We start from the raw sequence: 114,879 nt of genomic DNA on the forward strand, positions 1-114,879 counted from the left end.
GGCAATCCGCGGCAAGGCGCGACGGGCTGCCAGGGACAGGGCCTGAGTCTGCTTGTAGTTGTTGCCCAGCACCAGACCACCGACTTCGTCGGTCATGCTCGCCAGCAACTGGTTACGTTGCTTGTCGGTCATGTCGCCGGCCTGAACCACTTCGTTCAGCAGGATCTTGATGTTCACTTCGTGGTCGGAGCAGTCCACGCCACCGGCGTTGTCGATGAAGTCGGTGTTGGATCCGCCGCCATTGAGGCCGAACTCGACGCGACCCAGTTGGGTCATGCCCAGGTTACCGCCCTCGCCCACGACTTTGCAGCGCAGTTCGTTGCCGTTCACGCGCAGTGCATCGTTAGCCTTGTCGCCGACATCGGCGTGGCTTTCACTGCTGGCTTTGACGTAAGTACCGATACCACCGTTCCACAGCAGATCCACCGGAGCCTTGAGCAAGGCGTTCAGCAGTTCGGTCGGGGTCAGCTTGTCGGCCTGGATATCGAAGCGCTCTTGCATCTGCGGGGAAATCGCGATGCTTTTCGCGCTGCGCGAGAAGATGCCGCCGCCTTCAGACATGATGCTCGTGTCGTAGTCCGACCAGGCCGAACGCGGCAGGTCGAACAGGCGCTGACGCTCGGCGAAGCTCGATGCCGTCTCCGGGTTCGGGTCGATGAAGATGTGCAGGTGGTTGAACGCTGCGACCAGTTGCAGCTTGTCGGACATCAGCAAGCCGTTACCGAACACGTCACCGGCCATGTCGCCGACGCCCACCACAGTGATGCTGTCTTCCTGGACATTGATGCCGCGCTCGCGGAAGTGGCGCTGTACGCCGACCCACGCGCCCTTGGCGGTGATGCCCATCTTCTTGTGGTCGTAACCGGCCGAACCACCGGACGCAAACGCGTCACCCAGCCAGAAGCCGTAGTCGATGGCAATGCCGTTGGCGATGTCGGAGAAGGTCGCAGTGCCCTTGTCCGCAGCCACTACCAGGTACGGGTCATCGTCGTCATGACGCACGACGTTGGCCGGCGGCACCAGGGCGCCGTCCTTCAGGTTGTCGGTGATGTCCAGCAGGCCGGAAATGAAGATGCGGTAGCAGGCGATGCCCTCGGCCGCGATCTCGTCACGGCTGCCGCCCAGTGGCAGGCGACGCGGCAGGAAGCCGCCCTTCGCACCCACCGGTACGATCACCGAGTTCTTCACTTGCTGGGCTTTTACCAGGCCCAGGACTTCGGTACGGAAGTCTTCTTCACGGTCGGACCAGCGCAGGCCGCCACGAGCCACGTTGCCGAAGCGCAGGTGCACGCCTTCGACGCGCGGCGAGTAGACGAAGATTTCGAACTTCGGTACCGGCTTGGGCAGCTCGGGAATCAAGTGTGGGTTGAACTTGAAGCTGAAGTACGACTTGTTATGGCCGTTGGCATCGGTCTGGTAGAAGTTGGTGCGCAGGGTGGCCTTGATCAGGTCCAGGTAGCGACGCAGGATGCGGTCTTCGTTCAGTACCTGAACGTCGTCCAGCGCGCTGAGAATGGCGTGTTCCAGGCGTTGCTGCTTGTCGTCCAGATCGTCGCTGGCCAGCTTGCGTGCCAGGTAGAAACGGGTCTTGAACAACCGGGTCAACTCGCGGGCGATGTCGGTGTGGTTGTTCAGGGTGCTGGCGATATAGCCCAGGTCGAAGCCCAGACGGATCTGCTTCATGTAGCGGGCGTAGGCACGCAGCAGCGCCACGTCGCGCCATGGCAGGCCGGCGGTCAGTACCAGACGGTTGAACCCATCGTTCTCGGCATCGCCACGCACGATGTGGACGAATGCGTCCTGCAGCGTGTCGTTAAGCTGCTGGATGTCGAGTTCCAGGCCTTCGGCGGCAGTGAACGCGAAATCGTGAATCCAGAACTCGCGACCACTGTTGTGGCGCAGGCGGTACGGGAACTCACCCAGCACGCGCAGACCGAGGTTTTCCAGGATTGGCAAAACGTCGGACAGCGCCAGCGGGGTATCGGCGTGATACAGCTTGCAATGCAGTTCGCGCTGGCCGGACACCTGGCCCAGCGGCTGGTAGAAGCTCATCACCAGCGGATTTTTTTCGCTCAGGCTCAGCAGGTGCTGCATGTCGACCACAGCCGAGTGGGCTGCGAAACGCTCGCGGTAGCCGGCCGGGAAGCCTTTCGGGAAGTCGGCCAGCACGTTGGTGCCGTGGGCTTCGCCGAAGCTTTCGACGGTCAGGGCGGCGTAGTCGTCCTGCCAGCTGCGGCAGGCCTGCACCACTTCTTTTTCCAGCAGCAGCGGGTCGATGTCGAGGCGGTTTTTCGGGTCGACGCGCAGGATCAACTGCACGCGGGCCAGCACGGACTCGGAGAAGAAGGTCCAGAACTCGCAGTCAGTGGCTTTCAGGCGATCCATCAGCACTTGCTGGATCTTCTGGCGCACTTCGGTGGAATAGATGTCACGCGGCACGTAGGCCAGGCAGTAGCAGAAACGGCCGTACGGGTCTTTGCGCAGGAACACGCGAATCTTGTTGCGTTCCTGGATCTGCACGATCGACATCACGGTGCTGAACAGCTCGTCCACCGGGGTCTGGAACAGGTCGTCGCGCGGCAGCACTTCGAGCACCTGCGCCAGTTCCTTGCCCAAGTGAGCCTTGGCCTGGAAGCCGGAGCGGTGTTCGATTTCCTCGACCTTGCGGCGGATGTACGGGATCACCCGCACGCTCTCGCCATACACCGACGAGGTGTACAGGCCCATGAAACGGCATTCCTTGATGACCTTGCCATTGGCGTCGATTTCGCGGATCGACACGTAGTCCGGGTAAGCCGGACGGTGCACACGGCTTGGGTGCGCGGCCTTGGCGAACGTCAGCAGGGTCGGTTCGCGCAGGTAGTTCACGGCGTAGTCTTCGATGCGCAGGTCATCGTAGGTCAGGCCGGCGCGCAGCAGCTTGGTCAGGCCAAGGAAGGAGTCATTGTCGTAGACGATGTGGCCGCCATCGGCTTCATCGCTGACCACGAACTCTTCGTAGCCGAGGAAGGTGAAGTGGTTGCCCACCAGCCATTCCAGAAAGCTCTTGATTTCGTTCTTTTCGTCGGCATCGACGGCGAACTGGCTGTTGTCCAGCTTGGTCAGGATGTCCTGGACCTTGGCCTTCATCGGCTCGAAATCGCCAACGGCAACGCGGACTTCACCGAGCACCTGCTCCAGCTCTTTGCTCAGGACATTGAGCTCGGCAGTGTTGGCGCAGCGGTCGATTTCCAGGTACATCAGCGACTCTTGCTGAATGTCGTCGCCCTGGGTGCCTTTAGGCAGGATTTCCAGCAACTCGCCCTTGCTGCCACGACGCACGCTGAGCACGGTGGTTTGCAGGGTATGGATGCTGTAACCGCGGCGGTTCAGTTCGGTACGCACCGAGTCCACCAGGAATGGCAGGTCGTGGTGCAGCACTTCGACCGCGGTGTGGGTCGACTGCCAGCCGTGGCGTTCGTAATCGGGGTTGTAGACGCGCACTTGCGGCTGCGCGTGATCGAAGCGCTCAAGCAGGCGCCACGCAGAAAGGGTGCAGCCAGCAAGGTCGGACAACCGACGCTGCGTCAGCTCGTCAAGGGAAATGATGCCGAAGAATTGTTCAGCGAACAGCGCCACTTGTGGCAGTGCCTGTTCACTGATGTGCTGCGCCAGTGCCGCTTGCAGTTGGTGCTGGAAGTCGGCTTTGCTGGCTGCGGTGAAGAACGCCATCTGTGGTACTCCGCTTGGGCTTGTTATTGATGGAAGCGTCGCGTGCAAAACCCCTGTTCGGGGCTACCCGTCACCCTGTTCCTGATTCTCGGGCAGAGGAAACAGGGTGACAGGTGGGTGAAGCTGGACGAGACACTCAAGTCACATTCACCTTCCGTGAATGGGCATCTGCAAAAACGACTGGGCCGGGTGCAGCGCAATGTCTTTACGGGTGCTCATCCGTTGCGCAGCTTAACGAGTGCGGCAAGGCCCATGCTTGCGGTGCTGCGACATATTCGGTCATCGGTACGCAGCTCAAGGCACGCGCATCGAACAACACTAGCATTCGCACAGAAAAATGACGGTTATTTGTCCGGTTTTACGGGACATGCGTACCAGAAATGACCAGCAACACTCTGGCCGTTCGCAACCCGGCCATTCACACGTGGACGAGCAGAAATGTGCGCGGGCTGGCAGAATCGCCCTTTGTTGCGTTTACCACGCCCGCCGGGCCAGGAATTTCCCATGAAAATGAATACCGCCCTCTTGATCGTCAACCCTTGCGACGACGAAGAAGACAACATGGCCATGCTCTGCTGCCACAGCGACCAGGGCGAAATGTTCCTGATGAGCCGCTACCCGGACGAAGACGAGCTGGAAATCACTCTGGACGGTGAGCCTTCGACCCTTGATGGCGTGAAAGTCACGCTCAGCCCTTCCCTGGTGAAGATAGAAATTGCGGCGGCGGACGCAGATGCGCTTAATGGGGATGATGTGCTTGAGATCACCTTTGATGCTGATATGACGGACCTGGCCGAAGTGGAAGAAACCTTGCAGAACATACTGAAGGGGACTGGAACCTATATCAGCCAGATTTGAGGTGTTTGATCTGCCCTCATCGCGAGCAGGCTCACTCCTGCAATTGATCGTCGTACACCGTCAATGTAGGAGTGAGCCTGCTCGCGATGGGGCCGGCACAGCCACCCAATCACTCCCCTGCTACAAAAATCCAGCAATTACCCCAATCATTTCCCGCACTTTGCGCAAAATGCCGTTAGTCGCCGCCCCCCGCGATGGATTAAAGTAACGCCCCCAGCCCTGGCGTATTTCGAACGTCCTCGGCCACCCTTTTGCAGGAACAGTCATCGATGGAACATCGTGAAGCGCTGCTCGCGCTGCGAACCTTTCTTTCAACGCAGATTCTCGGCCAGGAAAAACTCATCGAGCGCTTGCTCATCGCCCTGCTCGCTGACGGCCACATGCTGGTCGAGGGCGCCCCTGGCCTGGCCAAGACCAAGGCCATCAAAGAACTCGCCGAAGGCATCGAAGCTCAGTTCCACCGCATCCAGTTCACCCCTGACCTGTTGCCAGCCGACATTACCGGTACGGAAATCTACCGCCCGGAAACCGGCAGCTTCGTGTTCCAGCAAGGCCCGATCTTCCACAACCTGGTATTGGCGGACGAAATCAACCGTGCCCCGGCCAAGGTCCAGTCGGCGTTGCTCGAAGCCATGGGCGAGCGGCAAGTCAGTGTCGGGCGCAGCACCTATGAGCTGTCGCCACTGTTCCTGGTGATGGCCACGCAGAACCCTATCGAGCAGGAAGGCACCTACCCGCTGCCCGAAGCCCAGCTCGACCGCTTCCTGATGCACGTGAAGATCGGTTTCCCGGACGCGACGGTTGAACGCAAGATCCTGCAACAGGCCCGTGGTGAAGCCCTGAACGGCGAAGCCAAGCCTGAGCGGCGGGTTACCCAGCAGACGATCTTCGCCGCGCGCAAGGAAATCCTCGGCTTGTACATGGCCGACGCCGTGGAGGAATACCTGGTGCAGTTGGTCATCGCCACCCGCACCCCGGCCAAGTTCGATCCGGAAATGGCCGAGTGGATCGCCTACGGCGCCAGCCCGCGCGGTTCGATTGCCCTGGACCGCTGCGCCCGCGCCCACGCCTGGCTGGCCGGGCGCGACTTCGTCAGCCCGGAAGATATCCAGGCCGTGCTGTTCGACGTGCTGCGCCATCGCATCATCCTTTCCTTTGAAGCTGAAGCCGCTGGCATCGACCAAGACCGGGTGGTCCAGCGGATTCTCGACGTCGTAGCCGTCGCTTGACCCCGATGAACGCCAGCCTGCCGCCCGAGCCGGGCATCCGTGTCAGCCTCGCCGACCTGATCGAGATGCGCCATCGCGTGCGCGAAGTGCAGCTGTTTTCCACGCCGAGCCAACGCAGCCCGCTGATCGGCCTGCACCATTCCAAATTGCGCGGCCGTGGCGTCGACTTCGATCAAGTGCGGGTCTATCAGGCCGGCGACGATGTGCGCACCATTGACTGGCGCGTGACCGCACGCACCCAGGAGCCTCACACCAAGCTGTTCCACGAAGAACGTGAGCGGCCGATTTTCATCATGGTCGAGCAAAGCCGTCGTCTGTTTTTTGGCTCGGGCCTGATGTTCAAGTCAGTGCTCGCCGCACAAGCCGCGAGCCTCATCGGTTGGGCAGCCCTGGGGCATAACGACCGGGTCGGCGGGCTGGTCTATGGCGACAATCAGCACTACGAAATCAAGCCTCGGCGCAGCAAGCAAAGTCTGCTGCAACTGCTCAACCGGCTGGTGCGGGTCAATCAGTCGCTGAACAGCGAAAGCGAGCCGGACCGTGATGCCTTTGGTATCGCCCTGCGCCGCGCCCGGGAAGTGTCCCGCCCGGGCAGCCTTGTCATTGTGATTTGCGATGAACGCGCGCTATCGGAAAGCGCCGAGCAACAGCTGAGCCTGTTATCGCGTCATTGCGACCTGTTGCTGCTGCCGGTGTCCGACCCGCTGGATCATGCCCTGCCCGCCGCGGGACTTTTGCGTTTCGCCGAGCGCGGAGCGCAACTGGAACTCGATACGCTGAATTTCGACCTGCGCCAGACTTACCGGGCCCAGGCCGAAGCGCGCATCGCTCGCTGGGAGCTGCTCGCGCAGAAGCTGCGCGTCTTGCTGATGCCCCTGAGTACCCAGAGCGAAATGGTCGAACAACTGCGCGAGTACCTGAACCCACAAAAGCCGGGGAAAGGTCGATGAGCGGACTGGAACAACTGCAACCGCTGATTTCTCCCCCGCCGATCGACTTTTGGCCGCCTGCGCCGGGCTGGTGGTTACTGCTGTTAGTGCTGCCGCTAGCCGGTTTCGGGCTGTGGAAGCTACGGCATTTCATTCCTCGTAAACGCCCCGTGGTGCGCGCCGAACAGCCGCTGGACCCGGTTCGCCTGGCTGCACTGGCCGAACTGGCGCTGATGCCCAAGCCGTATGACGGAGCACCGGCCGGTGCCTGGCTGCAGCAACTCAACGGTTTGCTCAAACGCCTGTGCCGCAACCATTACCCCTACAGCCAGAGCCACACCCTCAACGGCCGCAAATGGCTGGCGTTCCTCGACAACCGCTGCCCGGCGGCCGGGCTGACTCGCTGGATGGTGCTTGTGGAAGGCGCCTACAAACCCGAATGCAAGCTCGACGACAAGGCGATCGCCGGCCTGACCCAGGCCGTCGACACATGGATTCGCAAGCATGTTTGAATTTGCCTGGCCGTGGATTTTTGCCCTTCTGCCGCTGCCGTGGCTGATGCGCATCGTATTGCCGGTGGCCGACAGTGGCGAACCGGCACTCAAGGTCAGCTTCCTGAGCGATCTCGAAGGCCTCGCCGGGCGTCGCGCCCGGGCCAACCTGCCGGCATGGCGCCAACAGACGCCGTTCATTTTGCTGTGGCTGTTACTGCTGGTCGCGGCGGCGCGCCCGCAGTGGCTCGGCGAACCCTTGCCGATCGCCGCCAGCGGTCGCGATCTGCTGGTCGCGGTGGACGTTTCCGGCTCCATGGATTTCCCTGACATGCAGTGGCAGGACGAAGATGTGAGTCGACTGTCGTTGGTCCAGCACCTGCTCGGCGACTTCCTCGAAAGTCGCGAAGGTGACCGCGTCGGCCTGATCCTGTTTGGCAGCCGGGCCTACCTGCAGGCACCGCTGACCTTCGACCGCCACACCGTACGCGCCTGGCTCGACGACGCGCGCATCGGCATTGCCGGCAAAAACACCGCCATCGGCGATGCTATCGGTCTGGCCCTCAAACGCCTGCGTTTGCGTCCGGCAACAAGCCGCGTGCTGATACTGGTCACCGACGGCGCCAACAATGGCGGTGAAATCGATCCGCTCACCGCCGCCCGACTGGCGGCCCAAGAAGGTGTGAAAATCTACCCGATCGGCATCGGTGCCGATCCGGAACAAAGTGGCTCCGTGGGGTTCCTCGGTGTCAATCCGAGCCTGGACCTCGACGAGCCGTCCCTGAAAGCCATTGCCGAAGCCACCGGCGGCCAGTATTTCCGCGCCCACGATGGCAAGGAACTGCAATCGATCAAGGACACCCTTGACCAGCTGGTGCCCGTGGCCCAACAACCTACCCAGGCCCGCCCGACTCAAGCGTTGTATCACTGGCCGCTCGCCTTGGCGCTGTGCTTGAGCATACTGCTGGTGGTTCCCGTACTCTGGCCGGACAACCCGTTGCAACGCCTGTTTACCAAGGATCTGTATTTGCAAACGCAATTGCTGTCCGACTGGCGCCAGCGTCTTAAACGCCTGCGTCTGCGGAGGCGCCGATGAGTGCGCTGTGGCCCTACTGGTTCCGGCCCTGGTGGTTACTGTTGCTGCCGGTGCTTGGCTGGTTGCTCTGGCAACTCTGGCACCGCAAGAAGCGCGCCGGGCGCTGGCAGATGATCCTGCCGCCGGCCTTTCACTCGACACTGCTCAGCGGTGGCAGTGGTCGCGACAGTAAACTGCCCTGGGTCGCGCTCGGCGTGGCGTGGCTGTTGACCGTGCTCGCGCTGTTGGGCCCGGGTTGGGAACGCGTCGAGCAAACCAGCCAGAAACCCGCGGACCCGTTGGTGGTGGTTCTTGAACTGACCCCGGAAATGCTCGCCACCGACGTCACGCCCAACCGACTCGAACAGGCACGACGCAAGCTGCTTGACCTGCTGCAGATCCGCAGCGACGCGCAAACCGCCATCGTCGTCTACGCCGGCAGTGCCCACACGCTGGTACCGCTGTCAGATGATCTTTCCACCAGCCGCAACCTGTTGGATGCACTGAAACCGTCGTTGATGCCTGAACCCGGTCATCGCGCCGATCTTGCGGTGCTCAAGGCCCTGGCGCTGCTCGAACAGGCGGCTTTGGGCGACGGCCGGATCCTGCTGATTGGTTCGTCCCTGACCGAACCAGAGCGGCTGGGCATCCGTCGCGCGCTGAACAGCAAATCGACTCAGTTCCTGATGCTCGGCATCGGCACCGCCGAAGGCTCGCCGATCACCCAGGAGGACGGCAGCTTCCTCAAGGATGAACAAGGCGCCATTCTCGTGCCGCGCCTCGACGAGCCCGGCCTGAAAGGTTTTGCCAACGACCTGGATGGGCGCTATCGCCAGGCGCGCCTGGACGATAGCGACCTGCACGCCCTTGGCCTGCTCGACGGTCCACGCAATTTGCGCAACGACGGTCAGACCTTGCGCCTCGATACCTGGGCCGACCAGGGTTACTGGCTGCTGCTGCCACTGTTGCTGCTCGCGGCCTGCGCAGGACGTCGTGGTTGGTTGCTGTGTCTACCGCTGCTATTCGCGCTACCGCAACCCAGCTATGCCTTCGACTTCGCTGACCTGTGGCTGCGTCCTGATCAACAAGGCGTGCAATTGATCAAGCACAAGCGTCCGGCCGAGGCCGCCCGGCGCTTCGAAGACCATCAGTGGCAAGGCGTGGCGCTCTATGAAGCCGGAGACTACGCCGGCGCCGCCGAGCGGTTCGCTGAAGGCAACGATGCCCATGCCCACTACAATCGGGGCAACGCCCTGGCCAAAAGTGGTGAGCTGGAGGCCGCCCTGGACGCTTATGAACAGGCACTGGAACGTCAACCTGATTTGCGTCCGGCACTGACCAACAAGGCGCTGGTGGAACGTCTGCTCAAGGAGAAAAACACTCCACCCGCTCCTGAGCCAGACGCAGCCAGCAACGCCCGGCCCGAAGCCGAATCGCAGGAACCACCGCCCGGTGCTGCTGCCCAACCCTCGATCAGCGAAGATGGGCAACCGCCCAGCCCGGGTGAGCAACAACCGCCCACCACACCGCCGAAACCGGGGACCAACGAAGTACCAGGCAGCGAACTGGGTGACGAACAACACACCACACCACCCTTGCGCCCGGCCACCGACGGCATCGAAGGTGAACAGCGCCAGGCACTGGAGCAGTGGCTGCGGCAGATTCCGGATGACCCTGGTGAACTGCTCAGGCGCAAATTCTGGTACGAACAGCAACAACATCAGGATCAGGAAGAAACTCGATGACCCGCTTCACCGTTTTATTGCTCGCGCTGTTGCATGGCCTGTTGTTCTGCACCGCCCAGGCGCAGGCAGCAGAGCTGGTCGCCAGTGTGGACCGCAGTCGCCTCAGCTCAGGCGAGACGGTCGAGCTGACCCTGGAATCCACCGATGTCACTCAGTTCGGCAAACCCGACCTGACACCGCTGGAGCCGTTGTTCGAAGTGCGCGGCACACGCCAGGTCAACCAGTTGAACACCCTAAGCGGCGAAAACCAGGCTGCCACGCGGTGGATCGTCACCCTCCTGCCCCGGCAAAACGGCAGCGTGGTGATTCCGGCACTGCAACTGGGCGAACTGCAGAGCCAGCCGATCGCCCTGCAAGTGGTCGAGAGCGAGACACCGGACAACCCGAACAAACGGGCCCCGGTGTTCATCGATGCCAGCCTCGATCAAACCAGTGTGTACGTACAGGCCCAGGCGGTCCTGACCCTGCGTATCTACCATTCGGTGTCGCTGTACGACGACAGCAGCCTGCCACCCTTGCAGATACCTGACGCACGTATCGAACAATTGGGCGACTCACGCACCTACGAAAAAGACATCGATGGTCAGCGCCACGGCGTGATCGAAATGCGCTATGCGATCTACCCGCAACACAGCGGCGAACTGATTATTCCGGCGCAGGTCTTCAACGCCGCGCTGGTCGATGCGCAACCGACACAGGACGCCACCCAAGGGCCGAAATCCGGCAAGCTGATGCCCGTCACCTCGAGCGAATTGCTGTTGACGGTCAAGGCCAAACCCATCACCTATCCGGCCGACGCACCCTGGCTGCCCGCACGCAGCCTGAGCCTGAGCGAGAGCTGGAACCCGGAGCCGGATCACACCCAGGTCGGCGATTCACTGACCCGCAGCCTGACGGTGGAGGCCGAAGGCTTGTCCAGCACCCAACTGCCACCGCTGCCCGGCACCGATGTCGGCGGCTTGCGCCGCTATCCGGATCAACCGGTGCTCGGCAACCAGAACAGCGAACGCGGCCTGGTCGGCAGCCGTGAAGACCGCGAGGCCCTGGTGCCGACAAGGACCGGCGCCATCGAGCTGCCCACTGTCGATGTGGTCTGGTGGAACACCTTCGAAGACCATCTGGAACACAGCAGCCTGCCCGCGCGCACCTTGCACGTGGCGGCCAATCCGAGCCTGGTGGTCGACACCCCGGCCAGCGCCTCACCGGTCGATGCCAGCGCCGACAGCGAAACGCTCTGGCGCTGGAAGCTCAGCACCTTGATTCTGGCCTGCACCACCCTGCTCGGCTTCGGCCTCTGGTGGCGTGGCCGCTGGCAACCGGCGGTGGCGCGCGCCGCTCAAACCGGCCCGAGCCCGCGCACCGTACTCGACGACCTCAAGCGCGCCTGCCAGGCCAACGACTCCCACGCCACCCGCCAGGCCCTCGACGCCTGGGCCCGGCAACAGCCGGAAACCCTGGCCGACATGGCCGCCCGCTTCGTGCCGCTGTCCAACGCCCTCGACGGCCTGAACGGCGCGCTGTACAGCGAAACCGGCCAGTACTGGCAAGGTGACGAGTTGTGGCGGGCGATCAAGGCAATCCCGATGGCCGAACGGGTGCAGGACCCGGTTGGTGACAGTGGGTTGCCGCCCCTTTATCCGAAGTAAAAAAAGATCGCAGCCTGCGGGGAGCTGCCGCAGGCTGCGATCTTTTAAGGCTCTCCAGCCATTTACATTGAATCTGCCTACAGATCAGGTGTGTACTTTCCAAAGCACATTGTCGCCCTCTCCAGGCGCCCACTCCTCTACGTGTGCCGTATGTGCCTGAATGCAGGACCAGTTCTGTCCGCCGTGGCGCACCACGTCATTTTTTGCATACACAGTACCCAGCTTCCACGCCGGATACTCGCCCCCGCCACCCAGGGTTCTGACGCTCAGGACGTTACTGGACAACGAAAGCTTGTTGTTCAGGTCGCGGGCTTTCACCGCGTAACGGTATTGGGTGTCGGGTGAGAGGTCAGAGTCGTCAAAAGAGGTCTGAGCGGCGCTCACGGATTTGATGTGAATGCCGTCCCGTTCGATCAGGTAATCCATTATTGGCGCACTGCCGGTGGAGGCACCCCACATCAGGCTGACGCTTTGCGCAGTCTGGCTCATGCTGTGCAGGTTCGTCGGTGCGGTAGGTCCCTCTCCACCTTCTGGCAAGGTGTGCACTTGAATTGGCCGGCTCGACGCCGAGACATTGCCGTTATCATCGACTGCGCTGATGGCATAGTTGTACTGGGTTTCAGGCGCCACGCCGTTATCTGCAAAAGCAAGATTCGGAGCGTCTACATCAACCAAAAAGCTTCCGTTACGCAAAATGCGGTAGGAAGCGATCGGAAACGGGCCGGTTGCGGCATTCCATTGCAACAGTACCTGCTTGTCAGTGACCTTGACTGCGGCCAGTCCGGTCGGTGTATCGGGAAGTTCACCCCCGCCATCCGGTGGCAGAAAATTCAGATCAATCACTTGGTAAAAAGCCATCGAAGTGTTGGCAACTTCCCAAACCGCCAGACAGACCTGGTACCCATCCCGTTTCGGTAGTGGGACGGCATGCGTGGTGGGTGAAGTGGGCAACATTTGCTCGCCATGGGCCCAATGTGGTTGCAGGTTGATTTGCGCTGTGTAAAACGGTACGTCTTCAAACTGGCTGCGCGACAAGACCTCGTCAGGATCCCAATCTGCCTTCGTCATGAAATAGTTCCAGCGCCGAGTAGCGTGCTTCGCGCTGAAATGCCAGGAAATATCCAGCGTTTCGCCACCTCTCACATCATGTTTTTGCCAGTGACTTCCTGGTTCATCCAGTAATGCGCCGGTCAGTTGATCCGCACTGGCAATTTTTCCATCCGGAGGTGGTGGGACGTTGGCTACATCATCTTTTGCAAAAGCATCTACCACTCCGCCGGAGGTGAGCGGAAAAAATTTTCCGGACTCGCGTTGATTCAAGGCCCCTTCGTCCAGTCGCCCCGCAAGCCATTCGAAATGAGCCCGTGAAGAGGGGGAAAAAACGTGGCCATGTTTCGGACTGTTACTTCTACTGATAGCGTTCGGGCGATCCTGTGACATAGTGTTTCTCCATTAAGGTAGCTTCGATAATCTTCGAATCACATGTAACGCCCTAACCACTTCAGGCACCGCACGACCTACCTCGCCTCCCTTCTGTTGAAAGGCACATCCTGTCGATTGCACCGTAAGGCTCCATGCTCGAATCCATTAAATACCCCGCTCGCTGGTACGACTACTGACAGATCTGACAGCAGGGACAGGCGGTCGCAAGTTTTCCTACCGACTGAAAGCGTTGTGGCCTTTCAAAGGTGTTCTGCAACCACAGTCTTTTGTCAGTAAACTCTCTCCCCTTTCGCCGCCTTCATTTTTCCCGCGGCCATTACCTATTTTGTAGCGGAGTCCGCCTTGCGCTTGTTTCACACCTCCGACTGGCACCTCGGGCAGAACCTGCACGGCCAGGATCGCGATTTCGAACACGGCTGTTTTCTCGAATGGCTGCTGCGCCAGCTGAAACTGGATCAACCGGATGTGCTGTTGATCGCCGGCGACATCTTCGACACGGTCAATCCGCCGGTCAAAGCCCAGGAGCGCCTCTACGACTTCATCGTCAGCGCCCACGAACAGCAGCCGTTGCTGACCATCGTGATGATCGCCGGCAACCACGATTCCGGCTCACGGATCGAACTGCCCGCGCCTTTGATGCGGCGCTTGCGCACCCATGCCCTCGGTCGTGTGTTGTGGCTGGATGACGGGCAACTGGATGCCGAACGCCTGTTGCTGCCCTTGCCCGATGCCAGCGGTGAAATCGCCGGCTGGTGCCTGGCGCTGCCATTCCTGCGCCCGGCGGAGGTCACCGGCGCGCATTTGGGCGACAACTATTTGCGTGGGATCGGTCAGGTTCACGAGTGGCTGATCGAAGCGGCCAACGCCAAGCGCCAGCCGGGTCAGGCACTGATCGCCATCAGCCACGCGCACATGGCGGGCGGCTCGGTGTCGGAAGACTCCGAGCGCAGCCTGATCATCGGCAACGCCGAAGCCCTGCCCGCCAGCCTGTTCGGGCCGAGCATCAGCTACGTAGCCCTCGGCCACTTGCACAAGCCGCAGAAGGTCAACGGCGAGGAGCGCATCCGCTACAGCGGCTCGCCGATTCCGCTGTCGTTTTCCGAGATCAGCTATCAGCACCAGATTCTCGACATCAAGCTCGACGGCGAGACCCTGCTCAGCGTCGAGCCGAAACTGATCCCCCGCGCGGTCAACCTGCAACGCATCGGCCCGGCGCCATTGAGCGAGATCCTGTTGCAACTGGCGGACCTGCCGAACATCGACCTGTTGGCCGACATCCAGCGCCAGCCATGGCTGGAGGTGCGGGCGCGCCTCGACGAGCCGCAGCCCGACCTGCGCAATCAAGTGGAAACCGCCCTGCAAGGCAAGGCCGTGCGCCTGGTGCGCATCGCCGCCGAGTACGCCGGCAACGGCGGCCGTGACGGTGCCGACGAAGGCAGCACGCTGATCGAACTGGACCAGCTCACGCCTCAGGAACTGTTCAGCCGCGCCTGGCAGGACAACTACGGCAGCGAGGTCGACGAGCAGACCCTCAAGGACTTCGCCGAGCTGTTGCAGGACGTGCAGATGGAGAGCGAACAGCCATGAAAATCCTCGCGATCCGCCTGAAAAACCTCGCCTCCCTGGCCGGGCCGTTTGAAATCGACTTCACCGCCGAACCCCTGGCCAGTGCCGGACTGTTCGCCATCACCGGCCCCACCGGCGCTGGCAAAAGCACCTTGCTCGATGCCTTGTGCCTGGCGCTGTTTGGCGCTGTACCGCGCCTGAACAACACCGGCCGTGACGCCAAGGTGCCGGACGCCGACGGCGAGATCGGTACCGGTGACCCGCGAACCCTGCTGCGTCGCGGCACGGGTGAAGGCTATGCGGAAGTGGATTTCGTCGGTGTCGACGGCCGCCGTTACCGCGCCCGCTGGGAAGCCAATCGCGCTCGGGACAAGGCAGGCGGCAAGCTACAGGCCAGCCGCCAGAGCTTGCGTGACATCGATCAGGATCAATTGCTCGCCAGCCAGAAAGGCGATTACAAGACTCAGCTCGAAGCCGCGCTGGGCCTGAATTTCGAACAGTTCACCCGCGCGGTGATGTTGGCGCAAAGCGAGTTCAGCGCCTTCCTCAAGGCCGACGACAACGACCGCAGCGAATTGCTGGAAAAACTCACCGACACCGCGCTCTACACCCGCCTCGGCCGTCGGGCCTTCGACAAGACCAAGGAAGCCCGCGAGGCCCACAAACTGCTGCAGGATCAGGCCAGCGGCGTGACGCCGCTGGCGCCCGAAGCCCGCGCGGAACTGGATCAGCGTTTCAACGAAGCTCAGCAGCAACTCAAGGCCCGACAGGCTCAACTCAAGCAGCTTGAACTGCAGGACACCTGGCTCAAGGACCTGCGTCGCTTGCAGGACGAGCATCTGGCCGCCAGCGAACAACTGCTATCGGCCCAGACTCACTGGGAAGCCCTGACCAGCGAGCGCTTGAGGCTCACCCGCCTCGAACAGTTGGGCCCGCAACGGCACCAGTTCGCCCGTAAAGCCGAGGTCGACGGACTGCTGACGCCGTTGGCGGCGCACATTGCCTTGCATGCGCAGCAACATGGCGAACTCGGCGAGCGTCAGACGCAGCTCGAGCAACAGCTTAGCGACGCCCGGATCGCGTTGAACGAAGCGCAACAACGGCAAACCGCCAGCGCGCCGTTACTGCGCCAGGCCTTCGAAGCGCAAAGCACCCTCGCCCGCCTCGCCAAGGACACCGCCCTCAGTGCCGAGGCAAAGCAAAATGCCGAGCAGGCCTGCGGCCAGGGCCAGAGCACGATTCAGACCTTACTCGATCAGCAAACCCGTGGCGCCGGGGACTTGCAGCGCATTGCCACCGAGCTGGAGCAAAGCACTCATCTGGCACCGTTGAGCGATGCCTGGAATGCCTACCGCGATCGCCTGCAACAGTTGATGTTGATCGGTAACCGGTTGAATCAGGGCCAGGCCGAACTGGCCAGCCTCGAGCAAAACGCCACGAGCGCCGAACAAACGCTCAGCGCACAGAAGCAGCAACTGGAGGTGCTGTTCAAGGAGGCCGGCGCCGAACCGGATGCCGTCGCCGAGCAGATCGGCATCTTGGGCAGCCTGTTGCAGGACAACCGCAAGCAACTGCGCGCCGTCGAAGACCTTGCGCGCCTGTGGGCCAGCCAGCAGGACCTGGACAAACGCGGTGCCGAGCTGCAACAACGCCAGCTCACCGCGCAGCAGGAACGTGAACGCCTGACCCAGGACGGGGTCAAGGCCAAGGCTGATCTGAGCGTTGCCGAACAGACCCTCAACGTCACCCGCGAACTGCTGGAGCGCCAGCGTCTGGCGCGCAGTGCCAGTGTCGAAGAGCTGCGCGCGCAGTTGCAGGATGACCAGCCATGTCCGGTGTGCGGCAGCAACGAGCATCCCTATCATCAGCCTGAAGCCCTGCTGCAGAGCCTCGGCCGTTTTGATGAAAGCGAACAGGCCAACGCCCAGAAGGCCGTTGACCTGCTCAAGGAAAAACTCACCGACCTGCGTGCCGAAGTCGGCGGGTTGATCGCCCAGCAAAAGGAACTGCTGCAACAGCAGGAGCATCTGGCGACCCAACAGCAAGCCCTCGCCCCAAGTCTGGAAGCGCATCCGCTGGCTGCCCAACTGCTGAATCAGGACGCCGTCAAACGCGACGCCTGGCTCACCCAGCAAAACAGCCAGCTCAACCAGAGCATCAGCCAGGACGAGCAACGGCAGAGCGCGCTACTCACCCTGCAACAGGATGCCGCACGCCTGACCCAGCAACTGCGCCATGCCGAAACCGCGCACCAGCAAGCGACCCAGCACCTGGGCAACCAGCAACGCGAGCTGGGCAACGACCGTCAGCGCCTGGACGAAGAGCTCAACGCATTCGCCAATCTGCTGCCAGCTGAAACCCTGCAAGCGCTGCGCGTCGAACCGGCCGCGACCTTCATGCAGCTCGACCGGCAGATCGCCGAGCGCCTGGCGCAACTGGAACAACAAAAGGAAGAACTGGCCGAGCAGCAACAGCGCCAGCAAAACCTGGAGAAGGAACAGGATCGCCAGCAGAGCCGCGTGCAGCAATTGCAGGCCGCCGAACAGCAGTTCACCGGGCTGGCCGAGCAGCAACAGGCGAGTCAGCACACGCTCGGGCAATTACTCGGCGAACACAGCAGCGCCGAGCATTGGCAGCAGCAACTGGAACAGGCCGTGGAACAGGCGCGCAGCGCCGAAACCAGTACCGCGCAGACGCTGCAAAGCGTCGTTACGCAATCAGTACAAATCGCCGCCGAGCTCAAGGCCCAGCAAGAGCGCTTGCACGCACTGGAAGGCGAAGCGCATGAACTCGCCAGCAAGATCGGCGACTGGCGTGCCCGCCATCCCGAGCTGGATGACGATGGCCTCGAAGACCTTCTGCGGGTTGACGACACTCAGGTCAGCGAACTGCGCCAGCACTTGCAACACAGTGAAAAAGCCATCGAGCAAGCCAGCGTCCTGGTGCAGGAACGCGACAAGCGCCTGCTCGATCATCAAGCGCAACACAACGGCAACCTCGACGCCGAGCAACTGACCGCCGCACTGGTCGACCTGCAAAACCTGTCCGCCACCAGCGAGCAACACTGCGCCGAACTGCGTGCCGAGCAGGCCGAGGACCAGCGCCGGCAGAACGCCAATCAGGCCCTGGCGCAGCAGATTGCCGACGCTTACAGCGAGTATCAACGCTGGGCACGCTTGAATGCGTTGATCGGCTCCGCCACCGGCGACACCTTCCGCAAGATAGCCCAGGCCTACAACCTCGACCTGCTGGTGCATCACGCCAACGTGCAATTGCGCCAACTGGTGCGCCGCTATCGCCTCAAGCGCGGCGGCAGCATGCTCGGCTTGCTGGTGATGGACACCGAAATGGGCGACGAACTGCGTTCGGTGCATTCGCTGTCCGGTGGCGAGACGTTCCTGGTGTCGCTGGCACTGGCCCTTGGTCTGGCGTCGATGGCGTCGAGCACGCTGAAAATCGAATCGCTGTTCATCGACGAAGGTTTTGGCAGCCTCGATCCGGAATCCCTGCAACTGGCCATGGACGCCCTCGACGGCTTGCAGGCCCAGGGCCGCAAGGTCGCGGTGATTTCCCACGTACAGGAAATGCATGAACGGATTCCGGTGCAGATCCAGGTCCGTCGCCAGGGCAATGGCCTGAGCACCCTGGAGGTGAAATGAACACGCTGTATTCCTTCCGCCGCTGCCCGTACGCCATGCGCGCACGCATGGCCCTGCGCTACTCGGGCGTCGCCGTGGACATCGTCGAAGTCAGCCTGAAGGCCAAGCCCGCCGAAATGCTCGCGCTGTCGGGAAAAGGCACGGTGCCGGTGCTGTGCACCGATGGCCGGGTGATCGACGAAAGCCTCGACATCATGCGCTGGGCCCTGGCCCAGAACGATCCGCAAGACTGGCTGCTCAAGGATGATCCTGTGGCAGCGGCGCAAATCGCCCCGCTGATCGAACAGAACGATCAGGTGTTCAAGGTGCACTTGAATCGCTACAAGTACGCCGAGCGTTATCCCGAGCAGCCGATGGAGGTTTATCGCGCCGAGGGCGAGGTATTTCTGCAAAGGCTGGATGAGTTGCTGGAGGGACGCGACTACTTGCTGGCCAGCCATCCAAGCCTGGCCGATGTGGCCTTGATGCCCTTCGTGCGCCAGTTCGCCCATGTCGACCGCGACTGGTTCGCGCAGACACCGTATCGGCGTTTGCAGGATTGGTTGCAGCGGTTTCTGGAGTCGGACTTGTTTACCGGTGTGATGCGCAAGTAAGCCCCCTCGCCACAAAAGCCCTCATCGACAGCAGGCTTCAGGCCAACACCTCACACATCCCGATCGCCGAGCAATCGACCTGGAACGGCCCGAAAACCACGCCTTCATTCCTGATCGGTGGATTGCCGGCCAACATCCCCTGGGCACTGGCGCTTTCGATGCTGCGGGCAATGTTGTGGTTGGCTTCGATGGCCCGTGCCACCGAGCCTGCCGAGCCCTGTCCGATCCCCAGCAGGGAGGATCCGTTGGTCATGAACGCCAGGAAGGCAATGACCCAAAGTCTGTGCCCTTTCATGCGCCGGCGACCCCTGCGAGTTCAGCCTGAGCTGAAAGGCTGACAACCAGCACCATGGCCAGGTAAAGACCGATCGCCACATAGGCGCCATGTTTGGCAGAAGTGAGAATTGTGCTGGCCATGATGTTCTCCGCAGGCATGTTTCAATGCCCACAGAATCGATCAAAAAAGCCTGGATAACCACTCAGGGTTATCCATAGTAACCATCAACTTCATTGATCATTAAGCCAGACTATTTCAGTCTTCAATAAAACTGATCAAGCGCTCGCGCGCAGCATCCGGCTCACCCGGAACAGGCTCGGCTGCCGACAAAATGGGGGTGGAATAGAGAAACAGAAGAACCAATGCCAGACGCGTCACCATGCTGCCGATCCTTGCCGTGAGGAGGAGTCAAAAAATCAGCGTCAATTTAAACGTATGGCGATGTGATATCAAGCGCGACATTAATGGCAAAATGATACTGTCGCAAATGCGTTATGCAGGAGCGACATCACTCTGATCGTTTCCGACACTCGGGTTTTCAACACAAGTGTCTTCGATCATCAGTGACTTCGCTCCTGCATAAAGGCAGGGGTAAACGCTCAGGCTTGGGTTTTGTGATCCAGCGCGGCGTAGAAGTTGGCGCTCTGTTGCAGGTACTTCTGGGTGTAGCTCTGGGTGTGGGCTTTTTTGTCGCTGATTTCAACGTTGGCACTGGCTGGCAGCGCAACGGTGGCAGAAATGGCGGAAGCGGCGATGACAGAGAAGATGTTGAAGTTCATGGCGGTATTCCTCGGATTCAGTTGGCTTGCTTGCCCGGTGGGGCCGTGAAGCAAACTTAACCCTCGAGGGTCCGTGCCTTGAAATGCTTTGTAGCAGTACCAGATATCAGCGCCATTGATAAAAGCAGGCAGGCCCCATCAACCGGGGCCTGCGGCTTATTGACGCAGCAGAAACCTGAGATCGCTCGGGGCGTCCATCGGCAGTTTTTGCACGGTCTTGCCCAGCAGACCAGTCTTGGCATCGCGTTCGACGACGACAATCTGGTTGCTCTTCTGGTTGGCGATCAACAGGAATCTGCCGCTCGGATCGAGGCTGAATTCCCGCGGATGATCGCCCTCCACCGCCCGACGTTGCAGCTCACTGAGGTGGCCGGTCGCCGGATCGATGGCAAACACCAACAGTTGATTGGCCGTGCCACGGTTGCTGACGTAGAGGAACTTGCCGTCAGCCGAGGCATGCAACGCCGCTGCAGCCTTGTCCGAGACCGGTTGCCCGGCAGCCAGATCGACCATCTGCGTCTGCTTGAGTTGGCCGTCGTGGTAATCGAACACCGCCACCTGGGCGCTCATTTCCATGGTCAGCCAGGCGTGTTTGCCATCGGCGCTGAACAGCAGATGACGCGGTCCGCTACCGGGCGGCAGTTGCACGAATGCCGGGGTCGCCGGAGTCAATGGTAGTTCGGGGTTGGCCTTGGGGTCGAAGCGATAGGCAAACACCTTGTCGGCGCCCAGGTCGTTTGCGAACACGTATTGGCCATCCGGCGACGGGATCGTCGAATGCACGTGGGCCGAGGCCTGGCGCTCGGGATTGACCCGGCTCGCCGGGTGGCTGCTCATCTGCACCACCGGTTTGAGCTTGCCATCGACCGCCACCGGCAATACCGCGAGGGTGCCGCCCGGGTCCTCGGCCACCGAGTAATTGCTGACAAACAGATGGCTGCCATCGGTGCTGAGGCTGGAATGGGTGGGCTCGTTGCCCAGGCTTTGTACCTGGCTGATCAGGCTCAGCGCATGGGTCTTGGGATCGATCGCGAAACTGCTGACGCGCCCTACCAGATCGGTCTGGCCCGGGCCGTTTTCGTTGACCACGAACAGGTGTCGCTGATCCTTCGACAGGGTCAGCCACGAAGGGTTTTCGCTTTTGATCACTTGCAAAGGGCTGGTATTGATCTGCCCGGTACTGCTGTCGAAAGCCAGGCGGTAGATGCCCTGGCTTTGACCGGCGGTGTAGGAGCCCACCAGCAGTTGATAGTCATCGGCGGATGCGACCTGGACGCCTATGGCACCGATGCTGCCGGCCATCAATAGTGGCCAGAGTTTAAGCATCGCCATTCGCATCTTCGCTGTCATCGTTGTCACCGCGGGATGCAGTCATGCACACCAGACGGTGCTCGCCGGAATCACCGATGATCAGCCAGCTTTGCAGTGTCGGATCGAAGCTCGCCGTCTGGATCTGCGCCGGGGTGAACTCCCAGTGCAGCGCCTTTCGACCGTCCATGCATTCAATGTGCAGGTTATCGTCCTCGTCGAGGGAGAATTCGAACGCGTGCAAGCCGTCGATTTCCACCATATCGCAGTGTTCGAGGACGTTGAGCAGGGTGTCGGTTGCTGAAGTCATGGCAGTCAATCTTTGAATGGGAAAACGCCAATGATAGCTCATGCACCACATCCCCTGTAGGAGCGAGCCTGCTCGCTCCTACAGGGATTGTGGTCAGCGGCTACAGCGCCTCGCGGGACGATTGCCCATCCACCAGTCGCTGGATACGTAGCGGATTGCCGTTCTTCAGCGCCTCCGGCAGCAAATTGTCCGGATAGTTCTGGAAGCACACCGGGCGCAGGAAACGATCGATGGCCAGTGTGCCCACCGATGTACCGCGCGCATCGGACGTTGCCGGGTAAGGCCCGCCGTGGACCATCGAATCGCAGACTTCCACGCCCGTCGGATAGCCATTGAGCAGGATGCGTCCGACCTTCTGCTCAAGCAACGCCGTCAGTCCGGCAAACTGTTCGAAGTCTTCCGGCTCGCCAATGACGGTGGCGGTCAACTGGCCGTGCAGGCCATTCAAGGCGGCCAACAGTTGCGCATGATCCGCCACTTCAACCACCACCGTGGTCGGACCGAACACTTCCTCTTGCAACACTTCATCGCCATCGAGCAGCAGGCTGACATCGGCCCTGAACAATTGCGGCTGCGCCTGATTGCCCTGCTGCGGGTTGCCGGCCAGATGCTCGATCCCCGGATGCACGAGCAGTTTTTGCAAGCCCTGGCCGTAGCTGCTCAAGGTTCCGGCATTGAGCATGGTTTGCGCCGGCTGGTCACCCATCAACCCGGCCACTTGCTGCACAAAGGCGCTGAACGACGCTGAGCGAATGCCGATCACCAGACCGGGATTGGTGCAGAACTGGCCGCAGCCCTGAACCACCGACGCCGTGAGGTCGCGCGCGACGGTGCCGGCCCGCGCTTGCAACGCCTGGGGCAACACGATCACCGGGTTGATGCTCGACATCTCGGCGAACACCGGAATCGGTTGCGCACGGGCCGCGGCCATGTCGCACAAGGCCCGACCGCCCTTGAGCGAACCGGTGAAGCCCACAGCCTGAATTGCCGGATGCTTGACCAGCGCCTCGCCGACGCCCCCGCCGTAGATCATGTTGAACACGCCGGCCGGCATGCCGGTTTTCTCGGCGGCGCGGATGATTGCGTCAGCCACCCGCTCAGCCGTGGCCATGTGACCGCTGTGGGCCTTGAACACCACCGGGCACCCGGCGGCCAGCGCCGATGCGGTATCGCCGCCTGCGGTAGAGAACGCCAGCGGAAAGTTGCTGGCACCGAACACCGCCACCGGCCCGAGGCCGATACGGTATTGACGCAGATCCGGGCGCGGCAACGGTTGACGCTCCGGCAATGCCCGGTCGATCCGTGCGCCGTAGAAATCACCACGCCGCAGCACTTTGGCAAACAGGCGCATCTGGCCGCTGGTGCGTCCACGCTCGCCTTGAATCCGGCCAGCGGGCAACGCCGTTTCGCGGCAGACCACCGCGACAAAATCATCACCGAGGGCATCCAGTTCATCGGCAATGGCCTCGAGAAACTGCGCCCGACGCTCCGCGCTCAGCATGCGATAGGCCGGGTACGCAGCCGCCGCCGCGGTGGCCGCCGCATCGACTTCCTGCGCTGTCGCCTGAGAAAAATCCTGGGGCAAGGCCTCGCCCGTTGTCGCATCGAAACTCCGCAACTTGACGCTGCCAGCGGCGCTGCGTTGGCCGCCGATGTAGTTGTGACCAAGAATCCGGGTCATGGGTAAGTCCTCAAAGTGTGCCGACGGTGCCGGGTTCGAAAGCCGCTGCGACCGGTGCGATGCCATTGATCAATGGCGCGCCGAATTCGGCCTGGGTGATCTCGAACACGTCGCCCGGTTGTGTGCGAATGCCGTCGGCAAAGGACAGGGTCGCGGTGCCGAAGAAGTGAATGTGAACATCCCCCGGGCGCAGAAACTGGCTGTACTTGAAATGATGGAATTCGAGGTTGGCGAGGCTGTGGCACATGTTCGCCTCGCCACTGAGAAACTCGTTCTGCCACAGCACTTCGCCGTCGCGCAGGATGCGGCTGGTACCGGCCAGATGCTGCGGCAGTTCGCCGACCCGCAGTTCCGGGCCATAGCTGCAGCTGCGCAGTTTCGAGTGGGCCAGATACAGGTAGTTCTTGCGCTCCATGACGTGATCGGAGAACTCGTTGCCCACAGCAAAACCCAGGCGATACGGCTTGCCGTCGCGACCGATGACGTACAGGCCAGCGATCTCCGGCTCTTCACCGGCATCTTCGGCAAACGGCGGCAGGGGAAACGGCTGGCCCGGCCTGACGACGATGCTGCCATCGCCTTTGTAGAACCATTCCGGCTGCACACCGGCTTGATCTTCTGCCGGTTTGCCGCCCTCCACGCCCCATTTGAAGATGCGCATGGTGTCGGTCATCGCCGATTCGTCGCCACTTTGCTGGTGCATCTTGTCCCGGGCCGATGCACTGCCCAGATGGGTCAGGCCCGTGCCACTGACCAGCAAGTGCGCCGGGTCCGGATGGTCCAGGGGCGGCAGGATGCGCCGTTGCGTCAGCAGTTCGGCATAGCCGTGGCTGATGCCCAGCCCCAGACTTTGCACCTGTTGCTCAAGATTGGCGCCTGCCTCGATCGCCGCCAATGCCAGATCGCGCACGGTGCGCATGTCCTGCACTTCACGAACCAGCCCCGCCTCGACAACGCCGACACGGCGTTCGCCGTTACTCAATTCGAACTGAACCAAACGCATGAATTTTCTCCTGTAAACAATACTTCAGAACACCGCAGAACTCCTGTAGGAGCTGGCTTGCCAGCGAATGCGATTGAACATCCAACATTCATGCTGGCTGACCCACCGCTTTCGCTGGCAAGCCAGCTCCTACAGGTCCGTATCCTGTCAAGTGCGGGAAGCCCCACGTGCACTTGCTGCAAATTGATCGGCTGGCAGGACGTGTTTGCGTTCCAGCAGGCGATAGACAACGCCAGTCAGAATCAGGCCAAACACCATCACCCCGGAGAGGAAATACAAGCCGGACGCAAGATTGCCGGTGTACTCCTTCAACGCGCCGATCACGAATGGACCGAGGTAACCACCGAGGTTACCCACCGAGTTGATCAAGGCGATCCCCGCCGCCGCACTGGCGCCGGCGAAGAAGCGACCCGGCAAGGTCCAGAACACCGCCGTGCAGGAGAACAATGCGAATGCCACCAGGCACAACGCCGCCAGTTGCAGCACCGGCACCGACAGCCAGGCGCTGAGGAACAGGCCAATCGCACCCAGTACGTAAAGCACGGCGAGGTGGCCGTAGCGGTCGTTCAAGCGGTCGGAACTGCGTGGAATGATCAGAAGGCCAACGATCCCGAAGATGTACGGCACTGCGGAAACGAAACCGGTCACCAAGTCGCTGCCACCGAATTGCTTGATCAAGGTCGGTAGCCACAAACCCAGACCATAGATGCTCAGGGTCACCGGCAGGTAGAACAGCGCCAGCAGCAGGACGCGTTTGTCCTTGAGGGCGTGCAGCGGGTTGCCATGGCGGGTCTGGCCGTACGCGTCCAGGTCCTTTTTCAGTTCGGTGCTCAGCCAGTCCTTTTCTGCCTGGTCCATCCACTTCACTTGTTGCGGGCCGTCCGGCAGGTAACGCAGCACCGGCCAGGTCAGCAGGATCGCCGGGCAACCGATGACGATGAACAGCCACTGCCAGCCATGCAGCCCCAACACGCCGTCCATGCCCAGCAAGCCACCGGACACCGGGCCGGTGACCATCATCGCAATGGGTTGCGACAGGATGAACAGCCCGAGGATCTTGCCGCGATGGCGCACCGGGAACCATTGGGTGATGTAGTACAGAACGCCCGGGAAGAACCCGGCTTCGGCGGCGCCGAGCAAAAAGCGCATCACATAGAAGCTGTTCGGCCCCTGGACGAAGGCCATGCCGATGGTGATGGCGCCCCACGTGACCATGATCCGCGCGAACCAGCGCCGTGCGCCGAAGCGGTCGAGCATCAGGTTGCTGGGGATCTCCAGCAGGAAGTAGCCGATGAAAAACAGCCCGGCACCAAGACCGTAGGCGGCATCGCCGAGGCCGATGTCCGCGCCCATGTGCAGTTTGGCGAAGCCCACCGCGGAGCGGTCCACATAGGCGATCAGGTACAGCAGGATCAGGAAGGGAATCAGTTTCAGCGTGATGCGACGGATAAGCCGCAGTTCCTGGCTCATGAGATCGGTCTCCGATTGTTGTTGTTATGGAACCTCGGGGGACGCCTCTCGCGAAATAGTCGCCAGGGCCATCCCTCCGTTTGAGCCGACTATATAGTATTACTATTTACTCAACAACACTTCCAAACAACGCAATTTGAGCCTATGTTACGCCTCAGCTAGAACAAAATAGTCATACAATAAGAGAATCGATCATGTCTGATAAGAAACCCACCCTGCGCTCCGCCCAATGGTTTGGCACCGCCGACAAGAACGGCTTCATGTACCGCAGCTGGATGAAGAATCAGGGCATCGCCGACCACCAGTTCCATGGCAAGCCGATCATCGGCATCTGCAACACCTGGTCGGAACTGACCCCGTGCAACGCGCACTTCCGCCAGATTGCCGAGCACGTCAAACGTGGGGTGATCGAGGCCGGCGGCTTTCCAGTGGAGTTCCCGGTGTTCTCCAACGGCGAATCGAACCTGCGCCCGACCGCCATGCTCACCCGCAACCTGGCGAGCATGGATGTCGAAGAAGCCATTCGCGGCAACCCGATCGATGGCGTGGTGCTGCTGACCGGTTGCGACAAAACCACCCCGGCCTTGCTGATGGGCGCCGCCAGTTGCGACGTGCCGGCCATCGTCGTCACCGGCGGGCCGATGCTCAACGGCAAGCACAAGGGCAAGGACATCGGCTCCGGCACCGTGGTCTGGCAGCTCAGCGAACAGGTCAAGGCCGGCACCATCAGCATCGACGATTTCCTCGCGGCCGAGGGCGGCATGTCCCGCTCGGCCGGCACCTGCAACACCATGGGCACCGCCTCGACCATGGCCTGCATGGCCGAAGCGCTCGGCACTTCCCTGCCCCACAATGCGGCGATTCCGGCCGTGGATGCGCGCCGTTATGTGTTGGCGCACATGTCCGGCATGCGTGCCGTGGAGATGGTGCACGAAGACTTGAAGCTGTCGAAGATCCTGACCAAAGAGGCCTTCGAGAACGCCATTCGCGTCAATGCCGCCATCGGCGGTTCAACCAACGCAGTGATCCATCTGAAGGCTATTGCCGGGCGCATTGGCGTGGAACTGGACCTGGATGACTGGACCCGTATCGGTCGCGGCATGCCGACCATCGTCGACCTGCAACCGTCCGGGCGCTTCCTGATGGAAGAGTTCTATTACGCCGGTGGTTTGCCGGCGGTGCTGCGTCGCCTCGGTGAAGCCAACCTGATCCCGAACCCGAATGCCTTGACCGTCAACGGCAAAACCATTGGAGAGAACACCAAAGACGCGCCGATCTATGGCGAGGACGAAGTGATCCGCACCCTCGACAACCCGATCCGCGCCGATGGCGGCATCTGTGTGTTGCGTGGCAACCTGGCGCCACTCGGCGCGGTACTCAAGCCGTCCGCCGCCACGCCCGAACTGATGCAGCATCGCGGTCGCGCGGTGGTGTTCGAGAACTTCGACATGTACAAGGCACGGATCAACGATCCGGAACTGGACGTGGATGCCAACTCGATCCTGGTGATGAAAAACTGCGGGCCGAAGGGTTATCCAGGCATGGCCGAAGTGGGCAACATGGGCCTGCCGGCCAAGCTGCTGGCCCAGGGTGTGACCGACATGGTGCGCATTTCCGATGCGCGCATGAGCGGCACGGCATACGGCACCGTTGTCCTGCACGTTGCTCCCGAAGCCGCCGCTGGCGGGCCTTTGGCGGCGGTGAAGGAAGGTGACTGGATCGAACTCGACTGCGCCAGCGGCCGCCTGCACCTGGATATTCCGGACGCCGAACTGGCCGCGCGCATGGCCGATCGGCAACCGCCACAGCCATTGTTGGTGGGGGGTTATCGCCAGCTGTACATCGACCACGTGCTGCAAGCGGACCAGGGTTGTGACTTCGACTTCCTGGTCGGCTGCCGCGGGGCTGAAGTGCCGCGTCACTCGCACTAACCCCACCAGCTCCTACAGTGTCTTTATCCCTGCCTCAAGATTGCGCCGCGCCTGCTATCATGCGCGACACCTATTCGCACAGGACCGCGTCGTTCCCCATGGATTACCGCAAACCCTCCGACCGCAAAAGCATGCACTCGCGCATCGTCCAGGAACTGGGCATGCAGATCGTCTCGGGACGTTTCCTGCCCGACGACAAGCTGCCCGCCGAAGCGCTGTTGTGCGAAGAATATGCGGTCAGCCGGCCGGTGCTGCGTGAAGCCACCCGGGTCCTGGTTGCCAAAGGCCTGGTGTATTCCCGTCCGCGGGTCGGGACCGTGGTCAAGCCGCGCAAGGACTGGCACATGCTCGATCCTGACGTGCTGCACTGGTTGATGCAAAGCAGCCCGCAGAATCAGTTTTTCGACCTGCTGACCAGTGTGCGCAGCATCATCGAACCGGCCGCCGCCGCCCTCGCCGCGCAATTCGCCACGCAAGCGGACATTGCATCCATCGGTGAGGCCTACCAGCGCATGGAAGCTGCACCGACGCCGGAGGCGCTGTTGCAGCCGGACCTGGACTTCCACAGTCGCATTGCCGATGCCACGCACAACGACTTGCTGGCCAACCTGTGCAACATGCTCTCGGTGGCCATCGCCGAAGCCTTGAAACACTCGAACCAGCGGCCGAACCTGCATGAACTGGCGCTGCCACGGCACAAGGCAATCCTGACCGCCATCGAGAATCGTGATGCATTGGGTGCGCGGCATGCGACGCTGGTGCAACTCGATGATGCGCGCAGTGCGTTGAATGTGGTGCTGGGTAGCGATCCTTCGTAATGGCAAAGTCAAAAGATCGCAGCCTTCGGCAGCTCCTACATTGATCGAATACACCCACAATTAATCGGTGTAGGCAATCCCAAGTAGGAGCTGCCGAAGGCTGCGATCTTTTGATCTTCGCCCAAATAAAAAAGCCGCAACCCAAGGTTGCGGCTTTTTTGTTTCAGCGACCGATCAGTGGGCAAACAACGAGTTGCCCTTCTGCCCCGCCAGTTTCTCCGGTTTGATCAGGAACCGTGCCAGTGCCGGCAACAGCCACAGCGCACCGAACATGTTCCACAACAGCATGAAGGTCAGCATCAGACCCATGTCGGCCTGGAACTTGATGGCCGAGAAGATCCAGGTGCACACGCCGATGGCCAGGCACAGACCGGTGAACAGCACCGCCTTACCGGTGGACTTCAGCGTCTGGTAGTACGCTTCTTGCAGCGGCAGGCCGGCACGCAGGAAGCTTTCCAGACGGCTGTAGATGTAGATACCGTAGTCCACGCCGATCCCCACCCCGAGCGCCACGACCGGCAGGGTCGCCACTTTCACGCCGATGCCCATGAAGGCCATCAGGGCGTTGCCGAGTACCGAGGTCAGCACCAGTGGCAGCACGATGCACAAGGTCGCCGCCCACGAGCGGAAGGTGATCATGCACATGACCGCCACGCAAATGTACACCAGGATCAGGATGGTCAGCTCGGACTTCTTGATCACCTCGTTGGTGGCCGCCTCGATCCCGGCGTTACCGGCCGCGAGGATGAACTCCAGGCCTTCCTTGTTGTTCTCCTTGGAGAACGCCTGCACCGCATGTACCGCGCGATCCAGGGTCTCGGCCTTGTGATCGTTGAGGAACACCAGCACCGGCGCCAGGGAGCAGCTGTTGTTGTACAGGCCGTCAGCGCGGGCAATGGAGTTGTTCAATACATCAGGGTTACGCGACAGGGTTTCCCATTTCAGGTTGCCCTCGTTCATGCCCTTGATCATCTGCTTGGACACGGTCACAAGGGAAATCGCCGATTGCACGCCCTCGGTGTTCTGCATCTTCCACATCAGCTCGTCGATCGGCGCCATGGCTTCATAGCGCGAGCAACCTTCGGCCTTGGTCTTGACCATCACCACCAACACATCGGAACTGGTGGAGTAGTTGTTGATGATGAAGTTGTTGTCCTTGTTGTAGCGCGAGTCCGGACGCAACTCCGGGGCACCCTGGTCGAGGTCGCCGATTTTCAGGTTCTGGCTGTACCACAGGCCGCCGCCAAAGGCGATCAACGCCAGCAGGATGGACACCGGTGCAACTTTGGCGCTGGCGAAATTCGCCAGCAGGCGCCAGAACGGGTGTTCGCGCACCGCGTCTTTCTTGCTGCGCTCGACCGCACGCTTGCTGATGCCGACATAGGAAATCGCCACCGGCAACAGGATCAGGTTGGTGAACACGATCACCGCCACACCGATGGATGCGCCGATGGCCAGTTCACGGATCACGCCGATATCGATGATCAGCAGCGTGATGAAACCCACGGCATCGGCGAGGATCGCGATCATCCCCGGCAGGAACAATTGACGGAACGTACGGCGCGCGGCCGTCAGGGCGTTGTCCGCCTCGCTCGATTGCAGGGCGATCCCGTTGATCTTCTGCACGCCGTGGGAAATACCGATGGCGAAGATCAGGAACGGTACCAGCATCGAGTAAGGATCGAGCCCGAAGCCGAAGAAGTGCATCAACCCCAGTTGCCAGACCACTGCCACCAATGTCGTGCTCAACACGGCGACGGTACTGCGCAGGCAGTTGGTGAACCACAGCAGGAGGATCAGGGTGATGACGAAGGCGATGCCGAAGAACATCACCACCATCACCAGGCCGTCGATCAGGTCACCGACTTTCTTGGCGAAACCGACGATGTGGATCTTCACATTCGGGTTCTGCGCTTCGAACTTGGTGCGGATCTTGTCCTCAAGCTCGTGGGAGAACTGGCGATAGTCCAGCGCCAGCAGCTTGCCCTGGTCTTGCGGGTCCGGGTAGGACTCCAGCAACGGAATGTCGACGATGCTCGACTTGAAATCGTTGGACACCAGGCGCCCGACCTGGCCGGACTTGAGCACGTTGTTGCGCAGCAAATCGAGGCTGGCCTGGGAGCCGTTGTAGCTCTGCGGAATCACTTCACCGCCGGCGAAGCCCTCTTCCGTCACTTCGGTCCAGCGAACACTCGGGCTCCACAGCGACTTGAGGCCGGAGCGGTCGACACCGGAGATGTAGAACACCTCATCGTTGATCTGACGCAAGGTCTCCATGTACTCCTTGGAGAAGATGTCGCCATTGGTGGCTTCCACCGAGATCCGTACAGTGTTGCCCAGGTTCGCCAGATCGTTGCGGTGCTCCATCATCTTCTGGATGAAGGGATGCTCCAGCGGGATCATTTTTTCGAAACTGGTGGACGGACGGATCAGCGTCGCCTGCCAGAACAGGAAAATACTGACCAGCAGACAGATCGTGATCACTGCCGGGCGGTTGTTGAAGATCAGGCGCTCGAGGAACGTCGCCTTGTCCTGGTGATGAGAACTCAAGGAAGTCATAGCTCCGCCTTCTTATTATTAACCCGGCTCATTTGCCCGACTCGGTACCGTTGGGCGAAGTGACGCGAACGCCGCCCTGCCCGGCCAGAACCAGATTGCCATTGCCTGCCGCAGTCACTGCCGAGACCGAAATACGGTCCGCACGGTTGACCACTTTGAAGGTTTCGCCATTGTCGCTGCTGCGGATCACCGAGCCGCCGTTGCCGACAATCACGATGGAACCGTCGTCGAGCAGCGTGCCGCCGGACAGCCCGAACTCCAGGTCGCCACGTTCAGCCTTGAGCTCGACTTGCTCCCAGGTGGTGCCGAAGTCCGTGGAACGGTAAAGGTTGCCACGCAAGCCGTAGGCCAGCAGCGTATTGGGCTGCGCCGTGCCGATCACGCCGAACAGCGAGCCTTCGTACGGACCTTCGAGTTTCTCCCAGGTCTGGCCCCAGTCCGCGGAGCGGAACATGCTGCCCTGCTCGCCGACGATGAACAGCCCGGCGTCCTTGACCGCGGCAATCGCGTTCAGGTGGTACTGGTCTTCATTGTCCAGACGGTCGCTGGCGTCTTCCCAATGCTTGCCACCGTCGGTGGTTTCCATCAGCGAGCCGTAGGCGCCCACGGCAAAGCCGCTGTCGACGTCCTTGAACCAGACATCGAGCAGCGGCGATTCGCGTTTCAGATCTTCGAATTGCCTGGTCCAGGTAGCGCCGCCGTCCTCGCTGGCGAGGATCTGTGCGTCATGACCGACGGCCCAGCCGTGTTTGTCATCGACAAAGAACACTGACGTCAGCAGGGCCCGGGTCGGGACCTTGGCCTGGGTCCAGGTGGCGCCCTGGTCATCGGAATACAGGATGTGCCCACGATCCCCGACCGCCACCAGGCGCTTGCCGGCGTGGACGACATCGAGCATCAGGCTTTTGGCAGCCTTGGCAGATTCAATGGAATAAACAACATCGGATGCTGGCGCCGCTGCGGCCAGCGCAGGTGCCGACAGCATGGCAGAACCCAACAGCGAGAGCGCTGTAGCCAGCAACGCGAATTTGCGCAGTGCCGGCGGGCGGCAGATACCCACACCCATGACAGGCTCACTCATAGACCTTCTCCCATTATTATTGTTAGGTCGTTCAACCTTTCTGGGCGCCGCAAGGGTGCGTGTCTGGACCGGCTGTTTCAGAGCATAGTCCTGAAACCCGCAATCCAGAGCCCCTTCGGAAGCTGGCTTATCCTATCGGTGTTTTTTAATGTCTGACAATCGACGCCACGTTATGTTTTGTTAACCGGGGGGGATGGGGGGGTGTTCTGAATGGTTGAGTATCAGGTGGGGTGTTTGGTGTTTGGTGTACATATCCGTTGCTGCGGTAACGGCCGCTATTGGTTCCGCCCTTACGGCGGGTCACTTTCGAAAAGCCTGCGCGGCCCGGCGCAAAGTAACCAAAGCGCTTTGCCCCTGACATTCGGTGCCTCGCTGTGGCTCGGCATGCCCTCGCTCCGGTCCTGCTCCGTGGGCCCGCCGCCATCGGCCATCCATGGCCGGGGGCGGCTAACCCGGCATCCATGCCGGGTTGCCCTCTGCGCAGAACCTCCACTCGGCCTCACGAGGGGGCGTGTACCGCAAAAGCAAAAACGAGGCGGCCTACCGGCCGGCCTGGTTCTGATGCGTGCGTGTTTCCCTGTAGGAGCTGTCGAGTGCAACGAGGCTGCGATCTKTTGATTTTTGACAATGTCGAAGGGTGCGGAAGATCAAGATCAAAAGATCGCAGCCTGCGGCAGCTCCTACAGGGGGAATGCGTTTAGCCGAAAGAGATTGGTCGGCCATAAGGCCGCCTTCGCGAGCAAGCTCGCTCCCACAATGGGTCGGCGTACACCAACTGCTCTTCACCACTCAACAGGCCGAGCGTTAGCTCGCCTGCAGCTCTTGATCTTGATCCACCCGCCCCCTCGGAAGGCTGAGCGGAGGTGTTCATCCGGGGATTGGCGCGCAGCGCCGTTCGACGCAGTCGAACTCATTGCATGTAGGTCGAAGCGAAGCCGACCGGAGGGCAATGCCCCCGGATGAATACCGCAGCGAAGGAACGCCGAGCCTTAGCGAGGGGCCGTACGTTCGGGGCGAGCGTTTTTTTGGTTACTTTTTTTAGGCGCTTGTAAAAAAAGTGACTCGCCGTAAGGGCGAAACCGCCAGCCGCCGTTACCGCAGGAATGGATATGTACCCAATCAACCCATGACCCTGGTCGGCCCGAAGGCCGCCAAGGTCAACAACAGACTCAAGCCAAACTCTTGCTGACCACCTCAAACACATCGCTAGACAGTTGCCCCGAAGCCCGAATCCGCTCCAGCTCCCCCTTCATCAAAACCTGACGAGCGCTGTCGTACTTGCGCCAGCGAGTCAAAGGCGCCAACTGGCGAGAAGCAATCTGCGGGTTAAAGCCATTCAACTCGATCACCAGATCCGCCAGGAAGCGATACCCGGAACCGTCGGCCGCGTGGAAGTTGATCAGGTTCTGCCCGGCAAACGCACCGACCAGTGCCCGCACCTTGTTCGGGTTCTTGATGTTGAACGCCGGGTGCTGCATCAACGCCTTGACTCTCTCCAGGCCACCAGGCAACACACTGCCAGCCTGGACGCTGAACCACTGGTCCATGACCAACGGGTTGTCCTTGAAGTGCTCGGCGAAGCTGGCCAGCGCCTTGGCCTTCTCGGCTTCGTAGGGTGAATTGACCAACACGGCAAGTGCGGTCAGGCGCTCGGTCATGTTGTCGCACGAATCGAACTGCTCCAGAGTCGCAGCCACAACTTCCGGCTTGCCGCTGAGCATCAGGTACGACAGCACGATGTTCTGCAAGGCACGACGGGCGAAATGCTCGGCTTCGGCCACATACGGAGTCTGCTTCGACAATTCGCGATTGGCCTGATAACGCAGCCACAGGCCTTCGAACAACGCACCGGCCAATTGCTTGCGAGCGAACTCACGAGCAGTGTGAATGGCATCGACATCCGCCACTTCGCTGATCTCGGTCAGGTACGCCTCGCTTGGCAGCGAGAGCATTTCGGCGACCATGGCCTGATCCAGCGACTCGTCCGAGAGCACAGTACGCAGTGCCGACACCAGCCGCTGATCGAGTACCAGCGCTTCGCCCTTCTGCTGCTGGGCAATCAACTCTTGCAGCACCTGCACCGACAGTTGCTGGCCGGCATCCCAGCGATTGAAACCGTCGCTGTCGTGCTGCATCAGGAACATCAACTGGTCGCGGTTGTACGGGAAGCTCAGTTTCACCGGCGCCGAGAAGCCACGCAGCAACGACGGCAGCGGTTGTTCGGCGATGTCGACGAAGGTAAAGGTCTGCTCAGCCTCGGTCACGGAAATGACTCGCGAAGTGCCTTGCGCGACGGCTTCACCAGCAAGGCGCAGGGCAATCGCTGCCCCTTTGGAATCCAACAGGCCCAGCTCGACCGGGATCACGAACGGTAGTTTTTCGACCTTGTCCGGAGTTTGCGGGCAGCTCTGGCGGAAGGTCAGGCTGTAGGTTTTCGCCGCTGCGTCAAAGGACTCGCTCACCGCCAGACGCGGTGTACCGGCCTGGCTGTACCAACGCTTGAACTGGGTCAGGTCAACGCCATTGGCATCCTCCATGGCCTTGATGAAGTCATCGCAGGTCACGGCCTGGCCGTCGTGGCGTTCGAAGTACAGGTCGCTGCCTTTGCGGAAACCTTCGGCACCGAGCAAGGTGTGGATCATGCCGACCACTTCCGAGCCCTTCTCGTACACAGTCAGGGTGTAGAAGTTGGAAATCTCGATGAAGCTGTCCGGGCGCACGGCATGGGCCATGGGGCCGGCGTCTTCGGCGAATTGGTGGGTGCGCAGGTAGGCCACGTCCTGGATGCGCTTGACCGTGGCCGAGTTCATGTCCGAGGAGAAACCGGCATCGCGGAACACGGTGAAGCCTTCCTTCAGCGAGAGCTGAAACCAGTCGCGGCAGGTCACGCGGTTGCCCGACCAGTTGTGGAAGTATTCGTGGGCGACAATCGCCTCGACCCGCTGGTGCGCGGCGTCGGTGGCGGTTTCGGCCTTGGCCAGCACGGCGCTGGAGTTGAAGATGTTGAGGCCCTTGTTTTCCATGGCGCCCATGTTGAAGTCATTCACGGCGACGATCATGAAGATGTCCAGGTCGTACTCGCGACCGTAGACCTCTTCGTCCCAGCGCATGGATTTCTTCAGGCTGTTCATGGCGTGCTGGCACTTGTCGATGTTTTCCGGCTCGACGTAAATGCGCAGCGCCACATTGCGCTCGCTCATGGTGGTGAAACTGTCTTCGACGCACCACAGGTCGCCGGCCACCAGCGCAAACAGGTACGCCGGTTTCTTGAACGGATCTTCCCAGGTCGCCCAGTGCCGGCCGTCTTCGCCGGGACCGGAAGCGATCGGGTTGCCGTTGGACAGTAGCACCGGATAGCTGTGCTGCTCGGCGACCACCGTGGTGGTGAAGGTGCTCATCACGTCCGGGCGGTCGAGGTAATAGGTGATCTTGCGAAAGCCTTCGGCCTCGCACTGGGTGCAGAACATCGTGCCGGACTTGTACAGGCCCTCCAGCGCGGTGTTGGTTTCCGGGTGGATCCGGACGCTGGTGTCGACCGTGAAGGTGGCGCTGGTCGGGTGCAGGGTCAGGTGATTCTCGGTCAGCTGATACTGCGCCTCGGAAAGCTCCTGGTCGGCCAACGTCACCGCCAACAGCTCAAGCTGCTGGCCGTCGAGCACCAGCGGCGGCAGGCCCGGGCCACGCTCGGGGTTGCGGCGCATCACCAGTTGCGCATGGACCAGGCTGTGGTCCTCGTACAACTCGAAGGTCAGGTGCGTTTCGTCGATCAGGTACTCGGGCGCCTGATAGTCCTTGAGGTAGATCATCTTCGGTTGTTCGGTGCGCATGCTGGAGTCCTTACTGATGCACGGCGAGCTGGTAAGCCGTGTATTTACGAATATTGATCACGCCGGTGTCGAAGATCAGGTATTGACCCTTGACCCCCATCAGCGTGCCTTCGGCAATCGGGTTCTTGTCCAGGTTGAAGCTGACGATCTTCGCCGGGTACTGCTCGACCGGATAGCGAATTTCCAGCGGTTCGACATCGGTCACCGGCTGGATCGCCTGCAAGCCAAATCGCTGCTGCAACCCCAGCAAGCCTTCAGCGCAGCTGTCGAACAGCTGATCGCGGACTTCGGCCAGGTTCACCGCCGCCGCATCGCCCTTGAGCAAAGCACGCCAGTTGGTCTTGTCGGCCACCTGGCTGCGGAACAGATCCTCGACGAAACCGGACTGCTGACGGGTCGATACGCGCATGATCGGCAAGGCCTGGCTCGCACCCTGGTCGAGCCAGCGGGTCGGCAATTGGGTGGCACGGGTAATCCCGACTTTCACCCCCGACGAGTTGGCCAGATAAACCACGTGATCAGTCATGCAAAACTTCTCGCCCCATTCCGGCTCGCGGCAGGTGCCGGCGTCGAAGTGGCAGCGTTCCGGGCTCATGATGCAGACGTCGCACTGGGCCAGTTTGGTCATGCACGGGTAGCAGTAGCCCTGGCTGAAACTGGTCTTGGTCTTGCGTCCGCAATGGATGCAGTGGATCGCACCCAGGTATTCCAGACGCACCGTGGTGCCGATCAACGGATTGACCGGGACCTCGGTTTCGCCCAGACGCAAAGCGTATTGCACGTTTGGCCCGTCCAGGCGCGCCGACATTTTGCTGATTGCACCGCGGCCAATCTCGATCAATGGATGGCATCCGACTTGAACAGGATATTCGGCACTTCGATCGACTTCGAGGCGCATTCCTGCGGCCCCATGTAGCCGGTACGCTGGTCTTCTGGCAGGTTCTGGATTTCCCAGGCGATCATCGCCTGCAACGACAGCTCGCGTTGTTCGGCGGTGAGCTTGCCACCGTCGGACCATTTGCCGATTTCCACGGCCAGTTTCAGGCTCTCGTAGATATCGGAGGTGATGTTGTTGATCATTTCGTTAAAAGAGGACATTGAGTCTCCGTCTCTTCATTGCAGGTTCTGAATTAGGCGGCCAGTTTACGGCGGTTATACAAACCGCCCAACAAACCGCTGAAGCATCCGATGAGTAACCCGCTGACGTGGGCCGCGTTGGCGATTTCGCCGAAGCCGATCATCGACACCAGCCCGGACAGGCACAACAACAACCACACCAGCATCATCACCAGCACGCCTCGCGGCAGGCGATAAGCCGGGTTCGGCGCCAGCAGCTGGAAGATCCAGCAATGCCCGAGCAAGCCGTACAGTACACCGGACAAACCACCGAACAAGGTCGGGCCGCTGAAGTAATACTGGGCGTAGTTGGACACCAGGCTGAACAGCAGGGTCAGGCCGATCAGGTTGATACTGCCCTGACGCGACTCGATGCGCCGCCCCAGTTCCCAGTACCACATGCCGTTCATCGCCAGGTGCAGGATGCCGAAGTGAATCAGCATCGGCGTGAACAGGCGCCACCACTGCCCCGCCGCCAGGCTGTCGGCCAGTGGCGTGAAGTGGAGGTACTCGCCGACCACGCGGAATTCGAGGAAGGTCAGCCAGCGCATCGTTTCAAGGTTGTCGCCGAGCAGGGTCACTGCACCGACAATCACGCTCAGCAACAGCACCAGCGCGGTGGCCCTGGCGTATTTCAATTGCTCGACGAACCCCGGGCGCTTGATGGTCTGCGCCAGCGGAATGTCCAATTGCTGATCGGGATCGCCCGCCGGAAACCGTTCGTACAACGCGCGCACGTCTTCACTGATGTTGTCTGGCACCCACAGCACTTGCTCGCCTGCCTCTTCACTGACCCGATGGGGCACTTGCATGCGCTTGAGCAGGGTGACGAACCCGCTCAAGTCCACCGCCAGGGGCAGACGCAATACCGCTACAGCACTCATTGCAGCACCTCCGGCCGTTCGACATCGACCCAAACGAATTTATGCGGATCCAGGCGGGTTTCCTGATCCAGTCGGTAGGCAACCAGCTTGCCGTACAGCACCGCGCTGTAATCCAGACAGGCCAGGTTCGGCCGGATCGGTGCCGGTTTGCCGCTGCGCCAGTAATGGCCGACGAACAACAACGGCTCATCGATGCCATAGCGCAGCAAACTGTTCTTTTCGGTGGGTGTCAGCGGCGTCCGGGCCACGGGTTCGGGCAGTGCATCGGGCTGGAACACGATGTCGCCGTAGGTTTTCGGATCGTCTTCCCAGAATTTGGTCCGGAAGAACGAACGCACCAGCCCATCGCCGCTGGTCATGGTCAGGCCATGGGGCAAGCGCATGTCCGTACCGCGCAGCAGCCGGTCGAACACGGTGCAAGCAAACGAACCCGCCTGCGCCGAAGCCTGGAGAAAATGCTCGTCGACACAACCGCTGGGGAACAACGCCAGCAGCGGCTCGATCAGCCCGGCGTCCCAGCAGGCGTGGACCACGCGAAAACGCCCGGCATCGACGAACAATGGCAGCTTATAGAACCATTGCTGGAAGTCGTGCCAGTCACCCGGATGGTGTTCGAACTGGGTCAGGGTTTCGTGTAGCAGGCGGGCATGGCGCGGCGTGTGCTCGCGCACGAATTGCTTGCCGCTGCCGGGCAGCGCCGGCGTGCTCCAGCCCAGCGCATTGAACTCGTGGTTGCCCATGATGCACAGCGCCTGACCGGCCTCGACCATGTCGTGGACGATATGCAGCGCCTCGCGAATCCGCGGGCCGCGATCGATGATATCGCCGACGAACACCGCCATGCGCGACGCGTGCCGCCAAACGCCACCTTGCTTGTGATAACCGAGTCGGTCGAGCAAGTGCTCCAGGGTCAGAGCGCAACCGTGCACGTCACCGATCAGGTCGTAGCTACGCGCGGGATCGAGCATCAGTCGCCTCCACCCCCCAACTTGCTGCCCCAGCCGAGCTTGGTCCGGCAAACTTCATAGTAGTTGTGGTCGAGCGGGTGAATCAGCCGCAGTTTCTGGGCTTTCTTGCTGACGGTAATGGTGTCGCCGGGCGCGCAGGTAAAGTGGTTCTGCCCGTCACACGAGACTTGCGGGTAAATCTGCATATCCTTGGACACGACGATTTTCAGCTCACTGTTGCCATCGACCACAATCGGTCTACCCGACAAGGTATGGGGGTACATCGGCACAATCACAATAGCGTCGAGCTTGGGATGCATGATCGGCCCGCCGGCAGACAGTGCATACGCGGTGGAACCGGTCGGCGTGGCGACGATCAGGCCGTCGGCCTTCTGGCTGCAGACGAACTGGCCGTCGATGTACAGCTCGAATTCGATCATTCGCGTGGATTTGCCAGGGTGCAGCACCACATCGTTCAGTGCATCGCCCTGGCCGATGGCCTCGCCGTGGCGACGGACTTCGGCCTGCAACAGGAAGCGGTTTTCCACCAGATAGTGGCCATCCAGCACTTCGGCGACCTTGGTTTCCAGTTCATCGGGGCGAATGTCGGTCAGGAAACCCAGGCTGCCCCGGTTGATGCCGAGCACCGGAATATTGTGCCTGGCCAGCGCCCGGGCGGCACCGAGCAGACTGCCGTCACCACCGACCACAATGACCATGTCGCAGACTTCGCCGAGCATCTTGCGCGACGAGGTTTGCAGGCCGTGCCCTGGCAGCACTTCGGCGATGGTGTCTTCGAGGATCACGTGCAGGTGACGATCGAGCAGAAACCGTTTCAGTCGGCGGACGGTATCCAGCACCTGGGAACTGCCCAGGCGACCGATGATGCCGATATTGCGAAATTGCTCCATGGGGCTCCTGCGGGGATCTGTGTGGCGGCGAAAACCACGATTATGGGCGAAAGCCGCCCGTAGACAAAATCCTTTCAGCTTCAAGGGTGTGCCCGGGTTTCGGGCTATGCTCGCAAGATGATGCTATTTCCTGATTTGCTCCACCTGCCCCATCAGTTACGCCATCCCGAAGTGCGTGACCTGGCGTGGGTCATCCTCGCGCCGCCCATGCTGGACGATACCCCGTGGCCGCAGCGTCACCCGCTGGCCGGCAGCGACTGGGTGCAGGCACCGCAACGGCTGGAGCATTGGCTGCGGCAACTGGACCGGGACAGTTATAGCTTACTGCACTGGCTGGCCCAGGCCCGGACACGGCGTCTGGGCCTGTATTACGAACGCCTCTGGCAATTCGCCGTGCAGCATGCGCCCGGCATTGAACTGATTGCTGCCAATATGCCGATTCGCCGCGAGGGGCACACCCTGGGTGAACTGGACATGCTGCTGCGCGACCGCGACGGCGTACATCACCTGGAACTGGCGATCAAACTTTACCTCGGCCCGCAATCCGGCGACGGGCATGACACTGCCCAGTGGCTGGGTCCGGGGTGCCACGATCGGCTCGACCGCAAGCTGGCGCACCTGAGCCAGCATCAATTGCCGATTTCCGCGCGCCCCGAGAGCCGTGAGGTGCTGGCGGCGCTGGATATCCAGGCCTTCAGCGCGCATTTGTGGCTGGGGGGTTACCTGCTGTACCCGTGGCCCGGACAGGCCACCCCGCCGTCGGGCGCCCATCCGCAGCATTTGCGGGGTCGCTGGCTGCATCAAAAGGATTGGCCTGCATTGTTGGCCCAGAGCCCGCCCGGTCGCTGGCAACCCCTGCCCCGCCATGCCTGGCTGGCGCCGGCGCATTATTCGGCGGAGCACACCTGGAACCCCGGACAGATGCAGGCCTGGCTCAATGACCTGGACCCTCTTGCGCCGGCACAATTGCTGGTGCGCCTGACAGAAAATGYCGAAGGTGACTGGGAAGAGGCCGAGCGATTGTTTCTGGTGGCGGATCTCTGGCCGAATGTGCCGGGACAAAGCTGAGAGTTGTGTTGTTTGGCCGGGCCTCTTCGCTGGCAAGCCAGCGCCTACAAGTTGTGCGCATAACCTGTAGGAGCTGGCTTGCTAGCGAAGGGCCACCCCGGTCTAACCTCGCCGAATCACTTCACAAGCGAATCACATGCCCCTCGACCGGTGCCACCTGGCCATGGAACAGACGGGAAATGACGTTTTGCGCCGCCTCGTAACCCCGGCTTTCAACGACTTCCAGCAATGGCTTTTCGCTCACCGTCAACTGCTGAAAAAACCGCACCAACCCTTCGCCGATATGCTGGCTGACCCCTTCCGGCCCCCATTCGGCATTGCGCTTGCGGATCTGCACCGGGGCAAAGAAGAACACCGGTTGCGGCCCCTCGATGGCCGTCATCTGCGCTTCATCGGTACTGTGCGCAGAGCCAGCGAAGCAACTGTAGACCAGTTGCCCGGCAAAGTGCTGGTGGACCTGATCGCGTAGTCCCAGGTCGCCGGAAAAATCCACGTACAGCGTAGGACGGTCACCGGCGAGGTTGACCAACTCGGCATAAGACACCACGTATTCGTAACAGCCGAGGTTTTCGACAAATGCTTTGTTGCCGGCGGACGTCAGCGCCACACGCTCCAGTTGCGGATGATTGTGCAGACACACGGCCGTGCCGTAGGCGGTTTTGCTGGACGCGCTGGAGAACACCAGGCGGGTCGCATCGAAAAACCGGTTGTCTTGCAGGAAGTCCGCCAGCATCGATGAAGTCAGAAATAGCGGCTTGAGCAGAATCTGCAGGTTTTCGGCTTCAGGGCTGTAGTACGCATCCCAACTGCAGCGCGTGTATTGGTTGTACGCCGAGGTCAGCCACGACCGGTGTTCGGCCCCATCGTAAAAGCCGCGCTCGGTGACCTGTTCCGGGCGCACCCACAGGTGGCTGGCCAGCGGAAAGGGGTGATCATGGCCTGGGGCGGTCGCCGCTATTGCGTCACGGCGCAACCGGCGGCGGAGCAAACTGCCGCCTGGCTGTCGGAAATTGAAACAATGATTTGTAGCCGGTTATCCAGCGCTTCGTAGGACAAAGCGCTGGCCAATGAATATCAAACCTTCTTGTGCTGCTCGACCCATTGCCCATACGCATTGATGAAATTTTGCAGGAATGGCTTGACCGACTCTGACAGTTTGCCCGCCTCGTCGAACGCCGAACCGGCGTTCCCCAGATAGGCCTCCGGTTGCTGCATCAGCGGCACATTGAGAAACACCATGGATTGACGCAGGTTGTGGTTGGCACCAAACCCGCCGACGGCCCCCGGTGAAACACTGATAACGGCGCCCGGTTTGCCGTTCCAGGCACTTTTGCCATACGGACGCGAACCGACGTCAATCGCATTTTTCAGCGGCGCCGGCACCGAGCGGTTGTATTCCGGGGTCACGAACAGCACCGCGTCGGATGAGCTCACTTGTTGCCGGAAAGTGCTGTAGGCTGCCGGCGGTGAAGCGCCATCGATATCTTCGTTATAGAGCGGCAGGTCGCCAATTTCGACGATGTTAAGCTTGAGATTGGCCGGCGCCAGTTCTACCAGGGCCCGTGCGACCTTGCGGTTGATCGATTCCTTTCTCAAGCTGCCGACCAAGACGGCGATCGTATAGACGTTGCTCATGGGAGATTCTCGACTGTCCAATATGAAGAGCTTGTAGTTATAGATGACGATTCAAGCAGCGGGCGACTGAAAACGCCGTCCCTGACTATTTTTTTCCTGTAGGAAAACTTACCTCGCCCAAGCACGGTCTACAGAGCCGCAAATTGAGTGATTTATCTCCAGAGGTTCTAAGCAGATGGCAGCAGTACTCGTCGGTCAGTTCCATGCAAGAGACGCGCAAGGCCGTATTTATTCGGTGCACGAGTTCCAGGACTCCACCCCGGCGGTAGACGGTTCAGGCCCTGTCACCACCTACAAGCTGGCCATTGGCGACCGCGTCAACAAGGTCGACGACAATGAATTCATGCTGGTGCAGACCGGCGTGACCATTACCCGCGAACCGCAAACCGTCAGCGTTTCATAACCCGTCGTTATGAGCAGAAGTCATATGCGCGGACTTGGGGTAGGATTCAGCCACTGACTCCTCCACCTGCTGAACATGGACTTCATGCATGCGCTTACGCCATATCGAAGTGATCCAGGCGCTCTTGCAGACCGGTCACCTGGGCACCGCCGCCGAATGGCTGCAGTTGCCGGTGACCGAAGTCGAGCGTTTGCTGCGCGACGCCGAGGATCAGTTGGGTTTCATGCTGTTCGCCAGCGTTCGCGGACGATTGCAGGCCACCCGCGAGGCGCGGGAACTGCAAGTGGAAATTGCCCGGGTCTACGACGCGCTCGACCCCGTGCAGCGTCTGGCCAACAGCCTCAGGCAATACCTGGCGCCGCCGCTGCGCATCATCTGCACCCCGCCTCTGGCTAACCAATTGTTACCACACAGCATCGCGGCCCTGCGCCGACGCCTGCCCGACGCGCCTTGCACACTGCTGAGCCAGCCCACCCGCGACATCGTCAGAAGCCTGCTGCTGCGTGAAAGCGATCTGGGGCTGAGCCTGCACGACCCTGATCACGCCGACCTCGATTGCCAGGCGATTGCCCAGGGCAAACTTCAGTTGCTCGCACCCCATGGCTGGCTGCAACCGAAACAGAAATACATTTCACTGCAGGATCTGGCCGGTCAATCGATGATCGGACTGGAGGGGCACGACCCGCTGAGCCCGGCACTGGAAAACAAACTGCACGGTTTGCGCCCTGCTCCGGTGATTCAAACCCGGGTCCAGACGCATCAGATGATGCGCAGCATGGTCGAGGCCGGCGAAGGCCTGGCCATCGTCGACCCCTTCACCGCCCTCGGCGCCAAAGCCTCGGGACTGGACGCCTGCCCGCTGGCGCCGGCCGTTCCGATCAGTCTCTACGCCTTGTCGCTGAAAAACGTCGAACCGTCTCCGGCGGTTCAGGCATTGTTGGCCATCGTCACGGAACAAGCCGCGGCGATGCTGACGAACTGAGCAGATTTTCCAACGGATTTTCGAACATTCGATACCAGAACAGCGCCACTTCGGCGGTGTTCGGATCGATGCCGCGATAGCGCAGATGGTCGATCCCGCCCATCACGTAACCGCAACGCTCATAGAGCCTGCAGGCCCCCAGGTTGTTGTTCTGGGTTTCGAGCATGATGCCCGGGAGCTTTTTCTTGCGGCTCCAGAACTGCGCCACATCCAGCAAGGCCTTGGCCACGCCGTGCCGTCGGGCCGGTGCATGCACCGCCAGTTCGTCGATATGGGCAAAGCCGTTCCAGTTGGTGCTGACCACCAGATGCCCCACGGGCTGGTCATCCAGATAGGCCATGAAAATCGCGCTGTCGGCGGCATCGCGAAAGCTGCTGAACTCCTCGGGGTCGATGCCGTAACACTTGCGATATGGCGTGATCCGAGTGACCGGCCACTGTGCCACCGGTGCACCTATTTCGGCCGCACCGTAGACCGCGACTTCAAAACTGAAATCACTGCCCCAGATATAGGCGGCAAAACCTTCATCGGCAACCCGTACCGACAACCCTGGGTAATTCGGATTTATAACCGGCTGCATACTGGGAAAGGTCCTCACTCCTTGATGCAATCGACGGTATAGCACCGCCCACTGCCCTGATCTTCGTGTTGCAATCCGTGCACATCAGCAACGAACCCCGGGAAACTGCTATCGAACGTACGGGCAAATGCCAGATAATCGATGATCGAGCGGGTCGACTCGGTAAAGCGCTCGCCCGGCATGATCAACGGAATGCCTGGCGGGTATGGCACCAGCATCACCGCGGCGATCCGCCCGTCCAGCGCATCGATCGACACCGCTTCGACTTCACCCCGCACCAATTGATCATAGGCGTCCGCCGGCTTCATCGCGACCTCCGGCAGTACGGTGTACATGCGCTTGAGGTGCCTGGCGGTGGCGTTGCTGCGATAACAGGCATGCAACTGATCGCACAGATCACGCAGGCCCATGCCCTGATAGCGCGCGACATTCTCTTGCGCCACGCAAGGAAGGCAACTGGCCAGACTGACGTTGGCGTCATAGCTGCGCTTGAACTCCAGCAATTCGGTGAGCAGCGTGCTCCACTTGCCTTTGGTGATACCCATGGAGAACAACACCAGGAACGAATACAGCCCGGTCTTCTCGACAACCAGGCCGCGCTCCCAAAGGAACTTGCTGACCACCGCCGCCGGAATCCCGTGCTCGCTGAGGGCGCCACCGGCCGTCAGCCCCGGCATCACCAGCGTGACCTTGATCGGGTCGAGCAGCACATAATCTTCGGTCACTCCGCCAAAGCCATGCCAATCGGCATCGGGTTGCAGCAACCAGTCCTCGGTGACGACCCGCTCGATGCCTTCCGCCGACGGCGGTTGCCAGATCGAAAACCACCAGTCATCCGCGGCAATGTGCTGTCGCAAGTTAGCCAGCGCCCGGCGAAAACTCAGGGCTTCGTCGAACATTTCCTGCAACAGCGAACGCCCGGCCGGTCCTTCCATCATCGCCGAAGCCACATCCAGCGAGGCAATGATGCCGTACTGCGGCGAGGTGGAGATGTGCATCATGAACGCTTCGTTGAAGCGATCCCGGTCCAGTTGCCGCGCGCCGCCATCGCGCACGTGAATCATCGACGCCTGACTGAAAGCCGCCAGCAACTTGTGGGTGGAATGGGTGGTAAACACCAACGGGCTGTCTTCATCACGGGACGTGCCCATGCCGTAGCGCCCGGCAAAAAACTCATGAAACGCCGCATAGGCGTACCAGGCCTCGTCGAAGTGCAGCACCTCGACGCTATTGCCCAGTTGCTGCCTGATCAGCTCGGCGTTGTAGCAGAGGCCGTCATACGTCGAATTGGTCACCACCGCGAGCTTGACCTTCGGTGCACGGCCCTTGGTCAGCGGACTGGCGTCGATCTTGGACTGGATCGATTCGCGGCTGAACTCGCTCAGGGGAATCGGGCCGATGATCCCCAGCTCATTACGCTCCGGACACAAGTACAGCGGGATCGCGCCGGTCATGATGATCGAGTGCAGCACCGACTTGTGGCAATTGCGATCCACCAGCACCAGGTCATCGCGGGCGACCACCGAGTGCCAGACAATCTTGTTGGCCGTGGAGGTGCCATTGATCACGAAAAAGGTGTGATCGGCGCCGAAATTTCGTGCTGCACGGGCCTCGGCTTCAGCCAGGGGACCGGTGTGGTCGAGTAAAGAACCGAGCTCCGGCACCGACACCGAAAGGTCCGAGCGCAGGGTGTTTTCCCCGAAAAACTGGTGAAACGCCTGCCCGACCGGACTCTTGTGATACGCCACGCCACCGCCGTGACCGGGGGTGTGCCAGGAATAGTTGGAATCCGCGGTGTGTTGCACCAAAGCCTTGAAAAATGGCGGCAACAGTCCATCGAGGTATTTGCGCGCGGCGCGGGCCACCTGTCGGGCGAGAAAGGGCACGGTGTCTTCAAACAGGTAAAGAATGCCGCGCAACTGATTGAGCTCGGCCATGGCGTCGGCAGGCGCGTTTTCCAGGGTCACTGTTTCGCCCAAGGCGAAGATCGGCAGATCCGGTGCACGCACTCGCGCCAGACCGATCAGTTCGGCCATGTTTTGCAACAAATGGGAGTGGCTGCTGGCGTCCTCGGAGGCAATCAACATGCAGGACAGGCCATGGTAAGTCGACGCCACCAATCGTCCTTCGGTGTAGTCCACCGCCGAAACGACACTGAACCCTTCCTGCTCCAGCTCCCGGGCAATCCCCCGCACGCGGTCGCCAGCGACGCTGTCGGCCTTGATGTCGCGATGGACAATCAGGACCGGGAATTTCAAATCTTTATACATGAGGCTCAGTGTCCTGAGGCGGCAGACCATAGCCTGCCAATCACCTCAGGGTAGAGTGTTGCAGAGGATGTGGCGAGTGTCGCGCCCTGAAATGGGTCATCGGATGCATGCCAGCGGCGCGGCTATTCGAAGATCCTTTCGAAACATCTACGCCTGCGCTTCAGCCTCAGCCAGCTGCACCCACAACGCCGGAGCACCTGCAGATTTGCCGATGATTTCCAGGCGCGCCACGTGGCGGGCGAGGTCGTCTTCGCTGGCGCGGATGATGCGCGTCGGCTGGCGATCTGCTGGCAAACGGCGGATCTCGGTGGCCGAATTGTCCGCCCCTTCACCGGAGCCATTGCCATCGGAGGCGTTACCGGCCAGGGACAGACTGGTCTGCCCCCCGGTCATGGTCAGGTAGACGTCGGCGAGAATCTCGGAGTCGAGCAAGGCGCCGTGCAGTTCACGGCCGGAGTTGTCGACACCATAGCGCTTGCACAATGCGTCGAGGCTGTTGCGCTGCCCCGGGTGACGTTCCCGGGCCATCATCAGGGTGTCGAGGATCGAGCAGTGCTGCGTGATGTCCGCGCGGTCCTGCTGCCCCATCAGGGCGAATTCGTTGTTGATGAAGCCAACGTCGAACGCCGCGTTATGGATGATCAGCTGCGCGCCCTTGATAAACTCGAAGAATTCTTCGGCCACTTCGGCAAAACGCGGCTTGCCCACGAGGAATTCGTTGGTGATGCCGTGGACGCCGATGGCACCCTCGTCACTTTCGCGATCGGGTTGCAGGTACACGTGAAAGTGCCGGCCCGTCAGGCGTCGGCCGATCAACTCGACACAACCGATTTCGATAATCCGGTGGCCGTCGGTCACCGGCATGCCGGTGGTTTCGGTGTCGAGTACAACGGATCTGGTGGCCATCAGTGCTCAGCTCTCAATCGGTCAATCGTGCAAAAACGCGAATATTAACATGCTCGCGGGCCACCGCCATTGCGCTGCTGCGAACACAATCCTTGTAGGAGCTGCCGCAGGCTGCGATCTTTTGATCTGGCTTTTGATTTTCTGCGGCCTAAAAAAGATCAAGATCAAAAGATCGTCCGATCGCGGCCCGAGCCTTCGGCAGCTCCTACGGCAGACATTGCGATCAGCCCTGCTTGTACCCGCGCACTTCATCGACGCCACGGTTGGCCAACTGGTCGGCCCGTTCGTTGCCGTGATGGCCAATGTGCCCGCGCACCCATTTCCAGGTGACCTTGTGGCGGTTGACCTGCTCGTCGAGCAACTTCCACAGGTCAGCGTTTTTCACCGGTTCCTTCGCCGCGGTTTTCCAGCCGCGCTTCTTCCAGTTGTCCATCCACTCGTTGATGCCTTTCATCACGTACTGGGAGTCGGTCACCAGCAGCACCTCGCAGGGACGCTTGAGTTCTTCCAGGCCACGGATTGCACCCATCAGTTCCATGCGGTTGTTGGTGGTATTGGCTTCGCCGCCCCAGAGTTCCTTTTCGACGCCCTTGCACACCAGCAGTGCGCCCCAGCCGCCAGGGCCAGGGTTGCCCTTGCAGGCGCCGTCGGTGAACAGTTCTACGCTATCGCTCATGCCAATCTATCCAGAAAATGCGCTGGCCCACCGATCGCTGATCGACGACGCCCGAAGCCGGGACAGGCCCGGCCGCAAATGAAAAGTGTGTATTACGGTTCGATGTTGCGACGGTTGACCTTGGCCATCGGCAAAGGAATCAACTTGCCCTTCGGCTCGCGCCGCTCCTGACGGACCGGTCGCAGGCCCACCACGATCTTGCGCGCCACCAATAAATAGAAGCCGCCGCCCGACAATTGCCAGTCACCGGCCTTGCGCTCCCAACCGGCCAGTCGGGTCTGCCACGCCGGTGACGCAAGCGGCGGACGATAGCACCCGAAGCGGCGTTTCTCCAGCGCGAAGCCCAGCAGGTTCAGCCAGTCCGCGACCCGTGACGGCGAAATGCAGCGTGCCTTGCGCAACGCATCCTGGGCAAACACATGCCGCAGACCCCAAGTGCTCCAGGGATTGATGCCGATGATCAGCAAATGCCCGCCGGGCCGTACGCTGCTGGCCGCCTCGCGAAGCAAACCATGGGGCGACAGGCAGAAATCCAGACCATGCTGCAGCACCACCACATCGGCAGCATGTTCGCTCAACGGCCAGGCCTGTTCCTCGCAGACGATCTCGACCCCCGGCAACGGCGCGCCAAGGCGCACATTGCGCTGCACCTGCGGCGCTGACGGCGGGGTCTGGGCAGAGGGGCCGTAATGCACCAGATAGCCACCAAAGAACCGCCCGAGCTCGTCTTCGAGCATGCGCTGCTCTTCGTCCAGCAGAAATTGCCCGATCGGACCTGCCAGCCACTCGCGGGCCGCGCTGATCAACGCGAGCCAGTCAGGATCAGCCTGTGCGAACGCTTTATCAGTCATTGCATTCTCCAACACGCCAGGAAGTTCTAAGATGCGCTATTGTTTTCCGCTTGGCGAATCCGACGATGATACAGATCACTGCCCTGCCCGCCTTCTCCGACAACTACATCTGGTTGTTACAAGACCACGGCAGCAAACGCTGCGCGGTGGTGGATCCGGGTGATGCCGCCCCGGTACAAGCCTGGCTTGCGGCCAATCCGGGTTGGGTACTGAGTGATATTTTGATCACTCACCACCATCATGACCACGTCGGCGGCGTCGAATTGCTGAAGAAAGCGACAAACGCGAAGGTCTCTGGCCCGGCCAGCGAAAAGATCCCGGCGCGGGACGTTGCGCTCAAAGACAACGACAAGGTCAGCGTGCTCGGCCTGGACTTCGATATCTTCGCGGTCCCCGGCCACACCCTGGGGCATATCGCCTATTACCACCACGGCTTGCTGTTCTGCGGCGACACACTGTTCGCCGCCGGCTGCGGACGCTTGTTCGAAGGCACTCCACAGCAAATGTACAGCTCGCTGACACGCCTCGCCGGGTTGCCGGATGACACGCGGGTGTACTGCACCCACGAATACACCCTCAGCAATCTGAAGTTTGCCGCGGCCGTCGAACCGAACAACCCGGACACCGCCGAACGCCTGGCCAAAGTCACCCGCCAACGGGAATCCGGGATCATGACGCTGCCGTCGACACTGGCACTGGAAAAGCTCACAAACCCGTTTTTGCGCTCCGGTGAAACATCCGTTAAAGAAAAAGCGGACGAACGGACCGGCACCGATAACTCGGTGCCCGATATGGTTTTTGCTGCGCTTCGAGCGTGGAAAGACACGTTCTAAAGGGATCTCACAAGGTTGCAACAATTCTGAAAGGTTGACCGCGCAGGGTGCGCTTTCTAGAATCGCCCGACATTTTTGCCCGGAACTTACTTCCAGCCAATGTCGTCACCTATTCGCAAAGCCATCAGTTCAGACGCATTGACCCGCTTGGCTCAAGCCATTGCGGTGGCTGTGTCCGCCACCCTGGCGGGCTGTTCCAGCCAAGCGCCGCAGACCGATGCGGCGCACGCGCAGAACATCGCCGCGCGCGCCAAGCAGAAGCCGGTCTGGCTCAGCGAAAAACCCAGCCCGCAAATTCCCCAGGACGTCTGGGAGCGCATGCGCCAGGGCTTCCAGCTGCAGGACGGGCTGGGCGTCAACCCGCGCATCGAGCAACAACGCCTTTGGTTCGCCAGCAATCCATCTTTCCTCGAAAACGCCGGCGAACGTGGCAGCTTATACATTCATTACATCGTCGAACGCCTTGAAGAGCGCAACATGCCGCTGGAACTGGCACTGCTGCCAGTGATTGAAAGTGCCTACAACCCGATGGCCTATTCCCGGGCCGACGCGGTGGGCCTTTGGCAATTCATCCCCTCCACCGGTCGTTACTTCAACCTGCGCCAAACCCGTTTCTATGATGGCCGTCGCGACATCACCGCCTCGACCACCGCCGCGATGGATTACCTGACCCGCCTGCACGACATGTTCAATGGCGACTGGTTGCTGGCCCTGGCGGCCTACAACGCCGGCGAAGGCACCGTCAGCCGGGCCATCGAGCGCAACGAGCGTCTCGGCCTGCCGACCGACTACTGGAACCTGCCGCTGCCCGCCGAAACCCAGGCCTACGTGCCAAAGCTGCTGGCACTGTCGCAAGTGGTGATGGCGCCGGAAGCCTACGGCGTGAACCTCAACCCGATCGCCAACGAACCCTACTTCCAGGTCGTCGAAATCAACCAGCGCATGGACCTGTCCAAGGTTGCTGAAGTCGCCAACATCGACGAAGACGAACTGTTCCAGCTCAACCCGGCCTTCAAGCAGCGCACCACCATCGACGGTCCGCAGCACCTGTTGGTGCCGACTTCCAAGGCGCAACTGCTGACCAGCAGCCTGCAGACCATGCGCCCTGAAGAGTTGATCAGCAAGAAATCGCTCAAGCCGGTCTTCGAAGGTGCCGATGATACCCAGGTCGCCAGCGTCAAGCGTTCCTACCGGGTCAAACGGGGTGACAACCTCGGCTCCATCGCCAAGGCCAACAACGTTGACGTGCAGGACCTGCAACGCTGGAACAAACTGACTGGCAAGAACCTCAAGCCTGGCCAGACCCTGGTCATGCAGGACAACAGCAAACGCAGTTCCGGGCGCGTCAACACCGTGATTGCGGCGAATACCAGGAAGCAGCAGACCACGTACAAGGTCCAGCAAGGCGACTCGCTGTACATCGTGGCCAAGCGCTTCAACGTGGAGATGCAGCACCTCAAGCGCTGGAACCCGCGTGTCGGCCAGGCGCTGAAGCCTGGTCAGATGTTGACGGTGGCCAATCCGCACTAAAAAACAACCCCAGAATCCTGGGGCTTTTTTATGGCGAGCACAAAACCTGTAGGATTGCGACCCGCCGATATTGCGCATTAACCCCCCGTCTTTTTCCTGTCCATACAAGCTGTTACTGTACGGTCCACAAAGCCCAAGCCGCCTGGATCGGATCCCCTATTTGAAGCGTCCCCTGCCCCTGCTCCTGATCTGCCTGGCCTTGAGCTCCACCGCAAGCGCGACGATCAGCGAAAGCCATGGTTATGCGCAGTTCGGCACGCTCAAGTACCCGGCCCGATTTACCCACTTCGACTGGGTCAACCCGCAAGCGCCCAAGGGCGGTACGTTGCGGGTCATGGCGTTTGGCACGTTCGACACGCTCAACCCGTACACCTTCAAGGGCACCAGCCCGGTCACCACGCCGAATTTCCTGCAATACGGCATCAACGAGCTCAACGAGCCGCTGATGGTCGGTACCGGGCAGTACGCGCCTTCGGGTGACGAGCCCGCGTCCAGCTATGGCCTGATCGCCCAGTCGGTGGAGTACAGCGAGGACCGCAGCTGGGTGGTGTTCAACCTGCGTCCCGAAGCACGCTTCCATGACGGCACGCCGATCACCGCCTATGACGTCGCGTTCTCCTACCGCACGCTGCTCAAGGAAGGCCATCCGCTGTACCGCACCAGCCTTCAGGAAGTGTTGCGGGTCGACATCCTCAACCCGCAGCGCATCCGCTTCGTGTTCAAGCGTGCCGGCAATCCGCTGCTGATCCTGCGCCTGGGCGAAATGCCGGTGCTGGCGCAGCACTACTGGAAAGGCCGCGACTTCAAGGCCACCACATTCGAGCCGCCGCTGGGCAGCGGACCGTATCGCATCACCTCGGTCACGCCGGGACGGCAGATCATCTTCGAACGGGTCAAGGATTACTGGGGCAAGGACCTGCCGGTCAATCGCGGCAAGTACAACTTCGACCGCATGGAGGTCGAGTTCTACCGCGACAGCGACGTGGCGTTCGAGGCGTTCAAGGCCGGTGAATTCGATATCTATATCGAGCATCAGGCGAAGAACTGGGACACTGGCTACAACTTCCCCGCCGTACGCCGCGGTGACGTGATCAAGACACAGATTCCCCACCAGATCCCGACCCAGACCCAGGGTCTGTTCATGAACAGCCGTCGCCCGGCATTCTCGGACGCCAAGGTCCGTGAAGCACTGGGGCTGATGTTCAACTTTGAATGGACCAACCGCACGCTGTTCAGCGGCGCCTACCAACGCGCCATGAGCTACTACCCCAATAGTGAGTTCTCGGCCAGCGGTTTGCCGGTCGGGCACGAATGGCTGTTGCTCAAGTCCTATCGTGAACAGCTGCCGGCCAGGCTCTTTACCGAACCGTTCAGCCTGCCGCAGACCGACGGGCACGGCATCCCCCGGGAGACCTTGCGCAAAGCCCTTGGCCTGCTCGCCGATGCCGGCTGGAAGTTCAATGGCCAGCGCCTGCAAAACGCCGCCGGGCAGCCGTTGCGCCTGGAGTTACTGCTGGTCAACCCGAACCTGGAGCGCATCCTCCAGCCTTACCTCGAGAACCTGACCAGCATCGGCATCGACGCACGGCTGCGCACGGTCGATCGCGCACAATACAAGCAGCGCCTCGACCAGTTCGATTTCGACATGATTCTGATGACCCTCAACCAGACGCTCAGCCCGGGCCTGGAACAATGGCAGTACTTTCACTCCAGCCAGGCCGGGGTCAAGGGCAGCAAAAACTACGCCGGCATTGCCGACCCGGTAGTCGATCACTTGCTCGAGCAGTTACTGGCGGCCCAGACCCGCGATGAGCAAGTCGCCGCCGGCAAGGCCCTCGACCGCGTGCTGCTGTGGCAGCACTACATCGTGCCCAACTGGTACCTCAATTATCACCGTCTGGCGTACCGCAACCGGCTCGCCTTCGTCACCACGCCGCCCTACACCCTGGGTCTGAACGCGTGGTGGCTGAAATCTTCGGAGAAAGATCAATGAAACCCATCCGCACCCTGCTCCTGCAGGCCAGCGGCCTGTTGTTCGCCGGGCTGGCCTGCGCCGCCCCGCAACACGCCGTGACCCTGTACAACGAGCCGCCGAAATACCCGGCCGATTTCAAACACTTCGACTACGTCAATCCCGACGCGCCCAAGGGCGGAATCTTCCGTCAGGCCGGTTTCGGCGGTTTCGACAGCCTCAACCCGTTTATCAGCAAGGGTGTGCCGGCGGACGATATCGGCATGATCTACGACACCCTGGCCAAGCAAGGGCTGGACGAGCCGTTCACCGAGTACGGCCTGATCGCCCGCCTGATCGAGAAAGCCCCGGACAACGGCTGGGTGCGCTTCTACCTGCGCCCCGAAGCACGCTTCCATGATGGCCATCCGATTCGCGCCGAGGACGTGGTGTTCAGCTTCCAGATGCTGACCAAGGATGGCGCGCCGATGTACCGCGGCTACTACAACGACGTGGCCGAAGTGGTCGCCGAAGACCCGCTCACAGTACTGTTCAAGTTCAAGCACACCAACAACCGCGAACTGCCGCTGATCCTCGGCCAGTTGCCGGTGCTGCCCAAGCACTGGTGGGCCGACCGCGACTTCAACAAGGGCAACCTGGAAATCCCGCTCGGCAGCGGCCCGTACAAGGTCAGCGAAGTGAAGGCCGGACGCTCGGTGCGTTACGAGCGGGTCAAGGACTACTGGGGCAAGGACCTGCCGGTCAATCGCGGTTTCTACAACTTCGACGTGATGACCACCGATTACTACCGCGACAACACAGTGGCCCTGGAAGCGCTCAAGGCCGGGCAGTTCGACTACTGGCTGGAAATGACCGCGAAAAACTGGGCCAACGCCTACAACACTCCGGCGGTCACCGAAGGTCGACTGATCAAGGAACAGATTCCCAACGGCAATCCGACCGGCATGCAAGGGTTCGTGTTCAACCTGCGCCGCCCGGTGTTCCAGGATGTGCGCGTGCGTCAGGCATTGTCGCTGCTGCTGGACTTCGAATGGACCAACAAGCAACTGTTCAACGGTGCCTATGCGCGTACCCGCAGTTACTTCGAGAACTCGGAAATGGCCGCCACCGGCCTGCCTGATGCCGAACAGGTGGCGATCCTCGAACCGTTCCGCGGCAAGCTTTCACCGCAAGTGATCAGCGAAGCGTTCCAGAACCCGACCACCGACGGCAGCGGCATGATCCGCGCCCAGCAACGCCAAGCCTATCAACTGCTGCAGGAGGCCGGCTGGCGCATCGTCGATGACAAAATGGTCGACGCCACTGGCAAACCGGTGGTCATCGAGTTCCTGTTGGCCCAGACCGAATTCGAACGGGTGCTGCTGCCGTTCAAGCGCAACCTGAGTGACCTCGGCATTGATCTGGTGATCCGCCGGGTCGACGTCTCGCAATACATCAACCGCGTGCGTTCCCGGGACTTCGACATGATCGTCGGCAGCTTCCCGCAATCCAATTCGCCGGGTAACGAACAACGGGAATTCTGGATGTCGGCCGCTGCCGACAAACCCGGCAGCCGCAATTCCATGGGTCTGAAAGATCCGGTTATCGACCAACTGGTCGAGCAACTGATCAACGCCGATTCGCGCAACAGCCTGGTGGCCCACGCCCGCGCGCTGGACCGCGCTCTGCAATGGGGCTATTACGTAATACCCAACTGGCACATCAAGACCTGGCGCGTGGCGTACTGGAACCACATCGGCCATCCAAAGGTCTCGCCTAAATACGACATCGGCACGGCCACCTGGTGGGTCAAGCCCGACATCAAGCCGGCGATAGAAGTCGAAACCACACTGCAGGCCGCTCCTGCGGGCACGGAGTAATCAGATGCTGGCGTACATTTTTCGGCGACTGTTGCTGATCATTCCGACCCTGTTCGGCATCCTGCTGATCAACTTCGTGATCATCCAGGCTGCCCCGGGCGGGCCGGTGGAACAGATGATCGCCAAGCTCGAAGGCTTCGAAGGCGCCACCAGCCGCATCGCCGGCGGCGGTGCCGAAGTCTCGGTGGCAGGCTCGGCCTATCGCGGCGCCCAGGGCCTGGACCCGGCGCTGATCAAGGAAATCGAACACATGTACGGCTTCGACAAATCGGCGCCGGAACGCTTGTGGATCATGGTCAAGAACTATGCGTCCCTGGATTTCGGCGACAGCTTCTTCCGCGACGCCAAGGTCATCGACCTGATCAAGGAAAAGATGCCGGTGTCGATCTCCCTCGGGCTATGGAGCACGCTGATCATGTACCTGGTGTCGATCCCGCTGGGGATCGCCAAGGCCAAGCGGCACGGCAGCCACTTCGACGTCTGGACCAGTTCGGCGATCATTGTCGGCTACGCGATCCCGGCGTTCCTGTTCGCCATCCTGTTGATCGTGGTGTTCGCCGGCGGCAGTTACCTGGACTGGTTCCCGTTGCGCGGGCTGACCTCGAACAACTTCGATGAACTGAGCATGGGCGGCAAGATCCTCGACTACTTCTGGCACCTGGCGCTGCCGGTGACTGCACTGGTGATCGGCAACTTCGCGACCATGACCTTGCTGACCAAAAACAGCTTCCTCGACGAAATCAACAAGCAGTACGTGATCACCGCCAGGGCCAAGGGCCTGACCAACCACCGCGTGCTGTACGGCCACGTGTTCCGCAACGCCATGCTGCTGGTGATCGCCGGTTTCCCCTCGGCCCTCATCGGCATCTTCTTCACCGGCTCATTGCTGGTGGAGGTGATCTTCTCCCTCGACGGCCTCGGCCTGATGAGTTTCGAAGCGGCGATCAACCGTGATTACCCGGTGGTGTTCGGCACGCTGTTCATCTTCACTTTGCTGGGGCTGGTGGTGAAACTGATCGGCGACCTCACCTACACCCTTGTCGATCCGCGCATCGACTTCGAAAGCCGGGAGCATTGAGATGAACCTGTCCCCTCTCAATCGCCGACGCTTCGAACTGTTCAAGGCCAACAAGCGTGGCTGGTGGTCGCTGTGGCTGTTCCTGATCCTGTTCGGCGCAAGCCTGGGCGCCGAGCTGATCGCCAACGACAAGCCGCTGGCGGTGCATTACGACAACAACTGGTACTTCCCGGCGCTCAAGCGTTACCCGGAATCCACCTTCGGCGGCGAATTTCCACTGGAAGCCAATTACAAGAGTCCGTACATCCGCGAACTGCTCAAGGCCAAGGACGCCTGGGTGCTGTGGGCACCGATTCCCTACAGCTACCAGAGCATCAACTACGACCTGAAAGTCCCGGCCCCGGCCCCACCCTCGACGGACAACCTGCTGGGCACCGACGATCAGGGCCGCGATGTGCTGGCCCGGGTGATCTACGGTTTCCGCATTTCGGTGCTGTTCGCCCTGACCCTGACCGTGCTCAGTTCGATCATCGGCGTGATCGCCGGGGCCTTGCAGGGTTTCTACGGTGGCTGGGTGGACCTGGCCGGGCAGCGCTTCCTGGAGATCTGGTCCGGGCTGCCGGTGTTGTACCTGCTGATCATCCTCGCCAGTTTCGTGCAACCCAATTTCTGGTGGCTGCTGGGGATCATGCTGCTGTTCTCGTGGATGAGCCTGGTGGACGTGGTGCGCGCCGAATTCCTGCGCGGGCGTAACCTGGAATACGTACGCGCCGCCCGCGCCCTGGGCATGCAGAACGGTGCGATCATGTTCCGCCACATTTTGCCCAACGCGATGGTCTCGACCATGACCTTCATGCCGTTCATCCTCACTGGCGCCATCGGCACATTGACCGCCCTGGACTTCCTCGGTTTCGGCCTGCCGGCGGGCAGTCCTTCGCTGGGTGAACTGGTGGCCCAGGGCAAATCCAACCTGCAGGCGCCGTGGCTGGGTATCAGCGCCTTTGCGGTGCTGGCCTTGATGTTGAGTTTGCTGGTGTTCATCGGCGAGTCCGCTCGCGATGCCTTCGACCCGAGGAAGTGAAATGAATCAGCACAATCTGATCGAAGTGCGCGACCTGTCCGTCGAGTTTGTCGTTGGCAATCGCTGTCAGTTGGCAGTCGAAGGCGTCAGCTTCGACATCAAGCGCGGCGAAACCCTGGCTTTGGTCGGCGAGAGCGGTTCCGGTAAATCGGTCACAGCACATTCGATCCTGCGCCTGCTGCCCTACCCGCTCGCCCGGCATCCGTCCGGCACCATCGAATACTCCGGGCAGAACCTGCTGAACCTGAAAGAAAAAACCATCCGCCACATTCGCGGCAACCGGATTGCGATGATCTTCCAGGAGCCGATGACCTCGCTCAATCCCCTGCACTCGATCGAGAAACAAATCAATGAGGTGCTGAACATCCACAAGGGGCTGACCGGCAAGGTCGCGACCAAACGCACGCTGGAGCTGCTGGAGATGGTCGGCATCCCCGAGCCGCACAAGCGCCTCAAGGCCCTGCCCCACGAATTGTCCGGCGGCCAGCGTCAGCGGGTGATGATCGCCATGGCCCTGGCCAACGAGCCGGAACTGCTGATCGCCGACGAGCCGACCACCGCGCTGGACGTGACCGTTCAGCTGAAAATCCTCGAATTGCTCAAGGAACTGCAGGCCCGATTGGGCATGGCGCTGCTGCTGATCAGCCATGATTTGAACCTTGTGCGAAGAATTGCGCATCGCGTATGTGTCATGCAGCAAGGATGCATCGTCGAACAGGCATCGTGCGAAGAACTGTTCCGCGCGCCGCAGCATCCGTACACTCGGGAACTGCTGGCAGCGGAGCCCGGCGGCAAGCCTGCAAGCAACGTGATCGGCCCGCCCTTGCTGGCGGTCGAGGACCTGAAAGTCTGGTTTCCGATCAAGAAAGGCTTGCTCAAGCGCACGGTGGATTACGTCAAGGCGGTCGACGGCATCAATTTCAACCTGCCCCAAGGCCAGACCCTGGGGATCGTGGGCGAAAGCGGTTCCGGCAAATCGACACTGGGTCTGGCGATTTTGCGCTTGATCGCCAGCAAAGGCGCGATTCGTTTTGAAGGCCAGCAGCTAGACTGCCTGACGCAGCAACAGGTCCGGCCGCTGCGGCGGGAGATGCAAGTGGTGTTTCAGGACCCGTTCGGCAGCCTGAGCCCACGGATGTGCGTGAATGACATCGTTGGCGAAGGCCTGCGGATCCACAAGATGGGCACCGCGGCGGAACAGGAACAAGCGATCATTGCGGCACTCAAGGAGGTAGGTCTGGATCCGGAAACCCGGCACCGCTATCCCCACGAATTTTCCGGCGGGCAACGGCAGAGAATCGCCATTGCCCGGGCATTGGTGTTAAAACCGGCGTTGATTTTGCTGGACGAGCCGACTTCGGCCCTCGACCGCACGGTACAACGCCAGGTAGTGGAGCTTTTGCGTTCGCTGCAAACCAAGTACAACCTGACGTATCTGTTTATCAGCCATGACCTGGCTGTGGTGAAAGCGCTGAGCCACCAGTTGATGGTGGTCAAGCATGGCCAAGTGGTCGAACAGGGAGACGCGCAAAGCATTTTTGCCGCCCCCCAACATCCGTATACACAGCAGTTGCTGGAAGCCGCTTTTCTGGCTCCGGCCACTGCGCAATAACCTGAAAGAGGAGCAACACATGGGTTTTCTCGCCGGTAAGCGCGTACTGATCGTCGGTGTCGCCAGCAAGCTGTCCATCGCATCCGGCATCGCTGCCGCCATGCATCGCGAGGGCGCTGAGCTTGCCTTCACTTATCAGAACGACAAACTCAAGGGTCGTGTCGAAGAGTTCGCACAAGGCTGGGGTTCGAGCCCTGAGCTGTGCTTCCCGTGCGACGTGGCCAGCGATGAAGAAATCGCCAAGGTCTTCGAAGAGTTGAGCAAGAAGTGGGACGGCCTGGACTGCATCGTGCACTCCGTCGGCTTCGCCCCGGGCGACCAACTGGACGGCGACTTCACCGAAGCCACCACCCGTGAAGGTTTCCGCATCTCCCACGACATCAGCGCCTACAGCTTCGTGGCCCTGGCCAAGGCCGGCCGCGAAATGATGAAAGGCCGCAACGGCAGCCTGCTGACCCTGTCGTACCTGGGCGCCGAGCGCACCATGCCGAACTACAACGTCATGGGCATGGCCAAGGCTTCCCTGGAAGCTGGCGTGCGTTACCTGGCCGGCTCCCTGGGTCCGGACGGTACTCGCGTCAACTGTGTATCGGCTGGCCCGATCCGCACCCTCGCCGCTTCCGGCATCAAGAACTTCCGCAAGATGCTGGCCGCCAACGAAGCGCAAACCCCGCTGCGCCGCAACGTCACCATCGAAGAAGTCGGCAACGCCGGCGCCTTCCTGTGCTCGGACCTGGCGTCCGGCATCAGCGGTGAAATCATGTACGTGGACGGTGGCTTCAACACCACGGCCATGGGCAGCATCGAAGAGTAATCTTCGGTCAGCCATTAAAAAACCCGCCTCTTCTGGCGGGTTTTTTATGCCTGCGATTTCCCCGGGCGATGCCGTCCTCCTACAGTGGATCTCTGGCGTTCACAAAACCTGTGGGAGCGGGCTTGCCCGCGAAGAGGCCCGCCAATTCACCACTGTTCTAACGGCTCATCACACGCTCGGCCTCACCCAACAGTTCCTCGATCGAGTCATGAACAGTGGGGTCATATTCGACCTGGGTAACACTGAACCGAATGTCATAACTGCGATGCGCCGTGGCGTTGCGCTCATCGAGAATCTCATTGAGCCGGGCCTTGATCGCCTCAATCTCCACGACGCTGGAACCGGTCAGCAACGCCACGAACCGGTCGCCTTCGAGCCGGCCGACCACATCGCTTTCACGAAAACCGATACGCAGGACATCGGCGAATGTCTTCAGCGCATCGTCACCTTTGGCCCGGCCATACAGATAGCTCATGCGCTTGAATTCATCGAGGGTGAAGTACAGCAGCGTCGCCGGCGTCCCCAGCTCCCGACAGGCGTTCAGCCCGAGCCGGGCCAGTTCGCTGAAGCCATGGCGATTGGACAGCAGCGTCAGCTCGTCCATGCTCGCCATTTGCACGCCCGCCAACTCTTGTTCGGCCTGGCGCGCCAGATCCCGCAGCCGTTCACGTTCTTGCTGTGGCGTGAGCAACGGGTTTGCGGATCGACCCGATTTGCCTGTTTTGCCTGAGATCAACATCATTCACTCCCTTGGCAGGTATGCACGTTAGAGTCGCCCATACCCGTATTGACTCCCTATTAGCGTGCCGCTGGTCAGCTACCCGCCAGCGGGCACGGCCCTCCTGCATCGGCCCAGCGCTTGAACCGGGTGACGAAGATATCGTGCGGTACCGACACCGGCGCGCGATTGCCGCCCGGATTCCAGCCCCACAGCACCAGCTTGTCCTCGCTGACGTGTTTGATCAGTGCGGCGAAATCCCGATCGCCGTTGCTGGAGCGATCCTTGATCATCGCGCACAACCGGTCGGCCGGCAGGCCGATCCAGGCCATCCGCTGCGCTGCTGGCGGCAGGCTCCAGTGTGGCGCTCCGGGCGGCGCGTGCGGACCATAACTGGCCGGCGGATTGCCTTGCGCATGGCACGTTGCACAGGGCAACCCGGCCGAGCCCTTGCCGTCCATGCCGCGCACGACATTCATCGCGTGGGGCACCCCGGCATCGAATTGCAGCGGCGAATCACCGGGAATGTGGCAGTTCTGGCAACGCGGGCTCTGGAAGACTTTCTGCACGGTGTCGAATGCCTGCAAGGCCTCGCGGTCTTCGGCGAACACGTGCGATGCGTAGGCGATGAGACAGATCAGGATCACCGTCCCAAGCAACCAATGATGTCGTTTCATCTCACACCCCCGACAGCTGCAACGGCAGCTCCCGCAGGCGCTGCCCGGTCAGGGCAAACACCGCGTTGGCCACCGCCGGCGCCGTGGGTGGCACACCGGCTTCGCCGATACCGCCGGGTTTGTCGCTGCTGGGCACGATATGCACTTCGACCACCGGCATTTCATTGAGCCGCAGCACCTGATAGTCGTGATAGTTGGACTGCACCACCTGCCCGTCCTTGAGCGTCAGCTTGCTGTGCAAGGCGAAGCTGAGACCAAAGGTGATGCACGACTCCATCTGCGCGGCGATGCTCTGTGGGTTGACCGCAATGCCGCAGTCCACCGCACACACCACCCGGTGCACACGGATGGCGAGGTTGTCCTGGGACACCTCGGCCACCTGGGCCACGTAACTGCCGAACGACTCGTGCACCGCCACGCCCAGTGCATGGCCGTCCGGCAGCGGTGCCTTCCAGTTGGCCTTCTCCACCGCGAGGTTCAGTACACCGAGGTGACGGGGATGGTCCTTGAGCAAGGTTCGCCGGTATTCCACCGGATCCTTGCCGGTCGCCGTGGCCAGTTCATCGATCAGCGATTCCACGACAAACGCAGTGTGGGTGTGCCCCACCGAACGCAACCACAAGACGCTGATCCCGGTTTTCGGTGAGTGCAGTTCGATCTGGTGATTGGCCAGTCCTTCGATGTAGGGGCTGTCGGCCACGCCTTCGACGGAGGTCTTGTCGATCCCGTCCTTGACCATGCTCGCTTCAAGGGAAGTCCCGGCCATGATCGACTGCCCGACCATCACATGTTTCCACGCCAACGGCAGGCCGTCGGCCCCCAGCCCGATGCGCGCATGGTGCAGGAACGCCGAGCGGTAGTAGCCACCGCGGATGTCATCCTCGCGCGTCCACACGGTTTTTACCGGTGCACCGGCGGCCTTGGCGACATACACCGCTTCGCTGACGAAGTCCGAGGTCGGATTGGCCCGGCGCCCAAAGCCACCGCCGAGAAACTCGGTATGGATCTCGACCTGTTCGGGTTTGAGCCCGGTGATTTTCCCGGCAACCATCTGGTCCAGGGTCTGGAACTGGGTGCCGGTCCAGATTTCGCATTTGTCCTTGGTGATGCTCACCGTGCAGTTCAGCGGTTCCATCGGCGCATGGGCCAGATAAGGTACGCTGTATTCAGCGTCGATGGTCTTGGTCGCTTTCGCCAGCGCAGCCTGGGTATCACCGGCCTGACCGGCGTTCAGGCCGGGGGTGGTGGCGAGTTTACGGAAGTTTTCCAGCAACGCCCGGCTATTGAGCCCGGCATTCGGCCCCGGGTTCCACTCGATTTTCAGCGCATCGCGCCCCAGCTTCGCCGCCCAGAAATGATCGGCGATCACCGCGATACCCGTCGGCACTTGCACCACTTTGTGCACGCCCGGAATCGCCAGCGCTTCGGCGCCTTCAAAGGATTTGACGCTACCGCCGAAGGTGGGTGAACGGGCGACCATCGCCGTCATCAGCCCGTCGAACTGCACGTCCATGCCGAATTTCGCCCGGCCGGTGATTTTCTCCGGCGTGTCCAGACGCTTGGTGGGTTTGCCGATCAGCCGCCAGTCTTTGGTGTCCTTGAGCTTGATCGAGGCCGGGTCCGGCCGTGGCAACTGCCCGGCGTCATCGGCCAACTCGCCATAAGTTGCACGATGCTCACCGGCGATGACCACGCCTGATTCGGTACGAATCTCGGATGGAGCGACGTTGAAACGCTTGGCCGCCGCGTCGATCAACATCAAACGCGCCGCCGCGCCGGCCTGACGATAGCGGTCGAATTCCATCCAGGTCGAGGTCGAACCGCCGGTGATCTGCATCCCGCCAAAGCCAGGCATACCGTAATCGGCGGCCGAAGCCGGGGAATGCTCGACGCGGATTTTCGACCAGTCGGCGTCGAGTTCTTCGGCGATCAGCATGGTCAGGCCGGTCCAGATGCCCTGGCCCATTTCCGAATGGCCGAGCAACACGGTGACGCTGTTGTCATTACCAATGCGCAGGAAGGCGTTGGGCGCAAATACGTTGCCCTGGTTCTCTGCGCCCATGGCGAAACGGTGGGCGCCGGGCATGACAAACGCCACCACCAGTCCACTACCCAGCAACGCACTGCCCTTGAGAAAACCACGGCGCGATAACGCGTTGATGCTGTTCATGGCCACCTCATCCCAGCTCGGCGGCTCGCTTGACCGCCGCGCGAATCCGCGGGTAAGTGCCGCAGCGGCAGATGTTGCCGGACAGCGCCTGATCGATGTCGCTGTCGGTCGGTTGCGGAATTTTCGCCAGCAACGCCGCCGCCGACATGATCTGCCCGGACTGGCAGTAACCACACTGGACCACGTCAAGTTCCGCCCAGGCCTGTTGCACCGGGTGCGAACCGTCCGCGGACAGGCCTTCGATGGTGAGAATCTTTTGCCCATCGGCCACCGCGGTGGCCGGTGTGATGCAGGCGCGTAGCGGCGCGCCGTCGACGTGAACGGTGCAGGCCCCGCATTGGGCTATGCCACAGCCGAATTTGGTGCCGGTGAGGTGGGCGACATCGCGCAAGACCCAGAGCAGCGGCATGTCAGCGGGGACATCCAGCTCCTGATCCTGGCCATTGATGTTCAGGGTCAGCATGGCGCATTTCCTCAGACTCACGGTGATCTGAAGGGGCGTCGCCGCGGCCTTGTACAGCCTGCGCGCGCCTCGGGTTCTCCCTTCAGCTAAGCGCAGATTTGCCGGCAGACCGTTGTGCATCGACCACCGGTCATGAAAAGGCCGCCTCGATGGGCGGCCATGGAACCGTTCGCTAGAGCCTTGGCCCTATTAAAATGCCGGTGTAGCGCCAGACAAAAACCGCAAAAGCGCTACACCACAGCAGCGCCGACAACGCCAACCCGTAACCGGAAAAAGGCACCAGCCACACCCGACACGCCCCCGCCAGCAACAACAGGACAAACCCCGCAACGATCGCCCTGGACGGCTGTAACATTCGCCCGGTATGCCCCAGGCTGACCCGTGCAATCATCGCCAGAATCAACCCGCCGATACCGCCGACGGCCAGCGAATGGGTGGCCAGGCTTTGCTGCGGCATCCAGCCCAGGTGCCACAGCGCCATGGCCAGCGTCGCTACCGCGAGCCAGGCGTAAGCCAGGTACAGCGACCACAGCAACGGCACGCGCCACAGGTCGCGGTCATGCCAGCGCCACAATCGCAGCAGATGCAAACCGCTGATCAACGCAAACAACAGCGCCAGCCACACGCGCGGGACGTCATTCAATCCGGCGGCAAAGGACACCGCCGCCAACATGGCGCTGATCAGCAACACCTTGCCCGGCAACGGATGGGCCGCAGGCGTTGCGGGCCGGTTCAGGCCGCGCTGGACAAAGAATGGAATCACCCGCCCGCCGATCACGCTCATCAGCGCGCCCACCAGCCACAAGGCAGCCAGCACGCCATGGCGTTGCAGATTGGCGTCATCAACGGCGACCCCCAACAACGTCAACGCCTGACATCCGGCCAGCAACGACACCATCAACAGAATCGGATAATTCTCGCGCTTGCCCGCGGCCAGCAGATCGCGCCCCAACACCCACACCAACAGCGGCAGAAACGGAACTTGCAAGGCCAGCAGCAAGGGCGCCGGCATCGGCAACCACCAGGCCAGCCGCGCCAGCAGCCACACCAGCACCAGGCCGATCAGCGGCCAGCCCTTGAGCCCCGGCCGGCCGGTCCAGTTGGGCACCGCGGTCAGGAGGAACCCGGCAATGATGGCCGAGGCAAATCCGAAAGGCATTTCATGTCGATGCCAGGCGAGCATGCCGCCCAGCGGTTGCGCACCGGGCAAGCGGCCGTACAACCACAAGGCCCAGATCGCCACGGCGATGGCGGCGAAACCGGCCCCGACCAGAAAGAACGGTCGAAAGCCCAGACTGAAAGCCGGTGCAAGGGCAAGCCGGCGCATCAAGCCACCACCCGGGCCGGGACTTGGCTCGACAGATGAAGAACGTTCTGAGGGTTGCTGAAGAAGTTGAACATTTTGCGTACTCCTGAAGGCGTTCAGTTGTACGTTTATCTGTACAAGTCCCGTGCCAGCTCTTTACCCCTTCAGATCCAGGCACTTGCGCTCATACGAGTCATAAAGACTCGATACATAAATAGTCTGTTTGACTCCACACAAGTCATTTCGACTATATCTTCGCAACCCCGCGGCAATTTTCTCGATCTACGGTACGGCCGAACGACCAGAGGCTGACTACGCTGAAAGTCCAGGACATGCGCAACCTGCAGAGGAGTTGGCACCATGCAACGCGTACAAAAACTCACGCCCTGCCTGTGGTTCGACGATCAGGCCGAAGAGGCAGCGAAATTCTATTGTTCGATCTTCGACCATTCGAAAATCACGGCCATCACCCATTACGGCCACGCCGGTTTCGAGTTCCACGGCCGGCCGGAAGGTTCGGTCATGACCGTCAGCTTCGAACTCGACGGGCAGAGTTTCACCGGCCTCAACGGCGGGCCGTTATTCAAGTTCAGTGAGGCGGTGTCGTTTCAGGTCAATTGCCTGACCCAGGAAGAAGTCGACCATTACTGGGGCAACCTGTCGGCCGGTGGCGTGCCCGAGGCCCAGCAATGCGGCTGGCTCAAGGACAAGTTCGGGCTGTCGTGGCAGATCGTCCCCGTGGCGATGATGGAGATGATCAAAGACCCCGACACGAAAAAATCCCAACGGGCCATGCAGGCGATGATGCAGATGAAAAAACTCGATATTGCGACGTTGCAGCGCGCCTTTGACGGCGAGAGCTAATACACTCGGGCGCTGACCTGCCGAGGAGTGAGCATGAAGCACGCCGTTGCCAAGAACGCCGACAAGGCCCCGCGCTTCTGGCGCGATGATGCCCTGCCCTTCATCGAAGCCCGCTCCATCGCCGACGGGCGCGAAGTCTGCTACACCCGGCACGCCCATGAGCACTTTTCCATCGGGGCGATCACCGCCGGGCGCAGCACCTATCTCCATGAGCAGTCGGCGTTCGAGGTCAGCGCGGGCACGGTGGTGCTGATGAACCCCGGCGACGTCCACGCCTGCAACCCGATCGAAGACCAACCCTGGTCGTACCTGATGCTGTACGTCGACACGCCGTGGCTGGCCGATTTGCAGCATCAGCTTGGGTTCAGCGATGACGCGGCGTTTCGCTGTTTCTCGGTGACCCATACGCGGGACACCAGCCTGTTTGCCGGCCTCGCGGGCCTGTATGAAGTGTTGGTCGATCCGCGGCACGATGTCCTGTGCAAGCACAGCGCGGCCGTGGAGTTTTTCACTGATGTGCAGCAGCGATTGAACCCGATCGACCCACCGCTGCGTGAACCCAATTTCAAGCTGGAGCGTGCTGCCGATTACATCCGCGACCACTGCACGCAAACCCTCAGGCTCGAAGATATTTGCGAGGCGGCACAACTGTCACCGTCCTACCTGATCCGTGCCTTCAAACAGCATTACGGCATGACGCCCCACGCGTTCCTGGTGAACCGGCGCATCCAGTTCGCCCAGGATCAATTGCGCAGCGGCAAGCTGATTGCAGACGTGGCACTGGAAGCGGGGTTCGCCGATCAGGCGCATTTTCAACGGGCGTTTAAACAGCATCTGGCGGCGACGCCGGGGCAGTATCGGGGGTGAGGCACTGGCTGAGTCTGTGGCCTGACTGAATCTGTGGCTTAGTTGAATCTGTGATTTGGTTGAGTCTGTGGCGAGGGAGCTTGTCGGATCGCCGCACCGTCCCGCTCGGCGGCGAAGCCGTCGTAAATCCTGCAAGCAATGTATGCCTGAAAGAATGCCGAGGGCCGCTTCGCAGCCCAACGGGGGCAAGCCCCCTCGCCACAAGTACTCTCTCGCCACAAAACCGTGGTGATTGCCGTTACGGCAGCAACAGGTACACCGCACTCACCACCAGCAACAACGCCATCGCGCGATTGAACAGGCGCATACCCGCCGAATTATTCAGAAAGCCGCGCAAAAACGTCCCGGCATAAGCCCAGCAACCGACCGACACATAGCAGATCACCAGATAAATCACGGCGAACTGCCAGACCAGGCGCGCCTCGCCATCAGCGACAAACGCGCCCATGCCGGCGACACAGGCCAGCCAGGCCTTCGGGTTGAGCCATTGCATGATGGCGCCATACAGCATCGACGGGGCCTGCGCCGCTTCCCTGGCTTGCACGTGCCCATTGTCAGCCGCCAGCTTGAAGGCCATGTACAACAGAAACGCCACGCCCGCCCATTGCACCCCCTGGGTCAGCGCCGGCCAACGTTGCAACAACTCATGCAGGCCCAACCCCATCAGCACCAGCAGCAAGACAAACCCCAGCGTGGCCCCGGCCACGTGGCGCTGGCTGGCCCTGAAGCCAAACCGCGCCCCGGAGCTCAGCGCCACAATGTTGACCGGCCCCGGCGTGATCGAGGCGACCAGCGCAAACGCCGCCATGGACATCATCAGACTCATTGCACACCTTCTTCCATCGAGTTGAACAAGGCCCTCAAGGTAAAGAGCCGAGCGGCTCGCGTATTGAAGAAAACTGCCCTGCCTTACCCTGCCCTGCATTGCTATGAGAAATAACCCACGACGCTTTTCACTTTGGTCAATGCAACGCGTAGCGAGTCCATGTCCACGGAGCCCAATGCCAGGCGTATCGCGTGGGGCACATGGGTTGATATCGCAAAGGGCTCGGCCGGCGACACCGACACCTGCTCGCGCATCAGCGCCATCGCGATCTGGTCGGCCCGGGCGTCATCCGCCAACGGCAGCCAGATGAAGTAGGAATTCGGGTGACCGATGGTTCTGAGTCCCGCCAACACCTCGCGGGCCAGGGCTTGCCTGGCCTGGGCGTCCGCCCGTTTTTGTGATTCCAGTTGGCTGACGGTGCCATCGTCGAGCCAGGCCGTGGCGATGGCAGTCATCACGCCGGGGGTATTCCAGGTGGTCGCCATGATGGTGCGCTCGAAGGCGGCGACCCAATGCGCGGGTGCGGCGATGAAGCCAACACGCAGCCCGGTGGCGACATTCTTCGACAGGCCGGACACGTACACCGTCCGCTCAGGCGCCATCTCGGCCAGTGGTGGCGGTACGTTTTCGGCCAGGAATGCGTAGGCCGCATCCTCGATGATCGTCAGGTCATGCCGACGCGCGATCGCTACCAGTTGCTCGCGCTGAACGGTGTCCATCACCCAGCCCAAGGGGTTGTGCAAGGTCGGCATCGAGTAGACGGCCCGTACCGATCGGCTGCGGCAGAGTTTTTCCAGGGCAGGCAGATCAGGCCCGGTATCCGTGAGCGGAATGGGCAAGACTTCCAGATGCAGGGTTTCGGCCAGCGTCTTGAAACCGGGATAGGTCAGCGCATCGGCGGCGATCACATCGCCGGGCTTGAGCAGCGTCATCATCGCCACCGCCAGGCCATGCTGGGCGCCGCTGACGATCAACACCTGCCCGGCCGGCACGCTCAGCCCGCGTTCAAGCAGATGACGCGCGACCGAAGCCCGCTCATGCAGGCGCCCCGCGTGAGGCTGATAGCGCAGGAGGGATTCCAGGTCACCGGACAACGCCAGTTGACGCAAGGCAGTGCGCAGCAGGTCGGCCTGACCGGGCAATGACGGATAATTGAAATTCAGGTCGATCATCCCTGCCGCCACCACGTGCTGCGAGATGCCCTGCCCCGGCGGCAGCGAGGTTTCCCTGACAAAGGTCCCGCGACCGGTTTCGCCGCTGACCAGCCCCATGCCTTCCAGCTCGGCATACACCCGGCTGGCGGTGACCAGTGCCAAACCGTGCTCGGTGGCCAGTTGCCGGTGAGTCGGCAAGCGCGTGCCAGGCGGCAAATGCCCGGAACGGATGTCGGCGGCAAAGGCATCCACCAGGGTTTTGTAGCGGGATCGAGGCATGTCGAGATGTATCCATGACAATTTTTTGATTGTATCGATAGTCGCTCATACGATGAGTTTCGTGCAATCAGACAATGAGCGTGAGCCAAATGGAACGGACCTCGAACCTGCAACACCAGACGCTGGAAAACAGCACCGGCGGCTGGATCAACGGCCTGATCGGCGTGGTGATTTTCAGCGGCTCGCTGCCGGCGACACGGGTGGCGGTGCTGGAGTTTGATCCGCTGTTCCTGACGGTCGCGCGCGCGACCATCGCGGCGGTCCTGGCGCTGTGCCTGCTGGGGTTGTCCAAGGAAAAACGTCCGGCGCGCCAGCAACTGATACCGCTGCTCATCGTTGCCATGGGCGTGGTCATCGGTTTCCCACTGCTGACAGCGCTGGCACTGCAATACGTGACGTCCGCGCACTCCATCGTCTTCGTCGGCCTGCTGCCCCTGGCGACGGCGGTGTTCGGCGTCCTGCGCGGCGGCGAGCGGCCACGGGCGGTGTTCTGGATTTTCTCGGTACTGGGCAGTTTGCTGGTGGTCGGGTTTGCCCTGTCCCAAGGGCTGACCGCCTCCCCGCAAGGCGACATTCTGATGCTGCTGGCCATCCTCGCCTGCGGCCTGGGTTATGCCGAAGGCGCGAAACTGTCGCGCACGCTGGGAGGCTGGCAGGTGATTTGCTGGGCGCTGGTGCTGTCGCTGCCGGTCGTGGCGGCGCTCAGCTGGATGCGCATGCCGGCTTCGTTCACCGGCATCAGCACGCCGGCCTGGTTCAGCCTGGCTTACGTCTCGCTGTTCAGCATGCTGATCGGTTTCGTGTTCTGGTACCGCGGCCTGGCCCAAGGGGGCATCGCCGCCGTTGGGCAATTGCAGCTGCTTCAGCCGTTTTTCGGGCTTTCCCTGGCCGCCACCCTGCTGCATGAACAGGTCAGCCTCGGCATGCTGGGTGTCACCGTCGCCGTGATCCTCTGCGTCGCCGGGGCAAAAAAGTTCGCCAGATAGCCCGGTGTACGGTGGTTTACGCCCATGGCTGTACGGGTCTGACCGCCGCTGAACCGTGATCGTGTTGACCTGCCCGCATTGCAGTTTCGCCAAGCGCGAAGCCATGCCCACAGATGCCTGTCAGTTTTTCCATGAATGTGGCAATTGCAGGACTCTGCTACGCCCAAATCCCGGTGACTGCTGTGTGTGCTGCTCGTTTGGCTCGATGAAGTGCCCACCGGTCCAGGAGCAGCGCGGATGCTGTGGCATCGGGACGGATGCTCCCCCACACGTGGGGAAGCCCATTTTTTGGGGGGGAGATTTAGGGTCGGCTTTCGTCTGGAGGAAGTAGCCTGGAACGCAGCGCTAAAGGCCCAAGGCTTGCGGCCAAGCCGTCTTTCACTAAAATGGCCTGATTATTGCTTTATTGTTCATACGAGCTCCCAATTTACCAGGCATCCATGTAAAAACAGCGGTTATGGGAGGTGTGTCATGTGGAATCAGCCTCTGATGCTTGTGGTGATCTACCTTACTATCACTCTCAGCATCGGCTGGTTGTGGTCCATTGCTATCCTGTATTGGCTTTGACCCAGGGGAAAAGTGAATCACTACCTGATTTTATCAACACAAATGACCGGCAGCTTCACGCCCTGAGGAAGTCAGTCAAGCAAAATCGAGGTTCTTGAGGGGCCGTGATGTCGGCGCCATTGGCGACAATGCGAAACCTGGGGATCATGGAATTTTTCCCAAAAAAAAACCCGCACAAGGCGGGTATGAAAGTAAGGAGCTTGAGTTATCAAGCGACAGGAGTGTAGACCATCAATCCCATAGCGCGACCTGTTCCTGTGCTGCAGCGGCTTCGGTGCTGCTGATGGCTCGTCGTACCTGAGGGATTTGTTGTTTTTGTGGTCGATTACTTTCCGGTCCGAAATTCGCTGTCGATTTTCCGGTGGAGGCCACCCGTGACGCGATCTATGCTGCGCCCATGAACCTACAAAAAACGCTGCTTCCGCCCCGGGCCGAAATGCTTCGCGCCATGCTCGAACGAGACACCTCCTACGAGGGGGTGTTCTTCACGGCGGTCAAGACCACAGGGATCTTCTGCCGCCCCGGTTGCACCGCCCGCAGCCCGAAACCTGCGAACGTCGAGTTCTTTGCAAGCGCCGAACAGTGCCTGGCGGCGGGCTACCGCGCCTGCCTGCGCTGCAAGCCGATGGACACCGCCGCCAGCGCGCCGGACTGGGTGCAGACACTGTTCAAATCGGTAGACGCCGACCCTGAGCAGCGCTGGACCGACGCCCAGCTACTGGCCGCAGGCATCGAACCGCTGAAACTGCGCCGCTGGTTCAAGCAGCACTTCGGCATGACCTTCCACGCGTGGCTGCGCGCCCGGCGCTTGGGCATGGCATTGGACGGGATCAAACAGGGCGACTCCATCGATGACGTCGCCTTCGATTCCGGCTACGAGTCCCTGAGCGGTTTTCGCGATGCCTTCCAGAAATCGTTTCACATCACCCCGGGCCGCGCGGCCAACAGCGAACCGCTGCTGTTCACGCGCCTGACCACGCCGCTGGGGCCGATGATCGCCATGGCCGAACGGCGTGGGCTGGTGCTGCTGGAATTTCTCGATCAGGCATCGCTGAACCCGGCGGTCGAAGCGCTGCAAAACCGTTTTGGTTATGCCGTGGCGCCGGGGCACAACGCGCATTTGCAGCAGATCGAAGCGCAATTGTCCGCGTATTTCGCCGGCACACTCACTGAGTTCAGCGTTGCCCTGCACATGCCCGGTAGTGAGTTCTCCCGCCGGGTCTGGGCCGAACTGGCGAACATCCCTTACGGCCGGACCACCACCTACGGCGCCATTGCAGCGAGGCTGGGCAAACCCGGTGCCAGCCGGGCGGTGGGCCTGGCCAACGGGCATAACCGCTTATCGATTGTCGTGCCGTGCCACCGCGTGATCGGCGCCGACGGCTCGTTGACCGGCTACGCTGGAGGCCAGCCGCGCAAGGCGTTTTTGCTCAGGCTGGAGAACGCGGCGGTGCAGCTCACGGAGCAGCTGACGTTCTGATCCCCCACGTCTTTTTCAAAAGGAAGGAAGCTCGATGGACAGGCTCGACAATCAACTGCACCAACTGCATCACGAGGATTTGCTGATCCTCACCAACGTCGCCGATGCCGCCGGGGCGCGGCTGGTGGAGCAACTGGGCAACAAGGCCGTGGCTACCAGCAGCGCGGCGGTGGCCTGGGTGCATGGCTATCCGGACGGCAACACCCTGCCCCTTGAGCGCCTGGTCTCGACGGTCGAATCGATTGCCCGGGTCATTTCGGTGCCACTGACTGTGGACATCGAAGCCGGTTATTCCGATGACCTGGAACGGGTGGCGCAGGTGGTTGACGCCGTGATCGCCGCCGGCGCTGTCGGGATCAATATCGAAGACGGTTCCTCACCGCCGGAGTTGCTGGTACGCAAGATTGAGATCGCGCGCCAGGTGGCCGACCGACGCAATGTGAACCTGTTTATCAATGCGCGCACCGATGTCTACCTGCGGGGTCTGGTGCCTGCCGAAGATCGCGTCGCCGAAACCCTCAGGCGCGCCGCGCTGTATCAGGCGGCCGGGGCCAATGGCCTGTTTGCCGCCGGCGTTACTGCGGAGTACGAGATCAAGGCACTGTGCCAGGGTACCTCGCTGCCGCTGAATGTGCTGGGGTTCCCGGGCCTGCCGTCCCCCGAAGTGCTCGAGGCACTGGGCGTACGTCGCCTGACCGCAGGTTCGGGCATCGCCGAGTTCCTCTACGGCGCCATGGCCGGCATCGCCAAAAGTTTTCTGCAAACCGGCCGGTTCGATAGCCACGACCTGAAGGCGTTGACCTATGGCGAAGTGAACGCCCTGTTGAAACCGTCCGGGAAAGCCTGAGCCCATGTCTGACGGCTATCTGGCGGCCAGTGAGTTCCTGGCCGCCATCGATGACGACTGGCGCCGCCACATCGACGCCATCGGCCCGTGCCTGCACCAGCCGCATGCGGCGCGTGATCCCTATGAGTCGCTGGTGCGGGCGATTGCCTATCAGCAACTGCATGCCAAGGCCGGCGATGCGATTGTCGGCCGGCTGCTGGCGTTGTTCGGTTCGGGTTCGTTTCCCCGGCCTGAACAGATCGTCGCCACAGATTTCGACCAACTGCGCAGTTGCGGCTTTTCCGCGAGCAAGATCGCGACCATTCAGGGCATCGCCCAGGCGTCGCTGGACGGCGTAGTGCCGGATTACGCCACGGCACTGGCCATGGACGATGAAGCGCTGGTCGAACGCCTGACCACTCTGCGCGGTGTGGGCCGCTGGACCGTGGAGATGCTGCTGATCTACAGCCTGGAGCGCCCGGATATCCTGCCGGCCGATGACTTTGGCGTGCGTGAGGGTTATCGACGGCTCAAGGGCCTGGAGGTGCAGCCGACGCGCAAGCAGATGATCGAGATCGGGTTGGCGTGGAGCCCTTACCGGACAGTCGCTGCGTGGTATTTGTGGCGGCTGCCCAACCGTTAGACCACATCGCGGTCCCTGTAGGAGCTGCCGAAGGCTGCGATCTTTTGATCTTGATCCTGAAAAACAAAATCAAAAGATCGCAGCCTTCGGCAGCTCCTACAGGGGTCGGCTTGACCTCACAACCCCGACTTCAACCGACTGAACGCCCTGATCAACGCCCGGTTGAACACCTTGCCGTTGTCATTCTTGCTGTACAGCGAAGCCCTGACCGCGGCCGGAGGATACGTCCCCGGATCGTTGCGGATCGCCGGGTCGACCAAGCCGTCCGCCGCCGTGATCGCATTGGCGTAATGGATGCTGTCGGTGATCGGAGCTATCACCTCCGGGGTCATCAGGTAGTCCATCAATGCCAGGCCGGCCTTCGGATGCGGCGCGTCCTTGGGAATGACCATGGCATCGAACCAGATCAACGTGCCCTCCTGCGGAATCCGGTACTTCAGCGAATACGGCTTGCCCGCCGCCTCGGCCTGGCCCGCCGCGATGGCCACGTTGCCGTTCCACGACATCGCCACGCAGGTGTTGCCGTTGGCCAGGTCGCTGATGTTCAGGTCGTTGTCGAAGTAGCGAATGTAGGGCCGAATCTTCGCCAGCTGCTGTTCGGCGAGCTTCAGGTCATCGAGGTTCTGGCGATTGATGTCCAGGCCCATGTACTTCATGACCGCCGCAAACACTTCGTTGGGATCGTTGAGCAGGCTGACCCCGCAATCGGCGAATTTCGAGACCACGGCCGGGTCGAACAGCATCGCCCAACTGTCGGTCGGCGCGTCGGGCAGGCGCTGTTTCACGGCCTGTTCCTGATAACCCACGCCCGTGGTGCCCCAAGCGTAGATCCCGGCATAGCGGTTGCCCGGATCGAACACCGCCATGTGCTGGCGGAATTCCTCGCCGACGCCGGCGAAATGCGGCAGTTGCTGCTTGTCGACCGTCTGCACCGCGCCACTCTCGATGGCCCGGGACAGATGCTGCCCCGCCGTTAGCACCAGATCATAGCCACTGCGGCCAGTGAGCAGCCTGGTCTCGACGGTTTCCAGGGAATCGAAGTGGTCGGCCACCACATGGATGCCGGTTTTTTCCTCGAAATTCTTCAAGGTGTCCGGGGCCAGGTATTCACCCCAGATGTACAGGTTGACCACCGGCTTGGCGGTGTCGGCGGCCTGCACACACAAGGGTGCAAGCACCAGCAGTATTGCTTGAGTCAGTTTGTGCAGGCCCATGATCACACGCCTTTCTTGTTGGAGTGGGTGGCGGCGTACTGCGGCATGGTGATGCACGCGACGTTGCCGCCACCGAGGAGGATCTCCCGAGAGTTTTCGATGCCGACGATGCTGTGTTTCGGGAACAGCTCGGCCAAGGTCGCCAACGCCACCTTGTCGTTGCGATCACCGAACAGCGGCACCACGATCGAACTGTTACCGGCGTAGTAGTTGATGTACGACGCGCAGATTTTCGTCCCGGCCTGACGGGAGTGGGTGCTGTCCTGCTGGTCCAGGCCTTCGGCTTCTTCGGCGGTCCACTCCAGCACATCCGGCTGCGGCAGCTTGTGCACGATCAACTCGCGACCGCGACTGTCGCGGGTGCTGCGCAGAATGTCGTAGGCCTCCTGATAGATTTCCCACTGTGGGTCGTCGCGGTTGTCGGTCCATTGCAGCACCACTTCACCGGGGCGCACGAAACACGCGAGGTCGTCGACATGGCCGTCGGTTTCGTCGAACTTGCAGCCCCGGGGCAGCCAGATCACTTGCTCGGCGCCGAGGTAATCGGTCAGGCGGCGGGTGACTTCGTCCTTGCCCAGATGCTGGTTGCGGTTGCGGTTGAGCAGGCATTGCTCGGTAGTGAGGATGCTGCCCTGGCCGTCGCTCTGGATGCCACCCAGTTCGGCAATCAGCGGCGCGCGGTAGCGGTCGAAGCGTTCGATTTCGAGGATCTTGCTGGCGATCTGGTCGTCCTTGTCCCACGGGTAGTACAGGCCGCCGTCTAGCCCGCCATAGGCGTTGAACTCGAAGTCGACGCCGCGCACTTCGCCACTCTGATCGTTGACCACAAAGCACGGGCCGCTGTCGCGCAACCAGGTGTCGTTGCAGGTCATTTCCACCACACGCACCTGCGGTGGCAACTGCCGGCGCGCGGTGGCGAACTGGGCCGCCGAGGCGCATACGGTGACTGGCTCGCTCATGGAAATGGCAGTAACGATCTGCACCCAGACTTTCTGCGCAGGCTTGGCACCGTTGCGCCAGACGTCGGTGCGCTCCGGCCAGCCGAGCCAGCAACCGGACTTGGCTTCGAATTCGCCGGGCAAACGGAAACCGTCCTGTTTGGGAGTGGTGTCGAGCAAACGGGCCATGGTCAAACCTCTTCAGCAGGGATTGGAATGACCACAGGCTAAGGGCGTTGGTGACTGGCTCGCCAACGATGATTATTTCGGAACACTTGAATTCAACTCATCAATCGAGCAACTGATCGTTGAACCACTCCAGCATCTGCGCCACCGCCGGACGTTCCAGCCGCACCCGCTCGCACACCAGCGCGTATTGGCCCAGGGCGGTCATGCTCGACGTAAACGGGCGGACCAGCCGACCATTGAGCAAATCCTCCTGGGCCGTCAAGTTGTCGCCCATGGCCACGCCCTGCCCTTGCGCCGCGGCCTCCAGCGCAAGCCCCGCATGGGCGAAATACAACTGGCGGTCCGGGCGTTGGTCGCCGGCATGGCTGGTGAGCCACGCGGTCCAGGTCTTGCCGTCCTGGTCGTCGTGTAGCAGGCAATGGCGTGACAGGTCCTTTGGGGTTTTCAGCGTGCCCTGGTTGAACAGGCCGGGACTGCACACCGGAAAGAACTGCAGCGCCGGCAGCGGCCGGACGAAATATGCAGTGCTGTCCACCGGGCCGGTGCCGTAGGTGATCGCCAGGTCGATGTCTTCCCCGGGCGCCGTGGCGTCGATCGGTTGTTCGTACAGATGCAAGGTGATGTGCGGGTAACGCGCGTAGAAATCCGTGAGACGACTCATCAGCCACTTTTGCGCCAACTCGGCGGTGACCGCCAGACGCAACACCGCCAGGGATGAGGGATCACGCAGCTCGTCGCAGGCATCGCCAATCAACTCGAAGGCCTGCTGCAAGCTCTGCATCAGGCGTCCGGCGGCCAGGGTCGGGCGAATCTGCCGGCCCTCGCGCACGAACAGCGATACACCGAGCTGCTCTTCGAGCTGACGAATCTGGTGGCTGACCGCGCTGTCGGTGACACACAACTCGGCCGCCGCCCGGCCGAAATGGGCATGGCGGGCGGCGCATTCGAAGGTTCGCAGGGCTGCCAGGGAAGGTAATCGTCGCATCAGGTCATGTCCCGGTTTCGAGGGGGACATGCTGACTTGGCCTTTGGTGGGCGTCCAGTGGGGACCGCGTTATCGTTCATCGCAGGCAAGCCTGCTCCCACAGGTTAGGGCTGTGTTAACCACGGGACTCTGTAGGAGCTGGCTTGCCAGCGAAGGGGCCTGACGGTCTAGGCTGTTCCGGGTACGTTCAAGACAACCGGAGGCTCTCATGCAACTCGAAGGTTCCTGCCATTGCGGCGCGGTGTCGTTCAGTTTGACCAGCGCCCACCCCTACCCTTACCAGCGTTGCTACTGCTCGATCTGCCGCAAAACCCAGGGCGGTGGCGGTTATGCGATCAACCTCGGGGGCGATGCCGCCAGCCTCAAGGTTCGCGGGCGCAAGCACATCGCGATCTACCATGCACGGATCAAGGAAGAAGGCGACAAACGCGCCCACAGCAGCACCGCCGAGCGGCATTTCTGCTCGGTTTGCGGCTCGGGTCTGTGGTTGTTCAGTCCGCAGTGGCCGGAGTTGATCCATCCGTTCGCCTCGGCCATCGACACCCCGCTGCCGGTACCGCCGGAGCACACGCATCTGATGCTGGGTTCAAAGGCATCATGGGTGGAAGTCGAAGCGCAGCGCGGAGATCTACAGTTCGATGTGTACCCCGAAGAGTCCATCGCGCAATGGCATGAACGGCTGGGTTTGAGCCGTTCATGACTGGGTGGTGCGGGATTACGCCGCAGCCGGCACACCACTATGAAAACGGAATTCCACATCCGGGGATTCGATCAGTTCCTGCTCGGCGGCGCGGACCTTGTCGATCACATGCGCAATGTCCTTGGCGTCGCCGTACTGGTAGGCCAGTTTCAGGTAACCCTGGAAATGCCGGGCCTCGCTCTTGAGCAGACCGAAATAGAACTTGCCCAGCTCTTCGTCCAGGTGCGGCACCAGCGCTTCGAAACGCTCGCAACTGCGGGCCTCGATGAACGCCCCCACCACCAATGTGTCCACCAGCTTCACCGGCTCGTGACTGCGCACCACCTTGCGCAGCCCCGATGCATAGCGCCCGGCGGACAGCTGGCGCAGTTCGATCTTGCGGCGCTTCATCAGGCGCATGACCTGTTCGTGGTGCACCAGCTCTTCCCGGGCCAGGCGCGACATCATGTTGATCAGATCGACGTGGGAGTGATACTTGGCGATCAGGCTCAACGCGGTGCTGGCGGCCTTGAATTCGCAGTTCTTGTGGTCGATCAGCAGGGTTTCCTGATCGGCCAGCGCGGCCTGGATCCAGCCGTCGGGGGTGCGGCAGCCAAGGAACTCGTGAATTTCGGGAAGGATCATGGGGCTCACGGACAAATAGGTTCAAACGAAGGGCGCCGATTATACCGGCCTGCCCGCAGACCACCAGTCGCCAACCGTTGATATGCATCAAGTCCCCGAATCACAGACAGCAACTATAGTTGTGCAACGCCGTGCTTTTTCATTTTCAGGAGATCGTGCTCATGCAAGCCGTACGCAGCATTCTGGTGGTCATCGACCCCGAACACTCCGAAAGCCTGGCGCTCAAGCGGGCGAAGTTGATCGCCGGTGTCACCCAGGCGCAGTTGCATCTGCTGGTGTGCGACCCCAAGCATGATCACAGTGGCATGTTGGGTGTGCTCAAGGCCGCTTTACTGGAAGACGGTTACAACATCACCACTGAGCAGGCCTGGAACCAGAGCCTGCATCAAACCATCATCGATGTGCAGCAAGCCGAAGGCTGCGGCCTTGTGGTGAAGCAACACTTTCCCGACAGCGCGCTGAAAAAGGCCCTGCTGACACCCGAGGACTGGAAATTGCTGCGCCAATGCCCTTCCCCGGTACTGCTGGTGAAAACCGCTGGCTCATGGAAAGACAAAGTGATCCTGGCAGCCGTCGACGTCGGCAACAGCGACCTCGAACACCGCCACCTGCACGACACCATCATTGATCATGGCTATGACATCGCAACCCTGGCCAAGGCTCACTTGCACGTGATCAGCGCCCACCCGTCGCCGATGCTGTCGTCGGCCGACCCGACGTTTCAACTCAGCGAAACCATCCAGGCGCGCTACCGCGAGCAATGCAAGTCGTTCCAGGCGGAATTCGACATCGACGATGAGCATCTGCACATCGAGGAAGGCCCGGCGGATGTGTTGATTCCGTTCATGGTGCACAAGCTGCAGGCGGCGGTGACGGTGATCGGTACCGTGGCCCGTAGCGGATTGTCCGGGACCTTGATCGGTAATACGGCGGAAGTGGTGCTCGATGCGGTGGAGAGCGATGTGCTGGTGCTCAAGCCGATGGAAGTGGCGGATCATCTTGAGGAGATTGCCGACAAGCATTGAGGACAGATCAAAAGATCGCAGCCTGCGGCAGCTCCTACAGGGAAACACGACCAATGTAGGAGCTGCCGCAGGCTGCGATCTTTTCAGCCGTCAAAGGCATCTTTCAGGAACCCCGGCGCAATGTAGCGCTGGTAATGGGCCTCGGAGAGCAGGAAAAATTCCCGATCAATGGCATCGCGCAATTCCGGCAGGTTCCACTCGCGAAACTCCGGCAGCAATACCATCCCGTAGGCTTCCAGGTTGTTGATCACCCGCGCCCCCCGGGCGATCAACTGGTAGGCCCAGCAATATTCCGACTGATGGGGCACGAAGCGGATCTTGCGTTGCTCCAGCTGCATCCGCAGCAGCGCCGGATCGAAAATTTCCACCTTGGCGGCCATCACCTGGGACAGCAACTGCTCAAGGCGCAGCCATACCGCGCGCTTTTCTTCCTCGTTGTAACCGTTCCAGCGGATCACTTCGTGGTGGAAACGCTTGCAGCCACGGCACACCAGGTCACCGTAAACAGTGGAGCAGAGGCCGACGCAGGGTGTCTTGATGGTCTGATTGGGCATAGATAGGCAAAACGCGAAAAAGCAGAACAGGCCGGCATGTTAGCCCTTTGTCCGATATTCATCACCCCTCAAAGTTAAAGGGTTAGGGTCAACGGACCTCTGTTGGGCGCCACCACCAAAGTCCAATAAACACTGACTTACCTTTAATTTTTTTTTGCCGTAGAATCAGCCTGCCTTTTTAGGCGCCAATGTCCGTTAGAAGCTGTTTTCAAAGCGTCACGAGCACAGTCGTTCCTTCAGAGCGGTGTTGGCGAGGGGTTTTTCCAGCGGGGAAAAGCCCAACGCCAACCCTCATCAGCTCCCGTTCTGCAGGCGTAAAACTTTGAAAGCAGCTTCTGTAAGGAATTGTCGGTAATTCTGGCTAAGTGGCTCACAACGCCATGCTGCGCATGAGTACGGCAATTTCGGGATGAGCGTCCCGGACACCCATTTGGGACCACTGATGAGGGTAATAACTGTGCTTGAAGCCTACCGCAAACATATCGAAGAGCGCGCAGCACTGGGTATCGTTCCCCAGCCGCTAAACGCCGAACAAACTGCAGGCCTGGTCGAGCTGCTGAAAAATCCCCCGGCTGGCGAAGAAGCGTTCCTCGTTGACCTGATCACCAATCGCGTTCCGCCAGGCGTGGACGAAGCTGCCTATGTCAAGGCCGGCTTCCTGTCCGCCATCGCCAAAGGCGAAGCCAAATCCCCCCTGATCGACAAGAAGCGCGCTGTTGAACTGCTCGGCACCATGCAGGGCGGCTACAACATCGTGACCCTGGTTACCCTGCTGGACGACGCCGAACTGGCGCCAGTAGCTGCCAAAGAACTCAAGCACACCCTGCTGATGTTCGACGCCTTCCACGACGTCGCTGAAAAAGCCAAGAACGGTAACGTTCACGCCCAAGGCGTGCTGCAATCCTGGGCTGACGGCGAGTGGTTCGTGAAGCGCCCGACCCTGGCCGACAAGATCAGCCTGCGCGTGTTCAAGGTCACCGGCGAAACCAACACCGACGACCTGTCCCCTGCGCCTGATGCCTGGTCCCGTCCAGACATCCCGCTGCACGCCCTGGCCATGCTGAAAATGGCTCGCGACGGCATCGTGCCTGATGCACAAGGCGCCACCGGCCCGATGAAGCAGATCGAAGAAATGCGCAACGCCGGCTTCCCGATCGCCTACGTCGGTGACGTGGTCGGTACCGGTTCTTCGCGTAAATCGGCCACCAACTCGGTGCTGTGGTTCTTCGGCGACGACGTTCCTTACGTGCCGAACAAGCGTGCAGGCGGCTTCTGCTTCGGCAGCAAGATCGCTCCGATCTTCTACAACACCATGGAAGATGCCGGCGCACTGCCAATCGAATTCGACGTTTCCAACATGCACATGGGCGACGTGATCGACCTGTACCCGCATGCTGGCAAAGTCTGCAAGCACGGCACCGACGAAGTCCTGACCACCTTCGAAATGAAGACCCCGGTCCTGTTGGACGAAGTGCGTGCTGGCGGCCGTATTCCGCTGATCATCGGCCGTGGCCTGACCGAAAAGGCTCGCACCGAGCTGGGTCTGCCACCTTCGACCCTGTTCAAGAAGCCTGAAGCACCGGCTGAAAGCACCAAGGGTTTCACCCTGGCGCAGAAAATGGTCGGCAAGGCTTGCGGCGTGGCCGGCGTTCGTCCGGGCACCTACTGCGAACCGAAGATGACCACCGTGGGTTCCCAGGACACCACCGGTCCCATGACCCGTGACGAACTGAAAGACCTGGCGTGCCTGGGCTTCTCGACCGATCTGGTGATGCAGTCCTTCTGCCACACCGCGGCTTACCCCAAGCCGATCGACGTGACCACCCACCACACCCTGCCTGACTTCATCATGACCCGCGGCGGCGTTTCCCTGCGTCCGGGCGACGGCATCATCCACTCGTGGCTGAACCGCATGCTGCTGCCAGACACCGTCGGTACCGGTGGTGACTCCCACACCCGTTTCCCGATCGGCATCTCGTTCCCGGCCGGTTCCGGTCTGGTTGCGTTCGCCGCAGCCACCGGCGTCATGCCGCTGGACATGCCAGAGTCGATCCTGGTTCGCTTCAAAGGCGAACTGCAGCCAGGCGTCACCCTGCGTGACCTGGTTCACGCCATTCCTTACTACGCGATCCAGGCTGGCCTGTTGACCGTAGAGAAGAAAGGCAAGAAGAACGCCTTCTCCGGTCGCATCCTGGAGATCGAAGGTCTGCCTAAACTGACCGTAGAGCAAGCGTTCGAACTGTCTGACGCCTCGGCTGAACGTTCGGCTGCCGGTTGCACCATCCAGCTGTCCAAAGAGTCGATTGCCGAATACCTGCAGTCCAACATCACCCTGCTGCGCTGGATGATCGGCGAAGGCTACGGCGATGCACGTACTCTGGAACGTCGCGCTCAAGCAATGGAAGCCTGGCTGGCCAACCCTGAGCTGCTGCAAGCGGACAAAGACGCTGAATACGCTGAAATCATCGAGATCGACCTGGCCGACATCAAAGAGCCTGTGCTCTGCGCGCCGAACGACCCGGACGACGCTCGCCTGCTCTCCAGTGTTGCTGGCGAGAAGATCGACGAAGTGTTCATCGGTTCCTGCATGACCAACATCGGCCACTTCCGCGCTGCCGGCAAGTTGCTGGAACAGGTCAAGGGTCAGCTGCCAACCCGTCTGTGGCTGTCGCCGCCGACCAAGATGGACGCTCACCAGCTGACCGAAGAAGGCTACTACGGCATCTACGGCAAGGCCGGCGCCCGCATGGAAATGCCAGGCTGCTCGCTGTGCATGGGTAACCAGGCACGTGTAGAGCCGAACTCGACTGTCGTGTCGACTTCGACCCGTAACTTCCCGAACCGTCTGGGTGACGGCGCGAACGTCTACCTGGCTTCGGCTGAGCTGGCGTCCGTGGCTTCCATCCTGGGTCGCCTGCCGACCGTCGAGGAGTACATGGAATACGCTGGCAAGATCGACAGCATGGCGGCCGATGTCTACCGCTACCTGTCCTTCGACCAGATCGCCGAGTTCCGTGAAGCTGCTGCGAACGCCAACATCCCGGTCGTTCAAGCCTAACGTTGCAACGCAATGAAAAACGCCGCCCATCGTGAGATGAGCGGCGTTTTTTTATGCCGATGAAAAGTCACTGGCTGTTCCGGCCTCATCGCGGGCAAGCCCGCTCCCACAGGGTTTTGGGTGTTCACACGGTTTCTGTATTACCGCGCAGCCCAGGCATTGAAGCGCTGTTCAAGCTCCTCGCCATGGTCGACCCAGAACTCCGCGTCCACGGCCCGCGCGCCGGCCAGGTTGGCCTCGGCGGTCGGCAGTTGCTCCTGCACGTCCTTGGGCAGCAATGACAGAGTCTGGCGATGCACCGGCCCGTACGGGATGGTTTCCGAGAAGACTTTTTGCGTCTGCGGCTGACTGGCAAATGCAATGAAGTTTTCCGCCAATGCCTTGTTCGGCGTGCCTTTGACCACCGCCCAGTATTCCGGGTCGTACAGGCTCTGCGGCCAGACGATGCTCAGCCTCATGCCTTCCTTTTGCGCCGAAGCGATCCGCCCGTTGTAGGCGGCGCTCATCACCACGTCGCCGGCCACCAGCCATTGCGCCGGTTGCGCGCCCGCCTCCCACCACTGGATGTTCGGCTTGATCTGGTCGAGTTTGGCAAAGGCCCGCGTCACGCCTTGCGGAGTATTCAAGACCTTGTACACGTCGTCCGCCTTGACGCCGTCGGCCAGCAAGGCGATTTCCAGGGTGTACTTGGCGCTCTTGCGCAGGCCGCGCTTGCCCGGGAAGTCGGCGACATTCCAGAAGTCCGCCCAGGATTGCGGCGCCTTGGCCTGCTTGCTCTGGTCATAGGCCATGACCATCGACCAGACATAAGTGGCCACCCCGCATTCGGTCAACGCACCGGGCACGAAGTTCGCCGAATCACCGAAGCGCCCCGCATCGAGTTTCTCGAACAAGCCCTCCTCGCAGCCGCGCAACAATTCGGGGCTTTCGACTTCGACCACGTCCCAACTGGTGTGACCGGCCGAGACCATGGCCTTGATCTTTGACAGTTCGCCGTTGTACTCACCGGCGATGATGTTGCCCGCGCCGCTGGCGTTGAAGGGCTTGAAGTAGGCTTTATCCTGAGCCTGTTTGGTAGCACCACCGAAGGAAATCACGGTGAGGTCCTGGGGGGCCGCCCACACACTGGCACTCAACACCGCCAGGGCAAACGGAACACTGCAACGCAAGGATCTGGACATGGATCGCTTCCTCGGGTCTTGTCGACCCATTGTTGTTATCGGTGTTCGGATTCACTCAAGTAAGCCGCCAGGCGATCCATCAGGCGGTCACAGGCCGCCATCTGTTCGACGCTGACAAATTCATCGGGCTTGTGCCCCTGGTCCATGCTGCCGGGACCGCAGACCACCGAAGGAATGCCGGCCTGATCAAACAGCCCGCCTTCGGTGCCAAAGGCCACGGTGCTGAAATCGTCACTGCCGCACAGCCGGGCAATCAGCCGGGCCGCCGCGCTGTCGGCGGGCGTCGCCAGGCCGGGATAGGCCGAGATTTTTTCAAAGCGGATACCGGTATCGGTGTCCACGGCCTGCATGGCCGGCAGCAACGTCTGCTCGGCGTAGTCCTGCAGTTCATCGACGACCACTTGCGGGGCGAAGTCCGGCAAGGCGCGGATCTCGAAATCGAAACGGCAATCCGCTGGCACGATGTTCAGCGCCGTCCCGCCCTGGATCACTCCGACCTGCACGGTCGAGAACGCCGGATCGAAGCGTTTGTCGTGCAATGGCGGCCGGGCCAGGGTGGCGCCGATGTCGCCCAGCCGACCGATCAGGCGCGCGGCCTGCTCGATGGCATTGACCCCATAAGGTGCGTAGGCCGAATGACAGGCGGCGCCGCGCACGTGGCACCGCATCGCCAGTTTGCCCTTGTGGCCGAGCACCGGCTTGAGTTCGGTCGGCTCGCCGATCAAACACATCGCCGGTGCCGGGATGCGTTGCAGCAGCACTTCCAGCAATCCGCGCACGCCGAGGCAACCGACCTCTTCGTCATAGGAAAACGCCAAATGCACCGGGCGCTTCAAAGGGCTCGAGAGAAACATCGGCACCGCCGCCAGCACAGAAGCCAGATAGCCTTTCATGTCCGCGGTGCCGCGGCCGTAAAGCTTGCCGCCCGCCTCGCTCAGCCGGAACGGCTCGACCGTCCAGGCCTGGCCGTCCACCGGCACCACGTCGGTGTGCCCGGACAGCACGATGCCGCCGGCCACACGCGGGCCGACCGTGGCCAACAGATTGGCCTTGGTCCGCTCGGTGTTGTAGATCAGTTCGCAATCCACGCCCAGTTCGTGCAGGTAGTCACGCACGAACTCGATCAGCTCCAGGTTCGAATCGCGGCTGACCGTGGCGAACCCGATCAATCGCGCGAGCATGGCGCGGCTGCGCAACTCACTCATCGCCGGGCACTCCATAAGCGGGGGCCAGGGTCGGATTGAGGGCGCGGGTCAGGTAGTCCTGCAATTGCGGTTCGTAGGCCGTCCACAGTTTGCCCAGCTCGCTGATCGGGTTTTCATCGGCCCAATCCACCCGCAGGTCGACAATCGGCCAGGTCAGGTCACCCACCACCGACAGCGCCGCCGAGTGTACCGCGCCGGCTTCGCCACCGGCATCCTGCCCGGCCTGCAAGGCGCTCATCAGCCGGGTGGCGAGGCAGCCTTCGCTGTTTTCGAACGCCGCGACCATCGCTTCGATCACCCCACTGTTGGCCAGCAGGTTGCCGGCCGCCACGCATTGGTCACCGGCTAGGGCGTTATTGATGCCCAGGGCATGGTTGCCGCTGAACACCGCCGTACGGCCCTGAGCATCCACCACCGCCACCTGGCGGTATTGGCTGTAGCCATTGCGGGTCAATGAGTGATCCAGCGCCTGGGGTGGCGCCGAGCCGTTGGCCAGTTCATCGAGGATCTGCGGGCCGAGGGCCGGCAGCGTGATGTTCTGGCTCGACACCGCACCGACACCGGCACGCAGCCACGGGCAGCGCGCGCCGACGGCAATGCTCGAAGAGCTGATGGCAATGCCCAACTGACCGGTCTCGGCGCAGCGACCCACGATGGAAAAAGTCATGGCCAATTCCTTATTCAGGGATGACAGCGATCACATCGATTTCCATCAGCCACTGCGGCTGGCCGAGGGCGCTGACCACAAGGCCAGTGGAAATCGGGAACACGCCCTTGAGCCACTTGCCGACCTCCTGGTACACCGGCTCGCGATAGCGCGGGTCGATCAGGTAAGTGGTGGTCTTGACGATATGGCTCAGGTCGCTGCCCGCCTCTTCCAGCAATTGCTTGACGTTGCGCATGGCCTGCTCGGCCTGGGCGCGCGGATCGCCGAGGCCCACCAGTTGACCGTTGAAATCGGTACCGACCTGGCCACGCACATACACGGTGTTGCCGGCGCGCACGGCCTGGCACAGGTCGTTGTCGAGCGTCTGGTTCGGGTAGGTGTCTTTGGTGTTGAACATGCGGATGCGGGTATGAGTTGGCATTAACGAACTCCCATGAGGCTGGCTTTCTGAATGGGTGCACGGGCGGCGTCGGCTTGACGCTGGGTCGCATCCCGATAGTTGAGATAGGTGTGCTGTTTAACGATGTGATCGGCGATGTGCTTGGCGTCGTGCCAAACGCCCCAGATAAACGCGGAGCCGCGGCGGGACTGCCAAGGCAACCCGACGAAATACACCCCCGGCTCGGCCGACACGCCGCGCTGGTGCTGCGGTTTACCGTTGTCCTTGAAGGCGTCGACCTTCAGCCAGCTGTAATCGGTGGAGTAACCGGTGGCCCAGATGATGGTGGTGACGCCGGCCTTGAGCAGGTCCAGTTCCAGGATTGGATGGGTCACGCAGTCCGGGTCCGCCAGCATGGCCCGGGCTTCGGGTTCCAGCGGCAGGTCCAGGCCATTGCGTTCGATATAAGCGTCGGCCTTGTCGAGCAGTGCCAGGTAATTTTCATCGCCACGTTTAATGTTGTTGGCGAGGTTGTCTTCGAAACTCACCACAGCGCCGTTGAACGCCTGGGTCAGGCCGACCAGCGTCATGCCTTGATGGGCCAGCCGGCGGAAGTCCACGGTGTGGCCACCACGGGCACCGCTCACGGCGATGGTCACATGCTCTTTACCGGGCTGCATGGCCTCGGCATCCCACTCGCCGAGCACCCCCAGCCACCAGCAGAAATCACGGTTGCGATAGGCACGGGGCGGACGATCGTGGGCGCCCACCGACAGGTAGACCTGCTTGCCGGAACGTTGCAGTTCATCGGCGATCTGCACGCCCGAGGAACCGGCTCCCACCACCAGCACCGCGCCTTCGGCCAGTTGCTGCGGGTTGTAGTATTGGGCGGAGTGAATCTGGGTGATGCCGGCGATTTCGGGAGCAATCGGCGGAATGGCCGGACGCTGGAACGGACCGGTGGCGACCACTACATGCCGGGCTTCGATCACGCCATCAGAGGTTTCAACAGTAAAGCCCGGACGGTCGGCGTTACGTTCAACTTTCTTCACGTCCACGCCGGTACGGATCGGCGCGTTGAACTTCTTGGCATAGGCTTCGAAGTACTCAGCCACCTGCTCTTTCCCGGCGAAGGCATCCGGGTCCAGACCGTCGAATTCCAGCCCCGGGAAACGGTCGTGCCAGGCCGGACCGTTGGCCACCAGCGAATCCCAGCGGCCGGTGCGCCAGGCTTCGGCGATACGATTGCGCTCCACAACGAGGTGAGGCACACCGAGCTTGCTCAGGTGTTCACTCATGGCCACGCCGGCCTGGCCGGCGCCAACTACAAGCGTATCAATTTCGGTCTTGTCAACTGTCATGGCTGTGCACTTCTGAAAGGTGGTTTGATTCAGGTCGGTCATGGCTGCCGCCTCGATTCTGATCACTGTTGTTCTTCTGCTGCGGCTATCGGTGTCAGGGTGTTGGCCGCATTCTGTTCGGAGCCGGGAAATAGCGAAATTATGTTTTTTGTGGTCGCTGGAGAGGAAAAAGCGTCGAGGCGACCGGTTGGCTGTGCAAGGTTGCGGTCGACCCGATCCCGGCCTATGGTCCAAGCGATGCATTGCCCGCGACCGACGCGAAGACCCGGCGCGGATTGCTGTCCATCCAGTGCGGATTTACGCAAGGAGTGATGACATGCCCGACAATTCCCGTCCTGCCGTGCTCGAACTGATTGGCAATACCCCGCTGGTGCGCGTCAGCCGTTTCGATACCGGCCCATGCACACTGTTTCTCAAACTCGAATCCCAGAACCCCGGCGGTTCGATCAAGGACCGCATCGGTCTGGCGATGATCGATGTCGCCGAACGCGATGGTCGCCTGCGCCCCGGCGGCACCATTGTCGAAGCCACCGCCGGCAACACCGGGCTGGGCCTGGCCCTGGTCGGCCGCGCCAAGGGTTACCGGGTGGTGCTGGTGGTGCCGGACAAGATGTCCACCGAGAAGGTCCTGCACCTCAAGGCCATGGGCGCCGAGGTGCACATCACCCGCTCCGATGTCGGCAAGGGCCATCCCGAGTATTACCAGGACGTCGCCGCACGGCTGGCGGCGGACATTCCCGATGCGTTCTTCGCCGACCAGTTCAACAACCCCGCCAACCCGCTGGCCCACGAATGCAGCACCGCGCCGGAGATCTGGGCGCAGACCCAGCACGATGTGGACGCCATCGTCGTCGGTGTCGGTTCGGCCGGCACCCTCACCGGCCTGACCCGCTTCTTCAAACGGGTGCAGCCGGACCTGGAAATGGTCCTGGCCGACCCGGTCGGCTCGGTGATGGCCGAATACAGCCGCAATGGCACCCTCCCCACCCCCGGTTCCTGGGCGGTGGAAGGCATCGGCGAAGACTTCATTCCGTCGATTGCCGACCTGTCCAGCGTGCGCCACGCCTATTCGATCAGCGACGAAGAAAGCTTCGACCACGCCCGCCAGTTGCTGCGCGCCGAAGGCATTCTTGGCGGCTCGTCGACCGGCACCTTGCTGGCGGCGGCGTTGCGTTACTGCCGAGAACAGACCCAGCCGAAACGGGTGGTGAGCTTCGTCTGCGACACCGGTACGCGTTACCTGTCGAAGGTCTACAACGACCAGTGGATGAACGATCAGGGCCTGCTGCAACGCAAGCACTACGGCGACCTGCGCGACCTGATCGCGCGGCGTTTCGAAGATGGCCGGGTGATCAGCGTCGGCCCGGATGACACGCTACTGACGGCTTTTCAACGCATGCGCCTGGCAGATGTCTCGCAACTGCCGGTGTTGGTGAAGGGGCAGCAACTGGTCGGCGTGATCGACGAGTCCGACATCCTGCTGGGCGTGCATGAAGACGTTGCGCACTTTCGCAAGACCGTATCCAGCGCCATGACCGACAAACTGCAAACCCTGTCCCCCGATGCCTCACTGGCGGATCTGGAGGCAGAACTGGGCCGTGGGCTGGTGGCGATCATCCAGGATGCCTCGGGCTTCCACGGCCTGATTACCCGAACCGACATGCTCAATCACCTGCGGAGATCCCTGCCATGAGTCAACAGGATAAAAACGCCCCGCCACAGGGCTTCGCCACCCGGGTGATCCACGCCGGGCAAGTGCCGGACCCATCCACCGGGGCGTTGATGCCGCCGATCTACGCCAACTCCACCTACCTGCAACAGAGCCCCGGGGTGCACAAGGGCCTGGACTACGGGCGTTCGCACAACCCGACGCGCTGGGCGCTGGAGCGCTGCGTGGCGGACCTCGAAGGCGGCACCCGGGGCTTTGCCTTCGCCTCGGGGCTGGCGACCATTTCCACGGTGCTCGAACTGCTCGACGCCGGCTCGCACATCGTCTCGGGTAACGATCTGTACGGCGGCACCTTCCGCCTGTTCGACAAGGTGCGCCAGCGCAGCGCCGGGCACCGTTTCAGCTTCGTCGACCTGACCGACCTGGCGGCGTTCGAGGCCTCCCTGCAAGACGACACCCGGATGGTCATGGTCGAGACCCCGAGCAATCCGCTGCTGCGCCTCACGGACCTCGCCGCCATCGCCCGCACCTGCCGCGCACGCGGCATCATCTGCGTGGCCGACAACACCTTCGCCAGCCCGTGGATCCAGCGCCCGCTGGAACTGGGTTTCGACATCGTGCTGCACTCGACCACCAAATACCTCAACGGCCACTCCGACGTGATCGGCGGCATCGCCGTGGTCGGGCAGAACGCCGAACTGGCCGAGCGCCTGGGCTTCCTGCAAAACGCCGTCGGCGCCATCGCCGGCCCGTTCGACGCCTTCCTCACCCTGCGCGGCGTGAAGACCCTGGCGCTGCGCATGGAGCGGCATTGCAGCAACGCACTGGAGCTGGCGCAGTGGCTGGAGCGCCAACCGCAAGTGTCGCGGGTGTATTACCCCGGCCTGCCGTCGCACCCGCAACACGAACTGGCCCAACGGCAAATGCATGGTTTCGGCGGGATGATCTCCCTCGATCTCAACAGCGACCTGGCTGGCGCCAAACGCTTCCTTGAAAGCGTGCAGATCTTCGCCCTGGCCGAAAGCCTGGGCGGCGTGGAAAGCCTGATCGAACACCCGGCGATCATGACCCACGCCACCATTCCGCCCGCCACCCGCGCAGAACTGGGGATTGGCGACGGGTTGGTGCGGTTGTCGGTGGGGGTTGAGGATGTGGAGGACTTGCGCGCGGATCTCGCGCAGGCGTTGGCGCGGATGTAACGCTTGCGAGAGGACCAAAGTCAAAAGATCGCAGCCTGCGGCAGCTCCTACAGAAGGTGTGCATCCCAATGTAGGAGCTGCCGCAGGCTGCGATCTTTCAAGGCTTCATCTATACGAGCCATTGCACCCATCTGCTCCATGCGCTGGAAGACCATGCTGGTCAAGTACGCAGTAGTCCCTATAATCGCGGCGTTTTCGTCTACCCTCACGAAGCGTCGTGCAGCAATCAGCTTGTGCGGGGCGCATCGACATTTTTCCGCTATTGAACCGGAGAACTTCCATGCTCAAACGTACCCTGGCAATGGCCGTTGGCCTGACCTTGTCCCTTTCCACGCTGCTGGCACAGGCTGCCGAGACCCTCAAAGTCAGCGCCATTCCTGATGAAGCACCCACCGAACTGCTGCGCAAGTTCAAGCCCTTGGGCGAGTATCTGGAGAAGCAACTGGGCATGAAGGTCGAGTTCGTACCGGTGTCCGACTACCCGGCGGTGGTCGAGGCGCTGGCCACAGACCGTATCGACATGGCCTGGCTGGGCGGCTTCACCTTCGTGCAGGCGCGACTGAAAACCGGCAATGCCATTCCACTGGTACAGCGTGAGCAGGATGCGCAATTCACCAGCAAATTCATCAGCGCCGACCCGGCCGTCAAGTCGCTGGCCGACCTCAAGGGCAAATCCTTTGCCTTCGGCTCGGTCTCGTCGACGTCAGGCAGTTTGATGCCGCGCTATTTCATGCTGCAGGATGGCATCAAGCCGGAAACCTATTTCAGCCGTGTCGGCTACTCCGGCGCCCATGACGCCACGGTCGCCTGGGTTCAGGCGGGCAAGGTGGACGCTGGCGTGCTCAACGCCAGCGTCTGGGAAAAACTGGTCAAGGCCGGCAAGGTCGATACCGACAAGGTCAAGGTCTTCGCCACCACACCGGCCTACTTCGACTACAACTGGACCGTGCGCGGCACCCTCGACCCGGCCCTCGCCAACAAAATCAAGGTGGCCTTCCTCGCGCTCGACCCGGCCAACCCGGAGCAAAAAGCGATTCTGGATCTGCAAGCCGCCAGCCGCTTCATCGAGACCAAGCCTGAGAACTACAAGGGCATCGAGGAAGCCGCGCGCGCTGCCGACCTGCTGAAATGACCTTGCATCTGAACCGGGTCAGCCTCACCCACGGCAATGGCGTGCGTGCGCTGCATGAGGTCGACCTGCAGATCAGTGCCGGTGAGCAAGTCGCAATCATCGGCCCGTCCGGTGCCGGCAAGTCGAGCCTGCTCAACGTGCTGGCCACCGCCCTGCGCCCGGACAACGGCGCGGTCGAGGTACTCGGCGAGCACGCCTGGCAGCTTGGCGCCCATCGGCGTCAGCAGCTGCGGGCGCGCATCGGCCTGGTTCACCAGGCGCCACCCCTGCCACCGCGGCAGCGAGTGGTCACGGCGGTGCTGGCCGGAAAGCTGGGGCAATGGGGTTTTGCCAAAAGCTTGTTGAGCCTGCTGCATCCGGTGGATGTTCCGGGCGCGCGGGCGGCACTGGTCAAGCTGGACCTGGGTGACAAGCTGTTCGCCCAGTGCCAGCAATTGTCCGGAGGCCAGTTGCAGCGCGTGGGCATTGCCCGGGTGCTGTACCAGGCGCCCGAAGTGCTGCTGGCCGATGAGCCGGTGTCGGCGATGGACCCGGTACTGGCCGGGCACACCCTATCGATCCTCTGCCGCCACGCCCGGGAGCACAACGTGACGCTGGTGGCCAGCCTGCATGCGGTGGAACTGGCCCTGACGCACTTCTCGCGCATCATCGGATTGCGTGACGGCCAGGTCCTGTTCGATCTTCCCGCCAGCGACGTCGACCACGATTTGCTCGACAAGCTCTACGCCAACGAGCAACTGCTATCGCCGCCCGTTCCGGTGGCGCCCTTGAGCCTGCAGATTCCCCGATGCTGACGCGCGATACACGAGACCCGGCCATCCTGCCCCGCCTGCTGCTCAGTCTGTTGGCACTTGCTCTGCTGTGGCCCGGCATTCATTTCAGCGAACTGGACCTGGGTGTGCTGCTCAAGGCCGACAGCCAGAGTGAGATGGGCCGGTTTGTCTCTGCCTTCTGGCCACCGGCCCATGGCGAAGAGTTCCTCCAGTTGCTGTGGCAAGCCACGTTGCAAACCCTGGCCATCGCCACCGCTGGCATGGCTTTGGCTTTGCTGTTGGCCGTGCCTGCCAGCTTGTTGGCCAGCCGGGCGCTGTCGTTGTCCGCCGCCTCTCGCAGCGGTCGCCCGAGCGCCTTGGGCCGGCTGCTGCGCTGGCCGGTGCGCGGATTGCTGATCTTCCTGCGCAGCGTGCCGGAAATCGTCTGGGCCTTGCTGTTCGTGCGCGCCGTCGGCCTTGGCCCGACCGCCGGGGTGCTGGCGATTGCCATCACCTACAGCGGCATGCTGGGCAAGGTCTATGCGGAAATTTTCGAGTCGGTCGACCAGCGTCCCGCACACTCACTGCTGCAAGCCGGCAGTGGCCGGTTGGCTGCGTTCTGCTATGGCATCCTGCCCAACGTCGCGGCGGAGTTGCTGTCGTACACGGTGTATCGCTGGGAATGCGCGATCCGCGCGTCGGTGGTGATGGGCTTCGTCGGTGCCGGCGGGCTGGGCCAGCAGATCGATTTGTCGTTGCGCATGTTCGCCGGCGGTGAAGTGGCGAGCATGTTGCTGACCTTTTTCGTCCTGGTGCTGTTCGCCGACCAGATCAGCCGCCTGTTGCGCCGGAGGTTCGCATGAATCGCCTGATCAACCTGCTGCTGATCCTGTGCATTGGCGCAGCGGTCGTCGCTTCGTTCAGCTATCTGGGCATCGATCTCGGCGAACTGACGGGCAGCGCTAACCTTGCGCAGATGGGCGCCTACGTGCTGCGTTTTCTCAGCCCGGACCTGAGCGCCGGCCATCTGCATGCCATCGGCCGTGGCGCCGTGGAAACCATGGCCATGTCTGCCCTTGGCACCCTGCTCGCGGCGGTATTCGGCCTGGTGCTGGCACTGCCAGCGGCCGGGCGTTTCGGTTGGCCGTTGCAGAGTGCGTCGCGCCTTGTGCTTAACGCCCTGCGCGCCATTCCCGAACTGGTGTGGGCCGCGTTGATGGTGCTGGCAGCCGGACTCGGCCCCAACGCCGGCACCCTGGCGCTGGCCATGCACACCACCGGGGTGCTGGGTCGATTGTTCGCCGAAGCACTGGAAAACACCCCGCCGCAACCGGCCGAAGCCATCCGTTTGCAAGGCGGCAACGTCGTCTGGGCCTTCTGTTACGGCACCCTGCCCAACCTGTTTCCACAACTGCTGGCGTACATCCTGTACCGCTGGGAAAACAACATCCGTATGGCCAGCGTGCTCGGTTTTGTCGGTGCCGGCGGTTTGGGGCAGATGCTCTATGTCAGCCTCAGCCTGTTCCAGGAGGCCCAGGCCAGTACGGTGATCCTGGCGATGTTGCTGCTGGTGTTTGCCGTCGATGGGCTGAGCAGCTGGAGTCGCCAGCGTTGGGTCAAGGCTTGATGGGGAATTGCATGGTTTTGCACACCTGATTGCATTGGAGCTGAGCAACCATTTGTATCGAGTTGACTGCCGCGTTTTATGGCTATGACCGGCAGAAAACGACCGATTCTGTTGAAAAAGTCGCTCTGCCCAAACTGCCTGATCATTGACTGGTGATAACGCCTTTTTTGCACGCTGCTACGTGAAATCCGAGTCCGGTAGCCTCTGCCAAAAGTAAAGATTTCAACCTCGGACGCGTACTTTTCAGATACGCAAACCATGGCCGACTTTTTCAACAGAATCGGCCGAAAGCTGCCGACCATCAAGGGCTGCTACCGACCTGGAGCAGTCGACGAACAGAATAATGGCAAATTTGTGGCTATGCTTGGTCTGCTGTCGAAACTGATCAGGCAGTCCGGCAGGCTGCGCGGAAATGACCCGCAACGTGCCCTATGTCACCCGACTATTCTGCGTGAAGCATCCAGTTCAGGGGCGCAAATCCGCAACGACACTCGGGGAAAGGAACAGAACATCTGGCAAAAGTGATTGCCGACGTTCAGTTCTACAATGGAGAGCGAGGAGAATCGTTACCTGAAACGATGATGTCAAACACAACAAATGAAAATGATTTCGTTTTATCGCCGAAATGTTAAGAGACTGCTTGCGAGAGTAAAAAATTTCACCATGAAATTAGCATCGCCAAATGCATTGCTTAGTGTCGAATAGTTGGTTGGCGTGACACTTAAGACGTATAGCTTCGGTAGCTATTGCTTGTCTCGGGAGCTTCGCTCACGAAAACCAGCGTGAATCCAGAACAGAGAAAAAATTTGGCTAATGCTACGTGCGGTGTGTTCTCAGGTTCAGGTGTCGGCACAAAAGGTTGATTGGTTTCCGAATACCGCTTCTATTGGTCAATTTAGAAGGATTATGTTTGGAGATTGTGAAATGGATTTTTTCAGGAATAAAAGCACCGCAAAGCAAGCCATACCCACCAGTTCAAATAAGCCGCGCTCGACCAAATGGCACCGCATGTACTTTTTTCTTGCGGGATTCGACGTGCTGGTTGTTGTGCTGAGCGTGCTATTGAATCACCTGATCGTCGATACCTATCACCGCTCCATCACGGCAAACCAGTCGTGGGTCCAACAGCTGTCGAGCTATTCAACGCTGGGCAGCCTGGCTTCCAAAGTCAATGCGCCGGGCAATAATGTGTTCGATACACATGATGTTGAAGCCGAATCGCGGAACATGAATGAAGCCTTGCGCGCCTTCAACGAGCATTTGGCAATGGCCAAAAAACAGTTGGAAGTACGGATCGCCAATGAGGCTGAACACAGTGCAGATATACAAGCCTTTACCCTTGCATTGAAGGATGAGGTGGGTGCAATTGATGCCGCGATGGTCGAAATGGTGAACGAGGCCTTGCTGATCTTTTCCTACTTCAGGGAGGGGCAGTCGGATAATGCCGGCAAACGCATGGCAACGATGGACAGGAAGTTTGCCCTGTTGCTCGCCTCACTCAGTACCGTGCGGGATCGCGTTGGCCTGATTCAAAGCAAGCTCCTGGAGGAGGAGCTTGAGTCGGTCGAAGAACTGCGCCGGGTCGAATACGCGATCATGGTGTTCGTACTACTGATGGTCAGTGCGGCCGTTATCTACGGGGGCAAGATCAGGCGCGAAATGGAGTCGCAAGCAGCCGAACGGGAAGGTTATCTGGCAGTGCTGCGCGAAAGCGAGAAGCAGGCCCGCCAGCAAGCATCGCTGCTGGACAAGGCCCAGGACGCCATTGTCGTTCACGGGATGGATAACCGCATCCTGTACTGGAACAAAAGTGCCGAGCGTCTCTACGGTCTGTCAAAGGAAGAGGCACTCGGCAAATCGGCACAGGAGTTGATCTACCAGGGTAGCGCCGCTTTCAATGCGGCCACTAACAGCCTGATAGAAACGGGTGACCGGGCGGACGAAGTTACACTTCGACGCCGGGATGGCTGCATCATCACGCTCGAAAGTCATCGAACCCTGGTGCGAGACGATGATGGCCAGCCGCAATCCGTTCTGTCGATCAATACTGACATCACCCACCGTAAGACCGCTGAGCAAGAGGTCCAGCGTTTGGCCTTCTACGATCAGTTGACCGGGCTGCCCAACAGGCGGCTCATGTTGGACCGGTTACAGCATCTGCTGGCGGGCAGCTCCCGTAGCCTGCATACGAACGCGATAATTCTCATTGACCTGGATAACTTCAAGGCACTGAACGACACGCTGGGGCATGACAGAGGCGACATGTTGCTGCAGCAAGTTGCTCTGCGCCTTTGCGGCTGCATACGCGAGAGCGACACCGTGGCTCGCCTGGGCGGAGACGAATTCGTCGTCCTGCTGGATGGCCTTAATGAGAATCCTCCAGGAGCAGCTATCCAGGCCAAGGCTATTGGCGAAAAGATTCTCAACTCTCTGAACATTTCCTACCAGTTGGATGGATATGAGCACCACAGCACCCCCAGCCTCGGCATTGCGCTGTTCCAGGGGCAGCTGAGCACAGTGGACGATATTATGAAGCGCGCTGACCTGGCGATGTATCGCGCCAAGGCGGCGGGCCGCAATACCATGCGCTTCTTCGATCCGGAAATGCAGGCGGTTGCCATGGCACGCGCCAGACTGGAAGTAGACTTGCGCCAAGGCTTGCAGGACAACGAATTCCTTCTTCATTACCAGCCGCAGGTGAATAGTGAGGGCCGTATCATTGGCGCAGAGGCACTGATGAGATGGCAGAATCCTGAGCGCGGAGTCGTGTTTCCAGGCGATTTCATTCCATTGGCAGAGGAATCGGGGTTGATTCTGCCGTTAGGCCGTTGGGCGCTGCAGGCCGCCTGCACTCAGCTGGTTGCCTGGGCAAAGCATTCGGAAACCGCCCGACTGGGTATGGCTGTGAATGTCAGCGCCCGCCAGTTTCACCATCCGGACTTCGTCGAGGAGATACTGCAAGTACTGAGATACACGGGGGCCGATCCGAAGAAATTGAAACTGGAACTGACCGAAGGCCTGCTGATAGAGGATATGGAAGGTACTGTCGCCAAAATGATCGAGTTGAAAGAGATCGGCATAGGCCTTTCGCTGGATGATTTCGGAACCGGCTACTCGTCACTGTCATACCTGAAGAGCCTTCCGCTGGATCAACTCAAGATCGACCAGTCCTTCATCAGAGATGTGCTGGTTGATCCCAACGACGCCGCAATCGCCTGCGCGATTGTGAGCCTGAGCCAGATATTGGGGCTTTCGGTGATTGCAGAAGGTGTGGAGACAGAAGCCCAGCGCACCTTTCTGGTCAAGCATGGCTGCCAGACCTACCAGGGCTTCCTGTTTTCCCCGCCACTGCCAGCCGAACAATTTGAGGCGTATGTTCACGAAAGATTAATGGCGAGCACTGATTTCCCACGGACCAAGACTAAATCGCCATAACTTCGCAGGTGCCTGGGAACGTCCGCTTTCGGCTGTGGATTCAACCCAATGCGGACGATGAGAGGTCGACTCAAATGTGGCTCGCACCCGCAACTGCCGGAGGCGACCTGTCAAGCGGCACTCGCCTCATTGGCAGGATTCAAATAGCAGGCCATCTCCCGTTCGACAACGTCGATCTCATTTAGCCCCCAGTTTGTCAGGGGCGCGGAAGGTTTGCCGGTCGACGCAAAACTCGCGGCCAGCAGACGGGTCATCAGCGTCTTTGCCAAGTCCAGTTGCTCCTGAAGCTCCTGAACCGCGCGATCAGCCTTGTCCAGGCGCTGTTGCAGGGCATCGCGCCCGGCAGTGATCTGTCCGATACTGGCCATCGTTTCATGTGGGTCGACCATCACTGCCGCTTTTTCTTCCAAAGATTTGTCACTCATCAATGTGCTCGATCGCTCAGGTTCAAGGTCAGGCGCGTGCAGGCCCTGCCTCACTGATATCGGCACGAGAGTTTATTCCTATAGTTTTCTATCGCACTGCTGCGCAAGGTGCCGACCAACGGCAGCGTAACCCATCAGCGAACCCAGCCTGGTTGCGAACAAGCATCTCAGCTGGCACTGGGTTAAGTGCTCCTATCTATAAACGTCCGTTCCTGGCCGATTCTGTCGGTCGAGATCGGCAGCTATGGGTTGATCAGGGCTGATCGCAATAAGGACTGTTGAGTGCTCTGTAGGTGTTGCGCCTGGCACAGAGCGACCAAGGCGGACGTTCACGGGGACAGTGCTCTGACCGCAGGCAACGGCCGTACTATAATTAATTTCTGTCAATGTTTGCGTGGCGAGCGCTCCAAAACGACTCAGGTATCCATAGCTTTCACCTGACAGGCAGAGGGCTGCACAGCAAATGGGATGGACAGTACGTCTGATTACGCGAGAGAGGGTTCAGCCATGAAAATTCACTCCTTCCAGCATTACTCTCATGGTCTGGAGATGGCCGTTCACGATGCATGGATTACCGCCAAGGTGAAGTCGGCCCTGGCATTTTCCGATCCGACCCTTAGCCTGCATATCAATGTCAAAACCCATGCGGGCATAGTGGGGTTAAGCGGCCGCGTCAACACTCATAGACAGTGTGAGCAGGCCATTGGTCTGGCCCGTTCGGTTCATGGTGTCGCCGAAGTCGATGCCAGCGACTTGCAGACCCATGTGTTCACGCCAGGGAGTTTTCCAGAAGCGCCCAACGCCGAAGAGAGCACTGAGCTCCGGCCACAATCGTCAACAAAGATGGACGACAAATGATAATGGCAACTTTGCAGGCGCCGCGCTCCCAGTCGGGAACCGAGGGCGGAGGGAAGCTGAATGCCTGTGTGCCCCAGAGTGAATCGCCCATGGTTTCGTGGACATTTCCGACTGGCTGCTTATGGCCGTTCTTTGCCGGTCATGGTTACAAAGCCTGCTGGTTAAATCCGATGCAACCGGTGGTCAAGTGCAGTGCAATTTCGCGCCTGACGACCAAACCAGTACTGCCCACGCCAAAAACCCTTCCTGCGCGTCAACGCAGGAAGGGTTTTTTCGTAGCAGCCGATCAGTCTTTAGCCTGGCTCAACTTGGTGAACAGCTCGGTCGGTACTTTCTTGCCGTTGGAGATGTACTGGTTGGTGCGGAACTTGTACACCTCACCCTCGGACAGGAAACCATCGCTGTTGGTGTCCATCGCCTTGAATTCCTCAGTGCCCTTGGGCGCCACCGCCAGCAGTTCCTTGAGCGACACGCGACCGTCATGATCGGCGTCGGTCCTGGCGAACGAGGCATCACCGCATTTGCCTTCACCGCACTTGCCCTCGGCCTGGGTCTTTTGCGCGCTGGCTTCGGCACCGCACTTGCCTTCACCACACTTGCCTTCGCTGGTCTTTTCTGCGGAAGCCAGTTGATAGCCTTGAGGCAAGGCTTCGGCGGAAAACGCGGAGGACGCGAAGTTGATACCGCCGACCAGTGCAACAGCGATCAGGCCAATACGGGTTTTGTTCGGGAACTGGATACGAGACATGTTGATACTCCGGATCAATGGCGTGGCTGGACCACTATTGGTCGTACCACAAGGGTTGATAAACCTGGTTGCGAGGTGCGTTGTGCATCTCGCTTTGGCAGGTCTATTTGGCCCCAGTGGTGTATCCGGGCTGTATCCGTAAAGAGAGGGTTTTGTATAGCTGTATGCGGATGTCGTGCCCTGATACACAGCGATACACGAAAGCCGGTAGTCAGTTGCTCATGTCCGCAAGAGCGCTTGTTTAAAAAGGTTGTAGGTTATTTCCTGAGGGCTACAAGACCTTGCGTCGTTGCCTACGGTTACGCCAGAATCCGCCGGCTTGTGCGCCTTGCCTCTGGTCTCTATCGTTTCCGCGCCACTGCCCATCAGTGGTCGGGTTTAGCAGCCCGGGGTTGTAAGCAAGGTGCACAAGCTCCTGTCAGTCAGGTATTCCCATGCCTGCATTTGATGGTGGCTGTGCGCAGGGCGCCTTCGGGCGCGCCGGCTTTGCTAGCTTCCCCGGTCTGCTAACCTGCGCACAGCTGCCTCCTTCTCGTTTAGCAGCAAGAGGGTTGGCACCCAATCAGAGAAGCAAGCATATGTTCAAAGTCACCCCCAACCCGCCGGACACCGATCCGACATCCCCGTACGAACCCGATTCAAACAAGCTCAACGAGGCCGCCGAACGTGCCCTCGCCTTCCACTTCCCATCGACTGCCGACATCAAAGCCACACCGCGCACGCCAGGCTCGCTGTTTATCGTAGACCCCAAGGTCGATACCGAAACCCTGATGGTGTATCTGGTCGAGACCCTGGCCTCGGTCGATGTGATGGTGCACCAGTTGGTGGATCATCTGGACGGCGGCTCGCGCAATGCCCTTCTGGGGATTTCCAACAGCGTGATGTTGGCGGAGATCACGGCGAACCGGGTGCTGGATCAGATTGATCCGCCTGAATAATCACTGAATCGGTGGCTAACGCTGCCCCCTCGCCACAGGTTTTGTGTGTTTGATAAAACCTGCTTGCGCGTCCTGTTGAACGAGATCAGTCTCAAGGGCTGTATCGACCTTCGCCCATGTGCGTTGAACACGGGCGAAGGCATACCTCCCAGCGAGGAAATGAAGATGAAATCTGCTTTCGTCATCCTGCTAATGGCCCTCGCACTGTGCAACTCGCCCCTGGTGAGCGCCGCTCCCGCCGCCGACGCCATTGTGCCCTTCCACGTCGATATCCAGGATCAACAACTCACTGACCTACGCAACCGCCTCGCGGCCACACGCTGGCCGGACAAGGAGACGGTGGCCGATCGATCACAAGGTGCACAGCTGGCGAGACTGCAGGAGCTGGTTCGCTACTGGGGCACGAACTATGACTGGCACAAGGCCCAGGCGCAGCTCAATGCCTTGCCCCAGTACACGACCACCCTCGATGGGGTCGCTATCCATTTCATCTGGGTGCGCTCGCCCCGGCCGAATGCGTTACCGATGATCCTGACCCACGGTTGGCCTGGCTCGGTACTGGAGTTCATCAAGGTGGTCGGCCCGCTCACCGATCCGGCCGCTCACGGGGGCAATAGCGCGGATGCATTCGACGTGGTGATTCCGTCGATCCCCGGCTACGGCTTCTCCGGCAAACCGACTGAGCCCGGATGGGACCCGGACCATGTGGCCCGGATCTGGGGGCAATTGATGCAGCGTTTGGGGTACTCCCGCTACGTTGCCCAGGGTGGCGACTGGGGTGGCCCCATCACGAGCGCCATGGCGCGCCAGTCCGTGCCCGGGTTACTGGGCATTCACCTCAACCTGCCGGCGACGGTCCCGCCGGAAGCGACCGCAGCACTTGCTGCCGGCGGTCCCGCGCCTGCGGGGTATTCCGAGCAAGAGCGTGCGACCTACGACGCGCTGGCCGCATCGATTAAACAGGGAAACCTGGCCTACAGCGCGATGATGGCCGCGCGGCCGCAGCTGATTGGTTACGGCGTAACGGATTCTCCGGCGTTCCTCGCAGCGTTCATGCTCGGTCACCCGGGATTTTCCAAGTGGTCGTATGGCGCCGACCCACAGCAATCGCCAGGCAAGGATGAAGTACTGGACGACATCACGTTGTACTGGTTGACCAACAGCGGCGCCTCGGCAAGTCGGCTGTATTGGGAAAACAAAGGGCGCAGCCCGCTTTTTTCTGCGGCACAGAAGACCGGCGACATCACACTGCCGGTGGCCGTCACGGTATTCCCTGATGATGTCTATTTCCCGCCGGAGAGCTGGGCCCGACGCGCCTATCGCAACCTGATCTACTTCCATCAGGCTGCCAAGGGCGGCCATTTCGCCGCGTGGGAACAGCCGGAGCTGTTTGTCGAGGAGCTGCGCACGGCGTTTCGGCCGCTGCGCTGAATCACCTTCGTATCAATTGGGGTCCAGCAACCCGCCACTCCAGTTACGCGACACCCGGCTGCCGGTGAATTTCGCCACCCCCATACCCTGAGATATCAGGCGATCGCGATAGCGCGTCACCAGGCGCCCCGCTTGCTCGGCATGCAGCACCACTTCGGAGGCTGGATCGCCCGGCCGCCCGAGAATCCGTGCAAAGCGCTGGCCTTCCTCGACGAAATCCCCCAGCTCTTTTTCGAAGATCAACACGCCGGGTTGCGGGGCGATGATGGTTTCCATGTGGCCCATTTCCACGGTTTCGACGGGCCAGTCAGCCGGTGAAACTTGCTCGTCAATGACACCGCAACCGCACAGCCAGTTGTACAGCCCTTCGGCATCCGACTCGGCAAAGCGGTCGCTGACATCACCCTGCCCACGCAGCTCCAGGGTCGCAGCCATGCGGTGCTCGGTGACGCCTTCGCGCAGCCACGGGGCAATGATGGTTTCCTCGAAGGAGCCATCGTCGCCGTCATCCCAGATGATCGCCACGTCCATCTTCATCGCCGCCGCCAGTTCGCGGCCACGGGGCCAGAAACTGCGGTGCACGTACAGGTACGGTAGCGCCTCGTCATCGGTGTGCAGGTCGAGCATCACATCGGCCGGGGCGGCCAGTTGCACCAGTTTCTTTTGCCATTGCTGAACGCAGGTCGAAGGTCGTTCCATGGCCGCCGACTGGTCGAACGAACGATTGAAGTTATGCCCGGTGGCGTCATGGTAACGACCGAGGATCCGTCCCTGGCGAAACTGCCCGATGCCCAGCGGATTGGCCTGCGGCACCACGGTGATGTTGCCTTTGAGCCGGCCCTGGGTTTCGGCGGTTTGCAGTCGTTGCATCAGCAGGTGCAGGACCAGCATCCCGGCGATTTCATCGGCATGTACGCCGGCTTGCAGGTGCACGTTTGGCCCGCTGCCGTCGCCGGCATAGCGCCAGGCACCGACCCGCACAGCATCGCCGTTGTTGTTGCTGACACTGAACGAAATATCCTGCGGCATTGGCTTTCCCTCCTGTCATGACCGTTGAAAAACGCTGTATCGCTGCTGTCGAGGCTGGTGATTGAACAGACGTTCAACTAAGCTCGGCAGCGTGGAACCTCACCCAAGGACAGCCTTGTGACGACCGATGCCCCGAAAAACCGCCGCGCCGAACCCGATGACCGTCGCGAAATGCTGGTAGCCGCCACCCTGCGCTGCCTGGGCCGCGACGGTCACGCCGGGATCTCCGTGCGACGCATCGCTACCGAAGCCGGGGTGTCCGTGGGGTTGCTCAACCATCACTTCGGCAGCATCGAGGCACTGATCGCCGACACCTACCAGCGGCTCGCCAGTGAACTGACCACGGCCCTGCTCCAGGAAATCGAACAGGCCCAGACACCCGCGCAAAAGGTCGATGCCTTCCTGGAAGGCTCATTCTCGCCCAGGGTCATGGACCCGAAACTGCTCGGTGTGTGGGTGGTGTTCTGGAGCCTGATCCGTCACTCCGAACACGTCAGCCAGTCCCACGAAAAAAGCTACCGCGCCTACCTCGATCTGATCCGCCAGTTGCTCGACGGGCTGGCCGCCAGCGAAGGCTTCGTGATTCACGACACCCGCCTGGCCGCCATCGGCCTATCGGCGATGCTCGACGGTCTCTGGCTCGAGTGGTGCCTGAACCCCGAGACCTTCAGCGCCGCCAACGGACTGCATATCTGCCGCTGCTGGATAAAGGGGTTGCGTCACGGGGCATTCAGCACCGACGACGCCCTGTGACGGATGCCGGCCGAAGATCATCGCCAGGGTGCCGCTGACGGCGGTCTACCCTTGTCGAACTCATCAGGCCGACCTGCGTACCGGCGTCCCGCGCCGCTCGGCAAAGGCAAACAGCGCCTCGATCAGGAACGTCAGGCACACATACACCCCGGCCACCAGCAACAAGGGTTCGTACACCTGCAGGGTTTGCGCGCGGACCACGTTGGCGGCGCCGAGCAGATCGATCACGGCGATGGTCGACGCCAGCGCCGTGGACTTGAGCAGCATCACGGTTTCCCCGGCCAGGGTCGGCAGCAACAGGCGCATGGCCCGGGGCAAGCGTACCCGCAGCAAGGACTGGCGCGCGGTCATGCCGAAGGCCGAGGCCGCTTCCATTTCACCCTTGGGCACCGCCAGCAGGCCACCGCGGATCACTTCGCCGACATAAGCGCCGACCGACACCACCAGGGCGAACACGATGTACCAGTAACCGTCGCGCAGGTAGGGCCAGAGGAAACTGCCGCGAATCAGCGGGAACTGGGCAAACAGGCTGCCCAGGCCGTAGTAGAAAATGTAGATCTGGATCAGCAACGGCGTACCGCGGGTCACGCTGGTGTAGAACAGGCTGACCTTGGCGATCACCTTGTTTTTCGAAATCCGCGCCAGCGCCACCAACACCGCCAGGACAAATCCGAACACACTGGCGATCAAAAGAATCGCGAGGGTGGTTTGCAGCCCCCGGCCCAACAGAGCCGCGTATTCAACTATCCACGCTGGAATCATTTCATTCTCTCTGCCGGTTCAGTCAACAAGAGGCATCCAGCGACGAATACGTCGCTCAAGCCGACCCGACACATAGTTCGACGCCAGCGTCACCGCGTAATACAACGCGGCAGCCGTGAGGTAGAACAACAGATAGTGGCGCGTCGACCCCGCGCCTTGCTTGGCGGTGTACAGCAGCTCGTTGGTGCCAACCACGCTGATCAGCGCACTGTCCTTGATCAGGTTGATCCACAGGTTGGCCATCCCGGCCATGGCGTAAGGCGCCATGATTGGCAGCGTGACCCGGCGGAACAGACCGAAACCGTTCAGGCCGAACGCCTTGGCCGCTTCGATCTGGCCGAAGGGAATCGCCTGGATCGCCGCGCGAAAAATCTCCGAGGCGTAGGCACCCTGCACCAGCCCCAGCACCACGATGGCCGCCAGCGGACCACTGACATCGACCACGCCGTAGCCGAGCCGGGTCATCAGCGAATTGAGGAGCATGGAGCCAACGTAGTACAGCAACAGAATCAGCAGTAATTCCGGAACCGCGCGGAACAACGTGGTGTAGCCGCGCATCAGCGCTGCAATCGGTTTTGGCGCGCCGAGCTTGAGGCACGCCACCACCAGCCCGATGGCCAGCCCGAGCACAAAGGCCCCGGCGGAAATCTGCAGGGTCATCCATAGCCCCTTCAACAGCGCACTGCCCCATCCCTGTTCAGTGAAATTGATCAGATCGAACATTGCCGGCATTTCAACCCCCAGTAACGACCATGAAAACACTGCAAAAACCCTTGTAGGAGCTGGCTTGCCAGCGAAGTTTTTGGCGGCCTCAAGGGCCCCTTCGCCGGCAAGCCGGCTCCTACAGGATCTGTGTGCTGGTCAGAACGCCGGCTTCACGCTGGTGCCGAAGTAGCTCTGGGACAGCTCGTCATAGTCCTTGCTCGCCAGCAATTCCTGGATGGCCTTGTCGAGTCTGGCCTTGAGTTCGGCGTCGTCCTTGCGCAGGCCGGCTCCCACGCCTTTGCCGAAGATCGGGTCGTAAGGCACGGTGCCGAGGTAGGCCAGGTCCTTGGCGTCCGGGGTCTTGATGAACGCGGCCATGGCGGTGCCGTCGGCCATCATCAGGTCGATGCGCCCGGCAATCAGGTCGGCGTTGGCTGAGTCCTGAGTGTCGTAGTACTTAACATCGGCAATTTTTTCGTAGTAGGTCTTCAGGTAACTGGCGCTCACGGTGGAGTTCTGCACGCCGATGATCTTGCCCTTGAGGTCATCCGGGTACTTCTTCACCGACGCCTCTTTCGGGCCGACGACGGCAATCGCCGAATCGTAGTAGGCCTTGCTGAAGGCGATCTGTTTTTCGCGTTCTTCGGTCACCGACATCGAGGAAAAGATCACGTCGATCTTCTTCGCCAGCAGCGACGGAATGATGCCGTCCCACGCGACTTCCTTGATCTCGCAATCGGCTTTCATTTCGCTGCACAGCTTGTGGATCAGGTCGACTTCGAAGCCCTTCCACTCACCATTGGCCTGCTTTTCGGTGTACGGCGGATAGGGTTCGGCTGCCACCGCGAACCTGATCGGTTGCGCTTGGGCGGCACTCATGCCGGCCAGCAATACGCAGGCCGCACCGGTCAACCAGTTTGCAAAACGTCGATTTCCCATGTTGTTTTCCCGTCTTTTTATGATGAGTTAGCGAGTCTGATGAGCATTGACGAATTGTCGGCAACGCTCGCTGCGTGGGTGTACGAACACTTCGTCCGGCGAACCGGTTTCCTCGATCAGCCCTTGATGCAAAAAAGCGACTTTGGAAGAGACATCGCGTGCGAACGCCATTTCATGAGTCACCAGGATCATGGTCCGGCCTTCTTCGGCGAGGGAGCGGATCACCCGCAGCACTTCCCCGACCAGTTCCGGGTCGAGTGCCGAGGTGGGTTCATCGAACAGCATGACCTTGGGCCGCATGGCCAGGGCCCGGGCGATGGCCACCCGTTGTTGCTGTCCCCCGGAGAGAAACGCCGGGTACTCGTTGCGCTTGGCCGCAAGCCCCACGCGTTCGAGCAGGGCTTCGGCGCGCTCGGTCGCCTCCGCACGGCTTTCACGCAGGACCTGGGTCGGCGCTTCGATGAGATTTTCCAGCACCGTGCGATGGGGCCAGAGGTTGAAGTTCTGGAACACCATGCCCAGGCTCGACCTTATGCGCACAAGCTGTTTGGCGTCCGACACCAGCGGTGCGCCGGGGCGATTCTGGTTAAGGTGAATGCTTTCGCCATCGACCAGGATGCGTCCCTGGTCCGGCACTTCGAGCATGTTGATGCAGCGCAGCAAGGTGCTTTTTCCCGAGCCGCTGGCACCGATCAGAGAAATCACGTCGCCCTCGCGGGCGGTCAGGGAAACGCCCTTGAGCACTTCGATATTGCCGAAGCGTTTGTGCAGGCCATCGACCTCGATCATAGTCTTGGCGACGACCGGTTCGGCGGCTGCGGTACTGCTCAGCGTGCCGATCAGCGGCCTCGGCGCTTCGCCATTGAGCACCTGGACAAAGCCGCGAATGCGCTGGCAGGCCTGGGCCAGGCGCTCTTCACCCAGGGTGAACGAAAGCCGTACAAAACCCTGGGCCGGCTCGCCGAATGCCGCCGCATCAAGCACCGAGACACCGGCTTCGCGCAGCAGGCGCCAGGCGAATTCCAGCGAGGTCAGGCCGGTGCCTCGCACGTCCACCAGCACGAACATGCCGGCATCGGGGTTGAGCACGCTGATGCCCGGGCAATCCGCCAGTCCGGACACCACCAGATCGCGGCGCCGGCGATAGATCTCGCGCATGCCGTGGGTGACTTCGTCATGGGACTGCACGGCCTTGAGCGCCGCTTCCATGACAAACCCGGGCAAGCCGTACAGCATGCTCAGCACCAGGGTTTCGACATGATTGACCAGGGCTTCATGGGCCACTACCCATCCAATGCGCCAACCGGTCATGGCATGGGATTTGGACAGGCTGCCGATCACCACGCAGCGCACGGCCATGCCCGGCAACGCCGCCAGGCTCAAGTGTTCACGCTCGTAGGCGAGGCTCTCGTAGACCTCGTCCACCACCACCCACAGGTCATGGGCGATGGCGAGGTCGGCGATGGCTTGCAGCTCTTCGCGGCCCAGCACCACGCCAGTGGGGTTGTTCGGGTTGGAGAAGAAAATCGCCCGGGTGCGCGGGGTAATGGCCTTGGCCAAGACGGCGGCATCGAGGCGGAAACCCGAGTCCGCGGCACAGGGTACCCGCACCAGCGTGGCGCCGGACGCCTTGAGCGTGGCTTCGTAGGTGACGTACATCGGATCGAAGGCAATCACTTCGTCGCCGGCACCGAGCAGGCACATCGAGGTGGCGAACAAGGCGTTCTGCGCACCTGCCGTGAGAATGATGTTCGACGCCAGCAGTTCGCGGTCGATCAGTTGGCTGTAGCGGCCGGCGATGGCCTCGCGCAAGGCCTGGCGACCGGCGATTTCGGTGTAGTGGGTATCCCCTTCACGCAAGGCGTGGATGGCAGCGTCGGTGATGAAATCAGGGGTGGGGAAATCCGGGTCGCCGACGCTGAGGATGATCACGTCCTCGCCATTGCGCTGTGCCGCGCTGGCCGCGTAGTGAATATCCCAGGCGGCAACGCCTTGGCCACTGATCCGCTCTACAAAGGGTGAAAACCGCATGCCAGTGCCTCGTTCGAATTGAAGAAACGCAAGCCCGCAACCAGCCGGGGGAAGGTGGCCCCCAACATAGTCGAGACTGAACACTCGTTCAACAGAAAACTCGCAAGGCTTCGCGTTCAGCGCAAACAGGTCGTTTTCACGACAGCCGCGCCGTTTTTCAGCACGGCGCGATCAAGCGACGTGAAACGATTTTGCTGACCGCGCCAATCACCAGCGCAATGACGATCAACCCGGCGGCGACGGCGAACGTCAGCCGCATCCCCTGTGCGATGGCCTCAGGTTGCGCCTGCAAAATATCCTGGCTGGCCGTGCCGAAGGCGAACACTGCGCCCATGACCGAGGCGCCCGTGATCAACCCGAGATTGCGCGACAACCCGAGCAAACCGGAAACCACACCACGCTGCTGCGCCTCAATTTCCAGCATGACGGCGGTATTGTTGGCCGCCTGGAACAACGCATAGCCGGCGGTAATGACAGCCAGCGGCACGATATAGCCGGGCACACCGAACGCCATCGGCAAGGCCGGCAGGATGCAAGCGCCGGTCAACATGGCGATCAATCCGAGCGTGCTGGCTCGATACGTGCCCAAACGATCGACCCATCGGCCCGCCGGTACGCCTGCCAGTGCGGCTACCAGCGGTCCCGTCGACATCGCCAACCCAACACTCGCTGCATTCAACGCCAGTGCGCCTGTGAGGTAAAACGGTCCTACCACCATGGTCGCCATGACCACGGTGGTCACCAGCATGCTCATTACGAATCCTGCGCTCATCTGCCAGTTACGGAACATCGTCAATCGAACCAGAGGCGACTCGGCTGTGTGCTCGACGAATACAAACACGCACAGCCCAAGAACTATCACCAGCAACAGCGTCATGTTCAGCGACCCCAGGGTGCCACGCCCAATGGTCATCGCCAGTGCATAAGCCAGCAGTGTCAGAACCAGCACCAGCGTGCCGAGCACATCGAAACCCGCTCGATCCGCCCTCTTCTCACTGCGATCGTTGGGCAAAAAGTAGAGCGCGAGCCCAATCGCCAAAACACCCAACGGCACATTGATCAGAAAAATTGCCTGCCACCCCGGATTGGCAATCAAAAAACCTCCAAGGGTCGGGCCGAGTGAGGTGCCAATCGCCGACATCGTGCCGAGCACGCCCATCGCACTGCCCATTTTTTCCTTGGGAACGGCCCCGCCCACTAGCGCCATGGTCAGCGCCATCATGATGGCCGCACCGACGCCCTGCAGCACCCGAGCGGCAATCAATAACCAGAGATGAGGGGCCAGCGCGCACAGGATCGAAGCGACGGTAAACACACAAATCCCGATCAACAACAAACGTCGGCGGCCAATGATGTCGCCAAGTCTTCCGACACTGACGATCAGCGCCGTGATCGCCAGCAGGTAAGCGAGCACCACCCATTGCACTTGCTGAAAGGAGGCCGAGAACGCCTCGGCCAGTGTCGGCAATCCAACGTTGGCAATGCTGGTGCCCAGGGACGACAGCAGCATGGATAACGACAGGCTGGCCAAGGCTCCCCGAATCGATATGGACTTCATTTTCTCGCGACTCCGCAAATAGGTTGTCCCGAGCCTAAGCCCAGCCATAACATGGCGGAAGGCGCAGCATTTGCACTTTATACGTGCACCCAACGCCACATACCTGCTCCCACAGGAATTGATTCGATGCCCGACCTGAATCTGTTGATCACCCTGAACGTGTTGCTGGAGGAAGGCAGCGTGGCCCGCGCCGCGCAGCGTTTGCACCTGAGCCCGTCAGCCATGAGCCGGGCGCTGGCGCGATTGCGCGAAACCACGGGCGATCCGCTGCTGGTGCGGGCCGGGCGCGGACTGGTTCCCACGCCTCGGGCGCTGGAGTTGCGTGAACGCGTCGGCGTGCTCGTGCAGGACGCCGAAGCCGTCCTGCGCCCCGCCGAGGCACTCGACCTGAATCAACTGACCCGTACCTTCGCCCTGCGCACCAGCGACGGCTTCGTGGAAAATTTCGGACCGCAACTGATCGCCCGCATCAACGAAGAAGCGCCCGGCGTCCGCTTGAATTTCGTGCAGAAGCTGAACAAGGACAGCACCCTGCTGCGCGAAGGTTCGGTGGATCTGGAAACCGGTGTGATCGGCGAATCAACCAGCCCGGAAGTGCGGACCCGGATGCTGTTTCGCGATCGGTTCATTGGCGTCGTGCGCGAGGGTCATCCACTGGCTCAGGGTGAAATCACTCCCGCGCGTTATGCCGCCGCCCGGCACATTCTGGTCTCACGTCGGGGCCACGAAAAAGGCGTCATGGATGACGCCTTGAATGAGCTGGGATTGAAGCGGGACATCATCACCATCGTCGCCGGTTTCTCCTCTGCGATTGCATTGGCGCGGGCTTCAGACCTGGTCGCCAGCGTACCGCAGCGGCACGTCGGCAACCTGTGCCAGGGGATGTACTGCTTTGCCCTGCCCTTCCCCACGCCGCCGATCACGGTTTCGATGCTGTGGCACCCGCGCATGGACGCCGACCCGGCGCATCGCTGGTTGCGCGGTTGTGTGTGGGAGGTTTGCAGCCGGCAATGACCCGGTGGCCCTCGCCTACTCCTTCAGGATCAGCAGCGCTTCGCCTTTCTTCACGATGTAGGTCGCCAGTTCCGAGGCCTTGCCCTGGCCTACGTTCTTCGCCACATGCGCAACGCCTTCAGGTATGTACAACGAATCACCGGCCTTGAGCGTCACCGGTGCCCGCCCTTCCAGCTGATACTCAAAGGTGCCGCTGATCACGTGCGCCACCTCGACACCGGGGTGAGCATGTTTGGGCGATGTCACGCCCGGATCGAAGTCCACGAGCACCTGGAGGACTTCGCGATCGGCGGTGCCCAGGTCTTCGCGTACCAGGTCGGTGCGGTGCAGGCCCTGCTGCCAGCTTTTCATCGCCGGGGCCGGTTGTGTTTCCTGGGCTTGAGCAAGGCTCGCTACAGTGGTGAGCCCTGCGGCGGCCAGGATGAGGCCAAGCCTGCCGAGGGTGTGACGGGTGTGGGTACGCAACATTGTCTTTCCTCCAGTTGAACCACGCCAGGCCGCGCCGAAAGTGACGCTGCCGGTGATTCCATTTGGAGGCCTCCGTGTATCGCCCGGGTGTCGGGAAACGCCGGTTTTGTATGCCCGGGTAACGGCGGGCGTTGCCGATACCTGCGGATACAAACCCGCAACTGCGGGCACGTCGTTGGTCAACGCCTTCGCCCATCCGCACGAGTGTGTTTTTCCACCGTGCATGGCGGGACGTTCCCGGCCACCTCGGACAGTCGTTTTACTTCATTGGGCATGACTTCCATCAAACGTTTCCTGCGCCCGGTGGCTTACCAGGGCTTTCCGGATACCCTGCTGACAGAGCCTCTGCGCGATACCATTCCGCTAGGGCTACTGCGCCTTGTGGACGGTCAATAATCGAAAGTGGCCATAGCGCTGACTGTAGGAGCGAGCTTGCTCGCGAAGGTCGTTAACGAAAACGCATGCTTTCTGGCTAATCGCGGCGTTCTTGAGTCCTTCGTCGGAACGCCGCCCGGAGCAAGCTCGCTCCTACAACAACGGGTTAGTCAGTTGTTTTTCGCAAGCCGGGTATCGCCGCTGTCCCATCCACCCCCCAAGGATTTGTAGATCGCAACTATGGCGCGGTACTGATCGGTCTCCCCCAGTGCCTGGGCATCCTCGGCATTCAACCGCTCGCGTTGTGCGTCCAGCAACACCAGGTAGTCCACCACCCCTTCCTTGTATTGCGTCGCCGCCAGATCGGCCGCGGCTCGACTCGACTCGCTTTGCTTGATCAGCGACAGCAAGCGTTGCTGGCGCTTGCCATAGTCGCTGAAGGCGTTTTCCGACTCTTCCAGTGCGAGCAGCACCTGTTGTTCATAGGTCGCCAATGCTCCCTCGGCGTCGGCGTTTGCGCCACGAATGCGCGCCCGCACACTGCCCAGGTCAAACGCGGCCCAGGTGATACTCGGCCCCAGGCTCCAGGCACGGGCGGCACTGGAACCGATTTGCGAACCACGCCCCGCCGTGAACCCGAGGAACCCACTCAAGCTCACCCGTGGAAACAGGTCGGCGGTGGCCACGCCGACATCCGCCGTTGACGCCGCCAACCGGCGCTCTGCCGCGAGCACATCCGGGCGCCGATGCAACAGCTCGCCAGGATCGCCAATCGGCAATGCCTTGGCGATGGCCGGCAGGTTCTTTGGACTCAGGTCGATGCTCAGGGTGTCCGGGCGTTCGCCCAGCAGCGTGGCGATGCGGTTCTTGTGGTGCACCTGCTCCGCCTGCAACTGCGGCACGCTCGCCTCGACAGCCGCCAACCGGGCGTCGGCACGCACAACGTCGAGCTCGTTACCCACGCCAGCATCACGCAGGCTCACCGTCACGGCGCGCGATTCGCTTTGGTTCTTCAGGTTGGCCAAGGCGATCTTTTCCCGCAGTTGCGCACCGCGCAGTTGACCATAGGCATCCACCAGCTCGGCGATCATGGTCACCCGCAGTTGGTACAGGTCCGCCGCCGTGGCGTCTTCCCGGGCATCGCTGGATTCCAGCTCACGCTGGATGCGCCCGAACAGATCGATCTCCCAGGCCATGTCCAGGCCCAGGTCGTAGCGCTCAGTGTTGACCCGGCTCTCGGTCAGGCCCGGCACCTGCGATTTGCCCTGCACGCTGCTGACCCGGCTGGTGACCACCGGCAGATTGTCGTTGCTGACGTCATCACGGATGGCCCGGGCGGCTTTCCAGCGGGCGAAGGCCACGCGCAGATCGCGGTTGCCATTGAGCGCTTTGCCGACCAGCTGATTCAGCGTGGGGTCGTCGAATTGCTGCCACCACACCGTTTCGAATCGCGTTTGATCGTAGTTGGCTCCTTGTGCCGAGACGACATGGGCAGGCGCCGTGTCGGGGGTCTTGTAATCCGGCCCCACGGTGCAGGCGGCCAATGCCGTGACCAGGAGGCTGGGAACGAAGAGCTTGAAAGCATTCATCAGTGTGCCTCCGAATCAATAACGTTGAGCGCGTGAACCCGGGCCGCCTTGCGCGCGGTTTTACGTTCGATGTAGCGACGAATCAGGACGAAGAACACCGGCGTCAGCAGCAACCCGAAGAAGGTCACCCCGAGCATCCCGGAGAACACGGCAACCCCCATGGCCCGGCGCATTTCCGAACCGGCCCCGGTGGAAGTCACCAGCGGAATCACCCCCATGATGAAGGCGAACGACGTCATCAGGATCGGCCGCAGACGCATGCGGCAAGCCTCCAGTACAGCGTCCAGCGGCGACAGGCCCTGGTCCTGTTTGTCCTTGGCGAACTCGACGATCAGGATCGCGTTCTTGCAGGCCAGGCCCACCAGCACGATCAAGCCGATCTGGGTGAAGATGTTGTTGTCGCCCCTGGAGATGATCACCCCGGCAATCGCCGACAGCAGGGTCATCGGTACGATCAGGATCACCGCCAGCGGCAGGCTCCAGCTTTCATACAGCGCAGCCAGTACCAGGAACGCCAGCAGGACGCAGAGCGGGAACACCAACAGCGCGGTGTTGCCGGACAGGATCTGTTGGTAGGTCAGGTCAGTCCACTCGTAGGTCATGCCGTTGGGCAGTTCTTCCTTGAGTAGTTTCTCGATGGCTTTTTGCGCCTGGCCGGAGCTGTAGCCGGGGGCTGCACTGCCGTTGATTTCCGCGGTGACGAACCCGTTGTAGTGCGAGACCCGGTCGGGCCCCGACGTCGGGCTGACCTTGACGAACGTGGCCAGTGGAATCATTTCTCCACGGTCGTTGCGTACCTTCAACTGGCCGATCTGCTCCGGTTCCTGACGGAACTGCTGCTCAGCCTGGACGTTGACCTGATAGGTACGGCCAAAACGGTTGAAGTCGTTGGCGTAAAGCGATCCGAGGTACACCTGCAAGGTGTCGAAGATGTCGTTGATTGCCACGCCATGGGTCTTGGCTTTTTCGCGGTCGATGGCGGCTTCGACTTGCGGCACATTGACCGTGTAGCTGGTGAACAGGTTGGCCAGCTCCGGGACACTGCGCCCCTTGCCGATGATGTTCATGGTTTCCTTGTACAGCTCTTCGTAGCCCAGGTTGCCCCGGTCTTCGATCTGCAGGCGGAACCCGCCGATGGTGCCCAGGCCTTGCACAGGTGGCGGCGGGAACACCGCGATGTAGGCATCCTGAATGCCGCCGAACTTGGCATTCAGCGAAGCGGAAATCGCCCCGGCGGACAGGCTTGGGTCTTTGCGCTCATCGAAAGGACGCAAGCCGATGAACGCGATGCCGGCATTCGGGCTGTTGGTGAAACCGTTGATCGACAGGCCGGGAAACGCCACGGCGCTGTCGAAGCCCGGTTCGTTCATGGCGATGGTGCTCATGCGCCGGATCACCGACTCAGTGCGGTCAAGGCTGGCCGCATCGGGCAATTGCGCAAAGGTCACCAGGTACTTCTTGTCCTGGGTCGGCACAAAGCCGGTCGGTGTGGTGCTGAAACCCATGTACGTCATGGCGATCAGGCCAGCGTAAACCAGCAGGGCCACGCTGCTGCCGCGAATGACCCTGGCCACCGCCACCACGTAACCATTGCCGGCC

The 114,879-nt window shown here is 61.1% G+C and carries 99 protein-coding genes and 2 pseudogenes (2 of these 101 only partly in view); 47 read left to right on the forward strand and 54 right to left on the reverse strand.

The window, feature by feature from the left end; all coding sequences use genetic code 11:
• Positions 1–3,711, reverse strand: partial view of an NAD-glutamate dehydrogenase gene (locus AC1DWG_RS21710; RefSeq protein ID WP_477788335.1) — the 5' portion only. It extends 1,185 nt beyond the left edge of the window; only the first 3,711 of its 4,896 coding nucleotides appear in the window; its start codon is at positions 3,709–3,711; its stop codon lies beyond the left edge, outside the window.
• A 504-nt stretch (positions 3,712–4,215) separates the two neighbouring features.
• Between AC1DWG_RS21710 and AC1DWG_RS21715 the strand changes: the two genes are divergently transcribed.
• From AC1DWG_RS21715 to AC1DWG_RS21745, 7 genes are all read left to right on the forward strand, one after another.
• Positions 4,216–4,569, forward strand: coding sequence for a hypothetical protein (locus tag AC1DWG_RS21715; RefSeq protein WP_477788336.1), 354 nt, complete (start codon positions 4,216–4,218; stop codon positions 4,567–4,569).
• 269 nt (positions 4,570–4,838) lie between these two features.
• Complete coding sequence (locus AC1DWG_RS21720) at positions 4,839–5,798, forward strand: AAA family ATPase (RefSeq protein WP_477754551.1); 960 nt, start codon at positions 4,839–4,841, stop codon at positions 5,796–5,798.
• Between the two features lie 5 nt (positions 5,799–5,803).
• A complete protein-coding gene (locus tag AC1DWG_RS21725) occupies positions 5,804–6,748 on the forward strand; it encodes a DUF58 domain-containing protein (RefSeq protein ID WP_477754552.1) in 945 nt (314 codons plus the stop codon).
• Positions 6,745–7,239, forward strand: coding sequence for a DUF4381 domain-containing protein (locus AC1DWG_RS21730; protein ID WP_477754553.1), 495 nt, complete (start codon positions 6,745–6,747; stop codon positions 7,237–7,239). Before AC1DWG_RS21725 ends, AC1DWG_RS21730 begins: the two co-directional genes overlap by 4 nt.
• A complete protein-coding gene (locus AC1DWG_RS21735) occupies positions 7,232–8,314 on the forward strand; it encodes a vWA domain-containing protein (RefSeq protein ID WP_477764133.1) in 1,083 nt (360 codons plus the stop codon). Before AC1DWG_RS21730 ends, AC1DWG_RS21735 begins: the two co-directional genes overlap by 8 nt.
• Positions 8,311–10,038: a VWA domain-containing protein gene (locus AC1DWG_RS21740; RefSeq protein WP_477788337.1), complete on the forward strand. Its 1,728-nt coding sequence runs from the start codon at positions 8,311–8,313 to the stop codon at positions 10,036–10,038. The genes AC1DWG_RS21735 and AC1DWG_RS21740 overlap by 4 nt, the downstream gene beginning before the upstream one ends.
• Positions 10,035–11,684 (forward strand): BatD family protein, encoded by a 1,650-nt coding sequence (locus AC1DWG_RS21745; protein ID WP_477764131.1) that lies wholly within the window; start codon positions 10,035–10,037, stop codon positions 11,682–11,684. Before AC1DWG_RS21740 ends, AC1DWG_RS21745 begins: the two co-directional genes overlap by 4 nt.
• Before the next feature lie 84 nt (positions 11,685–11,768).
• On the opposite strand, the gene AC1DWG_RS21750 is transcribed toward AC1DWG_RS21745, so the two are convergent.
• Positions 11,769–13,124: a lytic polysaccharide monooxygenase gene (locus AC1DWG_RS21750; protein ID WP_477788338.1), complete on the reverse strand. Its 1,356-nt coding sequence runs from the start codon at positions 13,122–13,124 to the stop codon at positions 11,769–11,771.
• Positions 13,125–13,469: 345 nt separating this feature from the next.
• On the opposite strand from AC1DWG_RS21750, the gene AC1DWG_RS21755 reads away from it, so the two are divergent.
• Genes AC1DWG_RS21755 through AC1DWG_RS21765 form a run of 3 tightly spaced genes read left to right on the forward strand, consistent with a single transcriptional unit; the run spans position 13,470 to position 18,945 of the window.
• Entirely contained in the window at positions 13,470–14,714 is a 1,245-nt protein-coding gene (locus AC1DWG_RS21755; RefSeq protein ID WP_477788339.1) for an exonuclease SbcCD subunit D C-terminal domain-containing protein, read from the forward strand.
• Complete coding sequence (locus tag AC1DWG_RS21760; protein ID WP_477788340.1) at positions 14,711–18,352, forward strand: AAA family ATPase; 3,642 nt, start codon at positions 14,711–14,713, stop codon at positions 18,350–18,352. Before AC1DWG_RS21755 ends, AC1DWG_RS21760 begins: the two co-directional genes overlap by 4 nt.
• Positions 18,349–18,945 (forward strand): glutathione S-transferase, encoded by a 597-nt coding sequence (locus AC1DWG_RS21765; RefSeq protein ID WP_477788341.1) that lies wholly within the window; start codon positions 18,349–18,351, stop codon positions 18,943–18,945. The genes AC1DWG_RS21760 and AC1DWG_RS21765 overlap by 4 nt, the downstream gene beginning before the upstream one ends.
• Positions 18,946–18,982: 37 nt before the next feature.
• Here AC1DWG_RS21765 and AC1DWG_RS21770 read toward each other — a convergent pair whose 3' ends face one another.
• From AC1DWG_RS21770 to AC1DWG_RS21810, 9 genes and pseudogenes are all read right to left on the reverse strand, one after another.
• The gene (locus tag AC1DWG_RS21770) at positions 18,983–19,240 is read right to left on the reverse strand and encodes a hypothetical protein (RefSeq protein WP_477754135.1); all 258 of its coding nucleotides are present in this window, start codon (positions 19,238–19,240) and stop codon (positions 18,983–18,985) included.
• Entirely contained in the window at positions 19,237–19,362 is a 126-nt protein-coding gene (locus AC1DWG_RS21775; protein ID WP_477764283.1) for a hypothetical protein, read from the reverse strand. The genes AC1DWG_RS21770 and AC1DWG_RS21775 overlap by 4 nt, the downstream gene beginning before the upstream one ends.
• A 115-nt stretch (positions 19,363–19,477) precedes the next feature.
• On the reverse strand, positions 19,478–19,603 hold the full coding sequence (locus AC1DWG_RS21780; protein ID WP_263287176.1) for a hypothetical protein: 126 nt from the start codon (positions 19,601–19,603) through the stop codon (positions 19,478–19,480).
• A 218-nt stretch (positions 19,604–19,821) separates the two neighbouring features.
• The gene (locus AC1DWG_RS21785) at positions 19,822–20,001 is read right to left on the reverse strand and encodes a hypothetical protein (RefSeq protein ID WP_007979950.1); all 180 of its coding nucleotides are present in this window, start codon (positions 19,999–20,001) and stop codon (positions 19,822–19,824) included.
• A 156-nt stretch (positions 20,002–20,157) separates the two neighbouring features.
• Positions 20,158–21,327 carry a lactonase family protein gene (locus AC1DWG_RS21790; protein WP_477788362.1) on the reverse strand — a complete coding sequence of 390 codons (1,170 nt, stop codon included), beginning with the start codon at positions 21,325–21,327 and terminating at the stop codon, positions 20,158–20,160.
• Positions 21,320–21,619: a DUF5629 family protein gene (locus tag AC1DWG_RS21795; RefSeq protein ID WP_477764126.1), complete on the reverse strand. Its 300-nt coding sequence runs from the start codon at positions 21,617–21,619 to the stop codon at positions 21,320–21,322. The genes AC1DWG_RS21790 and AC1DWG_RS21795 overlap by 8 nt, the downstream gene beginning before the upstream one ends.
• A gap of 98 nt (positions 21,620–21,717) precedes the next feature.
• Positions 21,718–23,300: pseudogene (locus AC1DWG_RS21800) on the reverse strand (aldehyde dehydrogenase (NADP(+))); the annotation flags it as partial.
• Between the two features lie 10 nt (positions 23,301–23,310).
• On the reverse strand, positions 23,311–24,303 hold the full coding sequence (gene araD1 / locus AC1DWG_RS21805) for an AraD1 family protein (protein WP_477764125.1): 993 nt from the start codon (positions 24,301–24,303) through the stop codon (positions 23,311–23,313).
• Between the two features lie 147 nt (positions 24,304–24,450).
• Complete coding sequence (locus AC1DWG_RS21810) at positions 24,451–25,773, reverse strand: MFS transporter (RefSeq protein ID WP_477764124.1); 1,323 nt, start codon at positions 25,771–25,773, stop codon at positions 24,451–24,453.
• A gap of 194 nt (positions 25,774–25,967) precedes the next feature.
• Between AC1DWG_RS21810 and AC1DWG_RS21815 the strand changes: the two genes are divergently transcribed.
• Together AC1DWG_RS21815 and AC1DWG_RS21820 are read left to right on the forward strand one after the other, a co-directional pair.
• Positions 25,968–27,704, forward strand: coding sequence for an IlvD/Edd family dehydratase (locus AC1DWG_RS21815; protein ID WP_477764123.1), 1,737 nt, complete (start codon positions 25,968–25,970; stop codon positions 27,702–27,704).
• A gap of 98 nt (positions 27,705–27,802) precedes the next feature.
• The gene (locus tag AC1DWG_RS21820) at positions 27,803–28,522 is read left to right on the forward strand and encodes a FadR/GntR family transcriptional regulator (RefSeq protein ID WP_477764273.1); all 720 of its coding nucleotides are present in this window, start codon (positions 27,803–27,805) and stop codon (positions 28,520–28,522) included.
• A 174-nt stretch (positions 28,523–28,696) separates the two neighbouring features.
• Here the strand turns inward: AC1DWG_RS21820 and AC1DWG_RS21825 are convergent, their stop codons facing one another.
• From AC1DWG_RS21825 to AC1DWG_RS21860, 8 genes are all read right to left on the reverse strand, one after another.
• On the reverse strand, positions 28,697–31,081 hold the full coding sequence (locus tag AC1DWG_RS21825; protein ID WP_477764122.1) for an efflux RND transporter permease subunit: 2,385 nt from the start codon (positions 31,079–31,081) through the stop codon (positions 28,697–28,699).
• A gap of 28 nt (positions 31,082–31,109) precedes the next feature.
• Entirely contained in the window at positions 31,110–32,162 is a 1,053-nt protein-coding gene (locus tag AC1DWG_RS21830) for a WD40/YVTN/BNR-like repeat-containing protein (RefSeq protein ID WP_477764121.1), read from the reverse strand.
• A 1,169-nt stretch (positions 32,163–33,331) separates the two neighbouring features.
• Positions 33,332–35,989: an aminopeptidase N gene (gene pepN / locus AC1DWG_RS21835; RefSeq protein ID WP_477788342.1), complete on the reverse strand. Its 2,658-nt coding sequence runs from the start codon at positions 35,987–35,989 to the stop codon at positions 33,332–33,334.
• A 10-nt stretch (positions 35,990–35,999) separates the two neighbouring features.
• A complete protein-coding gene (locus AC1DWG_RS21840) occupies positions 36,000–36,830 on the reverse strand; it encodes a DUF2797 domain-containing protein (protein ID WP_477764119.1) in 831 nt (276 codons plus the stop codon).
• On the reverse strand, positions 36,827–37,087 hold the full coding sequence (locus AC1DWG_RS21845; RefSeq protein WP_477755643.1) for a YeaC family protein: 261 nt from the start codon (positions 37,085–37,087) through the stop codon (positions 36,827–36,829). Before AC1DWG_RS21845 ends, AC1DWG_RS21840 begins: the two co-directional genes overlap by 4 nt.
• 32 nt (positions 37,088–37,119) lie before the next feature.
• A complete protein-coding gene (locus AC1DWG_RS21850; protein ID WP_477755642.1) occupies positions 37,120–37,989 on the reverse strand; it encodes a rhomboid family intramembrane serine protease in 870 nt (289 codons plus the stop codon).
• Complete coding sequence (locus AC1DWG_RS21855; RefSeq protein ID WP_477788343.1) at positions 37,986–38,957, reverse strand: metallophosphoesterase; 972 nt, start codon at positions 38,955–38,957, stop codon at positions 37,986–37,988. Before AC1DWG_RS21855 ends, AC1DWG_RS21850 begins: the two co-directional genes overlap by 4 nt.
• Positions 38,957–39,847 carry an NAD(+) kinase gene (locus AC1DWG_RS21860; RefSeq protein ID WP_057398469.1) on the reverse strand — a complete coding sequence of 297 codons (891 nt, stop codon included), beginning with the start codon at positions 39,845–39,847 and terminating at the stop codon, positions 38,957–38,959. The genes AC1DWG_RS21855 and AC1DWG_RS21860 overlap by 1 nt, the downstream gene beginning before the upstream one ends.
• 117 nt (positions 39,848–39,964) lie before the next feature.
• On the opposite strand from AC1DWG_RS21860, the gene AC1DWG_RS21865 reads away from it, so the two are divergent.
• Positions 39,965–40,915: a DUF1853 family protein gene (locus AC1DWG_RS21865; RefSeq protein ID WP_477788344.1), complete on the forward strand. Its 951-nt coding sequence runs from the start codon at positions 39,965–39,967 to the stop codon at positions 40,913–40,915.
• Positions 40,916–41,036: 121 nt separating this feature from the next.
• On the opposite strand, the gene AC1DWG_RS21870 is transcribed toward AC1DWG_RS21865, so the two are convergent.
• Positions 41,037–41,903, reverse strand: coding sequence for a DUF2855 family protein (locus tag AC1DWG_RS21870; protein ID WP_477788345.1), 867 nt, complete (start codon positions 41,901–41,903; stop codon positions 41,037–41,039).
• An 86-nt stretch (positions 41,904–41,989) separates the two neighbouring features.
• Complete coding sequence (locus AC1DWG_RS21875) at positions 41,990–42,550, reverse strand: NADPH-dependent FMN reductase (RefSeq protein WP_477764116.1); 561 nt, start codon at positions 42,548–42,550, stop codon at positions 41,990–41,992.
• A gap of 175 nt (positions 42,551–42,725) precedes the next feature.
• On the opposite strand from AC1DWG_RS21875, the gene AC1DWG_RS21880 reads away from it, so the two are divergent.
• Together AC1DWG_RS21880 and AC1DWG_RS21885 are read left to right on the forward strand one after the other, a co-directional pair.
• On the forward strand, positions 42,726–42,953 hold the full coding sequence (locus tag AC1DWG_RS21880) for a hypothetical protein (RefSeq protein ID WP_056727634.1): 228 nt from the start codon (positions 42,726–42,728) through the stop codon (positions 42,951–42,953).
• 88 nt (positions 42,954–43,041) lie between these two features.
• Positions 43,042–43,935 carry a LysR substrate-binding domain-containing protein gene (locus AC1DWG_RS21885; protein ID WP_477764115.1) on the forward strand — a complete coding sequence of 298 codons (894 nt, stop codon included), beginning with the start codon at positions 43,042–43,044 and terminating at the stop codon, positions 43,933–43,935.
• Here AC1DWG_RS21885 and AC1DWG_RS21890 read toward each other — a convergent pair.
• The 5 genes from AC1DWG_RS21890 to AC1DWG_RS21910 all read right to left on the reverse strand — a co-directional run bounded on the left by AC1DWG_RS21890 (position 43,901) and on the right by AC1DWG_RS21910 (position 49,218).
• A complete protein-coding gene (locus AC1DWG_RS21890; RefSeq protein ID WP_477764114.1) occupies positions 43,901–44,515 on the reverse strand; it encodes a GNAT family N-acetyltransferase in 615 nt (204 codons plus the stop codon). The genes AC1DWG_RS21885 and AC1DWG_RS21890 overlap by 35 nt on opposite strands.
• Before the next feature lie 14 nt (positions 44,516–44,529).
• Positions 44,530–46,785, reverse strand: coding sequence for an Orn/Lys/Arg family decarboxylase (locus AC1DWG_RS21895; protein ID WP_477764113.1), 2,256 nt, complete (start codon positions 46,783–46,785; stop codon positions 44,530–44,532).
• Between the two features lie 147 nt (positions 46,786–46,932).
• Positions 46,933–47,691 carry a DNA polymerase III subunit epsilon gene (gene dnaQ, locus AC1DWG_RS21900; RefSeq protein WP_477788346.1) on the reverse strand — a complete coding sequence of 253 codons (759 nt, stop codon included), beginning with the start codon at positions 47,689–47,691 and terminating at the stop codon, positions 46,933–46,935.
• A 223-nt stretch (positions 47,692–47,914) separates the two neighbouring features.
• Positions 47,915–48,367 (reverse strand): ribonuclease HI, encoded by a 453-nt coding sequence (rnhA, locus tag AC1DWG_RS21905; RefSeq protein ID WP_007979123.1) that lies wholly within the window; start codon positions 48,365–48,367, stop codon positions 47,915–47,917.
• A gap of 92 nt (positions 48,368–48,459) precedes the next feature.
• Complete coding sequence (locus AC1DWG_RS21910; protein WP_477764111.1) at positions 48,460–49,218, reverse strand: class I SAM-dependent methyltransferase; 759 nt, start codon at positions 49,216–49,218, stop codon at positions 48,460–48,462.
• A 65-nt stretch (positions 49,219–49,283) separates the two neighbouring features.
• On the opposite strand from AC1DWG_RS21910, the gene gloB reads away from it, so the two are divergent.
• From gloB to fabI, 8 genes are all read left to right on the forward strand, one after another.
• The gene (gene gloB, locus AC1DWG_RS21915) at positions 49,284–50,051 is read left to right on the forward strand and encodes a hydroxyacylglutathione hydrolase (RefSeq protein WP_477788347.1); all 768 of its coding nucleotides are present in this window, start codon (positions 49,284–49,286) and stop codon (positions 50,049–50,051) included.
• A 99-nt stretch (positions 50,052–50,150) separates the two neighbouring features.
• On the forward strand, positions 50,151–51,581 hold the full coding sequence (locus AC1DWG_RS21920) for a transglycosylase SLT domain-containing protein (RefSeq protein WP_477764109.1): 1,431 nt from the start codon (positions 50,151–50,153) through the stop codon (positions 51,579–51,581).
• A gap of 172 nt (positions 51,582–51,753) precedes the next feature.
• Positions 51,754–53,574 carry an extracellular solute-binding protein gene (locus AC1DWG_RS21925; protein ID WP_477765224.1) on the forward strand — a complete coding sequence of 607 codons (1,821 nt, stop codon included), beginning with the start codon at positions 51,754–51,756 and terminating at the stop codon, positions 53,572–53,574.
• The gene (locus AC1DWG_RS21930; RefSeq protein ID WP_477788348.1) at positions 53,571–55,412 is read left to right on the forward strand and encodes an extracellular solute-binding protein; all 1,842 of its coding nucleotides are present in this window, start codon (positions 53,571–53,573) and stop codon (positions 55,410–55,412) included. Before AC1DWG_RS21925 ends, AC1DWG_RS21930 begins: the two co-directional genes overlap by 4 nt.
• A gap of 4 nt (positions 55,413–55,416) precedes the next feature.
• On the forward strand, positions 55,417–56,490 hold the full coding sequence (locus tag AC1DWG_RS21935; protein WP_223547164.1) for a microcin C ABC transporter permease YejB: 1,074 nt from the start codon (positions 55,417–55,419) through the stop codon (positions 56,488–56,490).
• 1 nt (position 56,491) lies between these two features.
• The gene (locus AC1DWG_RS21940) at positions 56,492–57,511 is read left to right on the forward strand and encodes an ABC transporter permease (RefSeq protein WP_477788349.1); all 1,020 of its coding nucleotides are present in this window, start codon (positions 56,492–56,494) and stop codon (positions 57,509–57,511) included.
• Between the two features lies 1 nt (position 57,512).
• Positions 57,513–59,123 (forward strand): ABC transporter ATP-binding protein, encoded by a 1,611-nt coding sequence (locus tag AC1DWG_RS21945; protein WP_477760278.1) that lies wholly within the window; start codon positions 57,513–57,515, stop codon positions 59,121–59,123.
• 19 nt (positions 59,124–59,142) lie between these two features.
• Positions 59,143–59,937 carry an enoyl-ACP reductase FabI gene (gene fabI, locus AC1DWG_RS21950; protein ID WP_057715039.1) on the forward strand — a complete coding sequence of 265 codons (795 nt, stop codon included), beginning with the start codon at positions 59,143–59,145 and terminating at the stop codon, positions 59,935–59,937.
• A gap of 157 nt (positions 59,938–60,094) precedes the next feature.
• On the opposite strand, the gene AC1DWG_RS21955 is transcribed toward fabI, so the two are convergent.
• The 5 genes from AC1DWG_RS21955 to AC1DWG_RS21975 form a co-directional block, all read right to left on the reverse strand.
• A complete protein-coding gene (locus AC1DWG_RS21955) occupies positions 60,095–60,676 on the reverse strand; it encodes a GGDEF domain-containing protein (RefSeq protein WP_477760279.1) in 582 nt (193 codons plus the stop codon).
• A 74-nt stretch (positions 60,677–60,750) separates the two neighbouring features.
• Positions 60,751–61,332 (reverse strand): hypothetical protein, encoded by a 582-nt coding sequence (locus tag AC1DWG_RS21960; RefSeq protein ID WP_477765182.1) that lies wholly within the window; start codon positions 61,330–61,332, stop codon positions 60,751–60,753.
• Position 61,333: 1 nt separating this feature from the next.
• Positions 61,334–63,502, reverse strand: a complete 2,169-nt coding sequence (locus AC1DWG_RS21965) for a xanthine dehydrogenase family protein molybdopterin-binding subunit (protein ID WP_477765183.1) — start codon at positions 63,500–63,502, stop codon at positions 61,334–61,336.
• A 7-nt stretch (positions 63,503–63,509) separates the two neighbouring features.
• Positions 63,510–63,965 carry a (2Fe-2S)-binding protein gene (locus AC1DWG_RS21970; protein ID WP_477753587.1) on the reverse strand — a complete coding sequence of 152 codons (456 nt, stop codon included), beginning with the start codon at positions 63,963–63,965 and terminating at the stop codon, positions 63,510–63,512.
• Between the two features lie 172 nt (positions 63,966–64,137).
• Entirely contained in the window at positions 64,138–65,292 is a 1,155-nt protein-coding gene (locus tag AC1DWG_RS21975) for an NnrS family protein (protein WP_477765184.1), read from the reverse strand.
• 339 nt (positions 65,293–65,631) lie between these two features.
• Between AC1DWG_RS21975 and AC1DWG_RS21980 the strand changes: the two genes are divergently transcribed.
• Together AC1DWG_RS21980 and AC1DWG_RS21985 are read left to right on the forward strand one after the other, a co-directional pair.
• Entirely contained in the window at positions 65,632–66,135 is a 504-nt protein-coding gene (locus tag AC1DWG_RS21980; protein ID WP_477753589.1) for a VOC family protein, read from the forward strand.
• Positions 66,136–66,168: 33 nt separating this feature from the next.
• Entirely contained in the window at positions 66,169–67,002 is an 834-nt protein-coding gene (locus AC1DWG_RS21985; protein ID WP_477765185.1) for an AraC family ligand binding domain-containing protein, read from the forward strand.
• Positions 67,003–67,240: 238 nt separating this feature from the next.
• Here the strand turns inward: AC1DWG_RS21985 and AC1DWG_RS21990 are convergent, their stop codons facing one another.
• Together AC1DWG_RS21990 and AC1DWG_RS21995 are read right to left on the reverse strand one after the other, a co-directional pair.
• Positions 67,241–67,828 (reverse strand): LysE family translocator, encoded by a 588-nt coding sequence (locus tag AC1DWG_RS21990; RefSeq protein ID WP_477765186.1) that lies wholly within the window; start codon positions 67,826–67,828, stop codon positions 67,241–67,243.
• A 101-nt stretch (positions 67,829–67,929) separates the two neighbouring features.
• Complete coding sequence (locus AC1DWG_RS21995; protein WP_477788350.1) at positions 67,930–69,261, reverse strand: aminotransferase-like domain-containing protein; 1,332 nt, start codon at positions 69,259–69,261, stop codon at positions 67,930–67,932.
• Between the two features lie 89 nt (positions 69,262–69,350).
• Here AC1DWG_RS21995 and AC1DWG_RS22000 point away from each other — a divergent pair, with 89 nt between their 5' ends.
• From AC1DWG_RS22000 to AC1DWG_RS22020, 5 genes are all read left to right on the forward strand, one after another.
• A complete protein-coding gene (locus AC1DWG_RS22000; RefSeq protein ID WP_477765188.1) occupies positions 69,351–70,247 on the forward strand; it encodes a DMT family transporter in 897 nt (298 codons plus the stop codon).
• A gap of 61 nt (positions 70,248–70,308) precedes the next feature.
• On the forward strand, positions 70,309–70,578 hold the full coding sequence (locus AC1DWG_RS22005) for a GDCCVxC domain-containing (seleno)protein (protein ID WP_477765225.1): 270 nt from the start codon (positions 70,309–70,311) through the stop codon (positions 70,576–70,578).
• Between the two features lie 633 nt (positions 70,579–71,211).
• Positions 71,212–72,294, forward strand: coding sequence for a bifunctional transcriptional activator/DNA repair enzyme AdaA (locus AC1DWG_RS22010; RefSeq protein WP_477788351.1), 1,083 nt, complete (start codon positions 71,212–71,214; stop codon positions 72,292–72,294).
• Positions 72,295–72,328: 34 nt separating this feature from the next.
• Complete coding sequence (locus AC1DWG_RS22015; RefSeq protein WP_477753595.1) at positions 72,329–73,141, forward strand: isocitrate lyase/PEP mutase family protein; 813 nt, start codon at positions 72,329–72,331, stop codon at positions 73,139–73,141.
• Positions 73,142–73,145: 4 nt separating this feature from the next.
• Positions 73,146–73,763 (forward strand): DNA-3-methyladenine glycosylase family protein, encoded by a 618-nt coding sequence (locus AC1DWG_RS22020; protein WP_477765190.1) that lies wholly within the window; start codon positions 73,146–73,148, stop codon positions 73,761–73,763.
• Positions 73,764–73,879: 116 nt separating this feature from the next.
• Here AC1DWG_RS22020 and AC1DWG_RS22025 read toward each other — a convergent pair whose 3' ends face one another.
• The 3 genes from AC1DWG_RS22025 to AC1DWG_RS22035 all read right to left on the reverse strand — a co-directional run bounded on the left by AC1DWG_RS22025 (position 73,880) and on the right by AC1DWG_RS22035 (position 77,089).
• Positions 73,880–74,977 carry an extracellular solute-binding protein gene (locus AC1DWG_RS22025; protein WP_477765191.1) on the reverse strand — a complete coding sequence of 366 codons (1,098 nt, stop codon included), beginning with the start codon at positions 74,975–74,977 and terminating at the stop codon, positions 73,880–73,882.
• Between the two features lie 2 nt (positions 74,978–74,979).
• Positions 74,980–76,104 (reverse strand): agmatine deiminase, encoded by a 1,125-nt coding sequence (gene aguA, locus AC1DWG_RS22030; protein WP_477753598.1) that lies wholly within the window; start codon positions 76,102–76,104, stop codon positions 74,980–74,982.
• A 100-nt stretch (positions 76,105–76,204) separates the two neighbouring features.
• A complete protein-coding gene (locus tag AC1DWG_RS22035; protein WP_477765192.1) occupies positions 76,205–77,089 on the reverse strand; it encodes a LysR substrate-binding domain-containing protein in 885 nt (294 codons plus the stop codon).
• A 208-nt stretch (positions 77,090–77,297) separates the two neighbouring features.
• Between AC1DWG_RS22035 and AC1DWG_RS22040 the strand changes: the two genes are divergently transcribed.
• Complete coding sequence (locus tag AC1DWG_RS22040; protein ID WP_477765193.1) at positions 77,298–77,789, forward strand: GFA family protein; 492 nt, start codon at positions 77,298–77,300, stop codon at positions 77,787–77,789.
• 15 nt (positions 77,790–77,804) lie between these two features.
• Here the strand turns inward: AC1DWG_RS22040 and AC1DWG_RS22045 are convergent, their stop codons facing one another.
• Positions 77,805–78,413 carry a MiaE family protein gene (locus AC1DWG_RS22045; RefSeq protein WP_477765194.1) on the reverse strand — a complete coding sequence of 203 codons (609 nt, stop codon included), beginning with the start codon at positions 78,411–78,413 and terminating at the stop codon, positions 77,805–77,807.
• A gap of 161 nt (positions 78,414–78,574) precedes the next feature.
• On the opposite strand from AC1DWG_RS22045, the gene AC1DWG_RS22050 reads away from it, so the two are divergent.
• The gene (locus AC1DWG_RS22050; RefSeq protein WP_477753603.1) at positions 78,575–79,438 is read left to right on the forward strand and encodes a universal stress protein; all 864 of its coding nucleotides are present in this window, start codon (positions 78,575–78,577) and stop codon (positions 79,436–79,438) included.
• 83 nt (positions 79,439–79,521) lie between these two features.
• Here the strand turns inward: AC1DWG_RS22050 and AC1DWG_RS22055 are convergent, their stop codons facing one another.
• Positions 79,522–79,992: a DUF1289 domain-containing protein gene (locus AC1DWG_RS22055; protein WP_477788352.1), complete on the reverse strand. Its 471-nt coding sequence runs from the start codon at positions 79,990–79,992 to the stop codon at positions 79,522–79,524.
• Between the two features lie 457 nt (positions 79,993–80,449).
• Between AC1DWG_RS22055 and acnB the strand changes: the two genes are divergently transcribed.
• Positions 80,450–83,050 (forward strand): bifunctional aconitate hydratase 2/2-methylisocitrate dehydratase, encoded by a 2,601-nt coding sequence (gene acnB / locus AC1DWG_RS22060; protein WP_477765226.1) that lies wholly within the window; start codon positions 80,450–80,452, stop codon positions 83,048–83,050.
• A gap of 140 nt (positions 83,051–83,190) precedes the next feature.
• Here the strand turns inward: acnB and AC1DWG_RS22065 are convergent, their stop codons facing one another.
• The 5 genes from AC1DWG_RS22065 to AC1DWG_RS22085 are packed head-to-tail and all read right to left on the reverse strand — an operon-like array spanning position 83,191 to position 87,885.
• On the reverse strand, positions 83,191–84,231 hold the full coding sequence (locus AC1DWG_RS22065) for an ABC transporter substrate-binding protein (RefSeq protein WP_477765195.1): 1,041 nt from the start codon (positions 84,229–84,231) through the stop codon (positions 83,191–83,193).
• 35 nt (positions 84,232–84,266) lie between these two features.
• The gene (argE, locus tag AC1DWG_RS22070) at positions 84,267–85,436 is read right to left on the reverse strand and encodes an acetylornithine deacetylase (protein ID WP_477765196.1); all 1,170 of its coding nucleotides are present in this window, start codon (positions 85,434–85,436) and stop codon (positions 84,267–84,269) included.
• Complete coding sequence (locus AC1DWG_RS22075) at positions 85,429–86,103, reverse strand: DUF1028 domain-containing protein (protein ID WP_477765197.1); 675 nt, start codon at positions 86,101–86,103, stop codon at positions 85,429–85,431. The genes argE and AC1DWG_RS22075 overlap by 8 nt, the downstream gene beginning before the upstream one ends.
• Positions 86,104–86,113: 10 nt before the next feature.
• Positions 86,114–86,524 carry a RidA family protein gene (locus AC1DWG_RS22080; RefSeq protein WP_003201555.1) on the reverse strand — a complete coding sequence of 137 codons (411 nt, stop codon included), beginning with the start codon at positions 86,522–86,524 and terminating at the stop codon, positions 86,114–86,116.
• Entirely contained in the window at positions 86,524–87,885 is a 1,362-nt protein-coding gene (locus tag AC1DWG_RS22085) for a flavin-containing monooxygenase (RefSeq protein ID WP_477788353.1), read from the reverse strand. Before AC1DWG_RS22085 ends, AC1DWG_RS22080 begins: the two co-directional genes overlap by 1 nt.
• A gap of 274 nt (positions 87,886–88,159) precedes the next feature.
• On the opposite strand from AC1DWG_RS22085, the gene AC1DWG_RS22090 reads away from it, so the two are divergent.
• From AC1DWG_RS22090 to AC1DWG_RS22125, 8 genes are all read left to right on the forward strand, one after another.
• On the forward strand, positions 88,160–89,536 hold the full coding sequence (locus tag AC1DWG_RS22090) for a pyridoxal-phosphate dependent enzyme (RefSeq protein ID WP_477753609.1): 1,377 nt from the start codon (positions 88,160–88,162) through the stop codon (positions 89,534–89,536).
• Positions 89,533–90,711, forward strand: coding sequence for a trans-sulfuration enzyme family protein (locus AC1DWG_RS22095; RefSeq protein WP_477765200.1), 1,179 nt, complete (start codon positions 89,533–89,535; stop codon positions 90,709–90,711). Before AC1DWG_RS22090 ends, AC1DWG_RS22095 begins: the two co-directional genes overlap by 4 nt.
• A 280-nt stretch (positions 90,712–90,991) precedes the next feature.
• Positions 90,992–91,843, forward strand: a complete 852-nt coding sequence (locus AC1DWG_RS22100) for a putative selenate ABC transporter substrate-binding protein (protein WP_477765201.1) — start codon at positions 90,992–90,994, stop codon at positions 91,841–91,843.
• The gene (locus AC1DWG_RS22105; RefSeq protein ID WP_477765202.1) at positions 91,840–92,637 is read left to right on the forward strand and encodes a phosphonate ABC transporter ATP-binding protein; all 798 of its coding nucleotides are present in this window, start codon (positions 91,840–91,842) and stop codon (positions 92,635–92,637) included. The genes AC1DWG_RS22100 and AC1DWG_RS22105 overlap by 4 nt, the downstream gene beginning before the upstream one ends.
• Positions 92,631–93,458, forward strand: coding sequence for a PhnE/PtxC family ABC transporter permease (locus tag AC1DWG_RS22110; protein WP_477788354.1), 828 nt, complete (start codon positions 92,631–92,633; stop codon positions 93,456–93,458). Before AC1DWG_RS22105 ends, AC1DWG_RS22110 begins: the two co-directional genes overlap by 7 nt.
• The gene (phnE, locus tag AC1DWG_RS22115; RefSeq protein ID WP_477765204.1) at positions 93,455–94,222 is read left to right on the forward strand and encodes a phosphonate ABC transporter, permease protein PhnE; all 768 of its coding nucleotides are present in this window, start codon (positions 93,455–93,457) and stop codon (positions 94,220–94,222) included. The genes AC1DWG_RS22110 and phnE overlap by 4 nt, the downstream gene beginning before the upstream one ends.
• 258 nt (positions 94,223–94,480) lie before the next feature.
• Positions 94,481–94,747 (forward strand): hypothetical protein, encoded by a 267-nt coding sequence (locus AC1DWG_RS22120; protein ID WP_477788355.1) that lies wholly within the window; start codon positions 94,481–94,483, stop codon positions 94,745–94,747.
• Positions 94,748–95,146: 399 nt separating this feature from the next.
• Complete coding sequence (locus AC1DWG_RS22125; RefSeq protein WP_477788356.1) at positions 95,147–97,657, forward strand: putative bifunctional diguanylate cyclase/phosphodiesterase; 2,511 nt, start codon at positions 95,147–95,149, stop codon at positions 97,655–97,657.
• Between the two features lie 110 nt (positions 97,658–97,767).
• Here AC1DWG_RS22125 and AC1DWG_RS22130 read toward each other — a convergent pair whose 3' ends face one another.
• Positions 97,768–98,082 carry a hypothetical protein gene (locus tag AC1DWG_RS22130; protein ID WP_477765207.1) on the reverse strand — a complete coding sequence of 105 codons (315 nt, stop codon included), beginning with the start codon at positions 98,080–98,082 and terminating at the stop codon, positions 97,768–97,770.
• A gap of 507 nt (positions 98,083–98,589) precedes the next feature.
• Here AC1DWG_RS22130 and AC1DWG_RS22135 point away from each other — a divergent pair.
• The gene (locus AC1DWG_RS22135) at positions 98,590–98,940 is read left to right on the forward strand and encodes a BON domain-containing protein (protein ID WP_477765208.1); all 351 of its coding nucleotides are present in this window, start codon (positions 98,590–98,592) and stop codon (positions 98,938–98,940) included.
• Positions 98,941–99,226: 286 nt separating this feature from the next.
• On the opposite strand, the gene AC1DWG_RS22140 is transcribed toward AC1DWG_RS22135, so the two are convergent.
• Complete coding sequence (locus AC1DWG_RS22140; protein ID WP_477765209.1) at positions 99,227–99,688, reverse strand: HvfA family oxazolone/thioamide-modified RiPP metallophore; 462 nt, start codon at positions 99,686–99,688, stop codon at positions 99,227–99,229.
• 578 nt (positions 99,689–100,266) lie between these two features.
• On the opposite strand from AC1DWG_RS22140, the gene AC1DWG_RS22145 reads away from it, so the two are divergent.
• Both AC1DWG_RS22145 and AC1DWG_RS22150 read left to right on the forward strand, forming a co-directional pair.
• On the forward strand, positions 100,267–100,626 hold the full coding sequence (locus AC1DWG_RS22145) for a DUF6124 family protein (protein ID WP_477765210.1): 360 nt from the start codon (positions 100,267–100,269) through the stop codon (positions 100,624–100,626).
• A gap of 165 nt (positions 100,627–100,791) precedes the next feature.
• Positions 100,792–102,057, forward strand: a complete 1,266-nt coding sequence (locus AC1DWG_RS22150; RefSeq protein ID WP_477788357.1) for an epoxide hydrolase family protein — start codon at positions 100,792–100,794, stop codon at positions 102,055–102,057.
• A gap of 12 nt (positions 102,058–102,069) precedes the next feature.
• On the opposite strand, the gene AC1DWG_RS22155 is transcribed toward AC1DWG_RS22150, so the two are convergent.
• Positions 102,070–103,086, reverse strand: coding sequence for a M14 family zinc carboxypeptidase (locus AC1DWG_RS22155; protein WP_477788358.1), 1,017 nt, complete (start codon positions 103,084–103,086; stop codon positions 102,070–102,072).
• 117 nt (positions 103,087–103,203) lie between these two features.
• On the opposite strand from AC1DWG_RS22155, the gene AC1DWG_RS22160 reads away from it, so the two are divergent.
• Complete coding sequence (locus tag AC1DWG_RS22160; protein ID WP_477765213.1) at positions 103,204–103,839, forward strand: TetR/AcrR family transcriptional regulator; 636 nt, start codon at positions 103,204–103,206, stop codon at positions 103,837–103,839.
• A gap of 63 nt (positions 103,840–103,902) precedes the next feature.
• Here AC1DWG_RS22160 and AC1DWG_RS22165 read toward each other — a convergent pair whose 3' ends face one another.
• The 5 genes from AC1DWG_RS22165 to AC1DWG_RS22185 all read right to left on the reverse strand — a co-directional run bounded on the left by AC1DWG_RS22165 (position 103,903) and on the right by AC1DWG_RS22185 (position 109,882).
• A complete protein-coding gene (locus AC1DWG_RS22165) occupies positions 103,903–104,601 on the reverse strand; it encodes an ABC transporter permease (RefSeq protein ID WP_223533165.1) in 699 nt (232 codons plus the stop codon).
• An 18-nt stretch (positions 104,602–104,619) separates the two neighbouring features.
• Entirely contained in the window at positions 104,620–105,333 is a 714-nt protein-coding gene (locus AC1DWG_RS22170) for an ABC transporter permease (RefSeq protein WP_477765214.1), read from the reverse strand.
• A gap of 129 nt (positions 105,334–105,462) precedes the next feature.
• Entirely contained in the window at positions 105,463–106,245 is a 783-nt protein-coding gene (locus AC1DWG_RS22175; protein WP_477765215.1) for a transporter substrate-binding domain-containing protein, read from the reverse strand.
• A 27-nt stretch (positions 106,246–106,272) separates the two neighbouring features.
• A complete protein-coding gene (locus AC1DWG_RS22180; RefSeq protein WP_477788359.1) occupies positions 106,273–108,276 on the reverse strand; it encodes an aminotransferase class I/II-fold pyridoxal phosphate-dependent enzyme in 2,004 nt (667 codons plus the stop codon).
• Positions 108,277–108,433: 157 nt separating this feature from the next.
• A complete protein-coding gene (locus AC1DWG_RS22185) occupies positions 108,434–109,882 on the reverse strand; it encodes an MFS transporter (RefSeq protein WP_477788360.1) in 1,449 nt (482 codons plus the stop codon).
• 78 nt (positions 109,883–109,960) lie between these two features.
• Between AC1DWG_RS22185 and AC1DWG_RS22190 the strand changes: the two genes are divergently transcribed.
• Positions 109,961–110,848, forward strand: coding sequence for a LysR family transcriptional regulator (locus AC1DWG_RS22190; protein ID WP_477765218.1), 888 nt, complete (start codon positions 109,961–109,963; stop codon positions 110,846–110,848).
• Positions 110,849–110,863: 15 nt separating this feature from the next.
• Here the strand turns inward: AC1DWG_RS22190 and AC1DWG_RS22195 are convergent, their stop codons facing one another.
• Positions 110,864–111,316: a cupin domain-containing protein gene (locus AC1DWG_RS22195; RefSeq protein ID WP_477765219.1), complete on the reverse strand. Its 453-nt coding sequence runs from the start codon at positions 111,314–111,316 to the stop codon at positions 110,864–110,866.
• A 166-nt stretch (positions 111,317–111,482) separates the two neighbouring features.
• Here AC1DWG_RS22195 and AC1DWG_RS22200 point away from each other — a divergent pair.
• Positions 111,483–111,712, forward strand: a pseudogene (locus AC1DWG_RS22200) (aldehyde dehydrogenase (NADP(+))); the annotation flags it as partial.
• Between the two features lie 149 nt (positions 111,713–111,861).
• On the opposite strand, the gene AC1DWG_RS22205 reads toward AC1DWG_RS22200, so the two are convergent.
• Both AC1DWG_RS22205 and AC1DWG_RS22210 read right to left on the reverse strand, forming a co-directional pair.
• Positions 111,862–113,280 carry an efflux transporter outer membrane subunit gene (locus tag AC1DWG_RS22205; protein WP_477765220.1) on the reverse strand — a complete coding sequence of 473 codons (1,419 nt, stop codon included), beginning with the start codon at positions 113,278–113,280 and terminating at the stop codon, positions 111,862–111,864.
• Positions 113,280–114,879, reverse strand: the 3' portion of a protein-coding gene (locus AC1DWG_RS22210) for an efflux RND transporter permease subunit (RefSeq protein ID WP_477755152.1). The gene runs 1,592 nt beyond the window's last position; 1,600 of the gene's 3,192 nt are visible here — the last part of the coding sequence; the start codon falls outside the window, past its right edge; its stop codon occupies positions 113,280–113,282. Before AC1DWG_RS22210 ends, AC1DWG_RS22205 begins: the two co-directional genes overlap by 1 nt.

The organism is Pseudomonas sp. P4_B3, assembly GCF_056402295.1.

What these genes read in the sequence shown, in the direction of transcription:
- AC1DWG_RS21780 (WP_263287176.1), bottom strand. Translation starts at nt 19,603, where the DNA reads ATGGTGACGCGTCTGGCATTGGTTCTTCTGTTTCTCTATTCCACCCCC.
- AC1DWG_RS21885 (WP_477764115.1), top strand. Translation starts at nt 43,042, where the DNA reads ATGCGCTTACGCCATATCGAAGTGATCCAGGCGCTCTTGCAGACCGGT.
- AC1DWG_RS21745 (WP_477764131.1), top strand. Translation starts at nt 10,035, where the DNA reads ATGACCCGCTTCACCGTTTTATTGCTCGCGCTGTTGCATGGCCTGTTG.
- AC1DWG_RS22145 (WP_477765210.1), top strand. Translation starts at nt 100,267, where the DNA reads ATGTTCAAAGTCACCCCCAACCCGCCGGACACCGATCCGACATCCCCG.
- AC1DWG_RS21955 (WP_477760279.1), bottom strand. Translation starts at nt 60,676, where the DNA reads ATGTTGATCTCAGGCAAAACAGGCAAATCGGGTCGATCCGCAAACCCG.
- AC1DWG_RS21720 (WP_477754551.1), top strand. Translation starts at nt 4,839, where the DNA reads ATGGAACATCGTGAAGCGCTGCTCGCGCTGCGAACCTTTCTTTCAACG.
- AC1DWG_RS21790 (WP_477788362.1), bottom strand. Translation starts at nt 21,327, where the DNA reads ATGCTTAAACTCTGGCCACTATTGATGGCCGGCAGCATCGGTGCCATA.
- AC1DWG_RS21960 (WP_477765182.1), bottom strand. Translation starts at nt 61,332, where the DNA reads ATGAAACGACATCATTGGTTGCTTGGGACGGTGATCCTGATCTGTCTC.
- AC1DWG_RS22190 (WP_477765218.1), top strand. Translation starts at nt 109,961, where the DNA reads ATGCCCGACCTGAATCTGTTGATCACCCTGAACGTGTTGCTGGAGGAA.
- AC1DWG_RS22000 (WP_477765188.1), top strand. Translation starts at nt 69,351, where the DNA reads ATGGAACGGACCTCGAACCTGCAACACCAGACGCTGGAAAACAGCACC.
- AC1DWG_RS21815 (WP_477764123.1), top strand. Translation starts at nt 25,968, where the DNA reads ATGTCTGATAAGAAACCCACCCTGCGCTCCGCCCAATGGTTTGGCACC.
- AC1DWG_RS22055 (WP_477788352.1), bottom strand. Translation starts at nt 79,992, where the DNA reads ATGCCCAATCAGACCATCAAGACACCCTGCGTCGGCCTCTGCTCCACT.
- AC1DWG_RS21930 (WP_477788348.1), top strand. Translation starts at nt 53,571, where the DNA reads ATGAAACCCATCCGCACCCTGCTCCTGCAGGCCAGCGGCCTGTTGTTC.
- gloB (WP_477788347.1), top strand. Translation starts at nt 49,284, where the DNA reads ATGATACAGATCACTGCCCTGCCCGCCTTCTCCGACAACTACATCTGG.
- rnhA (WP_007979123.1), bottom strand. Translation starts at nt 48,367, where the DNA reads ATGAGCGATAGCGTAGAACTGTTCACCGACGGCGCCTGCAAGGGCAAC.
- AC1DWG_RS22075 (WP_477765197.1), bottom strand. Translation starts at nt 86,103, where the DNA reads ATGACTTTTTCCATCGTGGGTCGCTGCGCCGAGACCGGTCAGTTGGGC.
- AC1DWG_RS21740 (WP_477788337.1), top strand. Translation starts at nt 8,311, where the DNA reads ATGAGTGCGCTGTGGCCCTACTGGTTCCGGCCCTGGTGGTTACTGTTG.
- AC1DWG_RS21895 (WP_477764113.1), bottom strand. Translation starts at nt 46,785, where the DNA reads ATGTATAAAGATTTGAAATTCCCGGTCCTGATTGTCCATCGCGACATC.
- AC1DWG_RS22080 (WP_003201555.1), bottom strand. Translation starts at nt 86,524, where the DNA reads ATGCCAACTCATACCCGCATCCGCATGTTCAACACCAAAGACACCTAC.
- AC1DWG_RS22065 (WP_477765195.1), bottom strand. Translation starts at nt 84,231, where the DNA reads ATGTCCAGATCCTTGCGTTGCAGTGTTCCGTTTGCCCTGGCGGTGTTG.
- AC1DWG_RS22170 (WP_477765214.1), bottom strand. Translation starts at nt 105,333, where the DNA reads ATGCCGGCAATGTTCGATCTGATCAATTTCACTGAACAGGGATGGGGC.
- AC1DWG_RS21715 (WP_477788336.1), top strand. Translation starts at nt 4,216, where the DNA reads ATGAAAATGAATACCGCCCTCTTGATCGTCAACCCTTGCGACGACGAA.
- AC1DWG_RS21810 (WP_477764124.1), bottom strand. Translation starts at nt 25,773, where the DNA reads ATGAGCCAGGAACTGCGGCTTATCCGTCGCATCACGCTGAAACTGATT.
- AC1DWG_RS22010 (WP_477788351.1), top strand. Translation starts at nt 71,212, where the DNA reads ATGAACCTACAAAAAACGCTGCTTCCGCCCCGGGCCGAAATGCTTCGC.
- AC1DWG_RS21750 (WP_477788338.1), bottom strand. Translation starts at nt 13,124, where the DNA reads ATGTCACAGGATCGCCCGAACGCTATCAGTAGAAGTAACAGTCCGAAA.
- AC1DWG_RS22050 (WP_477753603.1), top strand. Translation starts at nt 78,575, where the DNA reads ATGCAAGCCGTACGCAGCATTCTGGTGGTCATCGACCCCGAACACTCC.
- AC1DWG_RS22185 (WP_477788360.1), bottom strand. Translation starts at nt 109,882, where the DNA reads ATGGCTGGGCTTAGGCTCGGGACAACCTATTTGCGGAGTCGCGAGAAA.
- AC1DWG_RS21735 (WP_477764133.1), top strand. Translation starts at nt 7,232, where the DNA reads ATGTTTGAATTTGCCTGGCCGTGGATTTTTGCCCTTCTGCCGCTGCCG.
- AC1DWG_RS22105 (WP_477765202.1), top strand. Translation starts at nt 91,840, where the DNA reads ATGACCTTGCATCTGAACCGGGTCAGCCTCACCCACGGCAATGGCGTG.
- AC1DWG_RS22040 (WP_477765193.1), top strand. Translation starts at nt 77,298, where the DNA reads ATGCAACTCGAAGGTTCCTGCCATTGCGGCGCGGTGTCGTTCAGTTTG.
- aguA (WP_477753598.1), bottom strand. Translation starts at nt 76,104, where the DNA reads ATGGCCCGTTTGCTCGACACCACTCCCAAACAGGACGGTTTCCGTTTG.
- AC1DWG_RS21770 (WP_477754135.1), bottom strand. Translation starts at nt 19,240, where the DNA reads ATGAAAGGGCACAGACTTTGGGTCATTGCCTTCCTGGCGTTCATGACC.
- AC1DWG_RS22150 (WP_477788357.1), top strand. Translation starts at nt 100,792, where the DNA reads ATGAAATCTGCTTTCGTCATCCTGCTAATGGCCCTCGCACTGTGCAAC.
- AC1DWG_RS21890 (WP_477764114.1), bottom strand. Translation starts at nt 44,515, where the DNA reads ATGCAGCCGGTTATAAATCCGAATTACCCAGGGTTGTCGGTACGGGTT.
- argE (WP_477765196.1), bottom strand. Translation starts at nt 85,436, where the DNA reads ATGAGTGAGTTGCGCAGCCGCGCCATGCTCGCGCGATTGATCGGGTTC.
- AC1DWG_RS21975 (WP_477765184.1), bottom strand. Translation starts at nt 65,292, where the DNA reads ATGCGCCGGCTTGCCCTTGCACCGGCTTTCAGTCTGGGCTTTCGACCG.
- dnaQ (WP_477788346.1), bottom strand. Translation starts at nt 47,691, where the DNA reads ATGGCCACCAGATCCGTTGTACTCGACACCGAAACCACCGGCATGCCG.
- AC1DWG_RS22175 (WP_477765215.1), bottom strand. Translation starts at nt 106,245, where the DNA reads ATGGGAAATCGACGTTTTGCAAACTGGTTGACCGGTGCGGCCTGCGTA.
- AC1DWG_RS22155 (WP_477788358.1), bottom strand. Translation starts at nt 103,086, where the DNA reads ATGCCGCAGGATATTTCGTTCAGTGTCAGCAACAACAACGGCGATGCT.
- AC1DWG_RS21980 (WP_477753589.1), top strand. Translation starts at nt 65,632, where the DNA reads ATGCAACGCGTACAAAAACTCACGCCCTGCCTGTGGTTCGACGATCAG.
- AC1DWG_RS22015 (WP_477753595.1), top strand. Translation starts at nt 72,329, where the DNA reads ATGGACAGGCTCGACAATCAACTGCACCAACTGCATCACGAGGATTTG.
- AC1DWG_RS22130 (WP_477765207.1), bottom strand. Translation starts at nt 98,082, where the DNA reads ATGAGTGACAAATCTTTGGAAGAAAAAGCGGCAGTGATGGTCGACCCA.
- AC1DWG_RS22180 (WP_477788359.1), bottom strand. Translation starts at nt 108,276, where the DNA reads ATGCGGTTTTCACCCTTTGTAGAGCGGATCAGTGGCCAAGGCGTTGCC.
- AC1DWG_RS21830 (WP_477764121.1), bottom strand. Translation starts at nt 32,162, where the DNA reads ATGAGTGAGCCTGTCATGGGTGTGGGTATCTGCCGCCCGCCGGCACTG.
- AC1DWG_RS22100 (WP_477765201.1), top strand. Translation starts at nt 90,992, where the DNA reads ATGCTCAAACGTACCCTGGCAATGGCCGTTGGCCTGACCTTGTCCCTT.
- AC1DWG_RS22120 (WP_477788355.1), top strand. Translation starts at nt 94,481, where the DNA reads ATGGCCGACTTTTTCAACAGAATCGGCCGAAAGCTGCCGACCATCAAG.
- AC1DWG_RS22085 (WP_477788353.1), bottom strand. Translation starts at nt 87,885, where the DNA reads ATGACCGACCTGAATCAAACCACCTTTCAGAAGTGCACAGCCATGACA.
- AC1DWG_RS21855 (WP_477788343.1), bottom strand. Translation starts at nt 38,957, where the DNA reads ATGCTCGATCCCGCGCGTAGCTACGACCTGATCGGTGACGTGCACGGT.
- AC1DWG_RS21935 (WP_223547164.1), top strand. Translation starts at nt 55,417, where the DNA reads ATGCTGGCGTACATTTTTCGGCGACTGTTGCTGATCATTCCGACCCTG.
- AC1DWG_RS21880 (WP_056727634.1), top strand. Translation starts at nt 42,726, where the DNA reads ATGGCAGCAGTACTCGTCGGTCAGTTCCATGCAAGAGACGCGCAAGGC.
- AC1DWG_RS21845 (WP_477755643.1), bottom strand. Translation starts at nt 37,087, where the DNA reads ATGTCCTCTTTTAACGAAATGATCAACAACATCACCTCCGATATCTAC.
- AC1DWG_RS21990 (WP_477765186.1), bottom strand. Translation starts at nt 67,828, where the DNA reads ATGAGTCTGATGATGTCCATGGCGGCGTTTGCGCTGGTCGCCTCGATC.
- AC1DWG_RS21820 (WP_477764273.1), top strand. Translation starts at nt 27,803, where the DNA reads ATGGATTACCGCAAACCCTCCGACCGCAAAAGCATGCACTCGCGCATC.
- AC1DWG_RS21775 (WP_477764283.1), bottom strand. Translation starts at nt 19,362, where the DNA reads ATGGCCAGCACAATTCTCACTTCTGCCAAACATGGCGCCTATGTGGCG.
- AC1DWG_RS21760 (WP_477788340.1), top strand. Translation starts at nt 14,711, where the DNA reads ATGAAAATCCTCGCGATCCGCCTGAAAAACCTCGCCTCCCTGGCCGGG.
- AC1DWG_RS21795 (WP_477764126.1), bottom strand. Translation starts at nt 21,619, where the DNA reads ATGACTTCAGCAACCGACACCCTGCTCAACGTCCTCGAACACTGCGAT.
- AC1DWG_RS21785 (WP_007979950.1), bottom strand. Translation starts at nt 20,001, where the DNA reads ATGAACTTCAACATCTTCTCTGTCATCGCCGCTTCCGCCATTTCTGCC.
- AC1DWG_RS22140 (WP_477765209.1), bottom strand. Translation starts at nt 99,688, where the DNA reads ATGTCTCGTATCCAGTTCCCGAACAAAACCCGTATTGGCCTGATCGCT.
- AC1DWG_RS21940 (WP_477788349.1), top strand. Translation starts at nt 56,492, where the DNA reads ATGAACCTGTCCCCTCTCAATCGCCGACGCTTCGAACTGTTCAAGGCC.
- AC1DWG_RS21850 (WP_477755642.1), bottom strand. Translation starts at nt 37,989, where the DNA reads ATGAGTGCTGTAGCGGTATTGCGTCTGCCCCTGGCGGTGGACTTGAGC.
- AC1DWG_RS21945 (WP_477760278.1), top strand. Translation starts at nt 57,513, where the DNA reads ATGAATCAGCACAATCTGATCGAAGTGCGCGACCTGTCCGTCGAGTTT.
- AC1DWG_RS21965 (WP_477765183.1), bottom strand. Translation starts at nt 63,502, where the DNA reads ATGAACAGCATCAACGCGTTATCGCGCCGTGGTTTTCTCAAGGGCAGT.
- AC1DWG_RS21920 (WP_477764109.1), top strand. Translation starts at nt 50,151, where the DNA reads ATGTCGTCACCTATTCGCAAAGCCATCAGTTCAGACGCATTGACCCGC.
- AC1DWG_RS22165 (WP_223533165.1), bottom strand. Translation starts at nt 104,601, where the DNA reads ATGATTCCAGCGTGGATAGTTGAATACGCGGCTCTGTTGGGCCGGGGG.
- AC1DWG_RS21730 (WP_477754553.1), top strand. Translation starts at nt 6,745, where the DNA reads ATGAGCGGACTGGAACAACTGCAACCGCTGATTTCTCCCCCGCCGATC.
- AC1DWG_RS21825 (WP_477764122.1), bottom strand. Translation starts at nt 31,081, where the DNA reads ATGACTTCCTTGAGTTCTCATCACCAGGACAAGGCGACGTTCCTCGAG.
- AC1DWG_RS21765 (WP_477788341.1), top strand. Translation starts at nt 18,349, where the DNA reads ATGAACACGCTGTATTCCTTCCGCCGCTGCCCGTACGCCATGCGCGCA.
- AC1DWG_RS22195 (WP_477765219.1), bottom strand. Translation starts at nt 111,316, where the DNA reads ATGTTGCGTACCCACACCCGTCACACCCTCGGCAGGCTTGGCCTCATC.
- AC1DWG_RS22035 (WP_477765192.1), bottom strand. Translation starts at nt 77,089, where the DNA reads ATGCGACGATTACCTTCCCTGGCAGCCCTGCGAACCTTCGAATGCGCC.
- AC1DWG_RS22025 (WP_477765191.1), bottom strand. Translation starts at nt 74,977, where the DNA reads ATGGGCCTGCACAAACTGACTCAAGCAATACTGCTGGTGCTTGCACCC.
- AC1DWG_RS21860 (WP_057398469.1), bottom strand. Translation starts at nt 39,847, where the DNA reads ATGGAGCAATTTCGCAATATCGGCATCATCGGTCGCCTGGGCAGTTCC.
- araD1 (WP_477764125.1), bottom strand. Translation starts at nt 24,303, where the DNA reads ATGCGTTTGGTTCAGTTCGAATTGAGTAACGGCGAACGCCGTGTCGGC.
- AC1DWG_RS21875 (WP_477764116.1), bottom strand. Translation starts at nt 42,550, where the DNA reads ATGAGCAACGTCTATACGATCGCCGTCTTGGTCGGCAGCTTGAGAAAG.
- AC1DWG_RS22135 (WP_477765208.1), top strand. Translation starts at nt 98,590, where the DNA reads ATGAAAATTCACTCCTTCCAGCATTACTCTCATGGTCTGGAGATGGCC.
- AC1DWG_RS22020 (WP_477765190.1), top strand. Translation starts at nt 73,146, where the DNA reads ATGTCTGACGGCTATCTGGCGGCCAGTGAGTTCCTGGCCGCCATCGAT.
- AC1DWG_RS22110 (WP_477788354.1), top strand. Translation starts at nt 92,631, where the DNA reads ATGCTGACGCGCGATACACGAGACCCGGCCATCCTGCCCCGCCTGCTG.
- AC1DWG_RS21995 (WP_477788350.1), bottom strand. Translation starts at nt 69,261, where the DNA reads ATGCCTCGATCCCGCTACAAAACCCTGGTGGATGCCTTTGCCGCCGAC.
- AC1DWG_RS22095 (WP_477765200.1), top strand. Translation starts at nt 89,533, where the DNA reads ATGAGTCAACAGGATAAAAACGCCCCGCCACAGGGCTTCGCCACCCGG.
- AC1DWG_RS21910 (WP_477764111.1), bottom strand. Translation starts at nt 49,218, where the DNA reads ATGACTGATAAAGCGTTCGCACAGGCTGATCCTGACTGGCTCGCGTTG.
- phnE (WP_477765204.1), top strand. Translation starts at nt 93,455, where the DNA reads ATGAATCGCCTGATCAACCTGCTGCTGATCCTGTGCATTGGCGCAGCG.
- pepN (WP_477788342.1), bottom strand. Translation starts at nt 35,989, where the DNA reads ATGCGCACCGAACAACCGAAGATGATCTACCTCAAGGACTATCAGGCG.
- fabI (WP_057715039.1), top strand. Translation starts at nt 59,143, where the DNA reads ATGGGTTTTCTCGCCGGTAAGCGCGTACTGATCGTCGGTGTCGCCAGC.
- AC1DWG_RS22205 (WP_477765220.1), bottom strand. Translation starts at nt 113,280, where the DNA reads ATGAATGCTTTCAAGCTCTTCGTTCCCAGCCTCCTGGTCACGGCATTG.
- AC1DWG_RS22090 (WP_477753609.1), top strand. Translation starts at nt 88,160, where the DNA reads ATGCCCGACAATTCCCGTCCTGCCGTGCTCGAACTGATTGGCAATACC.
- AC1DWG_RS21725 (WP_477754552.1), top strand. Translation starts at nt 5,804, where the DNA reads ATGAACGCCAGCCTGCCGCCCGAGCCGGGCATCCGTGTCAGCCTCGCC.
- AC1DWG_RS22125 (WP_477788356.1), top strand. Translation starts at nt 95,147, where the DNA reads ATGGATTTTTTCAGGAATAAAAGCACCGCAAAGCAAGCCATACCCACC.
- AC1DWG_RS22045 (WP_477765194.1), bottom strand. Translation starts at nt 78,413, where the DNA reads ATGATCCTTCCCGAAATTCACGAGTTCCTTGGCTGCCGCACCCCCGAC.
- AC1DWG_RS21985 (WP_477765185.1), top strand. Translation starts at nt 66,169, where the DNA reads ATGAAGCACGCCGTTGCCAAGAACGCCGACAAGGCCCCGCGCTTCTGG.
- AC1DWG_RS21970 (WP_477753587.1), bottom strand. Translation starts at nt 63,965, where the DNA reads ATGCTGACCCTGAACATCAATGGCCAGGATCAGGAGCTGGATGTCCCC.